This window comes from Janthinobacterium sp. J1-1, from assembly GCF_030944405.1.
In the GTDB taxonomy this organism is placed as follows: Bacteria; Pseudomonadota; Gammaproteobacteria; order Burkholderiales; family Burkholderiaceae_D; genus Janthinobacterium.
On the sequence record NZ_CP132339.1, the window covers coordinates 800,215 to 911,766 of the forward strand.

Annotated in this window: 105 protein-coding genes, 1 tRNA gene and 1 pseudogene (2 of these 107 cut by a window edge); 83 read left to right on the plus strand and 24 right to left on the minus strand. The window is 62.3% G+C overall.

The features are described 5' to 3' along the window. Together aroKB and Q8L25_RS03580 are read left to right on the plus strand one after the other, a co-directional pair. A protein-coding gene (gene aroKB / locus Q8L25_RS03575; RefSeq protein WP_308923574.1) for a bifunctional shikimate kinase/3-dehydroquinate synthase AroKB crosses the window boundary here: on the plus strand, nt 1–461 show its end. It extends 1,159 nt beyond the left edge of the window; the window shows 461 of its 1,620 coding nt (coding positions 1,160–1,620); its start codon lies off the left edge, out of view; it ends in the stop codon at nt 459–461. A 2-nt stretch (nt 462–463) separates the two neighbouring features. Further along, nucleotides 464–1,600, plus strand: a complete 1,137-nt coding sequence (locus Q8L25_RS03580) for a deoxyguanosinetriphosphate triphosphohydrolase (RefSeq protein ID WP_308923575.1) — start codon at nt 464–466, stop codon at nt 1,598–1,600. A gap of 1 nt (nt 1,601) precedes the next feature. Here the strand turns inward: Q8L25_RS03580 and mutY are convergent, their stop codons facing one another. From mutY to mutM, 3 genes are read right to left on the minus strand one after another with little or no spacing between them, the layout of a single operon-like run. Next, complete coding sequence (mutY, locus tag Q8L25_RS03585) at nt 1,602–2,765, minus strand: A/G-specific adenine glycosylase (protein WP_308923576.1); 1,164 nt, start codon at nt 2,763–2,765, stop codon at nt 1,602–1,604. 29 nt (nt 2,766–2,794) lie between these two features. Further along, the gene (locus Q8L25_RS03590) at nt 2,795–4,702 is read right to left on the minus strand and encodes a dynamin family protein (protein ID WP_308923577.1); all 1,908 of its coding nucleotides are present in this window, start codon (nt 4,700–4,702) and stop codon (nt 2,795–2,797) included. Between the two features lie 11 nt (nt 4,703–4,713). Next, on the minus strand, nt 4,714–5,547 hold the full coding sequence (gene mutM / locus Q8L25_RS03595) for a bifunctional DNA-formamidopyrimidine glycosylase/DNA-(apurinic or apyrimidinic site) lyase (RefSeq protein WP_308923578.1): 834 nt from the start codon (nt 5,545–5,547) through the stop codon (nt 4,714–4,716). Nucleotides 5,548–5,690: 143 nt separating this feature from the next. Here mutM and Q8L25_RS03600 point away from each other — a divergent pair, with 143 nt between their 5' ends. The 11 genes from Q8L25_RS03600 to drt3b all read left to right on the plus strand — a co-directional run bounded on the left by Q8L25_RS03600 (nt 5,691) and on the right by drt3b (nt 17,812). Next, the gene (locus Q8L25_RS03600; RefSeq protein ID WP_308923579.1) at nt 5,691–7,439 is read left to right on the plus strand and encodes a tetratricopeptide repeat protein; all 1,749 of its coding nucleotides are present in this window, start codon (nt 5,691–5,693) and stop codon (nt 7,437–7,439) included. A 94-nt stretch (nt 7,440–7,533) separates the two neighbouring features. Beyond that, nucleotides 7,534–8,160, plus strand: coding sequence for an outer membrane lipoprotein LolB (locus tag Q8L25_RS03605; RefSeq protein ID WP_308923580.1), 627 nt, complete (start codon nt 7,534–7,536; stop codon nt 8,158–8,160). Further along, nucleotides 8,157–9,041 (plus strand): 4-(cytidine 5'-diphospho)-2-C-methyl-D-erythritol kinase, encoded by an 885-nt coding sequence (gene ispE / locus Q8L25_RS03610; RefSeq protein ID WP_308923581.1) that lies wholly within the window; start codon nt 8,157–8,159, stop codon nt 9,039–9,041. Before Q8L25_RS03605 ends, ispE begins: the two co-directional genes overlap by 4 nt. Before the next feature lie 78 nt (nt 9,042–9,119). Further along, nucleotides 9,120–9,196, plus strand: a tRNA-Gln gene (locus Q8L25_RS03615). 144 nt (nt 9,197–9,340) lie between these two features. After that, on the plus strand, nt 9,341–10,291 hold the full coding sequence (locus Q8L25_RS03620; protein ID WP_065310113.1) for a ribose-phosphate pyrophosphokinase: 951 nt from the start codon (nt 9,341–9,343) through the stop codon (nt 10,289–10,291). A gap of 181 nt (nt 10,292–10,472) precedes the next feature. Continuing rightward, complete coding sequence (locus Q8L25_RS03625; protein WP_308923582.1) at nt 10,473–11,081, plus strand: 50S ribosomal protein L25/general stress protein Ctc; 609 nt, start codon at nt 10,473–10,475, stop codon at nt 11,079–11,081. 114 nt (nt 11,082–11,195) lie between these two features. After that, the gene (gene pth / locus Q8L25_RS03630) at nt 11,196–11,780 is read left to right on the plus strand and encodes an aminoacyl-tRNA hydrolase (protein WP_308923583.1); all 585 of its coding nucleotides are present in this window, start codon (nt 11,196–11,198) and stop codon (nt 11,778–11,780) included. 202 nt (nt 11,781–11,982) lie between these two features. Further along, a complete protein-coding gene (gene ychF, locus Q8L25_RS03635) occupies nt 11,983–13,074 on the plus strand; it encodes a redox-regulated ATPase YchF (RefSeq protein ID WP_308923584.1) in 1,092 nt (363 codons plus the stop codon). A gap of 977 nt (nt 13,075–14,051) precedes the next feature. Further along, the gene (locus Q8L25_RS03640) at nt 14,052–14,597 is read left to right on the plus strand and encodes an SLATT domain-containing protein (protein WP_374694229.1); all 546 of its coding nucleotides are present in this window, start codon (nt 14,052–14,054) and stop codon (nt 14,595–14,597) included. A gap of 133 nt (nt 14,598–14,730) precedes the next feature. Continuing rightward, complete coding sequence (gene drt3a / locus Q8L25_RS03645) at nt 14,731–15,816, plus strand: antiviral reverse transcriptase Drt3a (RefSeq protein ID WP_308923586.1); 1,086 nt, start codon at nt 14,731–14,733, stop codon at nt 15,814–15,816. Further along, the gene (gene drt3b, locus Q8L25_RS03650; protein WP_308923587.1) at nt 15,803–17,812 is read left to right on the plus strand and encodes an antiviral reverse transcriptase Drt3b; all 2,010 of its coding nucleotides are present in this window, start codon (nt 15,803–15,805) and stop codon (nt 17,810–17,812) included. The genes drt3a and drt3b overlap by 14 nt, the downstream gene beginning before the upstream one ends. A 302-nt stretch (nt 17,813–18,114) precedes the next feature. Here the strand turns inward: drt3b and Q8L25_RS03655 are convergent, their stop codons facing one another. Next, complete coding sequence (locus Q8L25_RS03655) at nt 18,115–18,420, minus strand: hypothetical protein (RefSeq protein ID WP_308923588.1); 306 nt, start codon at nt 18,418–18,420, stop codon at nt 18,115–18,117. Nucleotides 18,421–18,634: 214 nt separating this feature from the next. Between Q8L25_RS03655 and Q8L25_RS03660 the strand changes: the two genes are divergently transcribed. From Q8L25_RS03660 to Q8L25_RS03670, 3 genes are all read left to right on the plus strand, one after another. After that, entirely contained in the window at nt 18,635–19,174 is a 540-nt protein-coding gene (locus tag Q8L25_RS03660) for a thioredoxin domain-containing protein (RefSeq protein ID WP_308923589.1), read from the plus strand. Between the two features lie 70 nt (nt 19,175–19,244). Then, nucleotides 19,245–19,529, plus strand: coding sequence for a YlcI/YnfO family protein (locus Q8L25_RS03665; protein ID WP_308923590.1), 285 nt, complete (start codon nt 19,245–19,247; stop codon nt 19,527–19,529). A 2-nt stretch (nt 19,530–19,531) separates the two neighbouring features. Beyond that, nucleotides 19,532–19,846, plus strand: coding sequence for a type II toxin-antitoxin system RelE/ParE family toxin (locus Q8L25_RS03670; RefSeq protein ID WP_308925644.1), 315 nt, complete (start codon nt 19,532–19,534; stop codon nt 19,844–19,846). Nucleotide 19,847: 1 nt separating this feature from the next. On the opposite strand, the gene Q8L25_RS03675 is transcribed toward Q8L25_RS03670, so the two are convergent. Together Q8L25_RS03675 and Q8L25_RS03680 are read right to left on the minus strand one after the other, a co-directional pair. Beyond that, the gene (locus tag Q8L25_RS03675; protein ID WP_308923591.1) at nt 19,848–20,672 is read right to left on the minus strand and encodes a MipA/OmpV family protein; all 825 of its coding nucleotides are present in this window, start codon (nt 20,670–20,672) and stop codon (nt 19,848–19,850) included. Then, nucleotides 20,669–21,043: a hypothetical protein gene (locus Q8L25_RS03680; protein WP_308923592.1), complete on the minus strand. Its 375-nt coding sequence runs from the start codon at nt 21,041–21,043 to the stop codon at nt 20,669–20,671. Before Q8L25_RS03680 ends, Q8L25_RS03675 begins: the two co-directional genes overlap by 4 nt. A 152-nt stretch (nt 21,044–21,195) precedes the next feature. Between Q8L25_RS03680 and Q8L25_RS03685 the strand changes: the two genes are divergently transcribed. From Q8L25_RS03685 to Q8L25_RS03695, 3 genes are all read left to right on the plus strand, one after another. Continuing rightward, nucleotides 21,196–22,290: a type II asparaginase gene (locus Q8L25_RS03685; protein ID WP_308923593.1), complete on the plus strand. Its 1,095-nt coding sequence runs from the start codon at nt 21,196–21,198 to the stop codon at nt 22,288–22,290. Between the two features lie 119 nt (nt 22,291–22,409). Next, entirely contained in the window at nt 22,410–23,258 is an 849-nt protein-coding gene (locus Q8L25_RS03690) for an MOSC N-terminal beta barrel domain-containing protein (protein WP_308923594.1), read from the plus strand. 34 nt (nt 23,259–23,292) lie between these two features. Further along, nucleotides 23,293–24,474 (plus strand): DUF484 family protein, encoded by a 1,182-nt coding sequence (locus tag Q8L25_RS03695; RefSeq protein ID WP_374694230.1) that lies wholly within the window; start codon nt 23,293–23,295, stop codon nt 24,472–24,474. On the opposite strand, the gene Q8L25_RS03700 is transcribed toward Q8L25_RS03695, so the two are convergent. Next, nucleotides 24,475–26,454: a cation:proton antiporter gene (locus Q8L25_RS03700; RefSeq protein WP_308923595.1), complete on the minus strand. Its 1,980-nt coding sequence runs from the start codon at nt 26,452–26,454 to the stop codon at nt 24,475–24,477. It abuts the gene before it with no gap. 108 nt (nt 26,455–26,562) lie between these two features. Between Q8L25_RS03700 and Q8L25_RS03705 the strand changes: the two genes are divergently transcribed. From Q8L25_RS03705 to hpf, 6 genes are all read left to right on the plus strand, one after another. Then, on the plus strand, nt 26,563–27,573 hold the full coding sequence (locus Q8L25_RS03705) for a KpsF/GutQ family sugar-phosphate isomerase (protein ID WP_308923596.1): 1,011 nt from the start codon (nt 26,563–26,565) through the stop codon (nt 27,571–27,573). A 51-nt stretch (nt 27,574–27,624) separates the two neighbouring features. Then, a complete protein-coding gene (lptC, locus tag Q8L25_RS03710; protein ID WP_308923597.1) occupies nt 27,625–28,230 on the plus strand; it encodes an LPS export ABC transporter periplasmic protein LptC in 606 nt (201 codons plus the stop codon). Nucleotides 28,231–28,250: 20 nt separating this feature from the next. Then, the gene (gene lptA / locus Q8L25_RS03715; RefSeq protein ID WP_308923598.1) at nt 28,251–28,829 is read left to right on the plus strand and encodes a lipopolysaccharide transport periplasmic protein LptA; all 579 of its coding nucleotides are present in this window, start codon (nt 28,251–28,253) and stop codon (nt 28,827–28,829) included. Continuing rightward, the gene (gene lptB / locus Q8L25_RS03720) at nt 28,829–29,587 is read left to right on the plus strand and encodes an LPS export ABC transporter ATP-binding protein (protein WP_308923599.1); all 759 of its coding nucleotides are present in this window, start codon (nt 28,829–28,831) and stop codon (nt 29,585–29,587) included. The genes lptA and lptB overlap by 1 nt, the downstream gene beginning before the upstream one ends. Nucleotides 29,588–29,591: 4 nt before the next feature. Continuing rightward, nucleotides 29,592–31,070, plus strand: coding sequence for an RNA polymerase factor sigma-54 (locus Q8L25_RS03725; protein ID WP_308923600.1), 1,479 nt, complete (start codon nt 29,592–29,594; stop codon nt 31,068–31,070). 68 nt (nt 31,071–31,138) lie between these two features. Beyond that, nucleotides 31,139–31,498, plus strand: coding sequence for a ribosome hibernation-promoting factor, HPF/YfiA family (gene hpf, locus Q8L25_RS03730; protein ID WP_065310093.1), 360 nt, complete (start codon nt 31,139–31,141; stop codon nt 31,496–31,498). Nucleotides 31,499–31,579: 81 nt separating this feature from the next. On the opposite strand, the gene rapZ is transcribed toward hpf, so the two are convergent. From rapZ to ilvA, 5 genes are all read right to left on the minus strand, one after another. Continuing rightward, nucleotides 31,580–32,443 carry an RNase adapter RapZ gene (rapZ, locus tag Q8L25_RS03735; protein WP_308923601.1) on the minus strand — a complete coding sequence of 288 codons (864 nt, stop codon included), beginning with the start codon at nt 32,441–32,443 and terminating at the stop codon, nt 31,580–31,582. Between the two features lie 158 nt (nt 32,444–32,601). Further along, a complete protein-coding gene (gene hprK / locus Q8L25_RS03740) occupies nt 32,602–33,537 on the minus strand; it encodes an HPr(Ser) kinase/phosphatase (RefSeq protein ID WP_034753337.1) in 936 nt (311 codons plus the stop codon). Nucleotides 33,538–33,573: 36 nt separating this feature from the next. Further along, entirely contained in the window at nt 33,574–34,056 is a 483-nt protein-coding gene (locus Q8L25_RS03745) for a PTS sugar transporter subunit IIA (protein ID WP_308923602.1), read from the minus strand. A gap of 344 nt (nt 34,057–34,400) precedes the next feature. Beyond that, nucleotides 34,401–35,243 carry an NADPH-dependent 7-cyano-7-deazaguanine reductase QueF gene (gene queF, locus Q8L25_RS03750; RefSeq protein ID WP_308923603.1) on the minus strand — a complete coding sequence of 281 codons (843 nt, stop codon included), beginning with the start codon at nt 35,241–35,243 and terminating at the stop codon, nt 34,401–34,403. A gap of 104 nt (nt 35,244–35,347) precedes the next feature. After that, nucleotides 35,348–36,883: a threonine ammonia-lyase, biosynthetic gene (gene ilvA / locus Q8L25_RS03755; protein WP_308923604.1), complete on the minus strand. Its 1,536-nt coding sequence runs from the start codon at nt 36,881–36,883 to the stop codon at nt 35,348–35,350. A gap of 201 nt (nt 36,884–37,084) precedes the next feature. Between ilvA and Q8L25_RS03760 the strand changes: the two genes are divergently transcribed. The 4 genes from Q8L25_RS03760 (at nt 37,085) to Q8L25_RS03775 (ending at nt 42,807) form a co-directional block, all read left to right on the plus strand. Further along, a complete protein-coding gene (locus Q8L25_RS03760) occupies nt 37,085–37,576 on the plus strand; it encodes a YqaA family protein (RefSeq protein ID WP_308923605.1) in 492 nt (163 codons plus the stop codon). 269 nt (nt 37,577–37,845) lie between these two features. After that, a complete protein-coding gene (locus Q8L25_RS03765) occupies nt 37,846–41,886 on the plus strand; it encodes a DUF3683 domain-containing protein (RefSeq protein ID WP_308923606.1) in 4,041 nt (1,346 codons plus the stop codon). Next, nucleotides 41,886–42,335, plus strand: a complete 450-nt coding sequence (locus Q8L25_RS03770; protein WP_308923607.1) for an HIT family protein — start codon at nt 41,886–41,888, stop codon at nt 42,333–42,335. Before Q8L25_RS03765 ends, Q8L25_RS03770 begins: the two co-directional genes overlap by 1 nt. A gap of 25 nt (nt 42,336–42,360) precedes the next feature. After that, nucleotides 42,361–42,807, plus strand: a complete 447-nt coding sequence (locus Q8L25_RS03775) for a DUF971 domain-containing protein (RefSeq protein WP_308923608.1) — start codon at nt 42,361–42,363, stop codon at nt 42,805–42,807. Here Q8L25_RS03775 and Q8L25_RS03780 read toward each other — a convergent pair whose 3' ends face one another. Next, a complete protein-coding gene (locus Q8L25_RS03780; RefSeq protein ID WP_308923609.1) occupies nt 42,808–43,749 on the minus strand; it encodes an aliphatic sulfonate ABC transporter substrate-binding protein in 942 nt (313 codons plus the stop codon). 20 nt (nt 43,750–43,769) lie between these two features. Then, nucleotides 43,770–44,825 (minus strand): LacI family DNA-binding transcriptional regulator, encoded by a 1,056-nt coding sequence (locus tag Q8L25_RS03785; protein ID WP_308923610.1) that lies wholly within the window; start codon nt 44,823–44,825, stop codon nt 43,770–43,772. Nucleotides 44,826–45,016: 191 nt separating this feature from the next. On the opposite strand from Q8L25_RS03785, the gene Q8L25_RS03790 reads away from it, so the two are divergent. The 21 genes from Q8L25_RS03790 to Q8L25_RS03890 all read left to right on the plus strand — a co-directional run bounded on the left by Q8L25_RS03790 (nt 45,017) and on the right by Q8L25_RS03890 (nt 68,187). Continuing rightward, nucleotides 45,017–47,299 (plus strand): TonB-dependent receptor, encoded by a 2,283-nt coding sequence (locus Q8L25_RS03790; RefSeq protein WP_308923611.1) that lies wholly within the window; start codon nt 45,017–45,019, stop codon nt 47,297–47,299. A gap of 1 nt (nt 47,300) precedes the next feature. Continuing rightward, on the plus strand, nt 47,301–48,605 hold the full coding sequence (locus Q8L25_RS03795) for an LLM class flavin-dependent oxidoreductase (RefSeq protein ID WP_308923612.1): 1,305 nt from the start codon (nt 47,301–47,303) through the stop codon (nt 48,603–48,605). Then, nucleotides 48,598–49,824, plus strand: coding sequence for an alpha/beta fold hydrolase (locus Q8L25_RS03800; protein WP_308923613.1), 1,227 nt, complete (start codon nt 48,598–48,600; stop codon nt 49,822–49,824). Before Q8L25_RS03795 ends, Q8L25_RS03800 begins: the two co-directional genes overlap by 8 nt. 94 nt (nt 49,825–49,918) lie before the next feature. After that, on the plus strand, nt 49,919–50,653 hold the full coding sequence (gene ubiE, locus Q8L25_RS03805) for a bifunctional demethylmenaquinone methyltransferase/2-methoxy-6-polyprenyl-1,4-benzoquinol methylase UbiE (protein ID WP_034778407.1): 735 nt from the start codon (nt 49,919–49,921) through the stop codon (nt 50,651–50,653). A 27-nt stretch (nt 50,654–50,680) separates the two neighbouring features. Continuing rightward, entirely contained in the window at nt 50,681–51,628 is a 948-nt protein-coding gene (locus tag Q8L25_RS03810; RefSeq protein WP_308923614.1) for a Tim44-like domain-containing protein, read from the plus strand. 142 nt (nt 51,629–51,770) lie between these two features. Continuing rightward, nucleotides 51,771–52,424: an SCP2 sterol-binding domain-containing protein gene (locus Q8L25_RS03815; RefSeq protein WP_308923615.1), complete on the plus strand. Its 654-nt coding sequence runs from the start codon at nt 51,771–51,773 to the stop codon at nt 52,422–52,424. Further along, the gene (gene ubiB, locus Q8L25_RS03820) at nt 52,421–53,992 is read left to right on the plus strand and encodes a ubiquinone biosynthesis regulatory protein kinase UbiB (protein ID WP_308923616.1); all 1,572 of its coding nucleotides are present in this window, start codon (nt 52,421–52,423) and stop codon (nt 53,990–53,992) included. Before Q8L25_RS03815 ends, ubiB begins: the two co-directional genes overlap by 4 nt. A gap of 19 nt (nt 53,993–54,011) precedes the next feature. After that, on the plus strand, nt 54,012–54,614 hold the full coding sequence (locus Q8L25_RS03825; RefSeq protein WP_308923617.1) for a methyltransferase: 603 nt from the start codon (nt 54,012–54,014) through the stop codon (nt 54,612–54,614). 79 nt (nt 54,615–54,693) lie between these two features. Further along, nucleotides 54,694–55,002: an FmdB family zinc ribbon protein gene (locus Q8L25_RS03830; protein ID WP_308923618.1), complete on the plus strand. Its 309-nt coding sequence runs from the start codon at nt 54,694–54,696 to the stop codon at nt 55,000–55,002. A gap of 46 nt (nt 55,003–55,048) precedes the next feature. Then, nucleotides 55,049–55,684 carry a DUF502 domain-containing protein gene (locus Q8L25_RS03835; protein WP_308923619.1) on the plus strand — a complete coding sequence of 212 codons (636 nt, stop codon included), beginning with the start codon at nt 55,049–55,051 and terminating at the stop codon, nt 55,682–55,684. A 70-nt stretch (nt 55,685–55,754) separates the two neighbouring features. Next, nucleotides 55,755–57,551, plus strand: coding sequence for an aspartate--tRNA ligase (gene aspS, locus Q8L25_RS03840; protein ID WP_308925646.1), 1,797 nt, complete (start codon nt 55,755–55,757; stop codon nt 57,549–57,551). Nucleotides 57,552–57,631: 80 nt separating this feature from the next. Then, nucleotides 57,632–58,114 carry a dihydroneopterin triphosphate diphosphatase gene (nudB, locus tag Q8L25_RS03845; RefSeq protein WP_308923620.1) on the plus strand — a complete coding sequence of 161 codons (483 nt, stop codon included), beginning with the start codon at nt 57,632–57,634 and terminating at the stop codon, nt 58,112–58,114. After that, nucleotides 58,114–58,407: a hypothetical protein gene (locus tag Q8L25_RS03850; RefSeq protein ID WP_308923621.1), complete on the plus strand. Its 294-nt coding sequence runs from the start codon at nt 58,114–58,116 to the stop codon at nt 58,405–58,407. The genes nudB and Q8L25_RS03850 overlap by 1 nt, the downstream gene beginning before the upstream one ends. Before the next feature lie 76 nt (nt 58,408–58,483). Then, nucleotides 58,484–59,305 carry an endonuclease/exonuclease/phosphatase family protein gene (locus Q8L25_RS03855; protein ID WP_308923622.1) on the plus strand — a complete coding sequence of 274 codons (822 nt, stop codon included), beginning with the start codon at nt 58,484–58,486 and terminating at the stop codon, nt 59,303–59,305. 8 nt (nt 59,306–59,313) lie between these two features. Further along, entirely contained in the window at nt 59,314–60,477 is a 1,164-nt protein-coding gene (gene clsB / locus Q8L25_RS03860; RefSeq protein ID WP_308923623.1) for a cardiolipin synthase ClsB, read from the plus strand. Beyond that, a complete protein-coding gene (locus tag Q8L25_RS03865; RefSeq protein WP_308923624.1) occupies nt 60,474–60,863 on the plus strand; it encodes an RNA-binding S4 domain-containing protein in 390 nt (129 codons plus the stop codon). The genes clsB and Q8L25_RS03865 overlap by 4 nt, the downstream gene beginning before the upstream one ends. A gap of 229 nt (nt 60,864–61,092) precedes the next feature. Beyond that, nucleotides 61,093–61,698 (plus strand): TetR/AcrR family transcriptional regulator, encoded by a 606-nt coding sequence (locus tag Q8L25_RS03870; protein WP_308925647.1) that lies wholly within the window; start codon nt 61,093–61,095, stop codon nt 61,696–61,698. 84 nt (nt 61,699–61,782) lie between these two features. Next, on the plus strand, nt 61,783–63,573 hold the full coding sequence (locus Q8L25_RS03875) for an acyl-CoA dehydrogenase C-terminal domain-containing protein (RefSeq protein WP_308923625.1): 1,791 nt from the start codon (nt 61,783–61,785) through the stop codon (nt 63,571–63,573). Nucleotides 63,574–63,587: 14 nt separating this feature from the next. Further along, on the plus strand, nt 63,588–65,987 hold the full coding sequence (locus Q8L25_RS03880) for a 3-hydroxyacyl-CoA dehydrogenase/enoyl-CoA hydratase family protein (RefSeq protein WP_308923626.1): 2,400 nt from the start codon (nt 63,588–63,590) through the stop codon (nt 65,985–65,987). Nucleotides 65,988–66,008: 21 nt separating this feature from the next. After that, entirely contained in the window at nt 66,009–67,205 is a 1,197-nt protein-coding gene (locus Q8L25_RS03885) for an acetyl-CoA C-acyltransferase (protein WP_065310068.1), read from the plus strand. A gap of 202 nt (nt 67,206–67,407) precedes the next feature. Next, nucleotides 67,408–68,187 carry an enoyl-CoA hydratase gene (locus tag Q8L25_RS03890; RefSeq protein ID WP_308923627.1) on the plus strand — a complete coding sequence of 260 codons (780 nt, stop codon included), beginning with the start codon at nt 67,408–67,410 and terminating at the stop codon, nt 68,185–68,187. Between the two features lie 16 nt (nt 68,188–68,203). On the opposite strand, the gene Q8L25_RS03895 is transcribed toward Q8L25_RS03890, so the two are convergent. Further along, on the minus strand, nt 68,204–69,082 hold the full coding sequence (locus Q8L25_RS03895; RefSeq protein ID WP_308923628.1) for a LysR substrate-binding domain-containing protein: 879 nt from the start codon (nt 69,080–69,082) through the stop codon (nt 68,204–68,206). Nucleotides 69,083–69,185: 103 nt separating this feature from the next. Here Q8L25_RS03895 and lldD point away from each other — a divergent pair, with 103 nt between their 5' ends. The 4 genes from lldD (at nt 69,186) to Q8L25_RS03915 (ending at nt 72,946) form a co-directional block, all read left to right on the plus strand. Beyond that, nucleotides 69,186–70,331 carry an FMN-dependent L-lactate dehydrogenase LldD gene (gene lldD / locus Q8L25_RS03900; RefSeq protein WP_308923629.1) on the plus strand — a complete coding sequence of 382 codons (1,146 nt, stop codon included), beginning with the start codon at nt 69,186–69,188 and terminating at the stop codon, nt 70,329–70,331. 57 nt (nt 70,332–70,388) lie between these two features. Then, nucleotides 70,389–70,997 (plus strand): TetR/AcrR family transcriptional regulator, encoded by a 609-nt coding sequence (locus Q8L25_RS03905; protein ID WP_308923630.1) that lies wholly within the window; start codon nt 70,389–70,391, stop codon nt 70,995–70,997. 76 nt (nt 70,998–71,073) lie between these two features. Further along, nucleotides 71,074–72,231 (plus strand): iron-containing alcohol dehydrogenase, encoded by a 1,158-nt coding sequence (locus Q8L25_RS03910; protein WP_308923631.1) that lies wholly within the window; start codon nt 71,074–71,076, stop codon nt 72,229–72,231. 37 nt (nt 72,232–72,268) lie between these two features. Then, the gene (locus Q8L25_RS03915) at nt 72,269–72,946 is read left to right on the plus strand and encodes a type 1 glutamine amidotransferase domain-containing protein (protein ID WP_308923632.1); all 678 of its coding nucleotides are present in this window, start codon (nt 72,269–72,271) and stop codon (nt 72,944–72,946) included. On the opposite strand, the gene Q8L25_RS03920 is transcribed toward Q8L25_RS03915, so the two are convergent. Further along, nucleotides 72,930–73,547 carry a TetR family transcriptional regulator gene (locus Q8L25_RS03920; protein WP_308923633.1) on the minus strand — a complete coding sequence of 206 codons (618 nt, stop codon included), beginning with the start codon at nt 73,545–73,547 and terminating at the stop codon, nt 72,930–72,932. The two genes, Q8L25_RS03915 and Q8L25_RS03920, sit on opposite strands and share 17 nt — an antisense overlap. Nucleotides 73,548–73,588: 41 nt before the next feature. On the opposite strand from Q8L25_RS03920, the gene Q8L25_RS03925 reads away from it, so the two are divergent. Then, nucleotides 73,589–74,137, plus strand: coding sequence for a dihydrofolate reductase family protein (locus Q8L25_RS03925; RefSeq protein ID WP_308923634.1), 549 nt, complete (start codon nt 73,589–73,591; stop codon nt 74,135–74,137). Here Q8L25_RS03925 and Q8L25_RS03930 read toward each other — a convergent pair. Continuing rightward, on the minus strand, nt 74,101–74,943 hold the full coding sequence (locus Q8L25_RS03930; RefSeq protein WP_308923635.1) for a metallophosphoesterase family protein: 843 nt from the start codon (nt 74,941–74,943) through the stop codon (nt 74,101–74,103). The two genes, Q8L25_RS03925 and Q8L25_RS03930, sit on opposite strands and share 37 nt — an antisense overlap. Before the next feature lie 78 nt (nt 74,944–75,021). On the opposite strand from Q8L25_RS03930, the gene bla reads away from it, so the two are divergent. Further along, nucleotides 75,022–75,996, plus strand: coding sequence for a subclass B3 metallo-beta-lactamase (gene bla / locus Q8L25_RS03935; RefSeq protein ID WP_308923636.1), 975 nt, complete (start codon nt 75,022–75,024; stop codon nt 75,994–75,996). A gap of 3 nt (nt 75,997–75,999) precedes the next feature. On the opposite strand, the gene yjjJ is transcribed toward bla, so the two are convergent. Further along, nucleotides 76,000–77,352: a type II toxin-antitoxin system HipA family toxin YjjJ gene (yjjJ, locus tag Q8L25_RS03940; protein WP_308923637.1), complete on the minus strand. Its 1,353-nt coding sequence runs from the start codon at nt 77,350–77,352 to the stop codon at nt 76,000–76,002. A 474-nt stretch (nt 77,353–77,826) separates the two neighbouring features. Between yjjJ and Q8L25_RS03945 the strand changes: the two are divergent. Both Q8L25_RS03945 and Q8L25_RS03950 read left to right on the plus strand, forming a co-directional pair. Continuing rightward, nucleotides 77,827–79,034 (plus strand): annotated as a pseudogene (locus Q8L25_RS03945) (RtcB family protein). An 11-nt stretch (nt 79,035–79,045) separates the two neighbouring features. Beyond that, nucleotides 79,046–79,216, plus strand: coding sequence for a hypothetical protein (locus Q8L25_RS03950; protein WP_308923638.1), 171 nt, complete (start codon nt 79,046–79,048; stop codon nt 79,214–79,216). On the opposite strand, the gene Q8L25_RS03955 is transcribed toward Q8L25_RS03950, so the two are convergent. Further along, on the minus strand, nt 79,213–79,983 hold the full coding sequence (locus tag Q8L25_RS03955) for a transporter substrate-binding domain-containing protein (RefSeq protein ID WP_308923639.1): 771 nt from the start codon (nt 79,981–79,983) through the stop codon (nt 79,213–79,215). The two genes, Q8L25_RS03950 and Q8L25_RS03955, sit on opposite strands and share 4 nt — an antisense overlap. 126 nt (nt 79,984–80,109) lie before the next feature. On the opposite strand from Q8L25_RS03955, the gene pnuC reads away from it, so the two are divergent. Both pnuC and Q8L25_RS03965 read left to right on the plus strand, forming a co-directional pair. Next, nucleotides 80,110–80,694: a nicotinamide riboside transporter PnuC gene (gene pnuC / locus Q8L25_RS03960; RefSeq protein WP_308923640.1), complete on the plus strand. Its 585-nt coding sequence runs from the start codon at nt 80,110–80,112 to the stop codon at nt 80,692–80,694. A gap of 313 nt (nt 80,695–81,007) precedes the next feature. Then, nucleotides 81,008–83,566: a TonB-dependent receptor gene (locus Q8L25_RS03965; protein WP_308923641.1), complete on the plus strand. Its 2,559-nt coding sequence runs from the start codon at nt 81,008–81,010 to the stop codon at nt 83,564–83,566. Here the strand turns inward: Q8L25_RS03965 and Q8L25_RS03970 are convergent. Continuing rightward, nucleotides 83,495–84,403, minus strand: coding sequence for a response regulator (locus Q8L25_RS03970; RefSeq protein ID WP_308923642.1), 909 nt, complete (start codon nt 84,401–84,403; stop codon nt 83,495–83,497). The two genes, Q8L25_RS03965 and Q8L25_RS03970, sit on opposite strands and share 72 nt — an antisense overlap. A 346-nt stretch (nt 84,404–84,749) precedes the next feature. Between Q8L25_RS03970 and Q8L25_RS03975 the strand changes: the two genes are divergently transcribed. The 4 genes from Q8L25_RS03975 to Q8L25_RS03990 all read left to right on the plus strand — a co-directional run bounded on the left by Q8L25_RS03975 (nt 84,750) and on the right by Q8L25_RS03990 (nt 89,444). After that, nucleotides 84,750–85,280: a spore coat U domain-containing protein gene (locus Q8L25_RS03975; protein ID WP_308923643.1), complete on the plus strand. Its 531-nt coding sequence runs from the start codon at nt 84,750–84,752 to the stop codon at nt 85,278–85,280. A 10-nt stretch (nt 85,281–85,290) separates the two neighbouring features. Beyond that, complete coding sequence (locus Q8L25_RS03980; RefSeq protein WP_308923644.1) at nt 85,291–86,019, plus strand: fimbria/pilus periplasmic chaperone; 729 nt, start codon at nt 85,291–85,293, stop codon at nt 86,017–86,019. A gap of 78 nt (nt 86,020–86,097) precedes the next feature. Beyond that, complete coding sequence (locus Q8L25_RS03985; protein WP_308923645.1) at nt 86,098–88,443, plus strand: fimbria/pilus outer membrane usher protein; 2,346 nt, start codon at nt 86,098–86,100, stop codon at nt 88,441–88,443. After that, entirely contained in the window at nt 88,443–89,444 is a 1,002-nt protein-coding gene (locus tag Q8L25_RS03990) for a spore coat U domain-containing protein (RefSeq protein ID WP_308923646.1), read from the plus strand. Before Q8L25_RS03985 ends, Q8L25_RS03990 begins: the two co-directional genes overlap by 1 nt. On the opposite strand, the gene Q8L25_RS03995 is transcribed toward Q8L25_RS03990, so the two are convergent. Then, the gene (locus Q8L25_RS03995; RefSeq protein ID WP_308923647.1) at nt 89,441–89,674 is read right to left on the minus strand and encodes a hypothetical protein; all 234 of its coding nucleotides are present in this window, start codon (nt 89,672–89,674) and stop codon (nt 89,441–89,443) included. The two genes, Q8L25_RS03990 and Q8L25_RS03995, sit on opposite strands and share 4 nt — an antisense overlap. Nucleotides 89,675–89,914: 240 nt before the next feature. On the opposite strand from Q8L25_RS03995, the gene Q8L25_RS04000 reads away from it, so the two are divergent. The 3 genes from Q8L25_RS04000 (at nt 89,915) to Q8L25_RS04010 (ending at nt 92,011) form a co-directional block, all read left to right on the plus strand. Continuing rightward, nucleotides 89,915–90,472 (plus strand): helix-turn-helix domain-containing protein, encoded by a 558-nt coding sequence (locus tag Q8L25_RS04000; RefSeq protein WP_308923648.1) that lies wholly within the window; start codon nt 89,915–89,917, stop codon nt 90,470–90,472. Nucleotides 90,473–90,514: 42 nt separating this feature from the next. Beyond that, nucleotides 90,515–90,952 (plus strand): CHRD domain-containing protein, encoded by a 438-nt coding sequence (locus Q8L25_RS04005; RefSeq protein WP_308923649.1) that lies wholly within the window; start codon nt 90,515–90,517, stop codon nt 90,950–90,952. 105 nt (nt 90,953–91,057) lie between these two features. Next, nucleotides 91,058–92,011 (plus strand): AEC family transporter, encoded by a 954-nt coding sequence (locus Q8L25_RS04010; protein WP_308923650.1) that lies wholly within the window; start codon nt 91,058–91,060, stop codon nt 92,009–92,011. On the opposite strand, the gene Q8L25_RS04015 is transcribed toward Q8L25_RS04010, so the two are convergent. Continuing rightward, the gene (locus tag Q8L25_RS04015) at nt 91,995–92,642 is read right to left on the minus strand and encodes an FMN-binding negative transcriptional regulator (protein ID WP_308923651.1); all 648 of its coding nucleotides are present in this window, start codon (nt 92,640–92,642) and stop codon (nt 91,995–91,997) included. The genes Q8L25_RS04010 and Q8L25_RS04015 overlap by 17 nt on opposite strands. Continuing rightward, entirely contained in the window at nt 92,642–93,100 is a 459-nt protein-coding gene (locus tag Q8L25_RS04020; RefSeq protein WP_308923652.1) for an OsmC family protein, read from the minus strand. Before Q8L25_RS04020 ends, Q8L25_RS04015 begins: the two co-directional genes overlap by 1 nt. Before the next feature lie 103 nt (nt 93,101–93,203). Between Q8L25_RS04020 and Q8L25_RS04025 the strand changes: the two genes are divergently transcribed. The 11 genes from Q8L25_RS04025 (at nt 93,204) to Q8L25_RS04075 (ending at nt 104,589) form a co-directional block, all read left to right on the plus strand. Continuing rightward, nucleotides 93,204–94,679, plus strand: coding sequence for a PLP-dependent aminotransferase family protein (locus Q8L25_RS04025; protein ID WP_308923653.1), 1,476 nt, complete (start codon nt 93,204–93,206; stop codon nt 94,677–94,679). A gap of 39 nt (nt 94,680–94,718) precedes the next feature. Next, nucleotides 94,719–95,282, plus strand: a complete 564-nt coding sequence (locus tag Q8L25_RS04030) for a DNA-3-methyladenine glycosylase I (protein ID WP_308923654.1) — start codon at nt 94,719–94,721, stop codon at nt 95,280–95,282. Beyond that, on the plus strand, nt 95,282–96,919 hold the full coding sequence (mnmC, locus tag Q8L25_RS04035; protein WP_308923655.1) for an FAD-dependent 5-carboxymethylaminomethyl-2-thiouridine(34) oxidoreductase MnmC: 1,638 nt from the start codon (nt 95,282–95,284) through the stop codon (nt 96,917–96,919). The genes Q8L25_RS04030 and mnmC overlap by 1 nt, the downstream gene beginning before the upstream one ends. A gap of 162 nt (nt 96,920–97,081) precedes the next feature. Next, a complete protein-coding gene (locus Q8L25_RS04040; protein ID WP_308923656.1) occupies nt 97,082–97,579 on the plus strand; it encodes a rhodanese-like domain-containing protein in 498 nt (165 codons plus the stop codon). Then, nucleotides 97,564–98,598, plus strand: coding sequence for a serine O-acetyltransferase EpsC (gene epsC / locus Q8L25_RS04045; protein WP_308923657.1), 1,035 nt, complete (start codon nt 97,564–97,566; stop codon nt 98,596–98,598). Before Q8L25_RS04040 ends, epsC begins: the two co-directional genes overlap by 16 nt. A gap of 7 nt (nt 98,599–98,605) precedes the next feature. After that, on the plus strand, nt 98,606–98,830 hold the full coding sequence (locus tag Q8L25_RS04050; protein WP_065310052.1) for a helix-turn-helix domain-containing protein: 225 nt from the start codon (nt 98,606–98,608) through the stop codon (nt 98,828–98,830). Between the two features lie 109 nt (nt 98,831–98,939). Continuing rightward, a complete protein-coding gene (locus Q8L25_RS04055; protein ID WP_308923658.1) occupies nt 98,940–99,872 on the plus strand; it encodes a family 2A encapsulin nanocompartment shell protein in 933 nt (310 codons plus the stop codon). Beyond that, a complete protein-coding gene (locus Q8L25_RS04060) occupies nt 99,847–101,649 on the plus strand; it encodes a family 2A encapsulin nanocompartment cargo protein cysteine desulfurase (protein ID WP_308923659.1) in 1,803 nt (600 codons plus the stop codon). Before Q8L25_RS04055 ends, Q8L25_RS04060 begins: the two co-directional genes overlap by 26 nt. Nucleotides 101,650–101,826: 177 nt before the next feature. Further along, a complete protein-coding gene (locus tag Q8L25_RS04065; RefSeq protein ID WP_308923660.1) occupies nt 101,827–102,552 on the plus strand; it encodes a HAMP domain-containing sensor histidine kinase in 726 nt (241 codons plus the stop codon). A gap of 14 nt (nt 102,553–102,566) precedes the next feature. Continuing rightward, nucleotides 102,567–104,297, plus strand: a complete 1,731-nt coding sequence (locus tag Q8L25_RS04070) for a response regulator (RefSeq protein WP_308923661.1) — start codon at nt 102,567–102,569, stop codon at nt 104,295–104,297. A 76-nt stretch (nt 104,298–104,373) separates the two neighbouring features. Continuing rightward, a complete protein-coding gene (locus Q8L25_RS04075; protein ID WP_010394693.1) occupies nt 104,374–104,589 on the plus strand; it encodes a hypothetical protein in 216 nt (71 codons plus the stop codon). Nucleotides 104,590–104,631: 42 nt separating this feature from the next. Here the strand turns inward: Q8L25_RS04075 and Q8L25_RS04080 are convergent, their stop codons facing one another. Continuing rightward, nucleotides 104,632–105,324: a PhaM family polyhydroxyalkanoate granule multifunctional regulatory protein gene (locus Q8L25_RS04080; protein ID WP_308923662.1), complete on the minus strand. Its 693-nt coding sequence runs from the start codon at nt 105,322–105,324 to the stop codon at nt 104,632–104,634. A gap of 161 nt (nt 105,325–105,485) precedes the next feature. Between Q8L25_RS04080 and Q8L25_RS04085 the strand changes: the two genes are divergently transcribed. From Q8L25_RS04085 to Q8L25_RS04105, 5 genes are all read left to right on the plus strand, one after another. Further along, complete coding sequence (locus Q8L25_RS04085) at nt 105,486–106,577, plus strand: DUF3108 domain-containing protein (protein WP_308923663.1); 1,092 nt, start codon at nt 105,486–105,488, stop codon at nt 106,575–106,577. 1 nt (nt 106,578) lies between these two features. Then, nucleotides 106,579–107,340 (plus strand): DUF3108 domain-containing protein, encoded by a 762-nt coding sequence (locus Q8L25_RS04090; protein ID WP_308923664.1) that lies wholly within the window; start codon nt 106,579–106,581, stop codon nt 107,338–107,340. A gap of 166 nt (nt 107,341–107,506) precedes the next feature. After that, nucleotides 107,507–108,877, plus strand: coding sequence for a hypothetical protein (locus Q8L25_RS04095; RefSeq protein WP_308923665.1), 1,371 nt, complete (start codon nt 107,507–107,509; stop codon nt 108,875–108,877). After that, a complete protein-coding gene (locus tag Q8L25_RS04100; RefSeq protein WP_308923666.1) occupies nt 108,870–109,583 on the plus strand; it encodes a hypothetical protein in 714 nt (237 codons plus the stop codon). Before Q8L25_RS04095 ends, Q8L25_RS04100 begins: the two co-directional genes overlap by 8 nt. Before the next feature lie 8 nt (nt 109,584–109,591). After that, nucleotides 109,592–111,552 carry the 5' portion of an ATP-binding protein gene (locus tag Q8L25_RS04105; protein ID WP_308923667.1) on the plus strand. The gene runs 871 nt beyond the window's last position, so only the first 1,961 of its 2,832 coding nucleotides appear in the window; it begins with the start codon at nt 109,592–109,594; its stop codon lies off the right edge, out of view.

Genomic DNA, 111,552 nt, shown 5'->3' on the forward strand with positions numbered 1-111,552 from the left:
TGATGGCGCGCGACAAGGGCGCGCTGGCGTATGCCATCGCTCGTTCCTGCGAAATCAAGGCCGACGTGGTGCGCCAGGACGAACGCGAAGGCGGCCTGCGCGCCATCCTCAATTTCGGCCATACCTTTGGCCACGCCATCGAGGCGGGCATGGGCTACGGCCACTGGCTGCATGGCGAAGCCGTCGGCTGCGGCATGGTGATGGCGGCCGACCTGTCGTGCCGCATGGGGTATATCGACCAGGCAGCCGTGGAGCGCGTGCGCAAGCTTGTCGCCGCGGCCGGCCTGCCGGTCAAGGCGCCGGACCTGGGCGTGGCGCGCTGGCTCGAACTGATGGAAGTGGACAAGAAGAACGAGGGCGGCGCCATCAAGTTCATCCTGCTCAAACCGCTGGGCAGCCCATGCATCACGGCCGCCCCCCATGACCTGGTGCTGGCCACCCTGGCCGCCAGAGTGGCCTGACCATGACACCCGAAGACTTCCTCGCTCCTTACGCAGCCCATTCGGCACAGGGGCAGGGACGTCGCTTTGCCGAGGCGGCCCACGCCTCGCGCAGCCAGTTCCAGCGCGACCGCGACCGCATCATCCATTCCTCGGCCTTTCGCCGCCTCGAATACAAGACGCAGGTGTTCCTCAATCACGAGGGTGACCTGTTCCGCACGCGGCTGACGCACAGCCTGGAAGTGGCGCAGATCGGCCGCTCGATCGCGCGCAACCTGCGCCTGAACGAAGACCTGGTCGAAGCCATCGCGCTGGCGCATGACCTGGGCCATACGCCGTTCGGCCATGTGGGCCAGGACGTGCTCAACGAATGCATGGCTGACCATGGCGGCTTCGAGCACAATCTGCAAAGCCTGCGCGTGGTCGACACCCTGGAAGAACATTACGGCGCCTTCGATGGCCTGAACCTGATGTTCGAAACGCGCGAAGGTATTTTGAAACACTGTTCGCTGGCGCATGCGCGCGAGCTGGGTCCGGTGGCCCAGCGCTTTATCGACCGCACCCAGCCGACGCTGGAAGCGCAGCTGACCAACTTGGCCGATGAAATCGCCTACAACAGCCACGATATCGACGACGGCCTGCGCTCGGGCCTGATCACCATCGAGCAACTGGAACAGGTGGAATTTTTTGGCCGTTTGTGGCACGAGGTGCAGGCCGCGTATCCGGGATTGTCGGGCCGGCGCGCCATCTATGAAACCCTGCGCCGCCTGATCACGGCGCTGGCCGATGATCTGATCACCACCTCGACCCGGCTGATCGCCGACGCGGCGCCGCGCGACGTCAATGAAGTGCGCGCCAGCGCGCCGCTGATCCGTTTTTCGGACGCCATGCGCCGCGATGCGACCGAACTGAAACGCTTCTTGCGCGTCAATCTGTACCGCCACTACCAGGTCAACCGCATGCGCGTGAAGGCAAGCCGCATCGTGCGCGAACTGTACGACAGCTTCATGGCCGAACCGGCCCTGCTGCCGCCCGATTATCAGATCAACGGTGATGACGTGACGAAGCAGGCGCGCAAGATCGCCGACTATATCGCCGGCATGACGGACCGCTATGCGATCCGCGAGCACCGGCGCCTGTATTCGCTGGACGAGCTGTAAGCTAAAACATGCTGCGCTGCGCCGCGCGCGCGTCGCCGAACAGGTCCAGCAGCAGCTTTTTCACCGGCGCCGGCAACGGAGCGTCCGCCACCTTGTCGCCGTCCAGCCAGACGTGGCCCGCTTCCGCCGCCATCTGATGGCGGTGCGACAAGGTGATGCGACAGGGCACGATATGCAGCTTGTAGTGGGTGAAGACGTGCACGATCGGCAGCAGCAACTCCTGCGTCTCGATCTCGCCGAACGGCGCCACCGCGCGCTGCAAAGCCGGCTGGTCGATCAGGCGTGGCAGCTCGCCATCGCGCAGCACATGGCCATCGAGTTCCGGCAGCGACAATAAACCGCCCCAGATGCCGGCGCCGGGGCGCTGCTGCAGCAGCACCTGGCCGCCGTCGACGATCACCAGCATTACCGCATGCTTTTCCGGGCTGGTCTTTTTCGGCTTGCGCACAGGCAGCTCTTTGGTGCGGCCGGTGGCGTACGCCACGCAGCGCGGCTGCAGCGGGCAGCGGCCGCAATCGGGACTGCTGCGCGTGCACAGGGTGGCGCCCAGGTCCATCAGGCCTTGTGTGTACGATTCGATTCCCGTCTCCGGCAACAAGGCTACGGCGCGCCGCCACATGGCTTCCTCGACCTTTTTTTCACCGGGATAGGCATCGATGCCGAATACGCGCGCGAACACGCGCTTGACGTTGCCGTCCATGATGGCCGCCCGCGTGCCGCTGGAAAAGGCCGAGATGGCGGCCGCCGTCGAGCGGCCGATGCCGGGCAGGTCGGCCAGCAAGGCGGGGTCGCTGGGGAACACGCCGTCGTACTCATTGACCACGCGCTGCGCGCATTTGTGCAGGTTGCGCGCCCGCGTGTAGTAGCCCAGGCCGCTCCACTGCGCCATCACGTCTTCCACCGGTGCTTCGGCCAGCGAGCGCAGGGTAGGGAAGCGCGTCAGAAAGCGCGCGTAATAGGCCAGCACGGCGGCCACTTGCGTTTGCTGCAGCATGATTTCGGACAGCCAGATCAGGTAGGCGTCGCGCGTGTTCTGCCACGGCAGCGCATGGCGGCCATGCTGTTTTTGCCAGGCGATGACGGTGGCGGAAAAGGTGGGGTCGACGTAATCTTCAAAGGTTGCCGCGCCCGTTTCGGGCGACAGCGGATGCAGCAGACGTTTCATGCGGGGTTCCGGTAATGGTTCAGTATGGTTCAGGCGGCGATGGCCGCGCGCAGCGACTCAAGCAGTTGCGCCAGTTGCGCCTTGTCGCGTTCCAGCGCCGCCAGCGACGCTTCGAAGCCGGCGATTTTCTGTTCCAGGCTGTCGGTGGCGTCGTGGATGCGCTGGATCGAGGCCAGGCGCAGTTTCAGGTGTTCCTTGTATTCGACGATCTGCGCTTCGAGCGGCGCCATGATCACTTTCAGCCAGGCGCTGGCGTCGTCATTGGCGGCCGTGAAGCTGCGCCGCACGCGCGAGGCGATGGTGTCGAAGAATTTTTCCATCAGCACCACGCGGCTGGTGGTGAGTAGGGTGGCCGTGCCGAACTGCTTGTGATACACCGCTTCGATATCGTCGATCTCCTGGCGGTAGCGGGCCAGCGAGAACGGCATCGGCAGGGCCAGCGCCAGCCCATGTTCGGTGGCGAAGCGGCGGTACATCACCCCCATCATTTCGGTGATCTCGTTTGTTTTGCGTTCGGAGCGGTCGAGGTTCTGGCCGATGCGTTCAAAATACTGGCGCATGGCGTCGCGCAGGCCCGTGAAAAAGCGGCTGCGCTGCATCGCCAGGCGCACCGCGTCGATATCGTCGCGCACGATTTCCATGCCCAGGCTGGTGTACAGCTCGGTCGACAAGCGGGTAAACACGGCCCTGGTCGCCTGCAGCTTGAACAGGCTGCTGTCGAATTCCTTTTTCTCGATATCGATGCGGCGCATCATGTGGGCGATCACGCTCTGGTTCTTGCCGCGCAGGCTGTGCAGCTCGTGCAGCTGCTCGGCGATGCCGCGTGCGCGCGCGCCATACTGGACCTGCTGCGCGGCGAGGATCGCGTCAAGATCAAAGCCCAGCTGGTGCCGGATGATGTTCTTGCGGGCCGGGATCAGCTCATTGAACAGGGCCGCTTCCAGCGGCAGCAAGCGGCTTTTTTCCAGCAGCGCCGCGTCGTGGTTGATCTTGCCCACCAGCGCCTTTTGCGCCGAGACGGGAAACACCTGGCCCGCATCGAGCGCCAGCAGGTGCGCCACGCTGGCCTGCTGGCGCTCGATGGCCTGCGTCACCTCGACGTCGCCGCGCAGCTCGTCCCACATGCTGTCGATTTTATTGAGCACCACCAGGCGGCCGCTGCCCCCATCGGCGCCGATATGGTTGCGCCACACTTCGATATCGCTGCGCGTGACGCCCGTGTCGGCCGCCAGGATGAACAGCACCGCATGCGCGTTCGGAATCAGGTTCAGCGTCAGTTCCGGTTCGGTGCCGATCGCATTCAGGCCGGGCGTGTCGAGGATCACCAGGCCTTGCTTCAACAGTGGATGCGGGAAGTTGATGATGGCGTGGCGCCACATCGAAATTTCCACCAGGCCGTCTTCATCGAGCATGGCTTGTGCGTCGGCGTCGTCCGCGTCGTACAGGCCGTAGCGCGCCGCTTCCTCCACGCTGACCTTGCGCGTCAGGCTCACTTGCCGGATGGCGTCCTGCATGTCGCCGCCCGCGTCCAGGTTGAGCGGCAGCACCGTCCAGGCGCCGGGCAGCTCGCGGTAGTCGCTGGTCGACAGGTTCTGCGCCCGCGTTTCGATCGGCAGCAGGCGGATCGATGGTGCCCACGCAGGGTCGTACAGCAGTTCGGTCGGGCACATGGTGGTGCGGCCCGCGCCCGAGGGCAGGATGCGCTGGCCGTAGTCGGCAAAGAAAATGGCGTTGATCAGTTCGGATTTGCCGCGCGAGAATTCCGCCACGAAGGCGACCGACAGGCGGTCGTCCGCCAGGCGCGACACGCAGCGCGCCAGGCGCAGCGCCGAGGCGCCGTCGACCAGGCCGGCCGCTTGCGCCGCCAGCTGGTAGCCGCGCAATGCCGCCAGCACATCCTGGCGCCAGGCGCCGTATTGTTCCAGGTCCCTGACCATGCGCATATCCCTTATTTTTGACAGTGTACGCAATAAAACGTGGAGCGCTGTCCCTGCACGATTTGCCGGATCGGCGCGCCGCACACGCGGCAGGGCTTGCCGGTCCGGTTGTAGGTGAAATACGTCTGCTGGAAGTAGCCCGACTGGCCGTTCACGTTCAAAAAATCGCGCAAGGTGCTGCCGCCCTGGATGATGGCCTCGGCCAGCACGTCGCGGATCGCCTGCGCCAGTTTTTCGTAGCGCGCCAGGCCGATGCGCTTGGCCGGCGTCTTCGGGTTGATGCCGGCACGAAACAGGCTTTCGGAACAGTAGATATTGCCCACGCCGACCACGATATCACCGGCCAGCAGCACCTGCTTGATATTGGTGCCGCGGTTGCGCGTCTTTTCAAACAGCAACTGGCCTGTAAACGCGCCTTCGAGCGGCTCGACGCCGAGGCCGCGCAGCAGCGCGTGGGTGTCGAGCGGGCCGTCGGCCAGGTCATGCCACAGCACGGCGCCGAAGCGGCGCGGATCGGTCAGGCGCAGCACCTGCTCGCCGTCGTCACCGGACACCACCAGGTCGAAATGGTCGTGCTTGAGCGCTTCGGTGCCGGGCGGCAGCACGCGCAGATGGCCCGACATGCCCAGGTGGATGATCAGCGTGCCGTGCTGGAAGTGGATCAGCAGGTATTTGCCGCGCCGGCCCGTCAGGCCGATGGTCTGGCCCGACAGCTGTTCGCCGAGGGCGGCGGGGAAGGGCCAGCGCAGGCCATCGCGGCGCAGAACCACCGCGCGCACGGCGCGTCCTTCGATATGGGGCGCAACACCGCGCCGCGTGACTTCGACTTCTGGCAATTCTGGCATAGGACTCGCTGGTGAAAACGGATGGACTGGCTGGACTATGGCATGCCGGCTGACGGCGTGAATATATTTCGTTACATGCGTGAAGTACGCAAAGCACGGGTTGGGCGTAGAATCAAACTTTGCCGTTCAGCCAGGATCAGCCTTTGAAAAACGCTTTCGCCATTGTAACCTTGTCCGCCCTGATGGCTACGCATGCCATGGCGCAAACGCCCGCCGTCCCCGTGGACGCTCCGGCCAGCCCCGCTGCGGCCGACGGCAAGCCGTCCACCTTGCCCAACGTCGACCTGAACAGCGAACTGCTGTACAAGCTGACCAAGGCGGAAATGGAATTCAAGAACGGCCAGTGGCAGGGGCCGTATGTGACCATGATGATGGCGGCCCAGCAGACGCGCGATCCGCGCCTGGCGCGCCGCGCGTCCGAAATGGCGCTGGCCGCCAAGCAGGGTGGCGAAGCGCTGGCGGCGATCCGCCTGTGGCGCGACCTGGCGCCGGAGTCGGACGAAGCGACCCAGTTTTTCCTCGGCTTCGTGGTGCTGACCGACAAAATCGAAGAAGCCGAGCCGATTTTTGCCCAGCGCATCGAAGCGGCGCCACCCGGTTCGCGCGGCGTGGCCCTGTTCCAGACCCAGCAGATCCTGGCCCGCGCCAACGACAAGCTGTATGCCTATTCCATGCTGGTGCGCCTGATGGAACCGTACCAGGACATGTTCGAAACGCATCTGGTGCTGTCGCAAGGCGCGCTGTCGATCGGCGAACGCGAACGCGCGATTGCCGAAGCCAACAAGGCCCTGCAGATGAAGCCGGCCTCCGAGCTGGCCGTGCTGACCCTGGCGCAAGTGAGCGGCGAGCCGCAGGCGGCCAACAAGGTGCTGGCGGATTTCCTCGATAAAAACCCGGACGCGGTGGAAGTGCGCGCCGCCTATGCGCGCCTGCTGGTCGAACAGAAGCAGCTGGAAGCGGCCCGCACGCAGTTCCTGGCCCTGCTCAAGACCCAGCCCGATCACGTGGCCGGCCTGTATGCGCTGGGCATCGTGTCCCTGCAGCTCGAAGACGCCAAGGGCGCCGAGCAGTATTTCAAGCGTTTCCTGGCCGTGCTCGACAAGAACCCCGGCGACGCGCGCGATCCGTTCAAGGCGTTAATGATACTGTCGCAGATCGCCGAGTCGCGCGGTGACGTGCCGGGCGCCATCGCCTGGCTGGACAAGGTCGACAGCCGGGAGTCGGCCGGCTACCTGGACGCCCGCTTGCGCCGCGCGCAGCTGATGGCCCGCGGCGGCAATCTCGACGGCGCGCGCAAGTCGCTGGCCGAAACCCAGGTCGACGACCCCGCCGCCCAGGGCCAGATCCTGCTGGTCGACGCGCAATTGCTGCGCGACGCCGGCTATGTGCAAAGCGCCTACACGGTGCTGGAAAACGCCCTGGTGCGCTTCCCCGACAATCCCGAACTGCTGTACGACTACGCCCTGCTGGCCGAGCGTCTCGACAAGCTCGAGCAGATGGAAGCGAGCCTGCGCCGCGTGATGCAAATCGCGCCCGACAACCAGCACGCCTACAACGCCCTGGGCTACTCGCTGGCCGAACGCAATATCCGCCTGCCCGAAGCGCTGTCGCTGATCGAACGGGCGCTGCAGATGGCGCCGGGCGACCCGTTCATCATGGACAGCATGGGCTGGGTGCAGTTCCGCATGGGTAACCTGGCCGCCGCCGAAGACGCCCTGCGCCGCGCCTACGCCGTGCGCCCCGACCCGGAAATCGCCGTCCACCTGGGCGAGGTGCTGTGGCAGAAGGGCGACAAGGACGCCGCGCAAACACTGTGGCGTGAAGCAAAAGCCAAGGATCCGAAAAACGATGCGCTGAAAAGCACCTTGGCGCGCTTGAATGTCAGTTTGTAATTAACTGGCTATCAGCAAAAATCCGGGGTCAGACCCGCCGGGACTCGGCGTCCCCGTCTGACCCCGGCCCTACGCTGCGATTTCCATATTACCCATGACAAAAAATCTCCTCCCCCTGACCACCCTCTGCCTGGCCCTGTCCGCCTGCACCACGCTGCCATTTTCGTCCGGCCAGCCGCCTTCGTCGCAGGCCGTCGCCCCCTACCGCGAACAGCTCGACCTGGCCGGCCGCCTGAACGTGGTCTACCAGAAAGATGACAAGCCCGAATCGGCCACCGTCAATTTCACCTGGCAGCAACAAGCCGAACGCACCGATGTGACGCTGTTTTCGCCGGTCGGCAGCACCCTGGCGACGATAGCCGTCACGCCGCAGGAAGCGGTGCTTGAGCAAAGCGGCAAGCCGCCGCGCAGCGCGCCGGACGTCGATACCCTGAGCGCGCGCCTGCTGGGCTGGTCGCTGCCCGTATCGGGCCTGCGCGACTGGCTGCAAGGCTATGCGACGGCTGCCGACGGCAAGCGCTTTGCGGCGTCGCCCCAGAACGACAGCGTCACCACCCAAGACGGCTGGCGCCTGCGCTATGTGTCGTGGCAAGATGCGGCTGCCCCTGGCGCCGTGCCGCAGCCACGCCGTATCGATGCCGAGCGCAATGCCAGCGCCCAGGCCGACGCCGTCTCGCTGCGCATCGTGCTCGATCCCGTTTCTCCTGCTGCCACACCATGACACTGACGACTCTCAATAACTGCCCGGCGCCCGCCAAGCTCAATCTTTTCCTGCATGTGAACGGCCGCCGCGACGACGGCTATCACCTGCTGCAAACCGTGTTCCAGCTGGTCGACCATGGCGATACCCTGCATTTCGCGCTGCGCGATGATGAACAGATCTTGCGCGTCACCGACTTGCCGGGCGTGCCGGAAGAACAGGACCTGATCATCCGCGCGGCCAGGCTGCTGCAGGCCGAAGTCGTGCGCCGCACGGGGTCCATGCCGCGTGGCGTCGATATCGCCATCGACAAGGTGCTGCCGATGGGCGGCGGCCTGGGTGGCGGTTCGTCCGACGCGGCCACCGCGCTGATGGCATTGAACCGCCTGTGGCAGGGCGGTTTGACGCGCGAGGAACTGATGGCGCTGGGCCTGCCGCTGGGCGCCGACATCCCGTTTTTTATCTTTGGCGAGAACGCCTTTGCCGAAGGCGTGGGCGAGGACATGCAAGCCGTCAGCACGCCCGATTGCTGGTATGTGGTGATCGAGCCTGGCGTGCAAGTACCGACCGCGGCAATTTTTTGCGCGGAAGGCTTGACGAGGAATACCGAAGCCGTCACAATAGCGGACTTTTCCAGGCACCTCGCAGAAAGCAGCAGCGCGAACGGGTTTGGAAAAAATGACTTACAGCAAGTAGCATGCAGTCTTTTCAAGCCGGTAGCAGATGCGGTAGAATGGCTGGGTGCTTACGGTGAGGCCAGGATGACTGGTTCCGGTGCTTGTGTGTTTGGCGCGTTTTCCACTGAGGAAGAAGCAGATGAAGTGCTCAGCAATGTGCCTTCGGTCTGGTCGGCCTGGAAAGCAAAAGCGTTGAGCCACCATCCGCTGCTCACGATGTTGTAAGCAGCAAAAAAAGATTTTGCTTAGCTTCAAAAAGTCGGTATAATACCGGCCAACATGACAGCAAGCAGTCAGTTGCGTAGGGGAGTCGCCAAGTTGGTTAAGGCACTGGATTTTGATTCCAGCATGCGAAGGTTCGAATCCTTCTTCCCCTGCCACCCGTTTCACCGTAGTCTGTCGATGCGAAGTTGGCGTCCAGTACGGGAAGCAAGCCGTTAAGCGGCACATGCATAACACAGACTGACCGGGCCTATGCCCGGTTAGTTCTTTTCAAGACTTCTATATCACCTCTTGGGACTCCCATGGCTTACGAAAACCTGATGGTTTTTACCGGCAACGCGAATCCAGCGTTAGCAGAGGGGGTCGCAAAAAATCTCGGCATCCCTCTCGGTAAAGCAAACGTTTCGAAATTCTCCGACGGCGAAGTAATGGTCGAGATTAACGAAAACGTTCGCGGCAAGGATGTTTTTGTTTTGCAATCCACCTGCGCCCCGACCAACGACAGCCTGATGGAAATCATCCTGATGGTCGACGCCCTGAAACGCGCATCGGCCGGCCGCATCACCGCAGCGATTCCGTATTTTGGTTATGCCCGCCAGGACCGCCGTCCACGCTCCGCGCGTGTGGCCATTTCCGCCAAGGTGGTCGCCAATATGCTGGAAAAAGCCGGTGTCGAGCGCGTCCTGATCATGGACTTGCACGCCGACCAGATTCAGGGCTTCTTCGATATTCCAGTCGACAATATCTACGCCTCGCCGATCCTGCTGGGCGATCTGCAAAAGAAAAATTACCAGGACCTGCTGGTGGTCTCGCCGGACGTCGGCGGTGTGGTACGTGCGCGCGCCCTGGCCAAACGCCTGGGCTGCGACCTGGCCATCATCGACAAGCGCCGTCCTAAGGCGAACGTGTCCGAAGTGATGAACATTATCGGTGAAGTCGAAGGCCGCAACTGCGTGATCATGGATGACATGGTCGACACCGCAGGCACGCTGACCAAGGCCGCCGAAGTGCTCAAGGAGCGCGGCGCCAAGAAAGTGGTGGCGTATTGCACGCACGCGGTGCTGTCCGGCCCGGCGATCGACCGTATTTCGGCCTCGTCGCTCGATGAGCTGGTCGTTACCGACACGATCCCCCTGTCCGAAGCGGCCCTGGCCTGCGGCAAGATCCGTCAACTGACGTGCGCGCCGCTGCTGGCCGAGACGTTCAAGCGCATCATCAAGGGTGATTCGGTCATCTCGCTGTTTATCGACTGATTCGAGCAACAGCAACAGACGTAAAAAAGAACGTAACATCGGCGGCGCGACCGGTTTTCGAACCGGCCGCGCCGCTGCTTTAGTGGTTTTCGGGGTGCATCCGCACCCATTTCTCGAAGTCTCCTGGTCGCGGGAGTCTTCATCACACAAGACGTGAGTCTTGTTTTATTTGGAGTTTCACATGAAAGTTATCGCATTCAAACGCGAATTGCAAGGTTCCGGAGCGAGCCGCCGCCTGCGCATTTCCGGCCAGACCCCTGGTATCGTCTACGGCGGCACCGAAGCCCCGATCCTGATCTCGCTGGACCACAACGCGCTGTACCACGCGCTGAAAAAAGAAGTGTTCCACTCGTCGATCCTGGAACTGGAAATCGACGGCGTTTCCCAGCAAGTGCTGCTGCGCGACTTCCAAGTCCACGCATACAAACAACTGGTTCTGCACGCTGACTTCCAGCGCGTTGACTCCAAGCAAGCTATCCACGTGAAAGTGGCGCTGCACTTCGAAAACGCCGACGTTTCGCCAGCAGTCAAACTGCACGGCGCTACCATCAGCCACGTTGCCAACGAAATCGAAGTATCGTGCCTGCCAGGCCAACTGCCAGAGTTCATCTCGGTTGACCTGTCGAACATCGACGTCGGTCACTCGCTGCACGTGAGCGACCTGGTCCTGCCAGCTGGCGTGACCGTTGTTGGCCACGGCGCCGACCAGACCATCGCTACCGCATCGGTACCGGCTGGCGCGGTTGCCGCTGAAGCCGAAGCTGCTGCTGCTGAAGCCGACAAGAAGTAATTGTATTGCCGCCGCAAGGCGGTAGTCGCAAGGAAAAACCCGCCTGGCTCGCTCCGGCGGGTTTTTTTCTGCCTGTTTTCAACGATAATCGTTCTTTTTACTGCAGACATCGCCATGCCCATCCGCCTGATCGTCGGCCTCGGCAACCCGGGACCCGAATACGAACAAACGCGCCACAATGCCGGCTTCTGGCTGGTCGACAACCTGGCCAACAGCCTGCCCGGCACGCGCTTGCAGCGCGATTCGCGCTATAACGCCATGCTGGCCAAGACCTCGATCAACGGCCAGGACGTGTGGCTTCTGGAGCCCTTGACCTTCATGAACCGCTCCGGCCAGTCGGTCGGCGCGCTGGCGCGCTTTTTCAAGATCGCCGCCGACGAAGTGCTGGTGGTGCACGACGAGCTGGACCTGATGCCCGGCATCGCGCGCCTGAAAAAAGGCGGCTCGGCCGGCGGCCACAATGGCCTGAAGGACATCACGGCCGCGCTCGGCACCCAGGATTACTGGCGCTTGCGCCTCGGCATCGGCCATCCGCGCAGCCTGAACCTGCAGCAGCAGGTGGCCGATTTCGTGCTGCACCGTCCGCGCCGCGAAGACCAGGAGCTGATCGAGCAGGCGATCGACAAGTCCTTGCTGGTGATGCCGCAGATCATCGACGGCAAGTTCGAGGCCGCCACCATGAAGCTGCATACGGCCTGATGTTGTTGCCACGTGGCAGCTGTGCGGCAAGCCGGAGCGGCAAAGCTGTTGCCGCGCACCGGGCAGGGGTACAATGACGTCCTGAATGTCGTTGTCCAGAGTACCGGAATCGTCGCACGACCACCATTTTTCCTAACAGCACCGCCAGCACGCCGATCGACGGCTGCTTTGTTCGCTGTGCTTTGATAATTAAAGGTTTTTCATGAGTCTCCAATGCGGTATCGTCGGCTTGCCGAACGTCGGCAAGTCCACCCTGTTCAATGCGCTGACGAAAGCCGGCATCCCGGCTGAAAACTATCCTTTCTGCACCATCGAGCCGAACGTCGGCGTGGTCGAAGTACCGGACCCGCGCATGGATGCGCTGGCCGCCATCGTCAAGCCGGAACGCATGGTCAATGCCATCGTCGAGTTCGTCGACATCGCCGGCCTGGTGGCTGGCGCGTCGAAAGGCGAGGGCCTGGGCAACCAGTTCCTGTCGCACATCCGCGAAACGGACGCCATCGTCAACGTCGTGCGCTGCTTCGAAGATGACAACGTGATCCACGTGGCCGGCAAGATCAATCCGCTCGACGATATCGAAGTCATCCAGACCGAACTGGCGCTGGCCGACATGGGCACCGTGGAAAAAGCGATCCACCGCGAAAACAAAAAAGCCCGCTCGGGCGACAAGGACGCGGCCAAGCTGCTGGCCATCATGGAACGCATGATGCCTTACCTGAACGACGCCAAACCGGTGCGCGCGATGGGCCTGGACGCCGACGAAATGCTGCTGATCAAGCCGCTGTGCCTGATCACGGCCAAGCCGGCCATGTTTGTCGCCAACGTCTCGGACAGCGGTTTCACCGACAACCCGCTGCTGGACCAGCTGACCGCCTACGCCAAGTCGCAGAACGCCCCGATCGTCGCCATCTGCGCCTCGATGGAAGCGGAAATCGCCGACCTGGACGCCGCCGACAAGGGCGCCTTCCTGGCCGACATGGGCATGGAAGAGCCAGGCCTGGACCGCCTGATCCGCGCCGCCTACAAGCTGCTGGGCCTGCAAACCTACTTCACCGCCGGCGTCAAGGAAGTGCGCGCCTGGACGATTCCGGTCGGCGCCACCGGCCCGCAAGCGGCCGGCGTGATCCACACCGACTTCGAACGCGGCTTCATCCGCGCGCAAACCATCGCCTATGACGACTTCATCACCTACAAGGGTGAAGCCGGCGCCAAGGAAGCAGGCAAGATGCGCGCCGAGGGCAAGGAATATGTGGTCAAGGATGGCGATGTGCTGAACTTCCTGTTCAACGTGTAAGTTGTCAAAGCGACTTCCAAGAAATCCAAGACATTTTTGATGCGCTTGGAAATGCCTCATGCGCCCTCTTAATGAGGGCGTTATCGTTTCTAAGTGTTGCGAAAAATTTCAATGCCTTACGGTCTAAAAGTGGATATGCTGGTTTATATGATTTTAGACAGGTGAAAAACACCAATCATGGCAATGGTGAAGCCGCCCAAAAACAACCACTACCGCACTTCCTGCGTTTTGCGCACTGACCAGGCGTGCAGGCGTACTCGACGCGATGTTAAGGGGTAAGCGATGTTTCTTATATATGAGGAAGCCGCAGCGCTGTGTTCGTGATCAAGCTTAACAACGCCTCTCGGGTCACGATCGCCAAGCTGCTCATTGGTAGTGACAGCCAGTTCGCCTGCCGCTTTAGCAGCAAGAAGGAAGAGTCAGAAACGGGTCTCCGTATTCTCGGCGACAAGCATGCATCTGACGCACTGTGCAAGTGCTTGGAGAGCAAACATAGTCTCATCTCGCCACTCCCATCTGCAGACCAATGGTATGGTCGCTCTGCTCATTGGTCGCATTGGCGAAATCTTCAAGCAGATCCGCTTCGAGTCTTGGGTGGACCTCGAATCGACGTAACAAAATTACGTCATAATCTATAACCACAATTTACCGTAGCGCGCCTTGAATAAAGAAACGCCGGCTAAGGTGAAGAAGAGATAACAGGCAAAAAGCCGGAGTGGTTAGTTGAAAATTTTTATAGTCTGGTTGCTCTTGACAGTTTGGCATGAAAAACTTTAAACTAGTTAGAAATTAAAAAATCATTATTAAGGTAAATCAATAACCCTGTTGGTCAATCGAAAACCTATAAATTTAACAGTCTTTAATTTTTATACCTATATTTGGGGTGATATATTTCTAATACAAAATTGCTGGCATACGAAAAACTTTATAAATCTGTTAGTTGCACGGCAGATTATCGATTCAATACCTATAGGAGATTGGATAGTTTAGAAGGAGCTTCTAATTTTTCCTTGATATTGGCATCCACTGCGCTAATAGTCGTGTCTTTCATTGTTGCTCTGTACGGAAAAAACCTTGGATGCAACGAAATCTACATTACTATTGGACAAAATTGCTTGCCCATTGTAATTCTAGCCCTGTCCATCTTGGTCTCTGCGGCAAAATACGGCGCCAGAGCAGAAAAAATCCATGAATGTGCCCAATCCCTGAATCATTTTAAGAAATTGTTAAAGTTCGACATTGAAGATTGTAACTTCTCCCCTTCTGCTGACAACTTTAAAAAATACGCCACACAATATTCTGAAATTATTTCCAAATATGAAAACCATAGCAAAATAGACTTGAGTATCGAAAGCCTGAGGGGCGTAGAATGTCCAACATTCTTGAACCCGCTGATAGAGCTCGTGGTTGGAATAATAGGCCGGGGCATGCTATATTATTTCTATTTTTCAATGTCTGTAATGTCTGTTGCCTGGATGTTTCTTGGAATCTATCTGGCGATTAAAGGGGCAATACTTTGCTAGACCAGAATTTCACCGGGAAGAGTTTTCTACGACTAACATCAATAAAAGACATAATAAGATTTAAGTTAGGCAGAAAGCGAAGCGAATATCTTGAAAAGCTCGACTTGGTCGCAAAAAGAATTTTAGATGATGGTTGCGATTTTTCAGCTCTTTCTTTTTATATAAAAAAGGGAAAAAAATATTTAAGCCGCTTTCTTTGGAAAGCATTTACAGCTTGCGACGTGTAAATAAAATATTAGGAAGAATATATAAAGTAAAACAGGCGGACCGCGACACTATTACTAAGCAGATTAGCTCTTTGGTATCAGATACCAGTCACTATACTATATTAAAAGGTGATATTAAGAGCTTTTATGAATCGATTCCTAGAGAATCAGTTATGGCTAAAATAGAGTCAAACCGAATCCTTTCATATCAAAATAGAAGGATCATCAGACAAGTTTTTTCTTGTGCTGCGGTAGCAGCTGTTCCAGGTTTGCCAAGGGGAATTAGCATAAGTTCCTCGCTCTCAGAGTTATATATCAGGGAGTTTGATAGATATGTCAGAGCACTAGACGGCGTCTATTATTACGCACGATATGTTGATGATTTTATTATTTTTTGCCATGCAAAAAGTGACGATATATTCGAAGATGTTGAAAAAAAACTCAAGCAACTAGATTTAAGCCTAAATCACAAGAAAATAAAAAAAATCTTTTCCGATGATTTATTAAATCGGACTGAGCAACTTAGTTTTTTGGGCTACGAACACTTCTTCGATTGCGAATCTTCAGTAAAAATCCGAATTTCAAGAAATAGAATTAGAAAAATAAAAACACGCATTGTTTTGTCATTTTTAGATTACGCAAAGAACAATGACATTCCTTTGCTTTGTCTTCGGCTAAAATTTATATCAGGAAACTACCTAATTCGTGAGTCGTCAAAAACTAACGGAGCCTCATTAGGTTTAATGGCGGGTTTTTATTACAATAACAAGACATTGTCAGATCCCCAGCAGATTTTAGAACTAGATAGATTTTTGATGAAGCTCTGCTTTTCTAAACGAGGTAGCGTATTCAGAGCTATTGGAGCTACGCATATGCATGCTGCCCGCATGGCAACGCAGGGCATTAGTTTTAACAAGGGATTCAATCAAAGAAAAGTCTACGCAATCGAAAAAACTGAGTTTTCACGAATCAAGGATTGTTGGAAAAAAGAAAGCGATTATGAAAAAAAATAGTAAGGAAGGTAGACTTAAACGGGTATACAAATCCAATTACCGCCGTATTTTGCTTACGGAAGTCCTTCCTTACGAAGTTCCAATTCTCTTAACTAACGAAGGGTTCTATTTAAGGCCTAGTGAATGTCAGGAGGAGGGGCTTTTAGGCGCTATACTAAAGCCAGGAAAAGAAACTCATCCATTTACATATAAAATTGTTAAGAGCGCGTCAAGTTATAGAACGCTTTACCTCATACACCCTTCAAGCCAGCATGACTTCATTAGTTTTTATAAAACTTATAGCAGTCTAATGTGTGGTCTCACTGCCCGAAGTGAATTTAGCTTGCGCGCACCTGCAGAGGTAGCTGCGTGGTATTACGAGCCCGATAACTCTTTGCGTGATAATTCGATAAAAGATGAAGGTGCTGAAGCAAACATAGATGATGCAATGGCAGTCCAGTTCAAATATGCTAGTTCTTTCTTTTTATATAAAAAATATTCTTTTCTTTATAAATTTTATGATTCGTACGAATTTCATAGACTAGAAAAGAAATTTAAAAAGCTTTTAAAGTTTGATATATCAAAATGCTTTGATAACATTTCTACAAAACGACTGGGCGAAGCAGTTAAAAGTGAGCTTTATCATAAAGAACATTTTGGAAAGAGTAATTTCGAGAATAAATTTTCTAAGCTAATGGAATCCGCTAACTTCGGTCGAAATGATGGTCTAGTCATCGGGCCGGAGTTTAGCAGGATTTTTGCTGAAATAATATTACAGGATGTAGATAAGAGAGTACTCAAAAGTAATCTACAACTCCAAGGAAGCTATGATGTTAGACGCTATGTAGACGATTATTTTTTGTTTTATAACGATGATAAAGTTGGCGAACACATGCTTAGCGAATTCCAAGACTCATTAGAGAAGGCAAAACTTTACCTAAATGAATCTAAAATTTCACGGCATAGAGCACCCTTTCTTACCGGTATTACAATGGCAAAGAAAGATATTCAAGATATATTTTCTGCGTTGTTTGACACATTTGACGAATCTAAAAAAGGCGTAACTCCTGATCTTGATATTTCCGAGAGTGCCGATAGCTATGCCGACCAACCAGAGGAAAAAATAACCTTCATAAAATATTTCAAAGGTCCCGGTGTCGTTGCAAATAGACTTATAAGAGACATAAAAGCAATAGTTCGAAGTAATGAAGTGGCATTCGAAACTATTACAGGGTATTTTTTTACAGTAATTAAAAATAAAATTCATGAAGTTTATGGATATAGTGCCACCTTAGACGATGCCCAACAAGAAAACGTATTAAAATTTTTGCTGGTGATTATAGATGTAAATTTTTTTGTATACTCTATGGACGTTAGAGTTAGGAGCACGTTCTTGGTAAGCCAAATTTCCATTATTTGCTGCAGAATCGCCAAATTAATGAAGCCTGTCTACGGCGATGAGGTTGTAAAAAAAATACAAGATGAAATAACTTTTGCAATGAAAAACAAACAAGCAGATAAAATATCTTCAGGGGTAGAGGTTGTCAACCTACTGATTGCGCTGAGAGAAATATCTGGAGAAGAAGATTTGGTTTCTGCAGATGATATTTCGAAATTTATCTTCAACGAAAACTTAGAAAATATTAAGTCCGCCAATTATTTTCAATTGATTTCTGTTTTATTTTACATAAAAAATAATCCTATTTATGAAATCTTAAAAATAAAATTAAAAGCAATTATTCTTTCTATTTTGGCTACACAAAGAGCGTCGGTATATTCGGAAGCATCTTACCTTCTACTAGACCTTGTACGTTGCCCATATCTGGATAGGGCATTTAAATCAAAGATGATAACCTGTTCATTTCAAACAGAGTTTGGAAAAAGACCAACATCATCGGAACTAAAAAAACAGTACAAATGCATCTCTCTCCATGACTGGTTTGTAGATTGGAGCGAAGCTGGAATTAAGATTGAAAGATTGCTTCAGAAAAAAGAGTTGAAAACTGCTTACGAATAGTGGCATACTGATGGTGCAGGCGTGCTTACAGGTTGAGTGCCCAATACCCATGGAAAGATGTTTCACCCATGATGATTCCGGCATTTTTGTCGGACACACACCAATGACTTTACCTCAGCGCCTGCCTCTTTTTTAAAATTGCTACTTTGGCCATATCATGGCCGCAATGAATTTTTCTACAGGGTTCATAATTGTCTAAAGAAGGGTGTGATCGTTTGCTGGCAGGACTTCTCCTCCTACTGTACCCTCGCGAATGCCACACTCTATCGTAATACTCTTCGAACACCAATTCTGTCCTGTGCTCACTGATCTGTTTCAGAATCTTCAGGTATTCCCCCACCATTTTTATCGGGCTGGATGAAATCAATACGAATGTCTCGCCTGATCGCCCAGTTAGCGTTAGCGTCACGGCGCGGATGATTCCAGTCCAGTATCGCATCAGATGACATGGAGCTTGCAACGCCAATTGAGCCTTCTGTCGAGGGACCGAATAACGTATTTAATTCATATGTCAATGAGACATCAATCTCGATGCTTTGCCCTACTCCGGTTGTAATCGTCGCATCAAACAAGCGGGTCTTTTCGCCGTCGGCCGGTTGGTCGTGCATGAAGTTCACTGATCTGTGTTGGCACGGCTAGCGACTACGACGAATGGGCCTGTGTCCAAGTCTGGATTTTACCCATGCCTACCCGCGCCCCGCGTCCTGCACCGGCGGGCATTGTCACGTTTGTACGGCGCGACCTTCTGATGGGCAATGGGTTTATAGTCAGTCAAAGTACTTACACTGACAGTCGCCGCCCCGCGCGGCAGGGAGAATCTTGATGACCAATACTGATACCGATATTGCCGGACTGTCGTCCGCCGAACACGCCACCGGCAACCTTGACGCCAGGCTGACGCTGGTCGAATATGGCGACTTCGAATGTCCGCGCTGTGCGCAGGCGGAACCCTTGACGCGCCACCTGGTGGCCACCTATGGCGACCGGCTGCGATTTGTCTTTCGCCACTTTCCCGACAGCGCCGCCCATCCGCATGCGGAACTGGCGGCCGAAGCGTCCGAAGCGGCCGCTGCGCAAGGAAAATTCTGGGCCATGCATGCGGCGCTGTTTCGCCAGCCCCAGCATCTGAAGGAAGCCGCGCTGACCCGCTACGCCGAGGAAATCGAGCTCGACATGACGCGTTACCATGCCGACATGAACGACCACCTGTATCTGCAGCGCGTGCGCGAGCACCATGCGGCCGCCGTGCAGCTGGGCCTGCGCGGCACGCCGAGCTTTTTCCTTAATGACGAACCGGTCGATGTGTCGTTTGGCCTTGAGCATCTGGAGCAGGCCGTGCGCGCTGCCTTGGGCGAGCACTGATTGCCATGTGATTGCGCGCTGATATAAATGAGCGCACAATGCGTTGCATATGCAATGCATTGGAGTTGTCATGAAAACAGCCACTTTCCCTTCCCTGCGCGTCGATCCTGCCTTGCGGCAGGCGGCCGAAGACAATCTGCAGCATGGTGAGACCTTGTCCGGTTTTGTCGAGCAGTCGATTCGCGACAGCATTTCACGCAGGCAGCATCAACGTGAATTCGTCGCGCGCGGTCTTGCGTCGCGTGACGAGGCCGCGCGCACAGGACAGTATGTCAGTGCCGATGCGGTGATGGGCAAACTGGGAGCCATGTTGACGCAGGCCAAGGCCACGGCTGATGCGGAGGCCATCGAGTGAGTTTGACGGACCGCTTTGCTGTCCGCTTTACGCCCCATGCGCAAGACGATCTGTTGCGGCTGTATGCCTTTATCTTGCAGCGTGACGCGAGCGACCTGGCGCTGGCCGAGCGTGCGCTCGACGCCATCAGGCACGCTATCGGTGGTCTGGAGCGGTCGCCATTCAGCTACCGCAAGGTCCGTGCCGATAACCCCTTCCTGCGCGAACTGCTGATTCCGTTTGGTGCCGCCGGCTATGTTGCCCTGTTTGAAATCGAGGAGGAGCGGACGGTGACGATATTGGCCGTACGGCACCAGCTGGAAGATGATTGGCTGTAATTTATTCGTCTCCATCCCATGCCGGCTGGCTCGATCGCTTCCACGTCCACATCAGTCCGATGCCGGCCGAGGTGCCGCTGTTCTGGCGCAGCAGCGGGCTGTCGCGGTTGGCGGTGCCGGCGTAGTTGTCATAGCGCAGAAAGGCAAACGCGCGCCAGTCGCGGTGCAGCAGGTAGGAGCCGCCCAGGCCCAGGCGGGTGAGCATCAGCCCGCCTTTGGCCGCATAGGCGGGGCGGCCAGGCGTGGCAAATTGCTGCCCGACGCCATAGAAATAATCGTTGATGCCACGATTGCCCAGCACGGCGGAGAGGGCCGTGTCCACATGCCAGCGCCCCTGCGGGTCGGCCAGCGTATAGGCCAGGCGCGGCTCGAAGGTGGCGCCCTGGCGGTGCAGGCCGCCGCGCGCCTCGATCACGGCGCGCAGTGGCAGTTCCAGCCGCACCCGGCTGTTCGGCGATGGCTCGGCCAGCTTGATTTTCAGGCGCGGGCCAAATTCCACCAGCGTGCCCAGGTCCGGCATGCCGCGCCGGGCCGGCACATCGTCGGACCTGGCCGGCAGCGACAGGGCGAAGCCGACGTCGAATTCGGTGCGGTCCGTATTGACCAGCCGCGCGCCCACGCCCGAGCGGTCGGCGCGCAGCACCTTGCCCCGGTAGATCAGATAGGGCAGGGCCAGCGTGCGCGTCGAATGGTCGCTGGCGCCCGGATAGGCGGGCGTGACGGCGCTGCCGCCAAACACGCCCGCTTCCCACAGCGGCAGTGCTGGTTCGGCGGCCAGCGCCGGCGCGCCGCTGGCGATGGCCAGCAGTGTGACAGTCCTGATCATGGTCGTGTTCCACAAGATGGTTCAGTGGCAGGTGGCGCCGGCGGGGCGGCTTGCCCGATACGCTGCCACAGCGCAGCGGCGCTGCGCACATGGTAATCCAATGCATCTGGCCGGCAGGCTGCCCTGGCAGCGAGGGCGGCTTGCTGGTGCAGGCGTGCCTGCCAGCTGGCGTCCCCATGGCCCAGTTCGACATTGTCGATGGCGTCTTCATACGTGCGCAGCGCCTGCGGCCAGCGTCCCTGCCGGGCCGCCTCGCCTGCCCATTGCTCCTGCTGTTGCGCCATGCGCAGCTCAACCTGGGTGGAACAGGCGGCCAGCGCCAGCAGGCAGGGCAGCAGCAGGCAAGGCATGGCGCGGGGTGGCAGGTGCATGGCGGCGGCAAGGTTGTCGGAATGAGACTACTGTAGCGCATCGGCGGGCGCACACGCTTGCCGCCGGCGAAATCGTCCCTGGCAGGCGGTAGCGATGACATATAATTTGCTCACCACTTTGTTATCTTCGCCATATCACCAACAGGAGCACCATGTTTTCACGCAAATTCCAGTCTTGTGCACAGCTGATGCTGGCCACCTTGATGATGAGTTTTGTCGCCACCGCACCCGCGCGCGCGCAGCAGGCAGCCGTCAAATTGCCGAACGTGGTGATTCTGGCCACCGGCGGCACCATCGCCGGCAGCGGCGCCGACAGCACCACCACCGTCGGCTACACCTCGGCCACCGTCGGCGTCGAGCGCCTGATCGCGGCCGTGCCGGAACTGAAAAAAGTGGCCAACGTAAAAGGCGAGCAAGTCTTCCAGATCGCCAGCGAAAGCATGGGCAATGAACACTGGCTGACCCTGGCCAAGCGCATCAATGTGCTGCTGGCCTCGCAGGATGTGGACGGCGTGGTCGTGACGCACGGCACCGACACCATCGAAGAGACCGCGTATTTCCTGAACCTGACCGTGAAGAGCCACAAGCCGGTGGTGGTGGTGGGCGCCATGCGCCCGTCGACGGCGATCTCGGCCGACGGCCCGATCAACCTGTACAACGCGGTGCTGCTGGCCGGCAGCAAGGAAGCCGTCGGCAAGGGCGTGCTGGTGGCCTTGAACGACCAGATCAATGGCGCGCGCGAAGTGACCAAGACCAACACCTCGACCACCGACACCTTCAAGTCGACCGAACTGGGCATGCTGGGCTATATCCAGGGCAGCAAACCGTTCTTTTACCGCCAGTCGACGCGCAAGCACACGCTGGAAGCGGAATTTGACATCAGCAAGCTCGATGCCCTGCCGCAAGTGGACATCGTCTACGGCTACGCCAACATGAACCGCATCGGCATGGACGCCTTTATTGCCGCCGGCGCCAAGGGCATTATCCACGCCGGCGTGGGCGATGGCAGCGTGGCGGCGCAGATGAAGCCGGCGCTGGTCGAAGCGCGCCAGAAGGGCGTGCTGATCGTGCGTTCCAGCCGCGTGGGCCAGGGCATCGTGGCGCGCAATGGCGAAGCCAATGACGATGAACTCGACAGCGTCGTGTCGGACACCCTGAACCCCCAAAAAGCCCGCATCCTGCTGATGCTGGCCTTGACCAAGACCAACAGTACGCAGGAAATCCAGCGTATTTTCTACACGTATTGATGGCCTGCCGGGCCGGCGCCACATTTGCCTCATCAGGCAGATTTACGCTGGCCCGCTTTGCTGCCATACTTCGCCCCTGAACAATGAATCGGCAGCGGCTGCGGCGCTGCCCGTGGCGCATGGCTATCCTGTCCGAGATTACCTTTTATCCGATCAAATCGTGCGCCGGCATCGCCCTGCGCAAAGCCGTGCTCACCGCCTCCGGCCTGATGAGCGAACAGGTGTATGACCGCGAGTGGATGGTGGTCGATGCCGATGGCCGCTTCCTGACCCAGCGCGAACATCCGCGCATGGCGCTGATCGTGCCCACCATCAAGGCCACTACCCTGGAACTGCGCGCGCCTGGCATGTTGCGCCTGGAAATCGAACTGGGCCTGCCGCATCCGCAGCTGGCGCCCATGCTGGAAGTCCAGTTGTGGGACGAGCAGGTACGCGCCTATGATTGCGACGAGGTGACGGCCGCCTGGTTTTCCAACGCCATCGGCGTGCCGTGCCGGCTGGCGCGCTTCCACCCGGACGTGGTGCGCACCACCGGCACCAAGTGGACCGGCGGCATTGCCGCGCCCACCCTGTTTTCCGACGGCTATCCGCTGCTGGTGGCCAGCGTGGCCTCGCTCGATGATGTGAACGAGAAACTGCATGCGGCCGGCCGCGCGCCGTTGCCGATGAACCGTTTCCGGCCCAACCTGGTACTCGACGGCATCGGCGCTTTCGAGGAAGATTACGCCGACGAGCTGCAGTTTGGCGCCACCACCCTGAAACCCGTCAAGCCTTGCCCGCGCTGCCCGATTCCATCGGTCGACCAGGCCACGGGCGTGCCGGGACCGGACCCGCTCGATGTCATGCATTATCGGGCCAAGCCCGGGCTCGACGGCGCGATCTGCTTCGGCATGAACGCCATCGTCACCAACGGCGGCGACGAACCCATCGTGGTGGGCCAGGAAGTCGGTTTCGAACTGGCGTTTTAAGCGTAGTGGCCGCACAGAAGGGTTTGAGGTTTATATGAGTCAACCGATATCGCCAGTGTCAGGCCAGCAGGGCAGCGATGCCAGGAGCCAGGCCGCTTCGCTCGCCCGCCTGGAAGCGGAAAACCAGGCCTTGCGCGCGCGCATGGCCTACTTGCTCGAGCAACTGGAACGCAATCACGACATCATGGGCCGCCACCAGGCATTCGACCTGGAAATCGTCGGCGCCGCCACCTTTCCCGAACTGATCGGCACCATTTTTCGCACCTTGCCGGTGGTGTCCGAGCTCGACGGCGTTACCCTGAGCCTGGTCGACGAGGGCGATGATATCCTGGTGGTGATGGAAAAACTGGGCGTCGATTTCAGCCTCTTTCCGCAAATGCTGTTCGTGCAACACCCTGAAGAGCTCGGTTTCATGCCGGCAGGCGAAGGCGGGCCGCCCCTGCCGCTGCTGGGGCCCTTCGATGCGGCCGTGCACGGCACGCGCTTTCCGGTCAGCGCGACCGTTGGCGAGCTGGTGCTGCGCAGCGTGGCGCTGGTGCCCTTGCTGCGCAACAAGCGGCTGATCGGCAGCCTGAACCTGGCCAGCAGCGACAGCGCGCGCTTTACGCCGGCGCTGGGCACCGATTTCGTCAAGCACATGGCGTCGATTATCGCGATCTGCCTGGAAAACGTGATCAGTAATGAAATGCTGAAATATATCGGCCTGACCGATGCGTTGACCGGCGTCTACAACCGCCGCTACATCGACCGGCGCCTGCTGGAAGAAATCGCCCGCGCGCGGCGCCAGCAATATTGCATCGCTTGCATGTACATCGATATCGACCACTTCAAGAAGGTCAACGATACCCATGGCCACCAGGGCGGCGACGAGGTGCTGCGCGAAGTGGCCGCGCGCATCCGCCAGGAATTGCGCCGCTCCGACGCGCTGGGGCGCTTCGGTGGCGAGGAATTCGTGGTGCTGCTGATCGATGCCGATCTCGACAGCGCTACTTTTGTTGCCGAGCGCATCCGTGCCAGCATCGCCGGCGTGCCGTTCGACCTGCCGGCCGCGCAAGCGTCGGTCAGCGTGTCGATCGGCGTGGCCAGCCTGCCGCCGCAATCGGACCAGTTGCCGATCGAGGTGGTGGCGCAGCAGCTGGTGGCGCACGCCGACCAGGCCCTGTACCAGGCCAAGGCGAATGGCCGCAATCTGGTGGTCAGCGCCTCGGCAAGCTGATTATTTCAGCAGCAAGGTTTCCGCTTTGGCCACGGCGTCGGCTGTGCCGCGCAGCACCACCACGTCGCCGCTGGCCAGCTGCGTCTCGGGCGTGACGGCAAGCCGGCTGCGTCCGCGGCGGATGGTGGTCACCAGCGCGCCGCAGGCCGCCATGTCGATCGTGCTCAAGGGGAAACCGATGCAGCGCGCGCCATCGCCGACGGTCACCGAATGCAGGCGTTCGAGCTCGGCGTCGTCGCCGGCGTCGCTGGCGCCGTGGAAATAGCCGCGCAGCGAGGCATAGCGCTCTTCGCGCGCCGCCTGCACCCGGTGCACCACGCGGCGCAACGGCACGCCCATCATGATCAGCGCGTGCGAGGCCAGCATCAGGCTGCCTTCCATCAGTTCCGGCACCACTTCGGTGGCGCCCGCGTCTCGCAGCAGGTCCAGGTCGCTGTCGTCGTAGCTGCGCACGATGACGGGCAGGGTCGGCGCCAGTTCATTGACCATATGCAGCAGCCGCAGGGCCGCCGGCGTGTTGGCATAGGTAATCACCACGGCGCTGGCCCGGTAAATGCCGGCCGCCACCAGGCTTTCGCGCCGTCCCGCGTCGCCGTACGACACATGGGCGCCGGCCAGCTGCGCTTCCTGCACCCGTTCCGGGTCCAGGTCCAGCGCGTGGTACTCGATCTTTTCTTCCGTCAGTAGTGTCGCCAGGCTTTGCCCGCTGCGCCCGAAGCCGGCGATCAGCACGTGTTTCTGGGCCGCCATGGTACGGGTGGCGATTTTCGTCAGCGCCAGCGACTGCATCATCCAGTCATTGGCGGCCAGCTTCATGACGATGGCGTCCGATTTCGCGATCAGCAGGGGCGCGATCAGCATCGACAGCACCATCGCCGCCAGCACCACCTGCACCACGAACGGGTCCATCAGCTTGATGCCGCCGGCCAGATTGAGCAGCACGAAGCCGAATTCGCCGGCCTGGGCCAGCCCCAGCCCGGTGCGCAGGGCCACGCCGTTGCTGGAACCAAACAACCGCGCCAGGCCGGCGATCAGGGCGAATTTCAGCAGCACGGGCGCGCCCAGCAGCAGCAGCACCAGCCACCAGTTGTCGATCACCACGCGGATATTGAGCAGCATGCCGACCGTGATGAAAAACAGGCCCAGCAGCACGTCGCGGAAAGGTTTGATATCCTCTTCCACCTGGTGCTTGAATTCGGTCTCGGAGATCAGCATGCCGGCGACAAAAGCCCCCAGGGCCAGCGACAAGCCTGCCCGTTCCGTGATCCAGGCCGCGCCTAGGGTGATCAAGAGCAGGTTGAGCATGAACAGTTCCTGCGAGCGGCGCTTGGCGACGATGGTCAGCCAGCCGCGCACCATTTTTTGCCCCAGGAACAGCAGCAGGATCAGCACCACCACGGCCTTGGCGCCGGCCCAGGCCAGCGTTTCGGCCAGGTTGTCGGAGTCTTTGGTCAGCGCGGGAATCAGGATCAGCAGCGGCACCACGGCCAGGTCCTGGAACAGCAGGATGCCGATGATCTTGCGGCCGTGTTCGCTTTCAAGCTCCAGCCGTTCTGTCAGCATTTTTGACACGATGGCCGTCGACGACATGGCCAGCGCGCCGCCCAGGGCAAACGCGGCCTGCCAGCTGAGGTGGAAGTAGGCTGACAGGTAGCGCCCGACGAACCAGCCGAAGACGACGGTGGCGACGATGGTGGTGACCACCTGCGCCATGCCGAGGCCGAAAACGATGCGCCGCATGGCAAGAAACTTGGGAAGGGAAAACTCGAGCCCGATGGAAAACATCAGGAAGACAACGCCGAATTCGGCCAGGGTATGGCTCGCTTCATTCTCGGCAGCCAGGCCCAGCGCATGGGGGCCGATGATGATGCCGACCGCCAGGTAGCCGAGCATGGGGGGCAAGTGCAACATTCTGAAAGCAACCACGCCAAGCACGGCGCTGCCGAGTAACATCAGGGTCAATTCTAGCGAGGAAAACATGGGTTGCCCGGGGTGGTCAGTGGAAATCGTTGTTTGTTGTGACTGGCAAGTTTTTTGCTTTCCTAATTCGTTTATACTTTGGGCATGAGTGTAACCCATGAAAAAACAATGCAGAAAGCTTTTGATCGAAGTGACATGAAAGCCACAAGCGAGCGCGCCGTGGCGCTGGCCCGCACCACCTTGCAGATCGAGGCGGACGCCATCGTTGCGCTGCACGCCCGCCTGGCCACCGACGACAGCGTCGGCCGCGCGGTGGCGCTGCTGCTCGAATGCAAGGGCCGCGTGGTGGTGTCCGGCATCGGCAAGTCCGGCCATATCGCGCGCAAGATCGCCGCCACCCTGGCCTCGACCGGCACGCCGGCCATGTTCGTCCATCCGGCCGAAGCGGCCCATGGCGACCTGGGCATGGTCACCTCGGACGACGCCTTTATCGCCATCTCGTATTCCGGCGAATCGGCCGAACTGATGGCCATCATGCCGGTCGTCAAGCGCATGGGCGGCGTGCTGATCGCCATGACGGGCAAGCCGCAATCGAGCCTGGCGCAACTGGCCGACGTCCACCTCGATATTTCGGTGGAAAAAGAAGCCTGTCCGCTGAACCTGGCGCCGACCGCCAGCACCACCGTCACCCTGGCGCTGGGCGACGCGCTGGCCGTGGCGCTGCTGGACCTGCGCGGCTTCAAGGAAGAAGATTTTGCCCGTTCGCATCCGGGTGGCGCGCTGGGCCGCCGCCTGCTGACGCACGTGCATGACGTGATGCGCAGCGGCGAGCGGGTACCGAAAGTGCCGGTGGACGCCTCGCTGCTGCAGGCGCTGGAAGAAATGACGAGGAAGGGCATGGGCATGACGGCCATCGTCGATGCGGATGACCGTCCGGTGGGCGTGTTTACCGATGGCGACCTGCGCCGCATGTTCGAGCGCGTGCAGGATTTCACGCAAGTGGCGATCCGCGACGTGATGCACGCGCAGCCGCGCAGCATCGCGCCCGGCCGCCTGGCCGTCGACGCGGTGGCCGTGATGGAGCAGCACCGCATCAACCAGATGCTGGTGGTCGATGCTGACGGCAAGCTGGTCGGCGCCTTGCATATCCATGACCTGACCCAGGCGAAGGTCATCTGATGCCGGTGTGCCGCTCCTGCGCGGCGGGCCTATTTTTGAGAGTGAAACACTATGCGTAAGCCAGAAGGCGCCCATCGCTGGCGCATGATTTTTACCGTGTTGGGCGCTGTCGCGGTGGCGCTGGGCAGCTTCTGGCTGCTTGAAGTGATGAACAAGAGCAGCCAGGATGTCAGTGCCGGCAAGAAATTGGACGAGCCCGATTATTTCGTCACCAATTTCAGCCTGGTGCGCATGGACCTGCAGGGCAAACCGAGCTATATCGTCTCCGGCGCCAAGCTCACGCATTACCCGGCCGACGACTCCTCCGATATCGACCAGCCTTTCGTGCGCAAGATCAGCCCGGGCGTGCCGCCCCTGAACATGACGGCCGAGCTGGCCCATATCGACCAGGGCAATACGCGGCTGCAATTGTCGCGCAATGTCGTGATCGACCGCGTGGCCGGTCCCAGGACACAGAACATGACGCTGAAAACCGAGGCGCTGACGATCTTTCCCGATGAAGAACGGATGGAGTCGGCCGTGCCGGTCGATCTGCTGTCGGGGCGTTCGCACGTGACCGGCGTGGGCCTGAAGGCCAACAATGCCTCCAGCGTGGTGGAAGTGCCGAACTCGGTGCGCATCGTGATTCCGCCGCGCAAAGCCGTGCCGGCCAAATAAATAAAGAGGACCAAATCAAAATGAAAAAAATCTTGCTGTTGAGCTTGTTTTCCCTGGCCGTGATGGGCAGCGCCCATGCCGAAAAGGCCGACTCGGACAAGGAAGCCGTCATCACCGCCCAGCGCGGCCAGGTCGATGACATCAAGCAGACCCGCACCCTGACCGGCGACGTGGTGCTGGTGAAGGGCACCCTGACCATGAAGGCGGGGCGGGCCCTGATCACCGAAGATCCGCAGGGCTACCAGTTCATCACTTTCTGGGGCGAGGCGGGCAAGCTGGCCACCTTTCGCCAGAAGCGCGACGGCGAAGGCGACCTGTGGGTGGAAGGCGAAGCGGAACGGGTGGAATACAACAACAAGACGGAAGTCGTGAAACTGTTTTCCAAGGCCAAGCTGACGCGCCTGCAAGGCGTCAAGCCGACCGACGTGGCCAACGGCGCCTTCATTTCGTATGACAGCCGCAATGAATTATTCAATATGGAAAACAGCGACAGCGGCACCAGTTCCCCCGGCGCCGGCAGCGTGCGCATGGTGATCCAGCCGAAGAACAAGCCGGCGGCGGAGAAAGCCCCCGCCGCGCCTGCGCCAGGGAAGAAATAATGGACAATAATGTACGTTGCGGCAGCACCCTGATCGTGCGGGGGCTGCAGAAAACCTATGGCAAGCGGCAAGTCGTGCATGATGTGTCGCTGCAAGTCGAATGCGGCGAAGTGGTGGGCCTGCTGGGTCCGAACGGCGCCGGCAAGACCACCTCGTTCTACATGATCGTCGGCCTGGTGCCGTCCGATGGCGGCACCATCGATATCAGCGGCGTCGACATTTCCAGCCTGCCGATCCACCGCCGCGCGCAGATGGGCCTGTCCTACCTGCCGCAGGAAGCGTCGGTGTTTCGCAAGCTGACGGTGGAAGACAATATCCGCGCCGTGCTGGAAATCCAGACAGTCGACGGCCGGCCCCTGAAAAAGGCCGAAATCGAAGAACGCCTCGACAAACTGCTGGCCGACTTGCAAATTGAAAAGCTGCGCGAAAACCAGGCGCTGTCGCTGTCGGGCGGCGAGCGGCGCCGCGTGGAAATCGCCCGCGCGCTGGCCACCGACCCGCGTTTCGTGCTGCTCGACGAACCGTTCGCCGGCGTCGATCCGATCGCCGTGATCGAAATCCAGCGCATCGTGCGGTTTTTGAAGGAACGCAATATCGGCGTGCTGATCACCGACCATAATGTGCGCGAAACGCTGGGCATCTGCGACCGCGCCTACATCATCAACCAGGGCTCGGTGCTGGCGTCGGGCCGGCCCGACGACATCATCGCCAACGAGTCGGTACGCCGGGTGTATCTGGGCGAACACTTCCGCATGTAAGCCAATGAAACAATCCCTGCAACTGCGCACCTCGCAGCACCTGGCACTGACGCCGCAATTACAGCAATCGATACGCCTGCTGCAACTGTCCACGCTGGAATTGCACCAGGAGCTGGAGCAATTGCTGACCGATAATCCCTTGCTGGAACGGCTCGACGATCCGCTCGACCGCTCGCTGCGCCTGCTGTCCGATGGCGCCCTGAGTTCGACCGCCGCCCCCGGCGAAGCGCCACCGGCGCCGCCGGGCCAGGAAGCGCCGGCGCCAGCCGCCGAAGCGGAGTCGTTTGACGGCGATGGCGGCGAGAGCACGGCCGCGTCCGAGGGCGGCGACAGCGACTGGAACGAGGCCAGCCGCGGCAAGGCGCCCGATGACGAGGATTCCCGTCCGCAACTGGAGGCCCATCACTGCACCTTGCGCGAACACCTGATGGAACAGATGCGCGTGACCGTGCTGGAGCTGCGCGACCGCGCGCTGGTGGAATTGATCATCGATGCGCTCGACGACAATGGCTACCTGGAAGAGCCGCTCGACGATATCCTGGCGCGCCTGCCGGAAGAACTGGAAGTCGATGCGGATGAGCTGCGCACGGCGCTGTCGCTGCTGCAAAGTTTCGACCCTGCCGGCGTGGGTGCGCGCAATGCGTCCGAATGCCTGGCGCTGCAGATCAAACGCTTGCCGCAGGTGGCGCTGGTGACGCGGCGCATGGCCTTGAACATCGTCGAGAAACACCTGACCTGGTTCGCCCAGCGCGACTTCAACAAGCTCAAGAAAGCCCTCGACTGCGACGATGAAGACTTGCGCGAAGCACAGACCGTGATTCGCTTGTGCAACCCGCATCCGGGCGCCGTGTTCGCTTCCGACGTGTCCGATTACGTGGTGCCGGACGTGGTGGTCAAGCGGGCCCGCAATGGCTGGCAGGTATCGCTCAACAATGACGTCATGCCGCGCCTGCGCGTGAACGCCATGTACGCCAACCTGCTCAAGCAGGGCAAGGGCGAAGGCGGCATGGGTGCGCAGTTGCAGGAAGCCAAGTGGCTGATCAAGAACATGCGCCAGCGCTTCGACACCATCCTGCGCGTGGCGCAGGCGATCGTGGAACGGCAAAAGGATTTTTTCTCGCACGGCGCAGTTGCCATGCGGCCACTTGTGCTTCGCGAAATAGCTGATACACTGGGTTTACACGAGAGTACTATCTCGCGGGTAACAACCCAAAAGTACATGCTGACCCCGCATGGAATGTTTGAGTTGAAGTATTTCTTTGGCAGCCACGTCGCCACCGAAGCAGGAGGGGAGGCGTCATCGACGGCGATACGGGCCTTGATCGTGCAATTGACAGGAGCAGAGAACCCTAAAAATCCTTTATCCGACAGTAAGATTGCGGACATGCTGGGGGAACAAGGCATGGTGATTGCGCGACGTACTGTTGCCAAATACCGGGAAGCGTTGAAAATTCCGCCAGTGAGTCTGCGTAAGTCTTTGTAGTTTTTTCGGTTCCTCTGCGGGCCGGAACGATGGACACCGCACGAACCCGATCATCTTTAGGAGTGTGTATGAATCTCACCATCAGCGGACATCATCTCGAAGTGACACCAGCCATCCGTGAATACGTACAAACCAAACTGGAGCGCGTGAAACGCCATTTCGATCACGTTATCGATATTGCCGTGATTCTGACCGTCGACAACCTCAAAGAGAAAGAAAAACGCCAGAAGGCCGAAGTGAATCTGCGACTGAGCGGCAAGACCGTCTACGTGGAAAGCCTGGCGCAAGACCTGTATGCCGCGATCGACAGCCTGATCGACAAGCTGGACCGGCAAGTGATGAAGTACAAAACCAAAGTGCAAGGGCACGGTAAAGAGGCGATCAAGCATCTGCCAGACAACACTCCTGAAGAAGCCGCCGCCGTCTAGGCCTGCCGCTCCAGATTGTTGTGATCAACTAAGGGCGCGCTGTTTGATCTTCGCGCCCTTTTTTGCGCCCATTTTTCCGGCTCAGTTACGCTCGCGGTGGCGCAGCACGACCCGTTCGCGGTCGGCAAAATACTGCGCCAGGTGTTCCGCCATATACACCGAACGGTGCTGGCCACCCGTGCAGCCGAGTGCGACCGTCAGATAGCTGCGGTTGTCGGACTTGAACGACGGCAGCCACTTTTCCACGAAATCGCGGATATCCGCAAACAGTTCCAGCGCGCTGGGCTGGGCGTCCAGAAAAGCGATCACGGGCGCATCGCGGCCATCGAGCGGCCGCAACGCCAGGTCGTAATACGGATTGGGCAGGGCCCGCACGTCGAACACGAAATCGGCATCCAGCGGCACGCCCAGCTTGAAGGCGAACGACTCGAAGAACAGGGTCAGCGGCGCGCGTTCGGAGGCGACGATATCCTTGACCCAGGCGCGCAGCTTGTTGGCGCTCAGTTCCGAAGTATCGATCACATGGCCCAGTTGCTGGATCGCCGACAGCCGCTCGCGCTCCTCCGAAATGCATTCGATCAGCGTGCGGCGGCTGGCCGGATTCTCACCTGGAAGCAACTCATGCGACAAAGGATGGCTGCGCCGCGTTTCCGAAAAGCGCGCCACCAGCGAGTGCGTGGTGGCGGTCAGAAACAGCACCTTGACATCATGCCCCTGCGCACGCAGCAGTGACACATTGTGTGGCAGGTTGGCCAGCGATTCGGCACTGCGTGCGTCGACCGCGACACCGAGCCTGCTGGTTCCTTCGTCGAGCAAGGTCTGCACCAGGCTTGGCAACAAGGCAGGCGGCAGATTGTCGACACAGTAATAACCGGTATCTTCCAGCACCTTGAGTGCGACAGATTTGCCGGAGCCGGAGATGCCGGTAAGTAGAATGATGTGCATAGGCGCGATCATACAATAAAGATTGCCTGTGCGCCCCCGCAACAAATTTCTTTGCAAATCATTGCATTTGATTATGAAGATCTGGCTGGGCAAAGTGGGGTTTGACCGCGGCTTTAATCACCACGCATTGCCTGTCTAACGGTTCGCCCTTGCAACGCCTAGTCTCCGCTCATTGCCAATCGTTGCCGCTCCATGAACTCCTGCAAGGTATCGATCCCCCTCAGCTGCAAGATGGTATTGCGCACGGCCGCTTCCAGCAGCACGGCGATATTGCGGCCGGCGGCGACGGGGATGACGACCTTGCGCACGGGCAGGCCCAGCACGTCTTCGGTGGGGAACAGGAAAGGCAGGCGCTCGACTTCCTCTTCCAGCGCGTTGCGGCGCACCAGATGCACGATCAGTTTCAAACGCATCTTGCGGCGCACGGCCGTCTCGCCAAAGATGGCCTTGATGTCGAGCAGGCCCAGGCCGCGCACTTCGAGCAGGTTCTGCAGCAGCGGCGGGCAGCGGCCTTCGATCATGTTGGGGGCGATGCGCGAGAACTCGACGGCGTCGTCGGCCACCAGGCCGTGGCTGCGTGAAATGAGTTCGAGCCCCAGCTCGCTCTTGCCCAGGCCCGAGTCGCCCGTGATCAGTACGCCCACGCCCAACACGTCCATGAATACGCCGTGCATGATGATGCGCTGTGCCAGCTTTTTCGACAGGTAGACGCGCAGGAAGTCGATCACTTGCGCGGCCGGCAGCGGAGTGGAAAACAGCGGGATATTCTGCTCGTCGCAGATGGCGAGGATGTCGGGCGGCGTTTCCAGGCCTTGCGCGATGATCAGCGCGGGCGGGCCGCCGGCGATCAGTTCGCCGATCACGTGGGTACGTGTATTGACCTTCAGGCGCTGGTAGTAATTGATTTCCTGGTGGCCAAATACCTGGATGCGGCCCGGGTGGATCAGGTTCAAGTGGCCGACTTGGTCGGCGGCCGACGAGACGTCGCCCGAGATCAGGCGCTCGCCGCCGGGAAAGCCGGCGAACCAGCCCAGTTGCAGACTTTCGCGATTGTCGTCGTACAGGCGTTGTATCGTCAGCGGCGTTTGCAACATGGCAGTTTTCTTCAGGAGTGGAGGAGTTCCTGAAGTTTAACCCGCCGCTTGCAGACTGGGTTGCCAATTGACGATGCGCGAATGCACGGATTTCGGTTCCGGATCGGTGGCCAGCGCCGTGCGGAAGGCGTCGTCGGAAAACATTTCGGCGATTTCCGACAGGATTTCCAGGTGTTGCTGGGTCACATGGTCGGGGATCAGCAGGAAAAACAGCAGGCTGACCGGCTTGCCGTCCGGCGACTCGAACGGGATCGGTTCGGCCAGGCGCACGAAGGCGCCCAGCGGCGCTTTCAAGGTCTTGGTGCCCTTGATGCGGCCATGCGGCACGGCGACGCCATGGCCGAGGCCGGTCGAGCCCAGGCGTTCACGGGCAAACAGATTGTCCGATACGGTAGAGCGGGCGATGCCGTAGTTGTTTTCGAAGATCAGGCCGGCTTGCTCGAAAGCGCGCTTTTTGCTGGAGACTTCCAGGTCCAGGAGGACGTTTTCGAGGGATAATATTTTGCTAAGATTAGTCATGACACTCAATGAAATGGTGCAATGCGCAGAGGGCTTGCGAGCCGAATTATAGGCCTGTTTGTGTGGCCTGTAACGCCAATTCTCAACAGTATATGCTCGCTGCCGGCGCAGTGGGCACTCTGGCGGGAGAAGCAAACATTTTATCAAAAAAATAACGTCAAAGGGAATTAGCTATTTCTTGATTGAAAACGAATCTCCTGCCGGTTTTTCCGTCGCCGAATGCCGATTTTCCGACTTTTCAGCGTTTTGTGTTACTTGCATCATCAACGCTGGCGTTGTTTTAAAACACAGCCAGCATTCCTGAAAGCATCATTCTGCGCGCTTCGGGCGGCCATGACCAGTACTTATTGGCGTGCGTTGCGCAGATTGCCGGGCAGCTTGCCGGTGCTGAAGTTGCTGCGCCAGGGGTTGATGTCCAGCCCGCCGCGGCGCGTGTAGCGCGCGTAGACCGACAATTTTTGCGGCTTGCACTGGCGCAAGATGTCGACAAAGATGCGCTCGACGCATTGTTCATGGAATTCATTGTGTTCGCGGAAACCGATCAGGTAGCGCAGCAGGCTTTCCTGGTCGATCTGCGGTCCCGCATACTCGATCTGCACGCTGCCCCAGTCCGGCTGGCCGGTCACCAGGCAATTCGATTTGAGCAGGTGCGACACCAGTTTTTCTTCCACCGGCGCCTCGTCCAGCGCCGCTTTCAACAGTTGCGGCGAGGGCGTGTAGTCGGTGATTTCCAGGTCCAGGCGGTCCAGCAGCACGCCGTCGAATTCGCCCATCTTCAGCTTGCCGAAGTCTTCCTGCAAGGTCAGTTCCACCTGCACCGGCGCGCCGAAGCCGTTCGACAGATCCTGTTTCAGCAGGGCCAGCAGCGCTTGCGGGCTGTCCAGTTTGGTCTGGTTGAACGAGTTCAGGTACAGCTTGAACGATTTCGATTCGATGATATTGGGCGAGTCGGCCGGCGCGCTGACCTTGGCCACGGCCACTTGCGGCTTGCCGCGCAGGTTCAGCCACGACAATTCGTAGGCGTTCCAGATATCGAGGCCAAAGAAGGGCAGGGTGCCGCGCAGTTCCAGCTCGTCGCGCTTGCCCTGGCGCGGAATCGGAAACAGCAGTTCCGGCGCGTAATCGCTGCGGTAGGCCGAGCTTTTGCCCAGGGGAGACAGTTCGGCGAGATCAATGGTGGTGGTCATGGTGATGGCGTAAATTCAGTCAAGGACGAATGGTAGCCTATTTCGGGGTCAGACCCGTCGGACTCGGCGTCCCCGTCTGACCCCAGCCCTCTGCTGAATCACAACTATCCCAAAAACAGTTTATAGACCGGATTACTGGTCTCATCCCAATACCGGTACCCCAGCGTATCGAGGAAGCGCGCAAATTCACCCATCTCGTCGGGCGGTACCTGCAGGCCGATCAGGATGCGGCCCACGTCGCCGCCCTGGCTGCGGTAATGGCACAGCGAAATATTCCAGTTCGGCGCCATGCTGTCGAGGAAGCGCATCAGCGCGCCCGGGCGCTCGGGGAATTCGAAGCGGTACAGCAGCTCGTCCTGCGCCAGCCGGCTCTTGCCGCCCACCAGGTGGCGGATATGCGACTTGGCCAGCTCGTCGTGGGTCAGGTCGAGGGTGCGGAAGTCGTGCTCTTCGAAGCGCTTGGCCATCGCACCCGATTCATGGCGGTCGGCGATCTGGATGCCGACAAACACGTGAGCGTCTTTTTCGTCGCTGATGCGGTAATTGAATTCGGTCACGTTGCGCGCGCCGATCAGCGAGCAGAAGCGCTTGAAGCTGCCGCGCTGTTCGCGCATGGTGACAGCGAACACGGCTTCGCGGAACTCGCCCAGTTCGGCCCGTTCGGCCACGAACCGCAGGCGGTCGAAATTCATGTTGGCGCCGCTGGCGATCGTCACCAGGGTCTGGTTGACGATCGGGTGCTTGGTCAGGCTGGCCCGTTCCACATAGGCCTTGGCGCCGGCAATGGCCAGCGCGCCGGACGGCTCCAGGATCGAGCGCGTATCCGTAAACACATCCTTGATGGCGGCGCAGATGGCGTCCGTGTCGACGGTGATGATTTCATCGACATAGGCCTGCACCAGGCGGAAGGTTTCCTCGCCGGCCAGGCGCACGGCCGTGCCGTCGGCAAACAGGCCCACGTCGCTCAGGGTCACGCGCTCGCCCGCTTTCAGCGAGCGGGCCATGGCGTTCGAATCGACGCTCTGCACGCCGATGATGCGAATGTCGGGGCGGATCTGCTTCACGTAGGCGGCAATGCCCGCGATCAGGCCGCCACCGCCGATGGGGGCGAAGATGGCGTGGATGGGGCCCGAATGCTGGCGCAGGATTTCCATGCCGATGGTGCCCTGGCCGGCGATCACGTCGGGATCGTCGAACGGGTGCACGAAGGTGAGCTTTTGTTCCTGCTCCAGCGTCAGCGCATGGTTGTAGGCATCCGTGTACGACTCGCCGTGCAGCACCACTTCCACCTGCATGCCGCCGCGTCCCTTGACGGCCTCGACCTTGACCTGCGGCGTAGTGGTCGGCATGACGATCACGGCGCGGCAGCCCATGCGGGCGGCCGACAGGGCCACGCCCTGGGCATGGTTGCCGGCCGAGGCGCAAATCACGCCGCGCTTGCGCTGGGTTTCGCTCAGCTGCGCCATCTTGTTGTAGGCGCCGCGAATCTTGAAACTGAACACGCTTTGCATGTCCTCGCGCTTGAAGTAAATCTGGTTGTCGAGGCGCTGCGACAGGGCAGGCGCCAGTTCCAGCGGCGTTTCGGAGGCAACGTCATAGACGCGCGCGGTCAGGATTTTCTTGAGGTAGTCGATGTTCATAGTCTGCAAGCGAGTGATTCTGGGCCAGGAAGTGCACTGGAGCGTGTACGTCGGCATGCCTGGCCCGGGGCGGATAGCGGGGCGGCAAGCATGCTCTGTGGAACTGCGGGCCGGTGAGCCCTTGCCTGTCCGCACGGTTCGTGCGGCGCGCAAGCTGCTCTTCATTATAATGGAGAGCCTTACCGCACCGTGAAGTGTTCAATGATCGAATCCGCAATCACCTGGCTGCTGCAACTGATAGCGGCGCCGGAGGTCGGGCTGACATCGGTCTTTCTGATCAGCTTTATTTCAGCGACCTTGCTGCCGCTCGGCTCCGAGCCGGCCGTGTTCGCCGTCATCAAGGCCAACCCCGCCCTGTTCTGGCCCACCATCGCGGTGGCCACCGTCGGCAATACCCTGGGCGGCGCCGTCGACTACTGGATGGGCTACCGCGCCAAGCAGGCGTTCGCCAAGGAACGCGACACGCGCTGGTTCCGCTGGCTGGCCCGCTACGGCGCCAAGACCATGCTGCTGGCCTGGCTGCCGGGCGTGGGCGATCCGCTGTGCACCCTGGCCGGCTGGCTGAAATTGCCGTTCTGGCCCAGCGTGGCCTATATGGCGGTCGGCAAGTGCGCGCGCTACCTGACCATGACCACTTTGCTGCTGTATGTGCCCGATGGCGTATGGCACCGGATTGGACAGATGCTGTCCTGAGAAGGTCGACCGTGGGGCGTTTTGCAACGCCCCTTTGCCCCATGATTGGGCAGTCTGATAATTTGCAGGGCCTTGGGAAAGTTGGCATTTTCCAGCGGAAAGTGCTACCGGATAGAACTTTTATTCATCCAAAAACGGGCTTTGCCATATTTGCTTTTGTTGCAGGCATGCTGCTTAAACCTTAGGCGGCCTAAGGCTGTTCCCGCATGGTGCGGCGCAATAAGATAAAATGGCCCTTTAGGGTCCAGTCCACATCGTCACCATATTCCATGAACGCTCCCGCACATATCCAAGCTTTACTGGCAGAAACGCCCAATGGTCCCGCAGCCAGCCGCCTGCGCGAAATCCCGTATAACTACACGTCGTTTTCCGATCGCGAGATCGTGATACGCCTGTTGGGAGAGGACTCGTGGCGCCTGCTCGACGAGCTGCGCGGCGCGCGCCAGACGGGCCGCTCGGCGCGCATGCTGTATGAAGTGCTCGGCGATATCTGGGTGGTGCGCCGCAATCCCTACCTGCAGGACGACCTGCTCGACAACCCCAAGCGCCGCCAGGGCCTGATCGATGCCCTGCATCACCGGCTGGCCGAAGTCGACAAGCGCCGCTTGAGCATCGACGCGGCCGGCGGCGACGTTGCCGCCAGTGGCGAGTCGCCGGAAGTGGCGCAGGCGCGCAGCCACAATGTCGAACTGTTGCTGAAAGCCGCCAGCAAGGCGGTGGCCGATTTTGGCGACGAATTCCGCAAGACCTATGACCTGCGCAAGCGCACGGTCAAGGTGCTGGGCCGCTACACGGAAAAGCACAATGTGCGCTTCGACGGCATGACGCGCGTCTCGCACGTGACCGACGCCACCGACTGGCGCGTGGAATACCCGTTCGTGGTGCTGACGCCCGATACGGAAGAAGAAATGGCCGGCCTGGTGAAAGGCTGTATCGAGCTGGGGCTGACCATTATCCCGCGCGGCGGCGGCACCGGCTACACGGGCGGCGCGATTCCCCTGACGCCGATGTCGGCCGTGATCAACACGGAAAAACTGATCAACCTGGGCGCCGTCGAAATGACGGTCTTGCCGGGCCTCACGCACGAATACGCGACGATTTATTCGGGCGCCGGCGTGATCACCAATAAAGTCTCGGAAGCGGCAGAGAAGGCCGGTTTCGTGTTCGCCGTCGACCCCACCTCGGCGCATGCCTCGTGTATCGGCGGCAACGTCGCCATGAACGCGGGCGGCAAGAAGGCCGTGCTGTGGGGCACGGCGCTGGACAACCTGGCCTCGTGGCGCATGGTCGACCCGAATGGCGACTGGCTCGACGTCACGCGCCTGGACCATAACCTGGGCAAGATCCACGATATCGCACTGGCGCGCTTCCAGCTGGAATGGCGCCACCCGAGCACGCGCGACGCGACCAAGCCGAACGCGCCGTTCAAGACGGAAATCCTGGAAATTCCTGGCCGCAAATTCCGCAAGGAAGGCCTGGGCAAGGACGTCACCGACAAATTCCTGGCCGGCTTGCCGGGCATCCAGAAAGAGGGTTGCGATGGCCTGATCACGTCGGCGCGCTGGATCCTGCACAAGATGCCGAAGTTCGCCCGCACCGTCTGCCTGGAGTTCTTCGGCCAGGCGCGCGACGCGATTCCGTCGATCGTGGAAATCAAGGATTACCTGGACGGCTTGCCGGCCAAGGGCGAGCAATACACGACCATCCGCCTGGCGGGCCTGGAGCACCTGGACGAGCGCTATCTGCGCGCGGTCGGCTACGCCACCAAGTCGAAGCGCGGCGTGCTGCCGAAGATGGCGCTGTTCGGCGACATCGTCGGCGACGATGAAAATGCGGTCGCGCAAGCGGCCTCGGAAGTGGTGCGTATCGCCAATACCCGTGTCGGTGAAGGTTTTATCGCCGTCAGCCCCGAAGCGCGCAAGAAGTTCTGGCTCGACCGCGCCCGCACGGCGGCGATCGCCAAGCACACCAATGCCTTCAAGATCAATGAAGACGTGGTCATTCCGCTCAACCGCATGGGTGAATATACGGACGGCATTGAGCGCATCAATATCGAGCTGTCGATCAGGAACAAGCTGCAGCTGGCCGCGGCCCTGACCGAGTTCTTTGACAAGGGCAACCTGCCGATCGGCAAGAGCGACGACGCCTCGGACGACCGCGTCGACGACGCCGAAATGCTGGGCGACCGCGCCGAGCAGGCGCAGCAGTTGCTGGCGCAGGTCACAAGCCGCTGGACGTATCTGCTGGCCCAGCTGGACCGTCCGCTGGCCGATGTGAAAAACGAGTTGGCCGAACTGGGCATGGAGCGCTTGCTGCCCGTGTTCGATGCGCGCCTGGAAAACCAGCCTGGCGCCACCCTGTTCGACGTGGTGCAGGATCGCACCGTGCGCGTGACCTGGAAACAGGAAATCCGCGCCCAGCTGCGCCAGATCTTCAACGGCGCCGCCTTCAAGCTGATCCTCGATGAAGCGACCGCGATTCACGCGCGCATCCTGCGTTCGCGCGTCTTCGTGGCGCTGCACATGCATGCCGGCGACGGCAATGTGCACACCAACTTGCCGGTCAACTCGGACAACTACGAAATGCTGCAGGACGCCCACGAAGCCGTGGGCCGCATCATGATACTGGCCCGTTCGCTGAACGGCGTGATTTCCGGCGAGCACGGTATCGGCATTACCAAGCTGGAATTCCTGACGGAAGAAGAGATCGGCGACTTCCGCGACTACAAGCTGCGCATCGATCCGGAAGGCCGGTTCAACAAGGGCAAACTGCTCAATTTGCCGGGCATGGGCGCCGACCTGCGCAATGCCTATACGCCATCGTTCGGCCTGATGGGGCACGAGTCCCTGATCATGCAGCAAAGCGATATCGGCGCGATTGCCGACAGCGTCAAGGACTGCCTGCGCTGCGGCAAGTGCAAACCCGTGTGCTCGACCCACGTGCCGCGCGCCAACTTGCTGTACTCGCCGCGCGACAAGATACTGGCGACCTCGTCGCTGATCGAAGCGTTTTTGTACGAGGAACAGACCCGTCGCGGCATTTCCATCAAACATTGGGAGGAGTTCGAAGACGTGGCCGACCATTGCACCGTGTGCCACAAGTGCGTTACGCCTTGCCCGGTGAATATCGACTTCGGCGACGTGTCGATGAATATGCGCAACCTGCTGCGCAAGATGGAAAAGAAGAGTTTTAATCCGGGCACCAAGGCCACCATGCTGTTCCTGAACGCCACCGATCCGGTGACGATCAACGCCACGCGCCAGGTCATGATCGGCTGGGGCTACAAGGCGCAGCGCCTGGGCCACGATTTGCTGAAGAAATTTGCCAAGAAACAGACCAAGGCGCCGCCGCCATCGACCGGCAAGCCGCCCGTCAAGGCGCAGGTGATCCACTTCATCAACAAGAAAATGCCGGGCAACCTGCCGAAGAAAACCGCGCGCGCGCTGCTCGATATCGAAGACGATAAAGTCATTCCGATCATCCGCAATCCGAAGACGACCACGGCCGATACGGAAGCCGTGTTCTACTTCCCCGGTTGCGGTTCGGAACGCCTGTTCTCGCAAGTAGGCCTGGCCACGCAAGCCATGTTGTGGGAAGTGGGCGTGCAGACGGTCTTGCCGCCTGGCTACCTGTGCTGCGGTTATCCGCAACGGGGCGCCGGCGAGTTCGACAAGGCCGAAAAGATGATGACGGATAACCGCGTGCTGTTCCACCGCATGGCCAATACGCTCAACTATCTGGATATCAAGACGGTGCTGGTGTCGTGCGGCACCTGTTATGACCAGCTGGCCACCTACCAGTTCGAGAAGATTTTCCCTGGCTGCCGCATCATGGATATCCATGAATACCTGCTGGAAAAACAGGTCAAGCTGGAAGGCGTCAACGGCACGCGCTATATGTACCACGAGCCTTGCCACAATCCGATGAAGCTGCAGGAATCGGGCAAGACCATCAACTCCCTGATCAGCACGGTGGACAACGTGAAGATCGAGAAGAACGACCGTTGCTGCGGCGAATCCGGTTCGCTGGCCGTCACGCGCCCCGACATTTCCACGCAAGTGCGTTTCCGCAAGGAAGAAGAGATGGTCAAGGGCGCCGACAAGCTGCGCGGCGACGGTTTTACGGGCGACGTGAAAATCCTCACCAGCTGCCCGTCCTGCCTGCAAGGCCTGTCGCGCTACAATGACGATTCGGGCACCACCGCCGACTATATCGTCGTCGAGATCGCCAAACACTTGCTGGGAGAGAACTGGATGCCGGACTATGTGAAACGCGCCAATGATGGCGGTATCGAGCGGGTGCTGGTGTAATGGCCACGCCTTGCGATCTGTGCGGCTTGCTGGACGGCTTTGCGCAGCAGCAGGGCGTTGACGCCTTGCTGTGGCGCAGCGACCGCCTGTCGGTGGTGGCTGTCGACGACCCTGCCTATCCCGGCTTTTGCCGCGTGATCTGGAACCAGCACGTCAAGGAAATGACGGACCTGACGCCAGGCGAGCGCAACTATGTCATGGAAGTGGTGTGGCAAGTCGAGCTGGCCGTGCGCGAAGTGATGCAGCCGGAAAAGGTCAATGTGGCCAGCTTCGGCAACATGACGCCGCACGTGCACTGGCATATCATTCCCCGTTACCAGGACGACGCGCATTTTCCGAACCCGAGCTGGGCCGTGGTCCAGCGCGCCACGCTGCCCGAGGTGCTGGCCGCGCGCCGCGCGCTGTTGCCGGCGTTGCGCACCGCCATTATCGACCGTTTGACCGCTTGACCTTGACCGCATAAAGAGTTTATCCATGAGCACAGCTACTCCCCAACCCACCGGCATTACCGTACGCAACCAGTCGCGCGTGCTGGAAATTACCTTTGACGACGGCGCGGCTTTTTCGCTGCCCTTCGAATACCTGCGCGTGTATTCGCCGTCGGCCGAAGTGCAAGGCCATGGCAAGGGCCAGGAAACCCTGCAGCTGGGCAAGCGCCTGGTGGGCCTGAACAGCCTGGACCCGGTCGGCAACTACGCCGTCCAGCCCACCTTCAGCGACGGCCACAATTCCGGCCTGTACACCTGGACCTATCTGTACAAGCTGGGCGCCGAGCAGGCGACCCTGTGGCAGCAATACCTGGACAATCTGACGGCGGCCGGGTTTCCGGGCGACAGCGGGCGCGATGCCAAGGCGGATATGACGATCAAGCAGTCGTCGGGCGGTCACGTCCATGGCCCGAGCTGCGGTCACAAGCACTGATCACTTTCCCGTGGGTTTCCACACCCATACACTCCCCGCCACATTGACCGGTTTCGGGATCAACTTCTGCTGGTAAAACAGGTCGGCCACGCGCTGCTGGTTGGCGATGATGTCGGCCGTGACGGGCACGGCGCCATAGCGCGTACGGGCCTGCCAGGTGGCGACTATCTCGGGCGGCAAACCTGTCAAGGGGCCGATCAGGGCGGCGATGTCTTTCGGGTGGCTGGCGGCCCACTGACCGGTGGCACGGACCTGGTCCAGCATGCTGGATAACACCTGTGGCGACTGCTGCGCGAACTTGCGCGAAGCCAGGTAAAAACCATTGGCTTGCGGCAGGCCCTGGTAGTCGGCCAGCACGCGTACCGCGTACGCCTGCTGGGCCGAAGCGAAATACGGGTCCCATACCACCCAGGCGTCGATCTTGCCGCTGACAAAGGCGGCGCGCGCCTCGGCCGGGCCAAGATGGATCGGCACGATATCGCGCATGGTCAATCCTGCTTTCTGCAGCGCCACCACCAGCAAAAAGTGCGAACCGGAACCCTTCTGGAACGCCACCCGTTTTCCCTTCAGTTCCTTCACATTTTTCAGCGGCGAATCTTTCGCCACGAAAATCGCTTCGCTGGAGACCGGCGCCGGTTCCGCGCCCACGTACAGCAGGTCGACCCCGGCCGCCTGGCCGAAGATGGGCGGCGGTGCGCCCGTGCTGCCGAAATCGATGCTGCCCGTATTGAGCGCTTCGAGCATTTGCGGGCCGGCCGGGAATTCGATCCAGCGCACCTGCCGCTGCTGCGCGCCCAGGGTTTTTTCCAGCGTGCCCTGGGCTTTCAAGACGGCCAAGAGGCCACTGCCTTTCTGGAAGCCGATGCTGATCGGCTCGGCCGCGTGGGCCACGAACGCCGCCGACAATGCCAGCGCCATTCCTGTTTTTTTGATGATGTTCATGCTGTTCCTTGGTAGGGGAGTTACGCGCTTTCGCGCGCGATGACTTCGCACGCCAGGCGGTTCAGGCGCGCGTTGGCGTGTTTGCTGTCGCTGCTGACCACGCCCAGCGCTTCGAGGATGCGCAGCGCGGCGATTTCGCCGATTGCGCGCGCGGGCGGGCGTATCGTCGTCAGGCTGGGCATCAATAGCGGCGAAATCGCATAGTCGCCAAAGCCCATCAGCGCGCATTGCGCTGGCATGGCGATGCCGGCGCGCTGGCCTGCCAGCAGCGCCCCGGCGGCCAGGTTGTCGTTGGCGAAGATGATGGCGTCGGCCGGCTTCTTGCGCAGCGCCAGCGCTTCGATTGCCTGGCGGCCCGCATCGAAGGGGGCGGCTTCCGTCGGGATAAAAGTCCACGGTTTCAGGCCCGCCTCGCTCATCGCTTGCGCATAGCCGTCGCGCCGGTCCAGCGCGCTCAGGTCGCCCGCCAGGCTGTTCTGCACAAAGGCGATGCGGCGATAGCCCTTGTCGATCAAGTAGCGCGCCTGCTGCACGCCCACGTCCACATTCGAAAAGCCCACCTGTATCGGTTTGCGGCGCGGCCGGTAGTCCCAGGTTTCCACCACCGGGATATGCGCTTCGGCCAGCATCTTTTCCGTCGCCTTGCTGTGGAAGGGCCCCGTCACCACCAGCGCCGCCGGCGACCAGCCGAGAAAGGCGCGCACCGCGCTTTCTTCCTGTTCCTGCGAAAAATAGCTCGACGCCAGCAGCAGCTGGTAGCCGTGGGCGCTCAAGGTATCGCTGAAGCTCTGGATGGTATTGGCAAAGATGGGGCCCGAGATATTCGGGATCACCATGCCGACGATGCGGCTGTGCGTCGAGGCCAGGCCGCCCGCCACCAGGTTGGGCACATAGTGCAACTGCGTCACGGCCGCCGCAATCCGTGCCCCAAGTTCGGTCGACACCTGCGACGGCTGCTTCAGGTAGCGCGACACCGTGATCGAACCCACTTGCGCCAGGCGCGCCACGTCGTGGATGGTGGCGCGGCCCGAGCCACGCCGCTTGCGCGTGCTTGCTGCTGGTTTTTCATCCGCCATGCGCTTATTCCTAAAAGACATATCCAAGGTTTTTTTAATTCTTTGACTTCAATCTGGCCATCAAAGACACTTCAAACGGTACCGGTACCATAAAAAGTCTAGCAGAGTTGCCGGGCAGGACAAAGTTGATTTCATGACCGCACAGATGCGTTTTTCGCATAAGCCCGGCAAACCATTACAGGGGTAATACCATGCAACAGAACCATAGCAAGCGCACCGCCAGCCAGGCGGCATTGAAACAGGGACTGCTGCTCTCCAGCGTGTTGCTGGCCGGCGGCGTGCACGCCACCGACGTGGCGGACCAGGGCGACGCGGCGGTCGTCGCCGAAGCGGCCGCCATCGGCGTGGTCCAGGCGGGCAATGAAGTGCCGAGCGTGACGGTCAGCGCCACGCGCCGCAACGCCAGCCTGCAGTCGGTGCCGCTGGCCATTACCGTGATCGATGGCGAACGGCTGGAACAGGCCAACCGCAACAGCATCGAGTCCATCGTGCAGGAGATCCCGAGCGCCACCTTCCGTCAGCAGGGAGGCAACAAGGACTCGACCATTTTCGTGCGCGGCATCGGCACCATTTCCACCTCGCCCGGCGTCGAGCCGACGGTCTCCACCGTGATCGACGGCGTGGTGCTGGCGCGCCCCGGCCAGGCCACCCTGGACCTGCTCGATATCGACCGCGTGGAAGTGCTGCGCGGCCCGCAAGGCACCCTGTTCGGCAAGAACGCCTCGTCGGGCGTATTGAATGTGGTCAGCCGCAAGCCGGGCCAGCAGTTGGCCGGTTTTGTCGACGGCGGCTACTACGAAGGCAATGAAAAAAGGGTGCGCGCGGGCGTCTCCGGCGCGCTGGTGCCGAACGTGATCGCGGCGTCATTGAACGCCCTGTATGCGGACTACGACGGCAACGTCAATAACGTGCATGCCGGTGGCGGCAAGGTGAACGGCTACGAGCGCAAGGGCCTGCGCGCCCGTGTCGATATCACGCCGCGCGAGGACCTCGATATCACCTTGATTGCGGACTACCTGCGCGGCACCGGCTCGCCCAGTTTCACGGCGTATAAATCGACCAGCGCCGCGTTTTCGCAGGCGATTGCGCCGGTGGTGGCGCGGCCGGATAACCGCAGCGTCAATGTCGACCTGCCCAGCGATATCCGCGACACCAACCGTGGTGTTTCCGCCCAGGTGGACTGGCGCGTGGATGGCTACACCTTCACCTCGATCAGCGCCGCGCGCGACTGGGACAATGCGCAATACACCAGCACCTCGGCGATCGGCAACAGTGCCGAGGCGTCGCGCATCACGGCCGCGTATCCGGCCACGCGCGATATCGGCACGGTGGCGTTTTCGCAGGTCTCGCAGGAGCTGCGCGTGGCCTCGCCTAAAGACGGCTTTGTCGACTACGTGGCCGGCGCCTTCTACCTGCACGGCAAGGACCGCGAAGTCTACCAGCGCATCGTCACGACGAATACGGTCAACAGCGGCCGCGCCGACTATGGCGTCAAGAACGACAGCTATGCCGTGTTTGGCGAAGCCACGCTGAACTTCACGCCGGCCCTGCGCGGCATCGCGGGTGCCCGCTGGAACCGCGACGAACTGGCCTACGACCACGCGCGCACCTCCACGCAAACCACCGCCTTTGCGGGCGTGCAGCCAGGTGTACAAAGCGCCGGTTCCGTCACCAAGGATGGCTATTCGGGCAGGGTCGGATTGCAGTACGACCTGGCGCCGGGCATCAATACCTACGCCACCTATTCGCGCGGCTACAAGGGGCCCGCCTACAATGTATTTTTCAATATGCTGGCGCGCGACACCCTGGCGCTCAAACCCGAAACCTCGGACGCGTTCGAGCTGGGACTGAAGTCAAGCTGGCTGCAGCGCCGCCTGACGGTCAACGTGGCCGCCTTCCATACCGCCTACAAGGACTACCAGGCCAACTTCTATGACACGGTGGCCGGCGCCGTCGTCACGCGCCTGATCAACGCGGGCGAAGTCTCCACGCGCGGGCTGGAACTGGATGTGACGGCGCGCCCCACGCAGCAGCTGAGCCTGAACGCGGCGCTGGCTTATACGGACGCGCAGATCGACCAGTTCAACTGCCCGGCCGCCGCTGCCGCCTCGTGCAACCTGAATGGCAAGACCCTGCCGTTTTCGCCGAAATGGAAAAGCTTTGTGCGCGCCAATTACGGCATTCCGCTCAATAACGGTCTGCTGCTGGACCTGTCGGCCGACTACAGCTATCAGAGCCGCACGCAGTACGACCTGTTCCAGTCGCCGGACGCGATCCAGGGCGCGTATGGCCTGCTCAACGCGGGCGTGACCCTGTCGTCCACGGACGGCGGCTGGCGGGTGGCGCTGGTGGCCAAAAACCTGGCCAACAAATCGTATGCGACCAACCTGGTCGCCTCCACCGGCTACGTGACGCGCGGCGTGCCGCGCGACGACAGCCGTTACTTCGGCATCACCGCCCGCAAGGAATTTTAAGATGGCTGCTACCCCCAAACGCCAGCTCAGCATCGGCGCTTTCCTGATGCGCCACGGCCACCATGTGGCGGCCTGGCGCCATCCCGATACCGACCTCGAAGGCAATGTGTTCCAGGTCTTCAAGCGCCAGGTGCTGGCCGCCGAAAAAGCCTGCCTCGACGCCGTCTTTTTTGCCGACAGCGTGGCGCTGACCAATGGCGTGCCGGCGCTCGAACCCTTGACCTTGTTGTCGGCGCTGGCCGCCGTCACCGAGCATATCGGCCTGATCGGCACGGCCACCACCACCTACAACGAGCCGTATCACGTGGCGCGCAAGTTCGCCTCGCTCGATACGATTTCGCAGGGCCGCGCCGGCTGGAACCTCGTCACCTCGGACAACGCCATCGAGGCGCAGAACTTCGGCCGCGAGCAACACGTGGGCCATGCCGAGCGCTATGGGCGGGCGCGTGAATTTTACGATGTCGTGACGGGCCTGTGGAATGGCTGGGATGATGACGCCGCCGTCAACGACAAGGCCAACGGGCAGTTGTACCGGCCCGGCAGCGTGCGCCGGCTCGATCACCATGGCGAACATTTTTCGGTGGCTGGGCCGCTCAATGTGGCGCGCAGCGCCCAGGGTCATCCTGTGGTGGTGCAGGCCGGCAGTTCCGAGGCCGGCCGCGCGCTGGCCGCCGCCACCGCCGACGTGGTATTCACGGCCCATCCGGCGCTGCCGTCGGCGCAGGCCTTTTACCGCGATCTCAAGCAGCGCGTGGCAGCCATCGGGCGCGATCCGGACTCGTTGAAAATCATGCCGGGCCTGTTTGCCGTGGTGGGGAGTAGCGAAGCGGAGGCGCAGGATAAATTCGGCGTATTGCAGGAACTGGTGCAGCCCGAGGTGGGGCTGGCGCTGCTGGGCCGCATGATCGGCAATTTCGATTTGTCCGCTTACGACATCGACGGGCCGCTGCCCGAACTGCCGCTGACCAACGATGGCCAGCGCAGCCGCCAGCAATTGCTGACCAGCCTGGCGCAGGGCGAAAACCTCACCATCCGCCAGCTGTATCAACGGATCGCCGGCGGACGCGGCCACTTCACGGTGATCGGCACCGCGCAGACGGTGGCCGACCAGATGCAGCAGTGGTTCGAACAAGAGGCAGCCGACGGTTTCAATTTCATGTCACCGCATCTGCCGGGAGGTCTGGACGATTTCCTGCAAGGCGTGGTGCCGGAACTGCAGCGGCGCGGCCTGTTCCGCACCGAATATGCGGGCAGTACCTTGCGTGGTCATCTGGGCTTGGCCAAGCCGGGGAGGGTGCATGCCTAAGCTGGTCTTGTCCCTGGCGCTGCTGGCGGTTTGCCTGCCGGCCGCCGCCGACTGGGTGATCGGCGACGCGCGGCCCGATGCGCCCGCGCTGGCCGCGCGCGGTGCCTACAAGGTCGGCGTGCGCACCGAACAGATCGTGCACCGCGGCCAGCTCGATATCCTGCGCGCCACTGCGGCCAATCCGGCGCCACGTTATGACCGCGCATTGACGCTGGAAGTCTGGTATCCGGCGCAGCTGGCCGCCGGCGAGCGCGAAGCCGTCGTCTACACCGATGTGCTGGGTGCGGGCGCCAATAATCCGGCCCGGCCCAATACGCCGTTTACGTTTGCGGGACGGGCCGCGCGTGGCGCCGCCGCGGTCAAGGGCGCGTTTCCCCTGCTGATCGTCTCGCACGGCTATCCCGGCTCGCGCCTGCAGATGAGCTACCTGACCGAAAACCTGGCCTCGAAAGGCTATGTGGTGGTGGCCATCGATCATCTTGAATCGACGCGCGCCGACCGGGCCGGCTTTGCCAGCACCTTGCTGAACCGCCCGCTCGACGACGGTTTTGTCCTCGACACGGTGGCCGGCTGGAGCCAGGCGGGCAGCGGCCATTTCCTGGCCGGCGCCGTCGATGCCGATCACACCGCGCTGCTCGGCTATTCCATGGGCGGCTATGGCGCGCTGGTGGCGGCCGGCGCCGGCGTGGACCTGGCCGCCCTCAAGCCGCTCGGCGTGGCTGACACCACCGCCTTTGTGGCGCGCGCGTCCGATCCGCGCATCCACGCCGTGGTGGCATTCGCCCCCTGGGGCGGCGCGCGCCAGCTGTGGACCAGTGCGTCCCTGGCCGGCCTGCGGGTGCCGCTGCTGTTTATCGCCGGCGAGCAGGACACGATCGCCGGCTTTGACGACGGCGTGCTGCGCCTGGCGCGGGAAGCCGTCAATGCGCCGCGCTACCTGCTGGCCTACCAGAATGCGCGCCACAATATCGCCCCCAATCCGCCGCCACCGGCAGCGTATGCCAACCGCGAGGATTTTTCCGCGTATGCGGAAAGCGCCTGGGACAGCGCGCGCATCAACAATATCAACCAGCATGTGGTGACGGCCTTTCTGGAGCAAACCTTGCGCCAGCGCGACATGGGCCGCCATCTGGCGCCCGAGTCGGAGCTTGCTCCGGCCCGCATCGGCCCCGGCCTCACCTGGCGCCACTGGCCGGCCGCGGTGGAAAAGGCCGATTAGGCAAACGCCTTTCTCTTGACGCCAGCCTGGTGCGTGTGTACGGTAAAGGGCTGGCCGCTTGTATAATGCAGCCAAATCAACAGGGCTGCCTACCATGACCAATACGACGCATTTCGGATACAAAACAGTTGCAGAAGACGATAAAGTGCGCGAAGTCGCCAAGGTGTTTCACTCCGTCGCTGCCAAATATGACGTGATGAACGACCTGATGTCGGGCGGCCTGCATCGCTTGTGGAAGACGTTTACGATTGCCAACGCGGGCGTGCGCCCCGGCTTCAAGGTGCTCGATATCGCCGGCGGCACGGGCGACCTGTCCAAGGCCTTTGCCAAGCAGGCGGGCCCGACCGGTGAAGTCTGGCTGACCGATATCAACGAGTCGATGTTGCGCGTGGGCCGCGACCGCCTCTTGAATCGCGGCCTGTTGACCCCCACCATGTTGTGTGACGCGGAAAAACTGCCGTTCCCCGATAACTATTTTGACCGTGTCAGCGTGGCCTTTGGCCTGCGCAACATGACGCACAAGGACGTGGCACTGGCGGAAATGCGCCGCGTGCTGAAACCGGGCGGCAAGCTGCTGGTGCTGGAATTTTCGAAAGTGGCGGCGCCGCTGCAAAAGCCGTACGACCTGTATTCGTTCTCGGTGCTGCCATGGTTCGGGCAGAAGATTGCCGGCGACGCGGAAAGCTACCGCTACCTGGCCGAATCGATCCGCATGCATCCGGACCAGGAAACCCTGAAGACGATGATGGAAACGGCGGGCCTCGAGCGCGTGCAATACTACAATTTGACGGCAGGCATAGCCGCTTTGCATACCGGCATCAAGATGTAAGTTGTTTGTTGGTAATTAGGAGATGAAATGAAACTGAAAAAATTTATGGTCGGCATGATGCTGGCCGCTACCACCGTATCCATGCTGGGCGAGGCGCTGGCCCGTCCCATGGGCGGTGGCCGTTCCATGGGACGCCAGTCGCAGAACGTGAGCCGCCAGGCGCCCGCACCGGCGCCGGCCCCCGCGCCAGCGGCCGCACAGCGCCAGGCCCAACCGGCACCTGCCGCGCCGGCGCCGGCCTCTGCCGCCAAACCGCCTAGCCGCTGGAAGGGTTTGCTGGGCGGCGCCTTGCTGGGCCTGGGCCTGGGCGCGCTGCTGTCGCATTTCGGCTTGGGCGGCGCCCTGGCCAGCATGATCAGCACCTTGCTGATGGTGGCCTTGCTGGCCGGTGCCGCTTACTTCATCTACCGCATGGTGCGCGGCAAGCGCGAGAACAATGGCAATCCGGCGCCGTTTGCCGGTTTTGGCGGCAATACGCCTGCGCCGGCCGGCAATGTGCCGGAGATCGGTTCGCGCATTCCACCGCTGCCGCCGCTGCAACCGGTGTCGTCCGGCGTCGGCCTGGACAAGCCTGCCGCGCCGGTCGCTCCCGCACAATGGGGCGTGCCGGCCGATTTTGATCAAGCCGCCTTTTTGCGCCATGCGAAAAGCAACTTCATTCGCCTGCAGGCCGCCTGGGACAAGGCCGACGTCAACGATATCCGCGAGTTCACCACGCCCGAAGTGTATGCCGAGCTGCGCATGCAGATCCAGGAACGGGGCGCGCAAGCGGACTTCACCGACGTGGTCACCATCGACGCCGAGTTGCTGGGCATCGAGACCAGCGTCAACGATTACCTGGCCAGCGTGAAGTTCATCGGCCAGATCCGTTCGGCGCCAGGCGCTGCAGCCGAGCCGTTCTCGGAAGTGTGGAATATGTCGAAACCGGTCAGTGGCAGCACCGGCTGGGTACTGGCAGGTATCCAGCAAGTGTAAAAACTTGCTGAAGTTGGGCTTAAGTCCAGCCGCCATGCATGATGCTTGACGGAATTGGCCTGCTGAAATGTTAAGATCAAGACCGCCCGCAGGTATTTCGGGCGGTCTTTTCTTTTTAAGGGCGCGCCTGGCGCGCAAGCATATGATTGCATCTGTTCCAGATCTTTCCCCGACGGCCGCCGTCAGCCTGGCTGCCGTGGCCACCATCAACCACTTGCTGGCGCAGGAGCCGTGGGCGCGCAAGCAACTGGCCGTGCATGCCGGCAAACTGGCCGTGATCGATACGGGCGCCGTGGCGATCCGCCTGCTGGTCGACGGCATCGGCATGCTGGAGCGCGCACCTGTTGATGTGCCGGCCAATGTCACCATCCGCGTGAAATTGTCGGATTTGCCCTTGATTGCGCAAAACCGCGAGCGCGCATTTTCCTATGTGAAGATCGAGGGCGATGCCGAGTTCGCCAATGCGATCTCGCAGCTGAGCAAGGGTCTGCGCTGGGATGCCGAACACGACCTGGAAAAAGTGCTGGGTCCGATACTGGCCACGCGCATGGTCGCCGGTGCCCGCGATGCGGTGGACTTTGTCCGTGCCGGCCAGCAAAAACTGGCGGAAAACGTGGCCGAGTATTTCCTGGAAGAACAGCCACTGCTGATCCGTCCCGCCAACCTGGCGGACTATTCCGCCGGCGTCACGCGCGTGCGCGACGACGTCGAACGCCTGGCCAAGCGCCTTGCCCGGCTGGAAAAGGCGCATGCCGCCGTCCAGCCTTTGCCACCTTCACCGGATGTGTCTACATGATCTTGAAATTTTTGCGCCTGTTAAAAATCATCCGGGTATCCATCAAATACGGTCTTGATGAAATCGCCATCTCTGGCTTGAAAGTACCGCGTACCGCCAAGCTGATCGACACCGTCATCTTCTGGCGCGACCTGTCCTCGCCGCGCGGCCTGCGCCTGCGCCTGGCCCTGGAAGAGCTGGGCCCCATCTTCGTCAAGTTCGGCCAGGTGCTGTCGACCCGGCGCGACCTGATGCCGCCCGATATCGCCGAAGAACTGGCCCACCTGCAAGACCGGGTGCCGCCGTTCGACTCCGACCTGGCGATCGCGCAGATCACCAAGTCCTTGGGCGCGCACCCTGACCAGCTATTCGCCCATTTCGAGCGCGACCCGGTGGCCTCCGCTTCGATTGCCCAGGTGCACTTTGCCACATTAAAAAATGGCAAGGAAGTGGCCGTCAAAGTGCTGCGTCCGGGCATGAAAAAGCTGATCGACGAAGACGTGGCGCTGATGCATATCGCCGCCGAATGGACCAGCCGCCTGTGGGCCGACAGCAAGCGATTGAAGCCGCGTGAAGTGGTGGGCGAGTTCGACAAATACCTGCACGACGAGCTGGACCTGATGCGCGAGGCGGCCAATGCCAGCCAGCTGCGCCGCAACTTTGCCGATTCGAACCTGCTGCTGGTGCCGGAAATGTACTGGGATTACTGTTCCAGCAGCGTGATCGTGATGGAACGCATGAACGGCATCCCCGTCTCGCAGATCGACCGCCTGGTGGCGGCCGGCGTGGACTTGCGCAAGCTGTCCACCGATGGCGTCGAGATTTTCTTCACGCAAGTATTCCGCGACGGCTTTTTCCACGCGGACATGCACCCGGGTAATATTCTCGTGTCGATCGCGCCCGAGTCGTTCGGCCGCTATATCGCGCTCGACTTCGGCATCGTCGGCACCTTGAACGACTACGATAAAGATTACTTGTCGCAAAACTTCCTGGCCTTCTTCCGCCGCGACTACAAGCGCGTGGCCGAGGCCCATATCGAATCGGGCTGGGCGCCCAAGGAAACCCGCGTCGACGAACTGGAAGCGGCCGTGCGCGCCTGCTGCGAGCCGATCTTCGACCGACCCTTGAAAGATATCTCGTTCGGCCAGGTGCTGCTGCGGCTGTTCCAGACCTCGCGCCGCTTCAACGTGGAAGTGCAGCCGCAACTGGTGCTGTTGCAAAAGACCCTGCTCAATATCGAAGGCCTGGGCCGCCAGCTGGACCCGGAACTGGACCTGTGGCAGACGGCCAAGCCGTATCTGGAAAAATGGATGAGCAAGCAGGTGGGGCCGCAAGGCTTCATGGAACGGATGCGCGCCGAGGCGCCACGCTATGCGCATATCTTCCCGCAACTGCCGCGCTTGCTGCACCAGGCCTTGACGGTGGCCGGCGAGCCGCGCGAAAACGAGGTGGAGCTGATGAAAACCTTGCTGGCGGAGCAAAGACAAACCAATCGCCTGCTGAGCTTTATCGTGTATTTCGTCGGCGCCTTTGCGCTGGGCGCCCTGGGCTTCCAGCTGTTCATGCGCTGGCATCAACTGCCATTCTAAGCGCCTGTAAAGGAGAGTGATGGCTGACTTTCACACCCGCGATCCGCTCTCGCCCGCCTTCTGGGACGAGCGGTTTGACAAGCAATTCACGCCGTGGGACCAGGGTGGCGTGCCGCAGCGCCTGGCGCAATTTGTCGCCGGCAGTCCGGCGCCGCTGCGCTGCCTGATTCCCGGCTGCGGCTCGGCCTACGAGCTGGCCTTCATGCTCGACCATGGCTGGAAGGCCACCGCCATCGACTTTTCGCCGGGCGCCGTGGCCGCGGCCCGCGCCGTGCTGGGCCAGCGGGCAGAACATGTGGAGCAGGCCGATTTCTTTGCCTGGCAGCCAGTAGCCGCCCTGGACCTGATCTATGAACGCGCGTTTCTGTGCGCCATGCCGCGCGCCATGTGGCCGCAGGTGGCCGCGCGCTGGGCGCAGCTGCTGGCGCCGGGCGCCATGCTGGCCGGCTATTTCTTTTTTGACGACAATGGCAAGGGGCCGCCGTTCGGCATCGCCCGCGAGCAGCTGTTTGAATTGCTGGCGCCGCATTTCGACTGCCTGGCCGATGAAAGCGTCGACGATTCGATTGCCGTGTTTGCCGGCAAGGAACGCTGGATGGCCTGGCGCCGTCGCCCTGGCTGAAGCCACCCCGGCTATTTCTGCTAAGGGCCGTGGAAAAGCTTTATAATTCAGGGTTTTTGATGATTTTTGCGGAGTTCTGATGCCGATTTACGCTTACCGCTGTGAAGAGTGTGGTTTTGCCAAGGATGTCTTGCAAAAGATGTCCGATCCCGTGCTGACGGTGTGCCTGTCTTGCGGCAAGCCCAGTTTCAAGAAACAATTGACCGCCGCCGGTTTCCAGTTGAAGGGCACCGGCTGGTACGCCACCGATTTCCGTGGCGGCACGGCGCCGACCACCGCCATCCCGACCGGGCCTGCCGAGAGCGCCAAGCCGGCTGCCGACAGCGCACCCGCCGCGGCCACGCCAGCAGCGACGCCAGCGCCGGCCGCCGCGCCGAAAGCGGACTGAAGAACTGTGGCGCAAGCCGCAGCCCGTGGCCCTTACCGAGAAACCGATGCGTAAATACTTTATTACCGGATTGCTGATTCTAGTGCCGCTGGCGATCACCGTCTGGGTACTCAACCTGGTGATCGGCACGCTGGACCAGTCGCTGTTGCTGGTGCCGCAACGTTTCCGCCCGCAATCGATGTTCGGCTTTGACATTCCCGGCCTGGGCACGATACTGACCATATTGATCGTGTTTTTGACTGGCTTGCTGACCAACAACCTGGTCGGCAACTATGTGGTGAAACTGTGGGAGCGCCTGCTGCAACGCATTCCCATCGTCAATTCCCTGTATTCGAGCGTCAAGCAGGTGTCGGACACCCTGTTTTCCTCGTCGGGCAATGCGTTCCGCAAGGCCGTGCTGGTGCCGTATCCGCACCAGAACTCGTGGACCATCGCCTTTTTGACGGGCGTGCCGGGCGGCGATGCGGCCAGGCACCTGGTGGGCGATTATGTCAGCGTGTATGTGCCGACGACGCCCAACCCCACATCGGGCTTTTTCCTGATGATGAAACGCAGCGATGTGGTCGAGCTCGACATGAGCGTCGACGCGGCGCTCAAGTACATTGTCTCGATGGGCGTGGTGGCGCCCGCGGAAGTTGCCGCTGTCGCTGCCCCGGTAACGGTGCCGGCAGCCAAAGAATAAAGGCAGGCGCTCCACGTGGGGCGTGGCCGGATCGAACACTCACTAACCTGAACTGAGAATTTTTATGTCTATGCGTACTGAATATTGCGGCCTCGTCACCGAAGCCATGCTGGGCCAAACCGTCAGCCTGTGCGGCTGGGTACATCGCCGCCGTGACCACGGCAGCCTGATCTTCATCGACCTGCGCGACCGCGAAGGCCTGGTGCAGATCGTCTGCAACCCGGAACAAGCCGAGATGTTCAAGGTCGCCGAAGCCGTGCGCAATGAATTCTGCCTGCGCGTGACGGGCGTGGTGACCAACCGTATCGACGGCACCATCAACAACAACCTGAAATCGGGCAAGATCGAAGTGGTGTGCTCCGAACTGGAAGTGCTGAACCCTTCCGTGCCGGTACCGTTCCAGCTGGACGACGACAACCTGTCGGAAACCACGCGTTTGACGCACCGCGTGCTGGACCTGCGCCGCCCGCAAATGCAGAACAACCTGCGCCTGCGCTACAAGGTGACGATGGAAGTGCGCAAGTACCTCGACAACCTGGGCTTCATCGACATCGAAACGCCGATGCTGACCAAGTCGACCCCGGAAGGCGCGCGCGACTACCTGGTGCCGTCGCGTGTCAACGCCGGCAGCTTCTTCGCGCTGCCGCAGTCGCCGCAGCTGTTCAAGCAGCTGTTGATGGTCGCCAACTTCGACCGTTACTACCAGATCACCAAGTGCTTCCGCGACGAAGACCTGCGCGCCGACCGCCAGCCTGAATTCACCCAGATCGACTGCGAAACCTCGTTCCTGACGGAACAGGAAATCCGCGACCTGTTCGAAGACATGATCCGCGTGGTGTTCAAGAACACCCTGAACATCGACCTGCCGAACCCGTTCCCGGTGATGGACTTTGCCGAAGCGATGGGCCTGTACGGTTCCGACAAGCCGGACATGCGCGTCAAGCTGGCCTTCACCGACCTGACCGAGATCATGAAATCGGTCGAGTTCAAGGTCTTCAACGGCGCCGCCAACATGAAGGGCGGCCGCGTGGTGGCCTTGCGCGTACCGGGCGGCGGCACCATGCCGCGTTCGGAAATCGACGCCTACACCCAGTTCGTCGCCATCTACGGCGCCAAGGGCCTGGCCTACATCAAGGTCAACGAGAAAGCCAAGGGTCCTGAAGGCCTGCAGTCGCCGATCGTCAAGTTCCTGCCGGCCGACGTGCTGGCCACGATCCTCGAGCAGACCGGCGCGCAAGACGGCGACCTGATCTTCTTCGGCGCCGACAAGGCGAAAGTCGTCAACGACGCCATCGGCGCGCTGCGCGTGAAAATCGGCCACAGCGAATTCGGCAAGAAAGCCGGCCTGTTCGACGACGTGTGGAAGCCATTGTGGGTGGTCGACTTCCCGATGTTCGAACACGACGAAGAAGCGGACCGCTGGACCGCCACCCACCATCCGTTCACGGCGCCGAAAGACGGCCATGAAGACATGCTGGAAAGCGATCCGGGCGCCTGCATCGCCAAGGCCTACGACATGGTCCTGAACGGCTGGGAACTGGGCGGCGGTTCGATCCGTATCCACCGCGAAGAAGTGCAGTCGAAAGTGTTCCGCGCGCTGAAGATCGATGCCGAGGAAGCGCAGCTGAAATTCGGCTTCCTGCTCGACGCCCTGCAATATGGCGCGCCACCGCATGGCGGCCTGGCATTCGGCCTGGACCGTATCGTGACCATGATGACCGGTTCCGAATCGATCCGCGACGTGATCGCCTTCCCGAAAACCCAGCGCGCGCAAGACTTGCTGACCCACGCGCCGTCGGAAGTGGACGAGAAGCAACTGCGCGAACTGCATATCCGTTTGCGCAGCGCCGATCCTAAAGTAGTCTAAAGCAAAGCCTGACCCGTTGAGGGCTGGGGTCAGACGGGGACGCCGAGTCCCAAGGGTCTGACCCCTTTTTCATTATTGCCATGACTTATAAAATTCCCGTTTCCGTGCTGGTCGTCATCCATACGGCCGACCTCGACGTGCTGCTGATCGAGCGCGCGGGGCAGCCCGGCTTCTGGCAATCGGTGACCGGTTCGATCGACGCCGTCGACGAACCGCTGTTGCAGGCGGCCACGCGCGAGCTGTTCGAAGAGACCGGCATCGTCGCCGACGGCCAGCAGATCGCGCTGCTCGATTGGCAACTGTCGAATGTGTATGAGATTTATCCGGTCTGGCGCCATCGCTATGCACCCGGCGTGGTCCACAATACGGAACACGTGTTCAGCGTGCGCGTGCCGCGCGACTGCGTGGTGACTGTCAATCCGCGCGAACACCTGCGCTATACATGGCTGCCGTATCTGGCGGCGGCCGACCAGTGTTTTTCTTCTTCCAATGCGGAAGCGATTCTGCAACTGCCAGCCATCACGGGGTTGAATCCGGGCCAGGCGCCACAAGAAAGTACCTGATGCTGAACTGGAATTATTTGACGATGCAACAAAAGCTGCTGGGCGCGCTGGGCATTGCGTTCTGCATTTGCGTGATCCTGGCCCTGTTCCGCTTTAATCCGCCGGACCGCACGCCGCCGATCGGCTTGCCGCTGGTGGCGATCGGCTGGCTGCTGCATCCGGGCGCATTTGCCGTGGGCAAACGCACCGTCGCCTGGCGCGGCGCGCCGCTGCTGGTCAAGATCGTGTGGGCGGCCGCCATCACGGCCTTGTTGGTCAGCGTGACGGCTGGCGTGGGGCGCATGCTGGCCTGATCCAACTTCCGCTTTAGGTGCGCGCACGCACCGTTGAATGCAGCGCGGCGCGCCTGTCTCGGAGTAGAATCAATGCATGAAAATCCGCGTAGCAACTTATAATATCCACAAGGGTGTGTCCTCCGTGCGCGGGCTGCCCCGCGTGCATGCCCTCAAGCAGGCGATCGCCCTGTTCGATGCCGATGTCGTGTTCCTGCAGGAGGTACAGGGCAAGCACGACCGCAATGCGGCCCGCTATGGCGCCGAAGCGCATGGCCACAAGCATTGGCCGGAAGCGTCGCAGCATGAATTCTTTGCCGGCCCCGAGCACCATACGGCCTACGGCATGAATGCCGTGTACGACCATGGCCACCATGGCAACGCCTTGCTCAGCCGGTACCCGATCGGCTCCCAGGTCAACCATGACGTGTCCGACCATGCGTATGAACAGCGCGGCATCCTGCATTGCGTACTGCAAACGCCGCAGGCCGACGTGCACTGCTATGTGGTGCACCTGGGCTTGTTCGAATCGGGACGGGGCCGTCAGACGCAGGCCCTGATCGACGCCGTGATGGCCTCGGCGCCGAATGGCGAGCCGGTGATCATCGCCGGCGACTTCAACGACTGGCGCAACACCCTCAGCGACAAGCTGAGGAATGCGCTGGGCGTGGTGGAAGTGTTCGACCAGCGCGCCTCCAATTCGGCCCTGGGCGACCTGGTGCGCACCCTGGCGCGGCGCCAGGCCCGTCCGCCCGTGCCGGTGCCGGCGCGCACCTTTCCCGCCGCCTTGCCATGGTTCCGGCTCGACCGCATCTATGTGCGCGGCTTCCAGGTGGAAGGGGCGCAAGTGATGCATGGCACCTTGTGGGCAAAACTGTCGGACCATGCGCCGATCGTTGCCGCCTTGAAACTGGCCTAGAGTTGCGCATGCGTTCAGTCCACTATACCGCCCATAACGACATCCAGCTGCTGTATTGCGGCACCGACTACTTTCCCGCCCTGATCGGCGCCATCGACAATGCAAAGAAAGAGGTCTATTTCGAGACCTATATCTTTGCCGACGACGCCACCGGCACCCTGGTGCTCGACGCCCTGAAGCGGGCGGCCGCGCGCGGCGTCATGGTCTGCATGATTACCGACTGGTTCGGCACCGGCCGGCGCAGGGTCAACGCCATGCATGCCCAGCTGGAAGCGGCGGGCGTGCATCACCGCGTGTTCAACCCGTGGTTCTTGCGCGGCGTCACGCGCACGCACCGGAAGATCTGCGTGGTCGATTACGAGGTGGCGCTGGTGGGCGGCATCAATATCAATGACGACATGTTTTGCGACTACGACCACAATATCAGCCTGGAAGCGCCGCGCTGGGATTTCGCGGTGCAGGTGAAAGGGCCGCTGGTCGACGCCATCCATATGGAAGCGCAGGCGCAGTGGGCGCGCCTGGGCAAGATGAACCTGGTGCGCCGCATCAAGCTGTACCGCAAGATGCGGGTGGTCGGCAAGGAACTGGCGAAGAACCCGGTGGTGGCCGGCTTTGTCGTGCGCGACAACCTGCGCAACCGCCGCACCATTCAGCGCGCCTATCTGCAGGCGCTGGGCCAGGCGCGCAAGAGCGTGATGCTGGCCAACCCGTATTTTGCACCCGGCCACAAGCTGCGCCGGGCGCTGGCGCGCGCCGCCCAGCGCGGGGTGGACGTGGTGCTGCTGATCGGCGTGGGCGAGTTCAAGCTGCAAGATGCCGTCGCGCATTCGTTTTACCCTAAGCTGCTGGCGGCCGGCGTGAAAATCGTCGAATACCGCAAGACGCAGCTGCATGCCAAGGTGGCGGTGGTCGACGATGACTGGGCCACCGTGGGCTCGAGCAATATCGACGCGCTCAGCCTGTTTTTGAACCAGGAAGCCAATGTGGTGATCAAGGACGTGGCGTTCGCCCAGGCCTTGCGCCAGCATATAGAACAGGGCATTGCCGACGGCAAGGTGATCCACCAGGACGACTTCAAGCATATCGGCCGCGTGCAGCGCATCGGCTATGAGCTGGCGTTCTGGAGTTACCGCCTGGTGATGCGCATCTTTTCAGTAGGGAAATACGCATGAGCGAGATGAGCAATCTGCGTATCGACAAATGGCTGTGGGCGGCGCGTTTTTTCAAGACGCGCACCCTGGCCAGCGAGGCCGTCGATACCGGTAAAGTCAAAGTGGGCGGCGAGCGCGTGAAACCGGCGCGCGGCCTGCGCATCGGCGATGAATTGTTCATCGACAATGGCGCCGATACGTGGGAAGTGGAAGTGCTGGGCCTGTCCGACAAGCGCGGCGCGGCGCCCGTGGCGCGCCTGCTGTATGCGGAAACGCCGGCCAGCATCGCGCGCCGCGAGCAGGCCCAGGAAGAACGCAAACTGTTCCGCGAGCCGGGCAGCACCATCAAAGGGCGGCCGACCAAGCGCGACCGCCGTCAACTGAGCAAGGCCGGCGACCTCTCCTGAGTTGCCTCAATACGCCGTTTCCTGGCCGTGACAAGCCGGCCAGGAATTGTTGCATCGCATCAATAGAACGTCCGCTCTAAATTTCGTGTTTGACTTTTGCGGCGCACTGGATAATAGTACGAGCGTTCGGATTTTTTCATGGCGTGCTTTTTTTTGCCGCGACGACAAAATCCACCAGTCTGGCCACATCACATTAAGAACGGTAATTTTGAATACTTCAGTCAAATTCATGCGCAAGGGCGAACTGACGCGGGCCGCCATCCTCGACGTGGCGCTGGACTTGTCCAGCCGCGACGGCCTGGAAGGGCTGACCATCGGGCTGCTGGCCGACAAGATGAACATGAGCAAATCGGGCGTGTTCGCCCATTTCGGCTCGCGCGAAGACTTGCAGATGGAAGTGCTCAAGCTCTACCACCATCGTTTCGAGCAGGAAGTGTTTTTTCCGAGCATGAAAGAGCCGCGCGGCATCGCCCGCCTGCAATCGATGTTTGCGCGCTGGGTCAAGCGGGTCAGCGTGGAAATCGCCTCGGGCTGCATCTATATCAGTGGCGCCGTCGAGTATGACGACCGTCCGGGCCCGATCCGCGAGTCGCTGGTGGCCATGGTGCAAGCCTGGCAGGGCGCCTTGCTGCGCAGCGTGCAGCAGTCGATCGCTTCCGGCGACCTGAAGGCCGGCACCGACGCGCAGCAGATGGTGTATGAAATGTATGGCCTGATTTTGGCCCTGCATCACGACGCGCGCTTCCTGCGCGTGCCGGGCAGCATCGAGCGGGCGCAGCGCGGTTTCGAGCGCCTGATCGAGTCGTACCAGAATCACGCCACCGTCACAGAATAAGCAGTCCAGCAGGATCAGCAGGATCAGCAACATACGCCGCACATACAAGTACAACACTTTAGCTAATGCCTTGAGGAGAAAATAATGGGTCAATACGTCGCGCCTATCCGTGATATGCAATTCGTTCTGCATGAGTTCCTGAACGTCGGTGAAGAGCTGAAAGCCATGCCCGATTACGCCGAAGTCGATGCCGACATCATCAACCAGGTACTGGAAGAGGGCGCCAAGTTCACCTCGGAAGTGCTGTTCCCGCTGAACCACTCGGGCGACCGCGAAGGCTGCAAGCACGACGCCGCGACCCACACCGTGACCACGCCGAAAGGCTTCAAGGAAGCGTACAAGCAGTACGTCGACGGCGGCTGGGCGGCGCTGGCCTGCGATCCGGAATACGGCGGCCAGGGCTTGCCGGTGGTGCTGAACAATTCGTTCTATGAAATGCTGAACTCGTCGAACCAGGCCTGGTCGATGTACCCGGGCCTGTCGCACGGCGCCTACGAGTGCCTGAAGGAACACGGCACCGATCACCAGAAACAGGTCTACCTGCCGAAGCTGGTGTCGGGCGAATGGACCGGCACCATGTGCCTGACCGAACCGCACTGCGGTACCGACCTGGGCCTGCTGCGCTCGAAAGCGCTGCCACAGGACGACGGTTCGTGGCTGATCACCGGCAACAAGATCTTTATCTCGGCCGGCGAGCACGACATGGCGGAAAACATCCTGCACCTGGTGCTGGCCCGCGTGCCCGACGCACCGGAAGGCTCGAAAGGTATTTCGCTGTTCCTGGTGCCGAAGTTCCTGCCGAAGGAAGACGGTACGGTTGGCGAACGCAATCCGATCACCTGCGGCGCCATCGAAGAAAAAATGGGCATCCACGGCAACTCGACCTGCCAGATGAACCTGGACGGCGCGCGCGGCTGGATCATCGGCCAGCCGAACAAGGGACTGAACGCCATGTTCGTCTTCATGAACGCGGCCCGCCTGGGCGTGGGCATGCAGTCGCTGGGCCTGACCGAGATCGCCTTCCAGAACGCGCTGATCTACGCCAAGGACCGCACGCAAATGCGTTCGCTGTCCGGCATCAAGAACCCGGAACTGCCGGCCGACCGCATCATCGTGCACCCTGACGTGCGCCGCATGCTGCTGACCGGCAAAGCCTACGCCGAAGGCGCGCGCGCCTTTACCTCGTACGTGGCGCTGCAGATCGACCGCGAACTGCACCACCCTGACGCCGACGTGCGCAAGGAAGCGGCCGACGAAGTCGCGCTGCTCACGCCCGTGATCAAGGCCTTTATCACCGATAACGCCTGGATCGCCACCTCGGACGCGATGCAAGTGTTCGGCGGCCATGGCTATATTTCGGAATGGGGCATGGAACAATATGTGCGCGACGCGCGCATCAACATGATCTACGAAGGCACCAACACGATCCAGTCGCTGGACCTGCTGGGCCGCAAGATCCTGGGCGACAACGGCGCCAAGCTGCGCAAGTTCGGCGAAAAGATCAAGGCCTTCGTGGAAGACAACGGTACCGACGAAGCGATGAGCGAATTCGTCACGCCGCTGGGCGACCTGGGCGACAAGGTCACCAAGCTGACCATGGAAATCGGCATGAAGGCGTTCCAGAATCCGGACGAAGTGGGCGCGGCCTGCGTGCCCTACCTGCGCGTGGTCGGCCACATGATCTACAGCTACCTGTTCGCGCAGATGGCCAAGATCGCACTGGAAAAAGAATCGTCCGGCGACACCTTCTACACGGCCAAGCTGGCCACCGCCCGTTTCTATTTCGCCCGCCTGCAACCTGAAACGGCCACCCTGATCCGCCAGGCGCGCTCCGGTTCGGCCAACCTGATGGCACTCGACGCAGACCTGTTCTAAGACTTGAGGAAAATATGACCAATTTCATCGTTAAAAAAGTTGCCGTTCTCGGCGCCGGCGTGATGGGCGCGCAGATCGCCGCCCATTGCATCAACGCGAAAGTGCCGGTCGTGCTGTTCGACCTGCCGGCCAAGGAAGGCCCGAAGAATGGCATCGTGCTGCGCGCCATCGAGAACCTGAAAAAGCTGTCGCCTGCGCCATTGGGCAACAAGGATGACGCGGCCCTGATCCAGGTCGCCAACTACGAAGACAACCTGGACCTCTTGGCCGGTTGCGACCTGATCATCGAAGCCATCGCCGAGCGCATGGACTGGAAACACGACCTGTACCAGAAGGTGGCGCCGCATATCGGCCCGAACGCGATTTTTGCGTCGAACACCTCCGGCCTGTCGATCACCAAGCTGGCCGAAGGCTTTGACGCCGACCTGAAATCGCGCTACTGCGGCGTGCACTTCTTCAATCCGCCGCGCTATATGCACCTGGTCGAAATCATTCCGACCGAGTTTACCAAGCCCGAGATTTCGGACCAGCTGGAAGGCTTCCTGACCACCACCCTGGGCAAGGGCGTGGTCCGCGCCAAGGATACGCCGAACTTCATCGCCAACCGCGTGGGCGTGTTCGGCATCCTGGCCATCGTGCACGAAGCCGAAAAATTCGGCCTGTCGGTCGATGTGGTGGATGACCTGACCGGCGCCAAGCTGGGCCGCGCCAAGTCGGGCACCTTCCGCACCGCCGACGTGGTGGGCCTGGACACGATGGGCCATGTGATCAAGACCATGCAGGACTACCTGCCGAACGACCCGTTCGCCGCCGTCTACAAGACGCCGGACGTGCTGGCCAAGCTGGTGGAAAAAGGCGCGCTGGGCCAGAAGAGCGGCGCCGGCTTCTACAAGAAGGTGGGCAACGAGATCCAGCGCCTGGATTTCGCCACCGGTGAATACGTGGCCGGCGGCGCGAAGGCGGCCGACATCATCGCCCGCATCCTGAAGGAAAAGGATCCGGTCAAGAAGATGAAGGCGCTGCACGATTCGACCAATCCGCAGGGCCAGTTCCTGTGGGCGATCTTCCGTGACGCCTTCCACTACATCGCGATCCACCTGGACACCGTGGCCGACAATGCGCGCGACATCGACTTCGCCATGCGCTGGGGCTTCGGCTGGAACGTCGGTCCGTTTGAAACGTGGCAGGCCTCGAACTGGCTGCAAGTGGCGAACTGGGTCAAGGAAGATATCGACGCCGGCAAGGCGCTGTGCGATGCACCGCTGCCGGCCTGGGTATTCGAAGGTCCGGTCGCTGAAAAAGGTGGCGTGCACACGGCCGAAGGTTCGTACTCGGCTGTCTCGAACAGCTTCGTGCCGCGCTCGACCCTGTCCGTCTACGACCGTCAGCCATTCCGCGCACCTGTGATTGGCAGCGGCGCGGTGGACGGCAAGACGGCCGGCACCACCGTGTTCGAAGATGAATCCGTGCGCGTCTGGCATACGGGCGACGACGTGCTGATCATCTCGTTCAAGACCAAGATGCACGTGATCGGCGAAGGTGTCATCAATGGCCTGAAACTGGCATTGGCCGAAGCGGAAAAGAACTTCAAGGGCCTGGTGATCTGGCATGCGGATGCGGCCGAAGGCGGCGCGTTCTCGGCCGGCGCCGACCTGCAGTCGGCCCTGCCGGCATTCATGCAGGGCGGCGTCAAGGCGGTCGATCCGATCATCGCCGAACTGCAGAAAACCTTCATGTCGCTGAAATACGCGAACGTGCCGGTCATCGCCGCAGTGGCGGGCCTGGCGCTGGGCGGCGGCTGCGAACTGGCGCTGCACGCCTCCAAGCGTGTCGCCTCGATCGAGTCGTATATCGGCCTGGTGGAAGTGGGCGTGGGCCTGATTCCTGCCGGCGGCGGCCTGAAAGAAGCGGCGCAGCGCGCCTACAAACAGGCCAACGGCAATGACATCCTGCAGTTCCTGAAAGTGGGCTTTACCAATGCCGCTACCGCCAATGTGTCGAAGTCGGCGCTGGAAGCGAAAAAAATGGGCTACCTGAAGGAAGACGACGTCATCGTCTTCAATCCGTACGAGCTGCTGCACGTGGCGAAAGTCGAAGCGCGCGCCATGTTCGACGCCGGCTTCCGCCCAGCGCTCCCGTCGCTGATCCAGGTCACGGGCCGTTACGGCTGGGGCACCATCAAGGCGCAGCTGGTCAACATGCGCGACGGCGGCTTTATCTCCGCGCACGATTTCAAACTGGGCGAGATGATCGCCGAGATCGTGTCGGGCGGCGATATCGACCAGGGCAGTTTTGTGAGCGAACAGTGGTTGCTGGACATGGAACGCAAGGCCTTCCTGGAATTGCTGAACCATCCGAAGACGCAGGAACGCATCATGGGCATGATGCAGACCGGCAAGCCAGTGCGTAACTAAATCGATAAGCGAAAGCAGACTATGAGCAAACAACTTCAAGACGCGTATATCGTCTCCGCCACCCGCACGCCGATCGGCAAGGCGCCGCGCGGCATGTTCCGGAACACCCGTCCCGACGACCTGCTGGTGCGCGTGCTGCAATCGGCGCTGGCGCAAGCGCCGGGCCTGGACCCAGCCCTGATCACCGACGCCATCATCGGCTGCTCGTTCCCGGAGGCGGAACAGGGCTTCAATATCGCCCGCCAGTCGGTCCTGCTGGCCGGCATGCCGAAAACCGTGGGCGGCGTGACCGTCAACCGCTACTGTGCCTCGGGCATCACCGCCATCGCCATGGCCGCTGACCGCATCCGCGTTGGCGAAGCCGACGTGATGATCGCCGGCGGCATCGAATCGATGTCGATGGTGCCGATGATGGGCCACCACCCGTCGATGAACCTGGACATGTTCAGCGACGAAAACATCGGCATGGCCTACGGCATGGGCCTGACGGCCGAGAAAGTGGCGCAGCAATGGAAAGTGACGCGCGAGCAGCAGGACGCGTTCTCGGTCGAGTCGCACCGCCGCGCCATCGCCGCCCAGCAAGCCGGCTTCTTCAAGGCCGAAACCACGCCGGTCGAGATCATCACGCGCACGCCGAACCTGGCCACCGGCCAGGTCGATGTGAGTCGCCGCACGGTCGACACCGACGAAGGCGCGCGCGCCGATTCGACCATGGAGTCCCTGGCCAAGCTGAAACCGGTATTTGCCGCCAAGGGCAGCGTCACCGCCGCCAACAGCTCGCAGATGTCGGACGGCGCCGGTGCGCTGCTGATCGTCAGCGAAAAAATCCTGCGCGAGCATAACCTGACGCCGCTGGCCAAGTTCTCGTCGTTCGCCGTGCGCGGCGTGCCGCCGGAAATCATGGGCATCGGTCCGAAGTTCGCGATTCCCGCCGCCTGCGCCGCCGCCGGCATCACCCAGGACCAGCTGGACTGGATCGAACTGAACGAAGCGTTCGCCGCGCAAGCGCTGGCCGTGATCGGCGACCTGGGCCTGGACCCGTCGAAAGTGAACCCGATGGGCGGCGCGATCGCCCTGGGCCACCCGCTGGGCGCGACCGGCGCCATCCGCGCCGCCACCGTGATCCACGCGCTGCAGCGCACCAAGCAGAAATACGGCATGGTGACGATGTGCGTGGGCGCCGGCATGGGCGCGGCCGGGATTTTTGAGCGCGTTTGATGACACCTGGCATAAGCTACTGCGCGTTGCGATTCGCGGCCTGCGATGCTCACTGTGCCTTCGCACAGCTGCGCGTCTCGGCCACAACTCGCGGCCGCTCGCTACGCTTCTGCCAGGCGTCGTGACGCAAGAGGTCAGATTGGCTTAGTCAAAACTTGGGCGCTGGGGATACCTCGGCGCCCTTTATCTTTTTGGAGACACCATGGATATTTTGTGCAGCAAGAGCGATGGCATACTGACGCTGGAATTCAACCGCCTGGAACGCAAGAATGCGATCACGGGCGCGATGTACCAGACCCTGGCCGATGCGCTGGTGGCGGCCGAAACCGACACCGAAGTGCGCGCCATTATGTTGTGCGGCAAGCGCGAGATTTTCACGGCCGGCAATGACCTCGACGACTTCATGAAGACGGCCCGCCCGAAAGACGGCTCGCTCGACCATGACCGCCCGGTGTTCCAGTTCATGCGCGCCTTGTACGGTTGCAGCAAACCGGTGGTGGCGGCGGTGTCCGGTCCGGCGATCGGCATCGGCACCACCATGCTGATGCACTGCGACTTGGTCTACGCGGCCGACAACGCCAGCTTCTCGATGCCCTTCACCCAGCTGGGCCTGTGCCCGGAATTCGCTTCCAGCCTGCTGTTCACGCAGCTGGCCGGCTACCCGCGCGCGGCCGAAAAGCTGATGTTGGGTGAGGCCTTCCCGGCCCAGGAAGCGCTGGAAATGGGCCTGGTATCGAAAGTGCTGCCGCTGTACGAACTGATCCCGTTCGCCCAGGCGCAGGCCGCCAAGCTGGTGGCCCTGCCAGCAGCCTCGATCCGCGCCACCAAGCGCCTGATGAAGCAGAGCCGCATGGAGCCGATCAAGGCGGCGATCGCCGACGAAAACCAGCTGTTCAGCGCCATGCTGGGCGCGCCGGAAGCCAAGGAAGCGTTTACGGCGTTCTTTGAAAAACGCAAGCCGGATTTCAAGAAGTTTGCCTGAGTAGCAGCGCCCGGTGCTACTGCTGCATCTGCGCCGCCAGTTCCAGCCAGGCCCGCGCCGCTGGCGGCAAGTAGGCTTGCCGGCGCCAGGCCAGGGTCATGTGCCAGTCGGTGTGCGGTTCATCGAGGGGCGCTTGCCAGATATCCTCGCGCCGGTGTTTTTCCGCCAGCATGCGCGGGAAGAAGGCCACGCCCAATCCCGCCGCCACCAGGTCGACGATAAAGTCGATCTGGGCGCTGCGCGCGGTGATCTTTGGCTGCACGCCCTTGCGCGCGCAGGCGTCGAGGATGATGCGGTTCAGCGCGAAGCCGCCTTCGAACAGAATGAAGGGGGTGGTGGCCAATTGCGTGAAGTCGACGCGCCCGCTGCCCGCCAGCGGATGGCTGGCCGACATCAGCGCCACCAGCGGTTCGATGCGCACTTCCTGGAAATCGAAGTCGGCATGCACGGGCGCCAGGATGGCTGCCACGTCGACCTCGCCGTCGTGCAGGCACTGGTTGAGTTTTTGGCCGCCATGCTCCAGCAAGGCGATCTCGATGGCGGGATAGCGGCTGCGGTAGGCGGCGAACATGGCGGCAAACACGACGCCGCTGCCAACGGGCGGTATGCCGATCCTCAGCACGCCACGTTGCAATCCCTTCAGTTCATCGAGTTCGACCAGCAGATCCTGGCGTTCGGCCAGCATCGTTTGCGCGCGGCGGTAGGCGATGTCGCCGGCGGGTGTCAGTTCGATGCGGTGGCCTAGGCGGTTCAGCAAGGGCAGGCCCAGTTCCTCTTCCAGCGTCCTGACGGCCTTGCTGACGGCGGACTGGGTCAGCGACACCGTTGCCGCCGCTTGCGAAAAGCCGCCCTGGCGCACCACTTCGACAAAGATCCGCAGCGTTCGTAAATTCATCGGTATTCCATTGGCGACTGGATCGTAGAAAAATAAGTTGTTTGCATCATAGCAAAGCCGACCTTATGCTGCTCATCTCACAACACCATGTCGCCCCCCTGCCATGATCATTTCTTCCGCCTCCGACTATCGCGCAGCGGCACGCCGCAAGCTGCCGCGCTTCCTGTTCGACTATATCGACGGTGGCGCCTATGCCGAACATACGTTGGCTGCCAATACCGCCGACCTGGCGGCGATCAGCCTGCGCCAGCGCATCTTGAAGAATGTCGGCCAGCTGAGCCTGGAAACAGAACTGTTCGGCCAGAAGCTGGCCATGCCAGTCGTTCTGAGCCCGGTCGGCCTGACCGGCATGTATGCGCGCCGCGGCGAAGTCCAGGCGGCGCAGGCGGCCGCCAGCAAGGGCGTGCCGTATTGCCTGTCGACCGTGTCGGTGTGCCCGATCGAGGAGGTCGCGTCACAAAGCAGCGCGCCGATCTGGTTTCAGCTGTATGTGCTGAAGGATCGTGGTTTCATGCGCAACGCGCTGGAACGCGCGCAGGCGGCCGGCGTGAAAAACCTGGTGTTTACGGTGGACATGCCGACGCCGGGCGCGCGCTATCGCGATGCGCATTCGGGCATGTCCGGGCCGTACGCCGCACCGCGCCGCATGCTGCAGGCGATGACGAAGCCGGCCTGGGCATTCGATGTCGGCCTGCTGGGGCGGCCCCACGACTTGGGCAATATTTCCAGTTACCTGGGCAAGGCCGTGACCCTGGAAGACTACATCGGCTGGCTGGCGAACAACTTCGACCCATCGATCAGCTGGAGCGACCTGGAATGGATACGCGACTATTGGAAGGGCCCGATGATCATCAAGGGCATTCTCGATCCGCAGGATGCCAGGGACGCCGTCAGTTTCGGCGCCGACGGCATCGTCGTGTCGAACCATGGCGGTCGCCAGCTCGACGGCGTGCCGTCCACCGCCCGCGCGCTGCCGGAAATCGCCCAGGCGGTCGGCAGCGACCTGACGGTGCTGGCCGATTCGGGCGTGCGTTCCGGCCTCGATGTGGTGCGCATGCTGGCGCTGGGCGCCCGCGCCGTGCTGCTGGGACGCTCGTCCGTCTATGCGCTGGCGGCCGATGGACGGCATGGCGTGGAAAACCTGCTCGACATTTTCGCGCGTGAAATGCGGGTAGCCATGACCTTGACCGGCGTGACGGCGATCGACCAGATCGACGAGGCCATCCTGGTGCGCGGGCGCGGGCTGTGAATCGCGGGTGCACATCACGTTGTAGACGACTGGTCTAATCATGCTATACTATGTTCCATGAAAGCCGAATACACCGACGTCCGCCAGCACATCCTTGACCAGGGCAAGGCCATCATCACGCGCAAGGGTTTTGCCGGCGTGGGCCTGAACGAGATCCTGGCGGCCGCCGCCGTGCCGAAGGGCTCGTTCTACCATTACTTCAAGTCCAAGGAATTGTTTGGCGAGGCGATGCTGGCCGATTATGTGCAGGGCTACCTGGCCGAGATGGATGTCGTGCTGGGCCAGCCCGGCCAGGGCGCGGCGCGCTCCTTGATGGATTACTGGGCCAGCTGGACCAGCGCAAGCCTGGACGGCAGCGGTTGTGATTGCCGTTGCCTGGTGGTCAAGCTGAGCAGCGAAGTGGCGGACATGTCCGAGCCGATGCGGATGACCTTGCTCGATGGCACCAACCGCATTATCGCCAGGCTGGCGCTGGCCATCGCGCAGGGCAGGGTGGACGATACCCTGCCGTCGGTGGCGGACCCGGCGCACATGGCCTCGGCCCTGTACCAGCTGTGGCTGGGGGCGGCCATGCTGACCAAGCTGCGGCGCGACGACAGCGCTTTGAAGACGGCATGGCAGTCAACGTTGACGATGCTGGAGCTGCCGCCAGGCAGCTATCAATGAAATCCGGGCGGATGCACTCATCCGCTTTTTTTGAAACCGAATATAGACGACCAGTCTAATAATAAGGAGTGACAGCATGAAGCATTTTGAATTCCATAACCCCACCAGGATCGTCTTCGGCCTGGATACCGTCGCCAAACTGTCCACGCTGGTGCCGCAGGACGCGCGCGTGCTGATCCTGTACGGCGGCGCCAGCGCCGAAAAGACCGGCACCCTGGCCGAAGTGCGCACCGCGCTGGGCCAGCGCAGCGTACAGGAGTTTGGCGGCATCGAACCGAATCCCAGCTATGAAACCCTGATGCGCGCGGTGGCGCAGGTGCGCAGCGAAAAACTGGACTTCCTGCTGGCCGTCGGCGGTGGCTCGGTGATCGACGGCACCAAGTTCGTCGCTGCCGCCGCCCTGCATGACGGCGTAGCCTGGGACATCGCCGAACGCGGCGGCGCCAATATCGAGCAGGCCTTGCCGTTCGGCGCGGTGCTGACCCTGCCGGCCACCGGTTCGGAAATGAACAGCGGCGGCGTGGTGACGAAAAAGGCCACGCATGCCAAGCTCAGTTTCCGCAGCCCGCTGCTGTATCCGCAATTTTCCGTGCTCGACCCCAGCAAGACGTTTACCTTGCCGGCCACGCAGGTCGCCAATGGCCTGGTCGATGCGTTTGTCCACACCACCGAACAGTATCTGACCTATCCGGTGCAGGCGCGGGTACAGGACCGCTTTGCCGAAGGCCTGCTGCAAACCCTGGTCGAGATCGCGCCGCAGGCGGTGGCCTCGCCCGACGACTACGACACCCGCGCCAACCTGATGTGGACCGCCACCCTGGCCCTGAATGGCCTGATCGGCGCCGGCGTGCCGCAGGACTGGGCCACCCACATGATCGGCCACGAACTGACGGCCCTGTACGACATCGACCATGCGCGCACCCTGGCGCTGGTGCTGCCCGCACTGCTGGACGTACAGCGCGAGCAGAAACGCGGCAAATTGCTACAGTATGGCGAGCGTGTCTGGAATATCACCGAGGGCAGCGACGACGAACGCATCGACGCCGCCATCGCCCGCACCCGCGCCTTCTTCGAGGGACTGGGCATTCCGACCCGCCTGTCCGCCTACGCCCTGGGCCAGGAGGCGGTGGAAGCGGTATTGAAACAACTAGAAGCACATGGCATGACGGCACTGGGCGAACACCGGGATATCGACCTCGCGCGCAGCCGCCGCATCCTCGAAGCGGCACTTTGATCCACCCTCGATACACCCACACTGAAAAGGACAAAATATGAACATCCTGATGGTACTGACCTCGCACGACACACTGGGCGACACCGGCAAGAAAACCGGCTTCTGGCTGGAAGAATTCGCCGCGCCGTATTACACGCTGAAAGAGGCGGGCGCCACGCTGACGGCGGTCTCGCCGCTGGGCGGCCAGCCGCCGCTGGACCCGAAAAGCGATGAAGCCGACTCGCAAACGGACGCCACGCGCCGCTTCAAGCTCGATGCTGTTGCCCAAAATGTGCTGGCGAACACCGGCAAGCTGTCCGAAGTCAAAGCGGCCGACTTCGACGCCGTGTTCTACCCGGGTGGCCACGGTCCGCTGTGGGACCTGGCCGAAGACCGGCACTCGATCGCGCTGATCGAACAGATGATCGCCGCCGGCAAGCCTGTCGCCGCCGTCTGCCACGCGCCCGGCGTGCTGCGCAATGTCAAAGGTGCCGATGGCAAGCCGCTGGTCAATGGCAAGCGCGTCACCGGCTTTACCAATACCGAGGAAGAAGCGGTGGGCCTGACCAATATCGTGCCGTTCCTGGTCGAGGACATGCTCAAGGCAAACGGCGGCGATTACTCCAAGCTGGGCGACTGGCAGCCGTACGCCATCACCGATGGCCTGCTGGTCACGGGCCAGAATCCGGCATCGTCGGAAGCGGCAGCGGAAGCGCTGCTCAAGCTGCTGGCGTAAGGTCCCGCTGGTGCGTTTGGCGGGCCGCCATGCCCGCCAGGATCAGGCCGACCGAGGCGTGCCATTGCGTCTCGCTGGCCGGCCTGCCCGCCAGCGCATGGCCGTGCAGGAAGTCGACGAGCGCATCGCGCCCGCGCAGCCGGGTTTTTTTATCCAGTTGCATGCCTTCGACGGCCAGCTCGAACAGCGTGGTAAAACGCTCGGCCACGTCGGCCTGCGACACCAGCCCGCGCGCCATCAGGCGCACGAAATACGGCGTGGCGCTGATCAGTTCCAGGTACAGCGCGCACAGCGCGAGCAAGCGCCGTGCCGGTGCCTGGCGCCGCGTAAATGGCGGCCGTGCCGGATCGAGCGCGGCAAAACGCTCAAGCATCAACGCCAGCAATAATTCCTCTTTCCCCGCATGGTAGTGATACAGGGCCATGGCGTCGACGCCCAGCTTTTGCGCCAGCGCGCGCATGGAAAATGCTTCGCCTTTTTCTTCCAGCAGGATCGATGCCGCCTGCAGGATGCTGGCGCTGTCCAGCGCGGGTGCGGTGCGGCGCGGACGCCCGGCGCGCCGCACGGCAGGTTCGGTGGCTTGAAGTTTTTCGGTTTTCATGGGCATAATTCTACACTGTAGAATTAAATAAAGGCATCATCATGAAAAAACCCTTTGTCAGCGTTTTTCTCGGCATCAGCATCGACGGCTGCATCGCGGGAGAAAACGGCGACCTGTCCTGGCTGGCCGAACTGGCCCCCGACTCGCCCGAGGCCACCGGCTACACGGCCTTGATGGCGCAGGTCGATACCCTGCTGATCGGCCGCACCACTTATGACGCCGTGCTGGGGTTCGAGCCGTGGCCGTATGCGGGCAAGCGCGTGGTCGTACTCAGCCACCGCGATTTTTCGCCACACCACGGGGAACAGCGCCGCGAAGGCAGCGTACGGGAAGTACTGGAGGAACTGGCCGGGGAGGGTTGCCGTCACGTGTATCTCGATGGCGGCGCCGTCATCCGCGCCGGCTTGCGCGAGGGCGTCATCGACAGCCTGGCCTTGTCCGTGTTGCCGGTGGTGCTGGGCAAGGGCGTGCGCCTGTTCGAGGACGGCTTGCCGCGCAGCGACTGGCGGCTGGACGAGACGCGCCAGCTGCCCAGCGGCGTGGTGCAGCTGCGCTATCTGGCGATGTCGGCGATAAAGCCGGGATCGTAGCGCGCATTTTCCGGCATGCCATCGGGCTGTTGGTAGCCACAGGGGTTGCAGACGACGCGGCAAGCCCCTATGCGGTAATCGTGCGAGGCATGCATATGGCCGTGCACCCACAGGTCGGCCTGGGCCACCAGCTCGTCGAGGTGCGAGGCAAAGGCGGGCGAGCCAAGGTTGGTCGCGTACTGTTCTTCGACCGAGCGCATCGACGGCGCCATATGCGTGATGACCACCGTGGGGCCGTCGAACGGCTGCGCCAGCTGCTGCGCCAGCCAGCCCTTGTGCCGCGCATGCAGGGCGGCCGTATCGTGTGCGCACAGCAGGCGGGGATCGACGCCGCCGGTACTGATGCGCTTGTAGTCGGGCATATAGCTTTGCGCCGCCGTCAGGGCTTCGTCCAGGCGCTCTTCGCCGAACAGCAGGAAATCCGTCCACAGGGTCGCGCCCAGGAAGCGTACGCCGTCCAGCTCCACCGCGTCGCCATCGAGCAGGCGGATACGGGCGCCGCGCGCATTGGCGCTGGCGCAGGCGTCATGGATCGCTGCCTGCATCTGTTCCAGCTGGTGGCCATAGCCTTCGTGATTGCCATGCACGTACAGCACCGGCAGCGCGCCAAATGTGCGCGCGGCCCAGGCAATCGCATTGGCGCCCGTGTCGATGTCGCCGGCCAGGATCACCGCGTCGGGGCGGCCGGACAGGTCGATCGCGGGCGCGTTCTCGCGCCACACTTCCAGGTGCAGGTCGGACAGGATCAGCAGACGCATGGCAGACAGGCGCAGGCTCAGGGTGCGCGGCAGTGGACAAGCGCCCATCCTGACACAAACTTGACCGCAGCGCGATGGTGACGCTACTCTTTGTTTCCTGAGAAAAATATTCCTGACTGGAGCCGCATGCCGCCTTTCGCCTTTTCCAAGCTGTTCGCCGCGCTGGCCATGCTGCCGCTGTCATGCTCTGTCCTGGCGCAGGCCGCCGACGATCCGCTGACCCGTCCCATCGTCTCGCCCTATGCCGAGCAGTGGAACCGCCCGCAACAGCCGGTGCGCATCCATGGCGACACGTATTATGTCGGCGTCGGTGGCCTGAGCGTGGTGCTGATCCATACGCGAGCAGGGCTGGTCCTGATCGACGGCGCGCTGCCGCAATCGGTGGCGGCCATTCGGGCGCATATCGAGGAACTCGGTTTTCGCATCGAAGACATCAAGTTCATTTTGAATACGGAAGCGCATTTCGATCATTCGGGCGGCATCGCCGCGCTGGCGCGCGACAGCGGTGCGCAAGTGGTCGCCAGTCCCCTGGGGGCACAGGCCCTGCGCGCGGGCCGGGTGCTCGACGAAGATCCGCAAGCGGGCGAAATCGACCCCATGCCGGCGGTGGAGAACGTGCGCGAGATCGCCGACGGCGAGACTTTATCGCTGGGCGAACTGACCGTGACGGCGCGCCATACGCCCGGCCACACACCGGGCAGCACCAGCTGGACCTGGGTCTCGTGCGAGGATGAAGCGCGCAGCGACTGCCTGAACGTGGTGTTCGGCGCCAGCCTGACGCCGGTGGCGGCCGACGACTTTCATTACCTCGGTGACGAACGCCATGCCGACCTGACACCGGCGTTTCGCCGCGTGATGCAGGACTTCGCGAAACTGCCCTGCGACATCCTCATTTCCGCCCACCCCGACCATTCGGGCGCCGACCGGAAGCTCGCGCAACGGGTGATGGGCGTGTCACCGAATCCCTTTGTCGATGCGCAGGCGTGCCGCGATTACGCGGCGAAAAACGAGGTCAAGCTGGACGCGCGCATCGCCAAGGAAAAGGCCAAGGCGAGCGAAGCCGGGCAGGCGTCTCAAGCGCCTGGCGCGATTCGCCAGTGACTGTCAAACGCGGCGCAAGGCCTGCACAGTCGCCAGGTGAGGCCGGGCGACATCGTTCTTGAAGGCGGTTGAAATATCCGCGTCATTGAGCACCTCGCTCCAGAATTGACTGGCCATGCCGGCGCAATGGGGCAGGTGGCGAAGTTCGAGCTGGGCGCCCAGATTGGGCATTGCTTGCCGCGCAATGACTTCGCCGTGGGCATTCGGACGATACAGCATCGGCAGCATGTCGTACGCTGGCAGCAAACGGTAGGACTGGTCGAATTCCCAGGAGACCGCCAGATTGCCGTGGTGGCGGTCCGTATTGCCGATCAGCGCACCATACAGGTCAAGTATTTCAACCGTCGCCACGTCATCGTTCGGCAGTTGGCCTAGCCGCGCCAGTTCCTTTGCCGCGACACTCCAGCTTTTGTCCTGCATGCCCAGGTCGCCATCGAGCGCCGACAAGGTGGCCATTGGCAAGCGTCCCATCAGGCCATTTCGATCGAAGCGCACCACTTCCAGGAACATGCGCTTGCCGGCTTCCAGGATGGCCGTGCTTGCCGTGGCAATCCCGTGACTGGCCAGTACCTCCAGCGCCAGGTGTTCGCACAGCAGCAGGTCGCCCCAGCGGCGGCCGCCCGGTGTGTCGAGCGGTGGCGAGAATTTGACGATGACGTGTTCAATCTTGGCTGGTGCGAAGGCGCGCTGCAGCACTGCCGTGAATTTCGGTTGTTCTCCTCCGGCCGATGAACCAGGTGGCTCGCCCTGCATGGCCTGTTCTGCCATGGACGGATACCATTTTTCGCGCTCCTGCTCGATTAGTAACGATTGCGCCAGCGCGGGGCCTTCAGCCAGATATCGTGCATACGATTCATTGCCCAGTATCAGGTTGCCGGCCGCTTGCTCGCTGCGGCGGGCGATATATTTGAGCACTTGCTCAGGCGTCCATTGCAAGATGTCGGCCGGCAGGTCGAGCTCAGGGTGCTTGCCGGGTTCCATGCGGCCGAGGAAGCCCTGCGGCCGCAGATCGCCGAGAAAAAATGGCATGCCCTGGAACAAACGGTATGAGGTTTCACCTGCGTTGGTCAGCGCATGAAAGCCGCCCTCCAGCGTGTCGAGCTGGCCGGCGGGCGCTACCTGGCCGGTTGCGTCGACGCGGAACAGGGGAACCGGTGCTGGCACGCCTGCAATCTTGCGCCGCAAGGCATAACGGCGCGCCCTGCCAGCGCCCAGTGCGACCCCATCCGTGATCGTTTTCCACAGGCGAGAGAGCGTTGGCTGGCTGATGCCCAAGGCATCGACCAGCGCTGGCGCCGTTGCTGGTCCTTGTTTCAACAGCCGCACCAGCTCTGCAGCATGTTCTTTTTTGGCCATTTTTCGGATTTGTTGAATAGATTTATAGGTGATTAATCGATTAAAAAATCACATGTAATCAATAATATATAGAAATTAAAGCAAAAGATGAATAGATTTATGAATAGATTAATGAATAGATAGCCGCAGCGATTTGGACCAGTCCGACGGTGAAAAATGACAGTCTGGAAAAATCATGTTTTTTACAACATATGGTTGTTTTATCATGCGGCCGGTTGACACGGCCCGCAGCCAAGGCGCAGAATCGTGGCTCGGTCAGTTCATCCACCCAACAATGAAAGGAAACAGCATGCAATACCAGGCTAGCCACAATTTGAATCACAACTAGCCCCGTGCATGCTGCTCGGGGTCATCGATCCCGAGCCGGCGTTCCTTTATAGAACCCCGGTGAGGAAACTCGCCGGGGTTTTGTTTTTTGGCGTGCGCTGTTCAGCGGCGCCGGCAGGCAAGACCCTGGCATACCAAGGTTCACGTATGCCCATTCATCAGACCCTGCACGGCTTGCACGTACCCGTGCACATTTTTACCGACGATATCGACGCGCAGGCGCTGCGCCAGCTGCAGCAGATCGCCAGCCTGTCCATCGTCCATCCGTTTGTCGCCGCCATGCCCGACGTGCATGCCGGTATCGGCGCCACCGTCGGCAGCGTGATTCCCACGCGCGGCGCGATTATTCCGGCCGCCGTCGGCGTCGATATCGGCTGCGGCATGAACGCCGTGCGCACCACCTTGACGGCCAGCGACTTGCCCGACAACCTGGTGCGGCTGCGCAGCAGCATCGAGGCGGCCGTGCCGGTCGGCTTCGAACAGCATGACTGGAGCAAGGTTCAGGGCTCGCGCCAGGCGCGCGCCACGCGGCCCCTGAACGACCGTTTGCTGCGCATCGTCGAGCGCCACCCTGGCATCGCGAAAATGCTGCGCCAGTTCGAGCGCAGCTGGATCTGCCAGGCCGGCACCCTGGGGGGCGGCAACCATTTCATCGAGATCTGCCTCGATGAGGAACAGCGCGTGTGGGTCATGCTGCACTCGGGCTCGCGCGGCATCGGCAATGCGATCGGCCGCTACTTCATCGCCGCCGCACAGAAGGACATGCGGCGCCACAAAATCCAGTTGCCGGATGCGGACCTGGCCTATGTCAGCGAGGGGTCCACCGTGTTCGACGACTATGTGGAAGCGGTCGCCTGGGCGCAGGATTATGCGCTGCTCAACCGCAGCGAGATGATGCGGCTGGTGCTCGAGGCGCTGGCGAAATGTGCGCCACCGTTCCGGCTCGATGGCGAGGCGATCAACTGCCACCATAACTACATTGCGCAGGAAACGCATGGCAATGAAGACTTGTATGTCACGCGCAAGGGGGCCATCTCGGCAAGGCTGGGCGAATGGGGCATTATCCCCGGCAGCATGGGCGCGCGCAGCTTTATCGTGCGCGGCAGGGCAATCCCCAGTCGCTGTGTTCATGCTCGCACGGCGCCGGGCGCAGCATGAGCCGCAGCGAAGCGAAGCGGCGTTTCGACCGCTTCGACCTGATCGCGCAGACAACGGGCATCGAGTGCCGCAAGGACGGTGGCGTGATCGACGAGATCCCCGCCGCCTACAAGGATATCGATGCGGTGATGGCGCACCAGAGCGACCTGGTGGAAGTGGTGCACACCTTGCGCCAGGTTGTCTGCATCAAGGGTTGAAAGGAGAAACCATGAAACTGAAACTGAAAACACCGAAGCCGCGCAACCCGCTGGTGGTAGCCGCCAAGCTGCGCGGCGGCGCCGGCGCGCACCAGTCCGAGGTGTCGCCGCGCGCGGCGCGCCGGGCCGGCAAGCACCGCTTGCAGCAATTGCTGGCGGGGCGGCTGAAGGAGGATCGCTAGTCCCCGCCGCGCTCATGGCGCGCGCGGATGGCCGCCAGCACGCCCTGCTGCCGCAAGCGCGTGATGGCGCCGTCCAGCCGTGCCAGGTCGGCGGGGCTGGTGGTGCGTGGGTTGAGCATCAGGTGCACCGGCGCGCGCAGCACGGTGAACGGCAGGGCGGCCAGCGCCACGCCCTGCTGGCGTGCCGCGTGGCGTACGGCCAGGGTGTCACCCAGCAGCAGGTCGGCACGGCCGGCGTCGAGCATGCGCACGCCTTGTTCGATGCCGGCAAACAGATTGAGCCGGCCGCGCTGCTCCAGCGCCGGCATGGCTGCCGCATAGGCGTCGCCATACCAGCCGACCCTGGGCGCGAGCAGGGTCTGCTTGCCGCGCAGGACCTGCGCAAAGCTGGTGGCCGGCGGCGACACGGCGTGGCCCGGTTGCTGGAACAGGCCGACGATCTCGTCGCGGTAGCTGACGGTGAAGCGCGCATAGGCCTGGCGCTCGGGCGTATCGGAGGCGGCCACCATCAGGTCCAGGCGGCCCTCGCGGAACAGCAGCAGGCGCCGCGCCGCCGGCAACTCCGGCAAGGTCACCAGGGTGCATCGCGCTTCCTTGAAGATGGCGCGCAGCAGTTCCAGGTCCAGTCCCGCGTAGCCGCCGTGCGCCTCGCGGTACACAGAGGGTGGCCATTGTTCCAGCGCCATCGTCATGCGGCAGGCGGTCGCGGGCAGGGCGCACAGCAGGAGCGCCGCCATCGACGCCAGGCGTGGCCAGGTTTTTTTCAAGACGCTTCCATGGACTGTTTAACCAATAGTCAATTTGACAGAATCACCATGGAAGTCAAGCGCCGAGGCCGCATAAATCCGCTATAGTGGCGCGATGCTCCGCCCCTCACCGCAAAGGAAGCCCGCTTGACTCCCCCGCTCGAAATCGCCGCCAATGTGCTGATGACCGCCTCCATCATCCTGGCCGGACGCAACAACATTCATTCCTGGTGGATCGGCATGCTCGGCTGCGTGCTGTTTGCCGTGCTGTTTTATGAAGTCAACCTGTATGCGGACGTGCTGCTGCAGCTGTTCTTTATCGCCACCTGCGCGATTGGCTGGGTGCAGTGGCGGCGCGGCGCGGCGGGCAAGCCGCTGCCGATCACGCGCACGGGCTGGCGCAGCCTGGCGTGGATCGTGCCGGCTGGCGTGGCCGCCGTCGTCATCTACGGCATGCTGCTGCATACCTGGACCAATGCCTACGCGCCCTTTATCGATTCGGCCGTGCTGGTGTTCAGCGTCATCGCGCAATTCTTGCTGATGAGCCGGCGCCTGGAGACCTGGGGCTTCTGGCTGCTGGTCAATACGGTAGCGGTGCCGCTGTACTACAGCCGCGGCCTGCACCTGACGGCCGTGCTGTATGCGGCCTACTGGATCAATGCGCTGGTGTCGTGGTACTGGTGGCATGTGCAGGCGCGCCGCGCCGCGGCGGCCGCCGCCGCCGTGGCCTGAGCCTTTAGACTCAAAACGTATATACAATCAATTTTAAATTCGTTCTGGATTGAAAGACACCGCGATATAGTGGGGCTTCCCCGCTTACCGGTATCTTTCATGTCGCGTTTTACTGTATTCAGCTATTTTTCTACCGTTCCATCGGCCATGTGCGCAAGCCTGCGCATGCCGATGCGGGCGCGCCGCCGCATCCCGTAATTCCTTAAAAAATCCCACTGCCGTTGTCCGCTGGCTGAGGTACCCCTCGGCCAGCAGGCCCCTGCACGCCTGTTTTATCCAAAACAGGCACAACTTATCCCATCAAGAGGAAACCATGCTCAAACCACTCGCCGTCAGTCTCGCCATCGCCGCCGCTTTTCCCGCTCACGTCCATGCGCAGGAAGAGATGGTGCGCGTGAATGTCACCGGCTCGAATATCCGCGTCAGCGAAAAAGAGGGCGCCAGCGCCGTGCAGGTGATCACCGCCAGGGAGCTCAAAGCCGGCGGCAAGACCAGCGTGGCCGAAGTGCTGCGCGCCATTTCCGCCAACAGCGGCAACAGCTACAACGAACAATACACGGGCAGTTTTTCGGCCGGCACGTCCGGCTTGTCGCTGCGCGGCATCGGCCAGAAAAACACGCTGATCCTGGTCAACGGCAAGCGCGTGGCCAGCTACGCCACGGCGCAAAACCTGCAGGAGACCTTCGTCGACCTGAACAGCCTGCCGATGGCGGCGGTGCAGCGCATCGAGGTGCTCAAGGACGGCGCTTCCTCGGTCTACGGTTCCGATGCGGTGGCCGGCGTGGTCAACATCATCCTGTACCAGGAATTCACGGGCACCGAAGTGACGGCGCAGCTGGGCGGCTCGACCGAGGGCACCGGCCAGACCGAGAAAAGCGCGGCGCTGCAGACCGGTTTCGGCAAGCTGCAGGACGACGGCTACAGCGTGGTGCTATCCATCGATGCGCAGCAGCGCGACAAGCTGCAGCAAAGCGACGTGGCCTGGATGCGCGACGCGGATTTCCGCAACCAGCAGCGCGGCAACCTGGGCTGGGCGATTACCAACTACGCCGGCTCGGACCCGACCCGCACCCTGGGTGGCGTGCAAGGACCTTTGCTGCTGGTGAACTATGGCGACATCACGCCAGGCAAGACGGGCCAGGTGCTGGCCTACAATCCCGCACCGTATAAAACGCTGATCCCGGGCATCAAGCGCGTGCACACGGCCGCGCGCGCCACCTTCAAATTGAATGCCGAGACGGAAGCGTATGTCGACCTGTTGCACAGCTATTCGCGCGCCGACCAGACCTTCAGCGCGCCGCTGACCGTCAACAATGCCACGCGCGTGTGGAACAACGCCACGCAAGCGCTCGACACGATTCCCGTGGTGCTGCCGGTGGGCCATCCGAACAATCCGGGCGCCACGCCACTGCCGTTTACGGCCACGCTGTTCGACCTGGGCCCGCGCATGAAGCAGGACAAGGTGACGTTCTACCGCGCGCTGGCCGGCGTGAAAGGCACGCTGGCGGGCTGGGACTGGGATGCGTCCATCGGCCATTCCAGCAGCGAACTGAAGGAAACCGTGCAGAACTTCGTCAACCGCTACGAGTTTGAAAAAGTCCTGGCCGACGGCAGCTACAATTTTTTTGACCAGTCGAAAAACAGCGAGGCGGTGCGCAACCGCTTGCGCCTGTCGACCCTGCGCCCGGCCCAGTCGACGCTGGACACGCTGGACTTTTCGGCTGCAAAGGATATCTGGGACTTGCCGGCCGGCCCGCTGGGTTTTGCCGCCGGCGCGCAGTGGCGCCGCGAAAAAATGGATTCGCAAACCTCGACCGCCGTCTTGTCCGGCACCGAGCTGCGCCCGGCCATCAATATCATCGACGGCGCGCGCGACGTGTCGGCGCTGTTCGCCGAATTGAATGTACCGGTGGTCAAGGACCTGTCGCTGAACCTGGCCGGACGGGCCGACCATTACAGCGATTTCGGCAATGCGTTTTCGCCGAAGGCCAGCGCCCGTTACCAGGCCGCGCCATGGCTGCTGCTGCGCGGCACGGCCTCGCGCGGCTTCCGCGCGCCGTCGCTGCCCGAGATCACGCAAAGCACGGCCGTCAGTTATGTCAGCGTGATCGATCCGCGCGACCCGCAAACGCCGACCCAGTCGCGCGGCGTGACGGCGATCACCATCGCCAATACGGAACTGCGTCCCGAGCGCTCGAAAAACATCAACCTGGGGGTGGTGATTTCGCCGACCAGCAGTTCGAGCATCGGCCTCGATTACTACCGCATCCGCCAGGATGGCGTGATCGGCACGGAAAGCGCCGTCACCACCATCGCCAATGAAGCGGCAACGCCGGGCAAGGTCACGCGTGACGCCGACGGGCGCATCACCACCCTGTACCGCCAGTACCGCAACCAGGGCCAGCGCGACGTGTCGGGCATCGACCTCGACCTGCGCCAGCGCTTTGTGGGCAAGGATTGGGGCAAGCTGACCCTGGCAGGCCAGCTGAGCCGCGTGCTGCGCTTTGCCGAACCGTTATCGGATGGCGCGGCGCTGACGGACGGCGCCGGCACCAATTATTTCGGCTCGATCCCGAAATGGCGCGGCGTCAGTTCGGCCACCTGGGAGCTGGGAAAATGGTCGTCGACCCTGACCTGGAATTATGCCGGCAGCTATGCGCAGAACACGCACCTGGATGAATCGGTGGCCGCCTTCAGCACCTTCGACATCAACACGAGCTGGCAGCTCACGCCACAGGCGAACGTCAGCTTCATCGTGCAGAACCTGGCCAACAAGCGCGCGCCGTGGGATTATTCGGCGTCAGGCTTCGACTACACGCAGGCCGATCCGCGCGGCCGCTTTGCGTCGCTCAAGCTGAACTACAAGTTCTGAGCGCGGCGCCTGCGACGAGTCAGTGCGGCGCCCAGGCGGTTGCCGGTGCGTTGCGCTGTTCCAGCAGGCGGTGGGGGTGACGCCCATGCGTTCGCGAAAGGCGGTGGCGAAATTGCCGGCGTTGTGAAAGCCGATCAGCAGGGCGATATCCTGCACGTCGATCTCGGTCTGCTGCAGCAGTTCCACGCCGCGCGCGATGCGCGCTTCGCGGATAAAGGCAAACACCGTCATGCCGGTCTGCTCGCGGAACATCAGGGTCAGTTTTTCACGGTAGGTGCCCACGCTGCGGGCGATTTCGGACAGGTTGGGCAGGCTGCCCAGGTTGTCGAGGATCAGCTGCTTGACGGCGTTGACGAACACCAGGTCGGGATGCTGCTGCGGCTTGTCGCCGTCTGGCGCGGCAGGCGCCGCAGTGCTCCCGGTGCTCGCAGCGCTGTCGGCGCGCCGCATCAGGCCCAGGTGGATATGGATGCGGGCGGCCAGTTCGGCCGGCGTAAACGGTTTCGAGATATAGTCGACGCCGCCCACCTGCAAGCCCATCACGCGTTCATTGACGGCGTCGGCGCCGCTGAGAAAGATCACCGGGATATGTTCGGTTTCAGGGTTGGCCTTGAGCAAACGACACGCCGTGTAGCCATCCATTTCCGGCATGCGCACGTCGAGCAGTATCAGGTCGGGGTGCGTCGCCAGCGCCAGCTGGTAACCCTGGTAACCATTGTAGGCCACGCTGAAACGGTATGGCTCGTCGCTCAGGAGCTCCGTCAGCATGCGCTGCTCGAACGCGGAATCGTCCACGATCAAGATGTTCTTTTTACCGGTTTCGCTGGCTATCGACATGATGTTGATGAGTTAACCAATAAGCAAGTTGTGGTTTATTATGCCCTGCTTTCAAATTATTTTCTGCTTTTCGCGTGTTTCAAAAGATGTTTCTCCGCATTAAGAAGCAGCAATTTCATGGATGACTAATAATCGGGTCATACATTGATCCAAAGCAATGCCGCTGATAAAAAAATCTGCTTTGCCATCTAGGCAAAGCTGCCGAGAGCCCAAGAATGCCGGCGATTGGCAGTTGAACTTGTTGTCCTGGTTTGCGTGCCCGAGAAAACGCCGGCAATACCGTGACTATCCTCGTGTCCCTCCACAAGAGGGGCCATTCATTGATGCTTCAACATCAGGAGGTAGTATGTTACGCGCTAAATTTTCCCCTTTCGCCGCCGCTGCGGTTACCCTTTCCCTGATCGCCGCTTCCTTGCCTGTGACCGGCACTGCGGCGACGTATCTGAACGGTTCGAACAACACCACCTTTGACGTGACGCTGAAGATCATCGCCAACTGCGTGATCTCGGCGGCACCACTCGATTTCGGCCAGACTCAAGGTGTACTGGCTAGCAACGTGAGTGTCAATACCAACCTGAGCGTAACCTGCACTAACACTACGCCGTATAACGTGGGCCTGAACGCCGGCACCGGTTCCGGTTCGGTCGGCACCACGCGCTATCTGGCGGGTACCGGCGGCAATACGGCCACCGTGCAATACAACCTGTTCCAGACCGCCGGCGCCACCGTCTGGGGCAATACCCAGGGCACCGATACGCACAGCGGCACCGGTACGGGTGCGGCCCAGACCATCACGGTGTATGGCCAGGTGCCGCCGCAAAGCACGCCGGCGCCCGATACCTACAAGTCGACCATCACGGCTACCGTGTACTTCTGAGTCGGACTTCATGACGGCCCGCCGTACCTTGCTCCTGTCGCTGCTGTTGCTCGGCATCGCAGGCATGGGACCGGCGGGGGCTGCCAACCTGCAGATTTCTCCCGTCACCATCACTCTGCGCGCCGAGCAAAGTTCGGCCGGCATCACCTTGCAAAACCTCGGTGATGCGCCGCTGTTCGGCCAGGTGCGGGTGTTTCTGTGGGACCAGGCCAATGGCGAGGAAGCACTCACGCCGACGCAGGAACTGGTGGCCAGTCCGCCGATTGTCGAGATCGCTGCAAACAGCCGGCAGACCATCCGCCTGGTGCGCACGCAAGCCGGTCCCGCGCCGCAGGAACGTACCTACCGCGTGCTGATCGACGAGGTGGCGCGCGATGATGATCCGGCCCGCAGCGGGGTCGATATCCGCCTGCGCTACTCGGTGCCCGTGTTCGTGCTGCCCAGCGGCGTGCCGGGCAAGGAAGCGCTCGACTGGCAGGTGTACCGCAAGGATGGCGAGTGGATGTTGCGTGTGCAAAACAGCGGCAACTTCCATGCGCAGATCGGCAGCCTGACCCTGACCAACCAGGCCGGCAAGGATTTTGTCATCAGCAGTGGCCTGTTCGGTTATGTGCTGGCGGGCCGCATGCGCGTCTGGCGCCTGCCCGTCGCCAAGGACGCCGCGCTGCAAGGACCGCTGGCGATTGCCGTGAATGTCAATGCAAAGGCGAGCGTTGCCCGAAACTCGACACCACCCTGACGATTGCCATCATGGCGCACGCTTGCTCAACCGGGGCTATCCATGAGATGGACGTTTACATGGCAGGCGGGTGTGATAGTGCTGCTGGTCCTCGCCACCCGGGCCGCATCCGCAGCCGACGCCGCAGCGGTGACCGGCGCCGATCCCGGCCCGGCCAGCTTGCCGCACGATGCGGCGACGCCCAATGAATTGTATCTGGAGGTCATATTGAATGCCGAAGCAACCGGACTGATCTTGCGCTTTACCCAGCAGGGAAAAGGCTTGCTCAGCAGCGTGGAGAACTTGCAGCAGCTTGGGCTGGATCCGGTGCGCTTCGGCGCATCCGGCCAGGCCGAGGTGGCGCTCGACTCCATCGCCGGGCTCGGCTATGACTATGATCCGGCGCGCCAGAGCATCGCCCTGCGCGTCGACGACAGCCTGCGCATGCCGTATGCCGTCAGCGCGCGCTCGACCACCCGCCCGGCGCCGTCGCAGGTGACGCCAGGCGCCGTGCTCAACTACGAAGTGTATTCCGAGCTGGGCCAGACGCGCCGCAGCGCGCTGTTCAACGACCTGCGCTATTTCAACCAGCACGGCGTGTTCAGCAATACCGGCACCATCAGCCTCGGTGGCGGCCAGCGCGAGTACATGCGCTTCGACACGTTCTGGAACCATGCCAATCCCGACACGCTGGAAAGCTGGCAGGTGGGCGACCTGATTTCGTCGTCGCTGAGCTGGAGCCGCGCCCTGCGCATGGGCGGCTTTCAATGGCGCAAGAATTTCCAGCTGCGCCCGGACTTGCTGACCTTTCCCGTCGCCTCGGTCGATGGCACGGCGCTGGTGCCGTCCTCGCTGAGCCTGTACGTCAACGGGGTACAGCAATATGCGGCCAGCGTGCCCAGCGGCCCGTTCGTGCTGAACCAGGTGAGCGGCATCAACGGCGCCGGCCAGGCCACCATCATCACGCGCGATGCGCTGGGCCGCAGCGTGACGACCACCTTGCCGCTGTATGTCGACACGCGCTTGCTGGCACGCGAACTGAGCGATTATTCGGTCGAAGTGGGCGTGCTGCGCCGCAACTATGGCCGCAGCTCGTGGGGCTATGCGAACGATCCGGTGGCCATCGCCTCGGGCCGTTACGGTATCAGCGACGATCTGACCGTCGAAGCCCATGGCGAAGTCACGCGCGGCGTGCTGAACGGCGGCGTGGGCGGCTTGCTGCGCCTGGGACAAAGCGGCGTGATCAATGGCTCGCTGGCCGCCAGCGGCGGACGCAACAAGGGCGCGCAGGCCAGCGTCGGCTACCAGTACCTGGGGCCGCGCTTCAGCATCGACGCGCAAAGCACGCGCTCCAGTGCGCATTACGGCGACGTGGCCACGCGCGACGGCAGCCCGGCCGTGCGCGCGGCCGACCGCGTCTCGCTGAACCTGGCCCTGCCGGCCGGGCAAAGCGTCAACCTCAGCTACATCACCTACCGTTCGCCGGGCCTGGAGGCATCGAAAATCGTCACCGCCGGCTACACGGCCTCGCTGTTCAAAAGCGTGTTCCTCAACGCCAGCCTGTACCAGGACCTGCGCGACAGCGCGCAGCGCGGTTTTTATTTTGGCCTGAGCATGGCGTTTGATGATATCGGCATCAGCGCCAGCGGCAGCCGGCAAAACAATGTCAACAGCCGCAGTTTCAACGCCCAGCAAAGCGCCGATTTTGGCGGCGGCTTCGGCTGGGCAGTGCAGGGTGGCACTTCGGGCGGCCTCGATTACCGCCAGGGCCAGCTGGAATACCTGGGCAACTATGGCCGCCTGACGGGCCGCGTGCAAAGCAGCGCCCTCAGCAATGCCTCGGCGCTGGGTGCTTCAGGTGCGGTGGTATTGATGGACGGCCACCTGGCCGCCGCGCGCCAGGTCGGCAACGGTTTTGCGCTGGTGTCGACCGGCGGCGTGGCGAATATTCCGGTACTGCATGAAAACCGCCAGATCGGCGTGACCGGCAGCAGCGGCTACCTGCTGGTACCGAACCTGAATGCCTATGGCAACAACCAGATCGCCATCGGCACCGAGGGCCTGGACGCCGACGCGCGCGTGCCGGTCACCAATATCAACGTGGTGCCGCGCAGCCTATCCGGCGTGCTGGCCGCCTTCCCGGTCGAACGCTACAGCGCCGCCACCGTGATCGTGCATGGCGAAGACGCCAAGCCCTTGCCGGCCGGCTTGCCGGTGCTGCATGTGCAAAGCGGCAAGCGCACCGTGGTGGGCTTTGACGGCGTCACCTTTGTCGACGATTTGTCGGCCGAGAATGAAATGCGCATCGGCGACGACGACAACCTGTGCGTGGTGCGCTTTGCCTATGTGCGCCCGGCCGCCGGCGGCTTGCCGGTGATCGGCCCGTTGCGCTGCCGCAACGTCAAGCGTCCGGCCGCACCGGCCGCCAGCGAAGGAGGCCGCTGATGCGCCGCCTGCTGAGCTTGATTGTGATGCTGCTGGGCTGCGCCTGTGCCACCCAGGCCCAGGCCCAGAACACCTGTTCGGCCACCGTGGTCGATGCCAACTTCGGCGCCATCTCGCCGATTTCGGGCGCCGACTATACGCTCACCGGCTCGGGCACGCTCAGCTGCACCTTTGCGCCGCTGGCGCCCTTGCTGACGGCGTATGTGAGCGCCTGCCTGAACCTGAACCTGGGCACCAATTCGCTGTCGGCCCCGGCGCGCATGCTGGGCAATGGCACCTTGCGCATGCCCTACAACCTGTACGTCGACGCCAGCTACGCGCCGGCGTCGATCTGGGGCGGGCCGGGCGTGACGGGTGCGCTGTCCTCGCTGCCCGTGTCGCTGTCGATGGGGCTGCTGTCGCTGGGCGGCACCAAGACGCAGAATTTCAGTTTCTACGGCAAGATCCCGGCCGGCGCCGCGCTGGCGGCGGTGTCCACCGTCAATAACAGCAACACCGAGTACAGCTCCAGTTTTACGGGCGCCGGCACCTTGACCTATGCGATCAGCGTCCTGGCGGCCCCCGCCAATTGCCTGGGCAACAGCGCCAGCTTCGGTTTTACCGTCAAGGCCACCGCCACCAACAACTGCACCATCACCGCCACGCCGATGGCGTTTACCACCGCCACCGTGCTGACGGGATCGGTGCGCAGCACCAGCACCCTGACGGTGCGCTGCGTCAACAACAACGGCTACCAGATCGCCCTGAACGGCGGCGCGGTGGCGGGCAATGTGGCGGCGCGGAAAATGAAAAATACCGTGTCGGCGGCCACCATCGATTATCAGTTGTCGGGCACGCTCGACGGCCCCTTGTGGGGCGATGGCACGGCTGGCACGGCGATGGTGACGGGCACGGGCACGGGCAACAGCGTGCCGGTGACGATCTACGGACGGGTGCCGGCGCAAACCACGCCGGTGCCGGGCGACTACAAGGATACGGTGACGGCGACGATTTACTTTTAGAACGTGATGCTGAGCTGGCCGTCGATGCCGGCCTGGCGTTCGATCATGTAAGGCGAATTGTGCTGGCAGCGCACGCTGGGCATGGCGCTGCCGCGGGAAGTGACGGTGCATGCTTCAAGTACCACGAAAGTGGCCTGGAAGGAAGCGGACGAGCTAGTACCGGCAGTGGTGGTCTGGCAAACAGACAGAGCGAGCAAGGCTGGCAGGAAAGCAAACTTCAAAGATTTCATCTTGGTCGCATCTGGTTGAAACGGACATGGGCTACGGCCTGACAGAAGGCCGGGGCGGATCCGCTACTGGCACCGGGATAGGGGTGTTTGAACAAGACATATTGTACTTGAGCAATAAAAAGTGTGAGTTTTCGCGTATTTTCATGCCGTTTGCCGGGCAATAGTGACTGGCAAGTCGATAGTAACCTGGTTTTGGTGGAATATTTAATTGTTGCTTTGCAACTATGTGAGGAGATGATCATGAAACATACCAACTTCAATAATTTGCCCTGCCCGATCGCACGCAGCCTGGGCAAGGTCGGCGAATGGTGGAGCATCCTCATCCTGCGCGAGGCGTTCTACGGCAAAACGCGCTTCGACGAGTTTGAAAAAAGCCTCAAGATCGCGCCCACCATCCTGACCCGGCGCTTGGCCGACCTGGTGGAAGGGGGCCTGATGACGCGCCGCCTGTACTGCGCCAAGCCGCCGCGCTACGACTATGTGCTGACCAAGTCGGGCCGCGCCTTCAAGCCGGTGCTGCTGGCCTTTATCGCCTGGGGCAATGAAAACTTCGCGCCTGAAGGCGCCAGCCTCGTCATCGCCAGCCGCGATACGGGCCTGGCCGCCGATCCGGTGCTGGTCGACGCCATGACGGGCTTGCCCATCAATGACGAGTACTATGCGTTCGCACCCGGCCCGGCGGCCAGCGACAGCATGCGCAACATCATCGAGGAAGCCGAAAAGAGCAGCGGCATCGCACCGAAACCGAAGGCGCCGGCGGCCAATCGTGGCTGGGTGGCGGAAGGCCACCTGGCCTGATGGTATGCCATGCGGCGGAGCATCCGTTCGAGGAGTAGTGCGATGAGATTGCATGACCATGTCTGCCGCGCGGCCGCCACGCTGGCGCTGGCCGGCCTGCTGGCCGCCTGTGGCCATGGCCCCCGTCCGCCCGAGGGCCATGAGGTGACCTTGAGCGGCGCGCAGGAAGTGCCGGCCAATACCAGCGCGGCCAGCGGCAGCAGCACCGTCCACGTGGCGAGCGACCGCAGCGTGACGGGCGCCGTGCGCTACACGGGCATGGTGGCCACGATGGCGCATCTCCACGAAGCGCCGTTTGGCGCCAACGGCCCGGTGATCGTGCCGCTGGTGAAAACCGGTGACGGCCTGTTTGCGGTGCCGGCCAACGCCAGCCTGACGCCGCCGCAATACGCCAGCTACCTGGCCGGCAATCTGTATGTCAACGTGCACAGCGCCGCCTATCCGGCCGGCGAGATCCGCGCCCAGCTCAAGCCGAAATAGGCCCGGCGCAAAACGATTTCCTCCTGACCTCCTTGGGGCCGCGACCGCGGCCTTTTTTTTGCCCTGGCCATCCGGGCTCCCGGGCTGGCGCTACAATGGCTGGCCATGCTGACCATCCTTGCCATTACCTTTCCCTTCTTCGCGCTGGTGCTGTGCGGCTATCTGGCCGTGCGGCGCGCGCTGCTGCCCACCGCCGCCATCCCCGGCCTGAACAGCTTCGTGCTGTACTTCGCCTTGCCGTGCATGTTGTACCGCTTCGGCGCGGCCACGCCGATCGCGCAACTGCTCGACGCCAGCGTGTTCGGCGTCTATCTGCTGTGCGCGCTGGTGATGGTGGGGGTGACGATGACCATGACGCTGTCGCACCGCATCGACTGGAACAACGCCGCCTTTGGCGCGCTGGTAGCGGCGTTTCCGAACACGGGTTTCATGGGTGTGCCGCTGCTATTGACCTTGCTCGGTCCCCGTTCGTCCGGCCCCGTGATCGTCACCATCGTGGTCGACATGCTGATCACCAGCTCGCTGTGCATCGCCCTGTCGCGCGTGGGCAGCGGCGGCGCGCACGGCAGCCGCGCGGCCGTCGTCAATGCCCTGAAGGGCATGGCCGGCAATCCGATGCCGTGGGCGATCATCCTGGGCGGGCTGGTGTCGTGGCTGGAGATTTCCCTGCCCAAGCCGCTGACACAGACCGTGGGCCTGCTGGCCGACGCCGCCTCGCCGGTGGCGTTATTTACCATCGGCGCCGTGCTGGCCCGTTCGCAGATGCAGACCGCCGACCCGGCGCCGCTCGGGGAGTATGTGCCGGTGGCGCTGAAAAAACTGCTGCTCCATCCGCTGCTGGTGTGGGGCACGGGCCACGCCGCCATCGCGCTCGGCGCGCCGCTCGATCCGTTCGCATTGACCTGCATGGTGCTGGTGGCCTGCCTGCCCAGCGCCAGCAATGTGTCGCTCTTGTCCGAGCGCTTCGGCGCCAACACCGCGCGCATCGCCCGCATTATCCTGGTCTCGACGGCGCTGTCGTTCCTGACGTTTTCGGCCGCCGTCAGCTGGCTGCGCTGAGCGACTTTGCCATCAGCGCGGCCAGCTGGCGCGCCGGTTCCGGCATGCTGCCGCGCGACAGTTCGCTGGCCACGCGCGTGCGGTCCTGCAGGCTGTTCTTCTGCTCCATCTTCCATTTGCCTTCCAGCCGCGCCAGCGGAATCTCGATGCCGACGATGGCTTTGAGCAGCTTGTCGATATACGCGGGCGGCGCGTCACCGACCTGCCACGGCTGCGGCTGATCCGCTTCATGGCGGGTCGTCAGCCGCTCCAGGAAAGCGAGCAGCCAGTCGCGGTCGTCGATTACCCGCAGCGTGCCGTGCGCATGCACCACGGCGTAGTCAAAGGTCGGCACTTCTTCGCCGCTCAGCTCTTTCTCGGCATACCAGGCCGGCGTGATATAGGCGTGCGGCCCCTGGAAGATCACCATGGTCTCCACGCCGTCGCTGCGCCATAGCGGATTGGCGCGCGCCACATGGGCGCGCAGGGTGCCGAGGGGCGCATCCGGCGTGGGCGGCGCGATCTCGAACGGCAGGTGGTCGGCGCACAAGCCGTCTTGCGCCATGCGTACCAGCGCGCCCAGCGGGTGGGACGCCATCAGCGCATGCAGCACTTCCAGGCGTTCTTCGCGATAGCTTGTCGGGGTGTACATCAGGGCGCCTCCACCACCACGTCGGCCTTGAGCGAACTGGCGATATAGCAGCGCTCATGCGCGTCGTGGTGCAGCGCCGCCAGCGCCTCGGCTGCCGGAGCGTCACCGGCCCATTGGACGCGCGGGCGCAGCACGATGCGCGTCATGGCCAGCTTGCCGTCGCCATTCCTGCTCAATTCACCGACGGCCTGGTCGCGGTAGTCATCGATCACATGGCCGCGCTGCGCCGCCAGCGACAGAAAGAACAGCATGTGGCAGCTCGAGGTGGCCGCCACCAGCGCCTCTTCCGGATCGACGTTGGCGGCAATCGACATCGGCAGCGGCACCGACAGCGGCGACGAGGAGGCGGGCACCGTCAGGCCGCCGTCAAACTGCCAGGCGTGACCACGGCTGTAGCGCTGGCCGGCGAAATCCTGGCCGTCGCGCTGCCAGGCGACGGTGGCGAAAAATTGCTGCATGCTGCTCTCCGGACGGAACAAGAATGCGTTATTGTAGTGATACGGTTGGCTATTTAAAACAGCCAATAACGACCATTTTGAAACTACCAATTCTCTGCTGACCATGCACGCCTCCCGTATTATCGCCACGCTGCCGCTCGACCGCGCGCTGGCCACGCCGCTGTTCCGCCAGCTGTATGCGGCCATGAAAACCGCCATCCTCGACGGCAGCCTGGCGCCCGGCACGCAACTGCCGCCGACGCGCGCGTTTTGCGCCTTGCTGCCGCTGCCGATATCGCGCCAGACCGTGCTCAATGCCTACGCGCTGCTGGCGGCCGAAGGCTATCTCGATGGCGCGGTCGGCAAGGGCACCTATGTCAGCCGCGCTGTGCCGGCGGCGCTGGCGCCGCCAGCCAAACCCGGCCTGCTGCGGCCCTTGTCAACGCGCGGGCAGGGCGTGGTGACGGCCATGGAACAGGTGGCGTTTCACCGCAGCCCCTTGCGCGCATTCCGGGTCGGCATGCCGCGCATCGACCATTTTCCTTTCGATGTATGGAAACGCCTCGAAGCGCGGCGCTGGCGCCGGCCCGACCACCGTTTCGGCTATGGCGACCCGGCCGGCTTTTTGCCGCTGCGCGAGCTGCTGTGCGTCTACCTGCAGGCGGCGCGCGGCGTGCGCTGCACGCCGCAGCAGATCGTCATCACCTCGGGCTCGCAGCAGGCGCTGTTTTTACTGTCGACCATTTTGCTGGCGCCCGGCGACGCGGCCTGGATGGAGTCGCCCGGCTACCGGGGCGCCAGCGGCACCCTGCAAGCAAACGGCGCACAGGTGTTTCCGGTGCCGGTCGACGGCGAAGGGCTGGACGTGGCGTATGGCGCGGCGCACTGCCCGCAAGCGAAGCTGGTGTATGTGACGCCGTCGCACCAGCTGCCGCTGGGCGTGAGCATGAGCCTGCCGCGCCGCCTGGCCCTGCTGGACTGGGCCGCGCGCAACCGGGCCTGGGTGGTGGAAGACGATTACGACAGCGAATACCGCTACACGGGCGCGCCGCTGGCCTCGCTGCAAAGCCTGGACCGGGCCGGCTGCGTGGTCTACGTCGGCACCTTGTCCAAGGTGCTGTTCCCGGGACTGCGGCTGGGCTATATGGTGGCGCCGCCGGCGCTGGCCGAGGCACTGGTGCAGGCCAAGGCGGTGGTCGACCGCCACACGGCCATCGTGCCGCAGATGGCGCTGGCCGACTTTATCGCCGAAGGCCATTTCGGTCGCCATATCCGCCGCACGCGCGACAGCAACGCCGAGCGGCGCGACGTGCTGCTGCGCGGCCTGGCGCGCGAACTCGATGACGAACTGGTGTGCGGCCCGGCCGACAGCGGCCTGGAACTGTGCGCATACTTTCGCCGCCAGCACGCTGAAGAGCAGGTCTCGCAGGCGGGGCTGGCACGCGGCATCGAACTGCGCCCGCTGGGCCACTATGCCGACCCGGGCGCCAGCGCCGCCTGCGCCACGCCGGCCGGTTTGCTGCTGGGCTTTGCGGCGATTCCTCCAGATGACATCGACCATGGTGTGCGCGTGCTGGGCCAACTGCTGCGCGGCCGATAATCTATACTGGATGCCTGTCTCCCCACAAAGAAACTGACCATGACCGTCACCCGCTGCTCCTGGGCCAATCCGGCCAATCCCCGCTACCTGGCCTACCACGACACGGAGTGGGGCGTGCCCTGCCACGACGAGCGCACCCTGTTCGAAATGCTGAACCTGGAAGGCGCGCAGGCGGGCCTGAGCTGGGAGACCATCCTCAACAAGCGCGACACCTACCGCGCCGCCTTCGACGGCTGGGATGCGCAGAAAATCGCCGCCTACGGCCCGGACAAGGTGGCCTCCCTGCTGGCCGACCCCGGCATCGTGCGCAACCGCCTGAAGGTGGCTGCCACCATCACGAATGCGCAAGCCTATCTGCGCCTGCTGGAAGAAGGGCAGACACTGGACGGTTTTCTGTGGGCGTATGTCGATGGCCAGCCGATCGTCAATCATTTCCAGCCGGGCGAGTTTCCCGCCAAGACGGCGCTGTCGGACCGGTTGTCGAAGGACCTGGCCAAGCGCGGCTTCAAGTTTGTCGGCTCGACCATCATGTACGCCTACATGCAGGGCATCGGCATGGTCAATGACCATGCGCCCACCTGCTTTTGCCGCACGGGCCGCTGATGGGCAATGATGCGTTGGTGGTGCTCGACACGGATTTCGATGGCGCGCGTTTTCTGGCCGCCTGCACCAGGCATGGGGGATGGCGGCTGCACTATATCGCGCTGGCGCCGCGCCCGGTCGACGCCGGCCAGTTGCCCTCGCCGTGGCGCGAACAGTGGCCGCCCCATGTGCGTGGCCTGCACCGCATGGCGTCGCGCGATGGCCAGGTCACGCTGGACCTGCTGATCGGCGAGCCGGGCGCGAGCCTGGCGCAGCTGGCGGTGCGCGTCGACGAAGTGAGTCTCGCGTGGATGCCGCCGTCGATGACGGTGCTGGCACGCCTGATGCGGGACGGCGCCCGCCTGCAGGCGGCGCACCTGGACGACGCCCAACGCGTGGCGCTGTGGAAGGAAGGCTTTGCGTTCGACGACAGCCGCCTGCGAGCCGTGTTCCATGCGCGCCAGGCACCGGTCGAACCCGTGCACGACATCGCGCGGCGCGCCATCGTGATCGGTGCCGGCGTGGCCGGCAGCGCCGCCTGTGAACGGCTGGCCGCGCGCGGCTGGCAGGTGACCCTGATCGAACGCCATGCGCAGCCGGCCGGCGAAGCCTCGGGCAACCTGGCCGGCATCTTCATGCCGCTGCTGTCGAGCGACGACAATATCCCCACGCGCCTGGTGCGCGCCGCCTATTTGTATGCGCTGCGCTACTGGGCCGCGCTGGGCGGCGTCGGCAGCGTGTTCGAGGGCGCCAGCTGCGGCGTGCTGCACCTGGCGCGCGATGGCGCGCATGCGCAGGTGCAGCGCCGGATCGCCGCCAGCGGCGACTATCCGCCCGAATTTGCGCGCTGGCTGGAAACGGACGAAGCGACCGCCATGCTGGGCGCCAACGCACCGGACGGCGCCTGGTGGTTCGGGCAGGGCGGCTGGGCACGGCCATCGTCCGTGTGCGCCGCCATGCTGGACGCCTGCGGCGCGCTGCTGACGCGGCGTTTTTCCAGCAGCGCGCTGACCCTGGTGCGCATCAATGACGAATGGCAGGTCGCCGATGCGCAAGGCGCCGTGATCGCCGCGGCGCCGACCGTGATCCTGGCCGCCGGCGCCGGTGCGGTGGACTTCGTGCAGGCCGCCGGCTTGCCCTTGTATGCGGTGCGCGGCCAGGTCACGCACCTGGATCCGGCCAGTCTGCCGACGCGCCCCTTTGTGGTCTGCCGCGAGTCGTACATGACGCCGCCGCATCAGGGTGTCGTCTGCGTGGGCGCCACCTACGATGCGCAGGATGACGACGCCAGCCTGCGGACATCGAGCCAGCGGGACAATATCGAGAAGACCGCCGCCATCCTCGGCGTGCCGCCGTTCGAGGCGCCGCTGGCCGGACGCACGGGCTTTCGCTGCATGGCGCCGGACCGCATGCCGCTGGTGGGCGCCTTGCCCGACCCCGGCGTGCCGCGCCGCTGCGAGCAACTGCGCGACGTGCCGCGCTGGCCCGGCCTGTTTGGTTTGCTGGGCTATGCCTCGCGCGGCCTGACGTGGGCGCCGCTGGCGGCCGAGATGCTGGCCTGCCAGCTCGAAGGCGAGCCGCTGCCGCTGGAAAATCAATTGGCGGCGGCCATCGACCCGGGCCGCTTCGTCTTGAAGGAACGGCGGCGCGCGCAGTAGCCCGGGGTCAGACCCGCCGTGTCTGACCCCAGCCCTCCGCTGATCTGCCGCCATATACGTTTTCCAGCTTTCCTAACTCTTTTTAATTTGTTTTACGAACAACACAAGTTCGCTACAGTGAGCGTGTGGATGTTCTGACGATGACGGAAAGAGGTGGCAAAGATGGCTGCAACAACATTGGGTTTCGATCCCCGGGCCGCGCACGGAGAGGCGGCGTTTGATGCCGTATTGAACGATGCGCGCGCCCAGGCGCAGGCGCAGCAGCTGCCGTATGCCGGCATCGTCAGCGCGCAGGATGCGTGGCAGCTGGTGCAGGCCGGCAAGGCCACGCTGGTCGACGTGCGCACCAACGAAGAACGCGTGTTTGTCGGCCATGTGCCCGACTCGCTGCACGTGGCCTGGGCCACCGGCACGGCGATGAACCGCAACCCCCGTTTTGCGCGCGAGCTGGAAGCGAAGGTGGGCGGCAAGACGGCTGTGGTGGTGCTGCTGTGCCGTAGCGGCAAGCGCTCGGCCGCCGCCGCCGAAGCGGCCGCCAAGGCCGGTTTTGCCAACGTATTCAATATCGCACAAGGCTTCGAAGGCGACCTCGACGACCAGCAGCAGCGCGGCCACCATGGTGGCTGGCGCTGGCACAGTTTGCCATGGGTGCAAGAGTGAACCAGCGCGCCACCTTGCCCAACGAACTTTCCGCCCCTGCCGCAGCTGTCTCGCCGCAATGGGAGCTGCACCAGATCGTCGATGAATTGCGCGCCGTGCGCGAGCGCTGGCGCGACGCCCTGGCCAACCACCAGGAATGCGGCGCACGCCAGTTCCCTTCGCGCCAGCATTTGCGCGAGCTGGTCAATGCGCTATGCGCGGCGCTGTTCCCGATGCGCCTGGGGCCGCTCGACCTGCAGCAGGAGAGCGAAGATTTTTTTGTCGGCCATACGCTCGACACCACCCTGACGGGCTTGCACGAACAGGTGCGCCGTGAACTGAGCTACCAGGCGCGCCAGCATGGCTTGCAGCAGACGGTGCCCGTCGAGCAGCAGGCGCTGGCCATCGTGCAGCGCTTTGCGCGCGCGCTGCCCGGCATCCGCGCCCAGCTCGACACCGACGTGGCGGCCGCCTTCCATGGCGACCCGGCCGCGCACAGCGTCGATGAAGTGCTGCTGTGCTATCCGGGCATCCTGGCCATCATCCATTACCGCCTGGCCCATGCGCTGCATGCGCTCGGCGCGCCGCTGGTGGCGCGCATCATCGCCGAAGTGGCCCATTCGCAGACCGGCATCGACATCCATCCGGGCGCCGTGATCGGCGCCAGCTTCTTCATCGATCATGGCACCGGCGTGGTGATCGGCGAGACGGCCATCATCGGCGAACGGGTGCGCATCTACCAGGCGGTCACCCTGGGCGCCAAGCGCTTTCCGGCCGGCGCCGATGGCGTGCTGAAAAAAGGCCTGGCGCGCCACCCCATCTTCGAGGACGACGTGGTGATCTACGCCGGCGCCACCATTCTCGGCAGGGTGACGATAGGCCAGGGCTCGGTCATCGGCGGCAATGTCTGGCTGACCCGCAGCATCGCGCCCGGCAGCCATGTCACGCAGGCCCATAACCAGCAGGAGGCGGGCGAGCCGGCTCCTGCGCTGTCCACCGTTTCCGCTTTTGCCCATTCCGCATTTACCCCGCAACCCTGAGGACCCCATGTTGATCAAACAGTTTGGACTGGCCGTGCGCCAGTTGCGCGAAGGGCGAGGCTGGTCGCAGGAGCGGCTGGCCGAAGCGGCCGACCTGAACCGCTCGTTTATCGGCGAAATCGAACGCGGCGCCGCCACGCCGTCGCTGCTGACGGTGGAAAAACTGGCGCATGCGCTGGGCATCGGCCTGGCCGGACTGCTGGCGCGCTGCGAACCGGAGTTAATTGACTGATCGAGCCGCGTTGATGGCCATAGCATGTTGAGAGAACAGGGGAGACGCCCGATACTTTATTTGGTTTCCAAATAAGCATATTCACTTTTCTCATCAGGAGTACTTGTTCATGTCCGATGCAACAAACGATAGCCAGATTGCGCTTGGCGACAACGCCGCGCGCCAGCTGGCCAATGCCAGCAAGAGCGTTCCCCAGTTATCCACCATCACCCCGCGCTGGCTGGTGCATCTGCTGCAATGGCTGCCGGTCGAAGCGGGTATCTACCGCCTGAACCGGGTCAAGAACCCCAAGGACGTGCGCGTCGCCTGCTCGCAGCGCGACGAGTCGGAACTGCCGCAAACCTTTGTCGATTACGAAGAACAGCCGCGCGAATATTTCCTCAATGCCGTCAGCACCGTGCTCGACGTGCATACCCGCGTGTCGGACCTGTACAGCAGCCCGCACGACCAGATCAAGGAGCAGCTGCGCCTGACCATCGAGACGATCAAGGAGCGCCAGGAAAGCGAATTGATCAACAATCCCGATTACGGCCTGCTGGCCAGCGTGCATGACGACCAGCGCATCTTCACGCTGACGGGCGCGCCGACGCCGGACGACCTCGACGAGCTGCTGACGAAAGTGTGGAAAGAGCCGGGCTTCTTCCTGGCGCACCCGCTGGCGATTGCCGCCTTTGGCCGCGAATGCACGCGCCGCGGCGTGCCGCCACCGACCGTCAGCCTGTTCGGTTCGCAGTTCCTGACATGGCGCGGCGTGCCGCTGGTGCCGTCCGACAAACTGCCCATCGAAGACGGCAAGACGAAAATCATTTTGCTGCGCGCGGGCGAACAGCGCCAGGGCGTGATCGGCCTGTTCCAGCCTGGCCTGGCGGGCGAGCAAAGCCCGGGCCTGTCGGTGCGCTTCATGGGCATCAACCGCCATGCGATTTCGTCGTATCTGATTTCGCTGTATTGCTCGCTGGCCGTGCTGACCGACGATGCGCTGGCCGTACTGGAAGACGTGGAGATCGGTAAATACCATGACTACCCAGACACCTACAAGTGATGGCGCGGCGGGCCTGCCCGCCGTACCTTTTCTTCCCGACGAGGCAACCCTGAACCGGCTGGCCGGCGAGTTTTTCGCGCGCCTGCCGGGTTTGGACAAGTCACCGAGCCTGGGCGGCTCGGGCAGCGCGCTCGACGCGGCGCCCCGCTATGCCAATCCGCACCGTCCGCTGCCGCAGGCCGGCCCCTCGTTTGCCGCCATCGCCCCCGGCGTGGCGACGGCGCAGGTGCCGCCCGTGAAAGCGCCTCTGGAGGCGCCGATCGCGCCGGCGCCGGCCTCGCTGCCGACGCCGCGCGCGTCGGGCATCGGTGCGCCGTCGCCGTATTACTTTGTCGGCGGCGCGCATGGCTATCCGGTCTCCCACGACAAGCTCGATGGCCTGGCGCGCCAGGGGCAGGGCCAGCCCGGTACGGACGATCTGAAGGACGTGTACGCGGCACCGCGGCGTGACCAGCAGTTGCCGGTCGCGCCATCGGCCAGCGCGCCGCAGTTCTACTTCGAGACGGTGCTGTCGGCGCCGCCCGCCAGTAACAGCCATGGCCACAGTCAGACGCCGGCGCCATTCGACGTGCACGCCGTGCGGCGCGATTTTCCCGTGCTGGCCGAACGGGTCAACGGCAAGCCGCTGGCCTGGTTCGACAATGCCGCCACCACCCACAAGCCGCAGTCGGTGATCGATCGCGTGTCGTATTTCTATGCGCACGAGAATTCGAACATCCACCGCGCGGCCCATGCGCTGGCCGCGCGCGCCAGCGACGCGTATGAAGCGGCGCGCGCCAAGGTCGCCAATTTCCTGGGCGCCGCCTCGCCGAACGAAATCATCTTTGTGCGCGGCGCCACCGAAGGCATCAACCTGATCGCCAATACCTTCGGGCGCAAGTTCATCGGCAGCGGCGACGAGATCATCGTCTCGCAGCTCGAACACCACGCCAATATCGTGCCGTGGCAGCAGCTGGCGGCGGAAAAGGGCGCCACCCTGCGCGTGATTCCCGTCGACGACAGCGGCCAGATCATCCTTGACGAGTTCCGCAAGCTGTTGAATGGCCGCACCAAACTGGTGTCGGTGACGCAGGTGTCGAACGCGCTCGGCACCGTCACGCCGGTGGCGCAGATCATCGCGCTGGCGCATGCGGCCGGCGTGCGGGTGGTGGTCGACGGCGCGCAGGCGGTGTCGCACCTGCGGGTCGACGTGCAGGCGCTGGGGGCCGACTTCTATGTGTTCTCGGGCCACAAGGTGTTCGGCCCGACGGGCATCGGCGCCGTGTACGGCAAGCTTGACCTGCTGGAGCAACTGCCGCCATGGCAGGGCGGCGGCAACATGATCGCCGACGTCACCTTCGAGCGCACCGTGTACCAGAGCGTGCCGAACCGTTTCGAGGCCGGCACCGGCAATATCGCCGATGCGGTGGGCCTGGGCGCGGCCATCGACTACGTGCAGCGCATCGGCCTGGAAAACATCGCCGCCTATGAACACGCGCTGCTCGACTACGCCACCCACAAGCTGCAGGCGATCCCCGGCGTGCGCCTGATCGGCACGGCGCTGGACAAGGCGAGCGTGGCCTCCTTCGTGCTGGCCGGCTATGAGCCGGCCGAGGTGGGCCGCGCGCTCAATGACGAGGGCATCGCCGTGCGCTCGGGCCACCACTGCGCCCAGCCGATCCTGCGCCGCTTCGGCGTGGAAGCAACCGTGCGGCCGTCGTTTGCGTTTTACAACACCTACGAGGAAATCGACCGCATGATCGTGGTGATACGGCGGCTGGCGGGCGCGCGCCGCTAGTTGTTGTCAGGCAGGCTGGTCGCACCGATGCCGCCCCGTGTCCTGCGCGGGGCGGCATTGTTGCGTCGGTCATGGCAGTTCTGCAACAGGCTGGTTGCAGCGCAACAACGGGCGGTATAATTTGCCGGTGGCAAGCTAGCCGCGGCGCCGTGCCGCCGGCGCCCGAGGAGAGATGCAGTGGAAGATCAACACAGCGCGCCCGAGCTGTTCCTGTTCCTGGCGTCGACCGTTCATGACATGAAAAATTCCATCAGCGTGGTCAGCGGCACGCTGGAATCCCTGCTGGCGGCCGAACAGGCCAAGGCCACCGATGAAGTCACGGCCGATCCCGCCTACCTGCAGATGGCGCAGATGCTGTACCAGACCAAGCGCCTCAACGACAACCTGATCCAGCTGCTGGCGCTGTACAAGCAGGTGGGCAAGCCCGGCTACCCGTTCGACGTGCAGCCGCAACTGGTGGGGCAGCTGGTGACGCAGGTGGTGGACCAGGAAAAAATCCTGCTCGCCTCCAAGGGCATCGCGATGGAGACGGACTTTCCCCCCGAGCTGATCTGGACCCTCGACGAAGACCTGGTGATCGGCGTGCTGGCGCATGCCATCAACAACGCCATCCGTTATACCAAGGATACGATACGCCTGTCCGTGGCGGAAGAAAACGGCATGCTGGAGCTGCGCGTGGAAGACAATGGCGACGGTTATACACAAGCCTTGCTGGACGCGGGCGCGGCGGCCATGGATGGCATGAGCACGGGTGTGAATTTTTCCACCAACAGCACCGGCCTGGGCCTGTATTTTTCCAGCGAAGTGGCGAAGATGCACAAGCACCGGGGGCAAAGCGGCAGCATCGCCCTGGCCAATGGCGGCGCGCTCGGCGGCGGCTGCTTTATCCTGCGCCTGCCTTGAACCGAGGACTCACGATGGACCAGACTTCCCGCCCCAACGAAGCCGACACCACCGACTGGGCCGACAAGCATTATCTGCTGGTCGACGATTTTGTCGGCATCCGCATTTTGCTGCGCGAGTCCCTGCGCAACCTGGGCGCGCGCCATATCGACCAGGCCGCCAGCGGCGGCGAGGCGATGAAGCTGCTGGCCAAGACGCGCTATGACGTGGTGCTGTGCGACTACAACCTGGGCGAAGGCAAGAACGGCCAGCAGGTGCTGGAAGAAACGCGCGTACGCAACCTGACGGCGCCGTCCAGCGTGTGGCTGATGGTGTCGGCCGAGAAAAGCGTGGAGTCGGTGATGGGCGCGGCCGAACACCAGCCCGACGCCTACCTGATCAAGCCGATCACGGAAGGCGTGCTGCTGACGCGATTGAACCGCGTGTGGCATAAAAAGCAGGTGTTCCGCGAGATCGACCAGGCCTGCATGGAAAAGGATTATCTGCGCGCGGCCAAACTGTGCGATGCGCAGATCGCGCAGAACAAGCTGCACGAACTGGAATTGCTGCGCATGAAGGCCAGCCTGCTGCTGAAAAGCGGCGAGCCGGAAAAAGCGCGCGCCATCTATGAAAAAGTGCTGGCCGACCGCGACTATAGCTGGGCCCGGGCCGGCCTGGGCAAGATCCGCATGAACAATGGCGAACACGAGGCGGCGCGCCAGATCTTCCAGGGCGTGATCGTGGAAAACCGCTATTACATCGACGCCTACGACCAGATGGCGGTCGCCTACCAGCTGATGGGCCAGCATGAAGAGGCGTGCGGCGTGCTGGAAAAGGCGGCGCGGCTGTCGCCCAATTCGGTGCCGCGCCAGCGCAACCTGGGCCAGGCGGCCCTGAAAATCGGCAATGTGAGCATGGCCGAAAAAGCGTTTCGCAAATGCGTGGCGATCGGTGAATTTTCCGTGATGAAGACGGTGGACGCCTACCTGGGCCTGGCGCGCGTATGCGGCCTGAAAAAGGATGCCAAGGAAGCGCTGCAATGGCTGCTGCTGGCGCAGCGCGAATTTTCGCCCGAAGAGATCGGCCTGCGCGCCAAGATCACCGAAGGCCTGGTACACCACGAAACGGGCGACTACCGGCGCGCGCGCAAATGCGGCGACGAGCTCGAAGCGATGCTGCTGGAAGACCCGGCGCGGCCCGAGAAGGCCATCTGCATGGAACTGGCGACCCTGCTGTTCGCGGTCGGCGTGAAGGACGCGCCGGCCGGCCTCTTGTGCTACGTGGTGAAGAACAACCACGACAACCAGGTGGTGCAGGATGAAGTGCAGAAGATCTTCGACAAGGCCAAGATGGGCGACGAGGGCACCAGCCTGATCCTGGCCTCGCGCAAGGAAGCGTCGGACCTGATGAACAAGGGCGTGCTGCTGTGGAAGACCGATAAACTGGACGACGCGGTGGCCTGGATGCGCGCGGCGCGGGTCAAACTGCCGAACAACCTGCGCATCTTGTTCAACTCGGCGCAGATCATCGTGTCTTACCTGCAGCAGCGTGGTTATCACGCTGACCTGGCGGCGGAAGCGGTGGAAGTGTTGCTATATGTAGACAAGATCGCACCGGGCCAGCAGCGCTTTGCCCAGCTGATGGAACAATTGCTGCAGCTGACGCCAGCGGCGGCGGCCGAAGACGCGGCACCCGCGCCGGTGGCGGAAAAGGTTGCGCCGGTTCCCGATAAAGCCGTAAAAAACATGCGCGGGCGTGCCGGATGATAAACTATGCGCCAGCGTGGTGCAGGCAACAGCCTGCTCCGCGCTTGAGTTGCTTTACAACAATAAGGAAGAAACTATGCGTGATGTGGTCAATGAAGTATACAAAAAAATGAAGGTCGGCAGCATCGCCTGGGTACGCCCGGTCGCCGCCAAGGGAGACACGCTGGAAACATTCCAGTCCTCGTACGAGCACGCCAAGGCGCTGGCCGACGAGGGCCTGATCACGATCGGTGACGTCAAGCGCCAGGCCGACAACATGATCGAGGCGATCCGCATTCATCGTATCGCCTGATCACCGCATGACCGGGTTCGCCGCGCGAACCCTGAAAGCCGCTTACAGCTTGCCCTTGGGCGCCGCGCGTTTGGCCGGTGCCTTGACGGGGGCCTTGGCCTTGGCGGCCGTCTCCGCCGCAGCCGGCTTGGCGCGCGGCGTGGGTGTGCTCTTGGCAGCGTCGTCCTTGTTCTTGGCCGGCTCCGGCGCCATGGCGGTCGACACCGCCTGCTTGAACTGATCCTGCAGCAAATTCCACCAGACCGCCGGATTGGCCAGCTGGGCTGCCGCGTCGGCTGACGGGCTGGCCTGCTGGGCTGGCGCCGCTGGCGCTTCCTGTGGTGGCGGCGGAGGCGGTGGCGCTTTCTCGGCCGGCTTGGCGGCCGGCGGCGTCTGCTGGAAGAAGGCCGAGGCGTAAGGCACGGAATCGAACAGGTTTTTCTCGCTGGCGCCCGGCTGCGTGATGGCGGCGGCCATCGAGGCGCCCATCGATTTCAGGGTGGCGATGGTGCCGCGCTGCACTTCCAGTGCCTGGATGCTGCCGCGCAGCATGCTGATATTCAGGTTCAGCCACGCTTCGACGGCTTTCAGGTCGTTGATTTTCTTGTCCAGTTCTTCCACCGACAGGCTGGGCGCGGTCATGCCGGGGACGCCCATGCCGGGCACGCTCATGCTGCCCCACAGGTTCTTGACGAAGTCGAGCGTATCGGTCATCACTGCTGCGCCCGGAATCGGGGGCATTTGCGGATTTGCCATGCGAGAGTCTCCTGGTAGGTCGATGGTCCTAGCGTAGCAGATATCAGCTTGCTACTGACGAAATCGCGGTGACATTTTTCGCCCGCATTTTCCACCGATGGCACGCGCATTGATCTGCGGCAAGAAAGCGCGTCTTGGACACAGGCGTTACACTAGCAACCATGACGCCAGCCTCCTTTTTCGTGCCGCCGCGCCGCCGCACCGTGCTCTTTGTCGCCGTGATCGGCGTGCTGCATGTCGTGGCCCTGCACTGGCTGGGCGGGCAGGCGGGCAGGGCGCCGGTGCACGAGCCGCCGCGGCTGGTCAGCATGGCGGTGATCGCCGAAGCGCCGCCGCCCTTGCCGGTGCCACCGCCGCCGCCGCCCGTGCCCTTGCCGCCGCCGCCCGCGCCGCAGGTGCCGGCCTTGCCGGTGATCGATTTGCCGCAGCTGGTCGTGCCCGATGCGCCGCAGCCGATGCAGGTGGCGCCACCGCCATCGTCCGCACCGGAAAACCCGGCGCCGGCGTTGGCGCAATTGCCGGCCATTACGCCGGCTGCGGCTGAAGCACCCGCGCCGCCGCCCGTGACGGAAGCGCTGCGGCGCTACAAGACCGATGTGCCCGCGTCGGCCGAGTTCGACCTGCAGGTGGACCGCCGCGATGCCGACGGCACCAAGTGGACGGGCGTGGCGGCCATGTCGTGGCAAAATAAGGGCGACAGCTACCGCCTGAGCCTGGAAGTGGGCCTGAGCATGCTGATCACCCGCATCAACCTGCTGGTATTGAGCAGCGAAGGGGCGCTCGACGCCAGCGGCGTGGTGCCCGTCAAGGCGACGGAAAAGCGCCGCGGCCGCGCGCAGACGGCCACGCATTTCGATGCGGCCGGCAAGACCATCCGCTTTTCGGCCACCACCGCCACCGCGCCCTGGCAGGAAGGGGTGCAGGACAAGGCCAGCCTGCCGTTCCAGCTGGCCGCCATCGGCCGCGCCGACGTCCATCAGCTGGCCGGCAATATCGACATCCTGGTCGGCGAAGAAAAGGAAGCGACCGTGTTCCGCTTCCAGCTGGTCGGCGAGGAAACGCTCGATACCAGCATGGGCCGCCTGCAGACCTGGCATCTGCGCCGGCCGCCCAAGCGGGGCAGCTATTCGTCGCAGCTCGATATCTGGCTGGCGCCGTCGCTGCAATGGTATCCGGTACAAATACGCAATACAGAAGCGAACGGTGCGCTCACCACGCAGACCGTTTCCAAACTCACTGTGACAGGATCATGAGATGACTTTTATACCCATCAAGCAATTACTCGTTGCCGGCCTGCTGGCCGCCACGTTCTCTTCCGTACTCGCCGCTGACGCCGACGCCGAGCACCCCGTGATCAAGCGCGCCTTCAAGCTGGCGCCGTCGGCCGACCTGGTGTATTCCATCAAGGCCAAACAGAAGGGCATCGCGCTGTCCGGCGAGTCCGTCAGCAACTGGCGCGCCGGCGATGGCAAGTACTCGCTGCTGGCCGAAACCAAGGCCGCCCTGTTCGGCAAGATCCTCGAGCAGCGTAGCGAAGGCACGGTCGACGACTATGGCCTGGCGCCGGCCCAGTTCGTGGAAAAACGCTTTCGCAAGGCGGCGGCCACCACCGTCTTCAAGCGCGACAGCAAGACCATCGCCTTCAGCGAAGGCGACAAGAGCTATGCGCTCAAGGGCGGCGAGCAGGACCGCAACAGTGCCGTCTGGCAACTGACGGCCGTGGCCCGCGCCGCGCCTGAAAAATTCGTGCCCGGTTCCGAATGGGCCTTTTTTGTTGCCGGCCGCCATGACGCCGAGCCGTGGATATTCAAGGTCGTCAAGCAGGAGACGGTCGGCACCGGCCAGGGCCTGGTCGAGGCCGTGCACCTGATCAAGGCGCCGCCGACCGACAAGAAGGGCCAGCAAGTGGACCTGTGGCTGGCGCCGTCGCTGGAATGGTATCCGGTCAAGGTGACGTTCGAGGATGAGGATGGCGATTATGTGGAGCAGACTTTGCAGAAAATCATCAAGAAGTAAGCACCGTTGCTTTTGGGCCAGGGCCGCCTGGCTCCGGCCCGCCACCGGTCAAATTGCATATCAGAACTGATATACTGACGCCCCCGCGACCCTTTATGCTCGCAGCGTCCGCCAGGCCCGCTGCGCCGCCCGCTGAACACTCATCCGGAATAGAATGATTGATATAATGGCAAGTGCAGCCGTGGCTGCGGATGTAAACGAGACCGAGCAGGAGCATCACGATTCGTTGCAGGCGCATTTCCAGCCGAATATTTCGGCTGACGAGATCGAACAAGTCTTTCATCTGAAGCGCGCGCAGCCCTTGCTGCAGGTGTTCACGGCGCTGTTCCATGGCGGTTTCGACGGCGTGCTGGTGCGTTTGCTGGTGCTGCGCGAACTGGCGGCCGACGCGGCCACCTCGTCGTACACGCGCGCCGACATCAACACCCGCCTGGCCTATCTGTTGCCGGAAAGCCTGGAAACGGTGCTGCTGCGCCTGCGCAGCAACCAGTTGCTGGCCTGGGACGCGCAGCAGGGCGTGTACCGCGTGACGCCGATGGCGCGCAATGTGCTGTCCGCCATCGACAGCCTGCTGGGCCTGGGGCAGACCGAAGACGAAGCGGAAATGGGCTTTCTGCTGTCGCAGGTGGCCGGTGCGCAAGCCGTGGGCGGCGTGTCGGTGGAGCAATTGCAACATCTGCTGGGCCGCCTGGTCGACCTGACGGACGAGTTTTCGGACGCGATCGCCTCCGGTTCCGAGTTCCGGCTGCGCACGGCGCAGGCGAAATGGAACATGGCCTGCGACTGGGTCGAGAAGGGTTCCGAGATCCTGGTGGCGATCACCTCCGACGAAAACGCCGACGGCGCCACGCACAAGGCGGCCCAAGCCATTGGCCGCGCGCAAAGCAAACTGCTGAACATGCAGGGCATGTTCTCGCGCGCGCTGAACCAGATCGAGCGTCAGCGCGTGCACCTGGGCCAGTCCGGCCTGTCGACCACCGACATCAAGCGCTGGCTACTGCAGCACGAGGACCTGGCCTCGCTGGCCGAAGGCGCCATCGACCAGCCGGTGGTGCCGCTGTTCTCGACGCCGGCCGAAATGATCGACGTGGCCGAAACGGAACTGCTGTCCGAACGCGCGGCTGGCGTGGCCCAGACGGGACTGCCGAGCGGCGAAGACGCCCCCACCACCATCAGCGACGGACCCGCCATGCAACTCGAACTCGATGACCTGCTGGACCGCCTGTCCAACTTTGCCAGCCTGGGCAACTTCCCCAGCATCGGTGAAGAAGGGCCAAAGAGCGTGCCGGTGCAGGATTCGCTGCTGCCGGCCAGCTTTGCCGTGGCGTCCTACCGCGCCTCGATGCTGCCGCTCCTGGGCGATGTGTCCGAAGCGAGCCTGCAGGGCGCGACGGCCGAACTGGCCCGGCTGCCCATCACCTTTACGCCGACCGACGAGATGGTCCAATTGAACGACCCGCATGTGGCGGCCATGTCGATCGCCTCGCTGTCCCTGAATATTTCTCTTGATTTAGATAGCGGCACTGCCGATGAATGACGATTCCCAAATCCTGATTGCGCGCCTGCTCACGCATCAAACCCTGCGCCGCGACGACAAGCTGGTCAAGCGCGTGCTGTCCGACGAGCTGTTCCGCGCGGAAGTCGATGCGCGCCTGCTGGCCTGCGGCATGAAACTGCTCGACAACGTGTATGCCGACCATGTGACCCTGGCCCTCTCCCGCACCATCGAGCCGAAGATCTTTGGCGCGCGCGATGTGTGGCAGAACAATAACTTTGGCCTGGCGCGCGATGGCGTGGCCTTGCTGGTGGTGCTGTGGGCGCAGATTATTTTGCCCAAGCGCGAACGCCAGGAAACCCACCAGCACGCGGACGACGACCAGAACGACATGTTCGGCACCGACAAGCCGCTGCCGCGCGCGGAAGACGCCTCGATCGGCATCGCCTACAAGGCCTTGCTGGCCGACTTCGGCGACAAGCTGGGCAAGAAGACGCGCATGGACATGAACCTGGGCACCCTGGCCAAGCTGGGCTTTATCGAGCGGCGCGGCGACTTTATCGTCGAGGGACCGTTGCTGGACCTGATGATGGATACCGACGTCTTGAAAGAGCGCATTATCAACGGCGCGCTGGCCGACGTCTTCAAGCGCGCGCCGTCGCGCCTGGTCGCCGTCGATGCGGAGGCCGTGGCGGACGGCGAGCCGGATGATGCCGGCGACGATCTGTCCTCCGACCTCCCACACTGAAAGCAGCCATGTTTCATATCAAATCACTTGAACTGGTGCACTGGGATTACTGGCAGCGCATCAAGAATATTCCGCTCGACGCCAAGATCATCACGATCGCCGGCCAGAACGGTTCCGGCAAGACCACCTTGCTCGACGCCTTGCGCACCCTGTTCGGCCTCGACTGCTCAATGGGCCGCACCTATAAACACTATGCGCGCCACTCGGGCCAGCAGACGGCCTGGCTGCGCGCCGTGGTCGACAACCGCAACGTGGGCAAGCAACTGTCGAACCGGCCATTTCGCAGCTCGGGCTTTTTCAGCGACGATGAAGTGACCCTGTTCTGCCAGATCCAGAAGAACGGCGGCGACTGGAAGCGCCAGTATCTGATGCGTCCGGGCAATGTGCAGATCGAAGATATTTCCGATGCGAACGACTGGCTGGGCGTGGAAAACTACCGCAAGCGCCTGGCCAATGCCGGCCTGTCGCCGGCCATGTCGAAAGTGCTGGCGCTGGAGCAGGGCGAGACGGACAAATTGTGCGAATACGCGCCACGCCAGCTGCTCGACCTGGTGTTCCAGGTGTTCGGCGACAAGGAAGTGCTGGACGCCTACGACGAAGCGAAACGCCACCAGCGCGACACGGAAGTGGAACTGAAGCGTTTCGAAACGGAACTGGAAGCATCAAAAACCAACCTGGAAGGCCTGCGCCTGCGCGTGGCCAATTACCATCAGTGGGAAGGCCTGCACAAGGAACGGCGCAACCTGCTCGAGGAAGTGCTGCCCAGCCTGCAGTACCACGAGGCGCGCGAAAAAGCGGCCGCCGCCAGCCGGCAATTGCGCGACGCGCGCAAACCGATGGCGCTGAACGACCCGCTGCTGGCCGACAAGCGCCATGCGCTGGCGGCGCAGGCGAAAGCCCTGTCCGACGCGCAGATGAACGAGACCCTGCTGGAGCAGGAGTCGATCGGCCTGCAGAGCCGCCTCGGGCTGATCAACGCGAAACTGAAACCGCTCGACAGCCTGCTGGAACAGAAGGAGCGCCTGCAAAAGCTGGCGGCCGATTCGGGCAGCGATATCGCCGCCGTGGCCGCCCAGCTGGAGCAGCAGGAAGCGGCCTTGCTGCAGCAGCGCCAGCAGCGCGATGCGCTGTCGGCGCGCATCGCCGGCGAGCAGGCGACGATTGCCGCGCTGCAGGGCAAGACGGCCATGCCGGAGCCGGACAATGTACGCGGCATGCGCCGCGCGCTGCGCGACGCGGGCATCGGCCACGTCATGCTGTCCGATATCGTCGAAGTGACGGACAGCCGCTGGCAGGGCGCCGTCGAAGGTATATTGGGTGGCTATGCGTCGGTGGTGCTGCTGGACAAGGCCAAGGATGGCCCGGCCGCCTACCGCCTGGCAGAGAAAGAGCGCTACCGCCACTTTATCGTGCCGGAACTGGTCACCGCGCCCGTGACCAAGGATGACAGCCTGCTGGCGGTAGTAAAATTTTCCGCGCCCGTGCCGTCCTGGCTGATCGAACAGCTGTCGCGCATCGCGCGCGTCGATTCGGTCGAAGCCGGTTTCAAGCTGGGCAACCACGACGAGTGGATCACGCCCGAGGCCTATCACCGCGAACGCCGCGGCGGGCGCTCGCTGTTCGTCGAAGCGTCGCGCTACCGCTTCGGCCAGGCCGGCCGCAGCGGCCGCCTGGAAGCGCTGCTGCGTTCCCTGCCTGGTTTGGAAGCGCAGGAAGATACGCTGACCCTGGCCATCTCCAAGCTGGCGGCCGAAGTGGGCAATCTGAAGGCACGCATCGCCGGCGTCGACGCGGCCAAGGAACTCAGTGCGCGCCAGGAAGAATTCGCCGAAGCGCTGCGCAATTCGAAACCGTTGAAAGATGAGCGTTTGACCGTGGGTGGGCGTTTGGGCGAGTTGCAAAACCTGACCAAGAACGCGACCGTGGCGCGCACCCGCGCCGACACCGTGTGGCAGAACGCGCGCCTGGC

What these genes read in the sequence shown, in the direction of transcription:
- Q8L25_RS03580 (WP_308923575.1), top strand. Translation starts at nt 464, where the DNA reads ATGACACCCGAAGACTTCCTCGCTCCTTACGCAGCCCATTCGGCACAG.
- mutY (WP_308923576.1), bottom strand. Translation starts at nt 2,765, where the DNA reads ATGAAACGTCTGCTGCATCCGCTGTCGCCCGAAACGGGCGCGGCAACC.
- Q8L25_RS03590 (WP_308923577.1), bottom strand. Translation starts at nt 4,702, where the DNA reads ATGGTCAGGGACCTGGAACAATACGGCGCCTGGCGCCAGGATGTGCTG.
- mutM (WP_308923578.1), bottom strand. Translation starts at nt 5,547, where the DNA reads ATGCCAGAATTGCCAGAAGTCGAAGTCACGCGGCGCGGTGTTGCGCCC.
- Q8L25_RS03605 (WP_308923580.1), top strand. Translation starts at nt 7,534, where the DNA reads ATGACAAAAAATCTCCTCCCCCTGACCACCCTCTGCCTGGCCCTGTCC.
- ispE (WP_308923581.1), top strand. Translation starts at nt 8,157, where the DNA reads ATGACACTGACGACTCTCAATAACTGCCCGGCGCCCGCCAAGCTCAAT.
- Q8L25_RS03620 (WP_065310113.1), top strand. Translation starts at nt 9,341, where the DNA reads ATGGCTTACGAAAACCTGATGGTTTTTACCGGCAACGCGAATCCAGCG.
- Q8L25_RS03625 (WP_308923582.1), top strand. Translation starts at nt 10,473, where the DNA reads ATGAAAGTTATCGCATTCAAACGCGAATTGCAAGGTTCCGGAGCGAGC.
- pth (WP_308923583.1), top strand. Translation starts at nt 11,196, where the DNA reads ATGCCCATCCGCCTGATCGTCGGCCTCGGCAACCCGGGACCCGAATAC.
- ychF (WP_308923584.1), top strand. Translation starts at nt 11,983, where the DNA reads ATGAGTCTCCAATGCGGTATCGTCGGCTTGCCGAACGTCGGCAAGTCC.
- drt3b (WP_308923587.1), top strand. Translation starts at nt 15,803, where the DNA reads ATGAAAAAAAATAGTAAGGAAGGTAGACTTAAACGGGTATACAAATCC.
- Q8L25_RS03655 (WP_308923588.1), bottom strand. Translation starts at nt 18,420, where the DNA reads ATGCACGACCAACCGGCCGACGGCGAAAAGACCCGCTTGTTTGATGCG.
- Q8L25_RS03660 (WP_308923589.1), top strand. Translation starts at nt 18,635, where the DNA reads ATGACCAATACTGATACCGATATTGCCGGACTGTCGTCCGCCGAACAC.
- Q8L25_RS03665 (WP_308923590.1), top strand. Translation starts at nt 19,245, where the DNA reads ATGAAAACAGCCACTTTCCCTTCCCTGCGCGTCGATCCTGCCTTGCGG.
- Q8L25_RS03675 (WP_308923591.1), bottom strand. Translation starts at nt 20,672, where the DNA reads ATGATCAGGACTGTCACACTGCTGGCCATCGCCAGCGGCGCGCCGGCG.
- Q8L25_RS03680 (WP_308923592.1), bottom strand. Translation starts at nt 21,043, where the DNA reads ATGCACCTGCCACCCCGCGCCATGCCTTGCCTGCTGCTGCCCTGCCTG.
- Q8L25_RS03685 (WP_308923593.1), top strand. Translation starts at nt 21,196, where the DNA reads ATGTTTTCACGCAAATTCCAGTCTTGTGCACAGCTGATGCTGGCCACC.
- Q8L25_RS03690 (WP_308923594.1), top strand. Translation starts at nt 22,410, where the DNA reads ATGGCTATCCTGTCCGAGATTACCTTTTATCCGATCAAATCGTGCGCC.
- Q8L25_RS03695 (WP_374694230.1), top strand. Translation starts at nt 23,293, where the DNA reads ATGAGTCAACCGATATCGCCAGTGTCAGGCCAGCAGGGCAGCGATGCC.
- Q8L25_RS03700 (WP_308923595.1), bottom strand. Translation starts at nt 26,454, where the DNA reads ATGTTTTCCTCGCTAGAATTGACCCTGATGTTACTCGGCAGCGCCGTG.
- Q8L25_RS03705 (WP_308923596.1), top strand. Translation starts at nt 26,563, where the DNA reads ATGCAGAAAGCTTTTGATCGAAGTGACATGAAAGCCACAAGCGAGCGC.
- lptC (WP_308923597.1), top strand. Translation starts at nt 27,625, where the DNA reads ATGCGTAAGCCAGAAGGCGCCCATCGCTGGCGCATGATTTTTACCGTG.
- lptA (WP_308923598.1), top strand. Translation starts at nt 28,251, where the DNA reads ATGAAAAAAATCTTGCTGTTGAGCTTGTTTTCCCTGGCCGTGATGGGC.
- lptB (WP_308923599.1), top strand. Translation starts at nt 28,829, where the DNA reads ATGGACAATAATGTACGTTGCGGCAGCACCCTGATCGTGCGGGGGCTG.
- Q8L25_RS03725 (WP_308923600.1), top strand. Translation starts at nt 29,592, where the DNA reads ATGAAACAATCCCTGCAACTGCGCACCTCGCAGCACCTGGCACTGACG.
- hpf (WP_065310093.1), top strand. Translation starts at nt 31,139, where the DNA reads ATGAATCTCACCATCAGCGGACATCATCTCGAAGTGACACCAGCCATC.
- rapZ (WP_308923601.1), bottom strand. Translation starts at nt 32,443, where the DNA reads ATGCACATCATTCTACTTACCGGCATCTCCGGCTCCGGCAAATCTGTC.
- hprK (WP_034753337.1), bottom strand. Translation starts at nt 33,537, where the DNA reads ATGTTGCAAACGCCGCTGACGATACAACGCCTGTACGACGACAATCGC.
- Q8L25_RS03745 (WP_308923602.1), bottom strand. Translation starts at nt 34,056, where the DNA reads ATGACTAATCTTAGCAAAATATTATCCCTCGAAAACGTCCTCCTGGAC.
- queF (WP_308923603.1), bottom strand. Translation starts at nt 35,243, where the DNA reads ATGACCACCACCATTGATCTCGCCGAACTGTCTCCCCTGGGCAAAAGC.
- ilvA (WP_308923604.1), bottom strand. Translation starts at nt 36,883, where the DNA reads ATGAACATCGACTACCTCAAGAAAATCCTGACCGCGCGCGTCTATGAC.
- Q8L25_RS03760 (WP_308923605.1), top strand. Translation starts at nt 37,085, where the DNA reads ATGATCGAATCCGCAATCACCTGGCTGCTGCAACTGATAGCGGCGCCG.
- Q8L25_RS03765 (WP_308923606.1), top strand. Translation starts at nt 37,846, where the DNA reads ATGAACGCTCCCGCACATATCCAAGCTTTACTGGCAGAAACGCCCAAT.
- Q8L25_RS03770 (WP_308923607.1), top strand. Translation starts at nt 41,886, where the DNA reads ATGGCCACGCCTTGCGATCTGTGCGGCTTGCTGGACGGCTTTGCGCAG.
- Q8L25_RS03775 (WP_308923608.1), top strand. Translation starts at nt 42,361, where the DNA reads ATGAGCACAGCTACTCCCCAACCCACCGGCATTACCGTACGCAACCAG.
- Q8L25_RS03780 (WP_308923609.1), bottom strand. Translation starts at nt 43,749, where the DNA reads ATGAACATCATCAAAAAAACAGGAATGGCGCTGGCATTGTCGGCGGCG.
- Q8L25_RS03785 (WP_308923610.1), bottom strand. Translation starts at nt 44,825, where the DNA reads ATGGCGGATGAAAAACCAGCAGCAAGCACGCGCAAGCGGCGTGGCTCG.
- Q8L25_RS03790 (WP_308923611.1), top strand. Translation starts at nt 45,017, where the DNA reads ATGCAACAGAACCATAGCAAGCGCACCGCCAGCCAGGCGGCATTGAAA.
- Q8L25_RS03795 (WP_308923612.1), top strand. Translation starts at nt 47,301, where the DNA reads ATGGCTGCTACCCCCAAACGCCAGCTCAGCATCGGCGCTTTCCTGATG.
- Q8L25_RS03800 (WP_308923613.1), top strand. Translation starts at nt 48,598, where the DNA reads ATGCCTAAGCTGGTCTTGTCCCTGGCGCTGCTGGCGGTTTGCCTGCCG.
- ubiE (WP_034778407.1), top strand. Translation starts at nt 49,919, where the DNA reads ATGACCAATACGACGCATTTCGGATACAAAACAGTTGCAGAAGACGAT.
- Q8L25_RS03810 (WP_308923614.1), top strand. Translation starts at nt 50,681, where the DNA reads ATGAAACTGAAAAAATTTATGGTCGGCATGATGCTGGCCGCTACCACC.
- Q8L25_RS03815 (WP_308923615.1), top strand. Translation starts at nt 51,771, where the DNA reads ATGATTGCATCTGTTCCAGATCTTTCCCCGACGGCCGCCGTCAGCCTG.
- ubiB (WP_308923616.1), top strand. Translation starts at nt 52,421, where the DNA reads ATGATCTTGAAATTTTTGCGCCTGTTAAAAATCATCCGGGTATCCATC.
- Q8L25_RS03825 (WP_308923617.1), top strand. Translation starts at nt 54,012, where the DNA reads ATGGCTGACTTTCACACCCGCGATCCGCTCTCGCCCGCCTTCTGGGAC.
- Q8L25_RS03830 (WP_308923618.1), top strand. Translation starts at nt 54,694, where the DNA reads ATGCCGATTTACGCTTACCGCTGTGAAGAGTGTGGTTTTGCCAAGGAT.
- Q8L25_RS03835 (WP_308923619.1), top strand. Translation starts at nt 55,049, where the DNA reads ATGCGTAAATACTTTATTACCGGATTGCTGATTCTAGTGCCGCTGGCG.
- aspS (WP_308925646.1), top strand. Translation starts at nt 55,755, where the DNA reads ATGCGTACTGAATATTGCGGCCTCGTCACCGAAGCCATGCTGGGCCAA.
- nudB (WP_308923620.1), top strand. Translation starts at nt 57,632, where the DNA reads ATGACTTATAAAATTCCCGTTTCCGTGCTGGTCGTCATCCATACGGCC.
- Q8L25_RS03850 (WP_308923621.1), top strand. Translation starts at nt 58,114, where the DNA reads ATGCTGAACTGGAATTATTTGACGATGCAACAAAAGCTGCTGGGCGCG.
- Q8L25_RS03855 (WP_308923622.1), top strand. Translation starts at nt 58,484, where the DNA reads ATGAAAATCCGCGTAGCAACTTATAATATCCACAAGGGTGTGTCCTCC.
- clsB (WP_308923623.1), top strand. Translation starts at nt 59,314, where the DNA reads ATGCGTTCAGTCCACTATACCGCCCATAACGACATCCAGCTGCTGTAT.
- Q8L25_RS03865 (WP_308923624.1), top strand. Translation starts at nt 60,474, where the DNA reads ATGAGCGAGATGAGCAATCTGCGTATCGACAAATGGCTGTGGGCGGCG.
- Q8L25_RS03870 (WP_308925647.1), top strand. Translation starts at nt 61,093, where the DNA reads ATGCGCAAGGGCGAACTGACGCGGGCCGCCATCCTCGACGTGGCGCTG.
- Q8L25_RS03875 (WP_308923625.1), top strand. Translation starts at nt 61,783, where the DNA reads ATGGGTCAATACGTCGCGCCTATCCGTGATATGCAATTCGTTCTGCAT.
- Q8L25_RS03880 (WP_308923626.1), top strand. Translation starts at nt 63,588, where the DNA reads ATGACCAATTTCATCGTTAAAAAAGTTGCCGTTCTCGGCGCCGGCGTG.
- Q8L25_RS03885 (WP_065310068.1), top strand. Translation starts at nt 66,009, where the DNA reads ATGAGCAAACAACTTCAAGACGCGTATATCGTCTCCGCCACCCGCACG.
- Q8L25_RS03890 (WP_308923627.1), top strand. Translation starts at nt 67,408, where the DNA reads ATGGATATTTTGTGCAGCAAGAGCGATGGCATACTGACGCTGGAATTC.
- Q8L25_RS03895 (WP_308923628.1), bottom strand. Translation starts at nt 69,082, where the DNA reads ATGAATTTACGAACGCTGCGGATCTTTGTCGAAGTGGTGCGCCAGGGC.
- lldD (WP_308923629.1), top strand. Translation starts at nt 69,186, where the DNA reads ATGATCATTTCTTCCGCCTCCGACTATCGCGCAGCGGCACGCCGCAAG.
- Q8L25_RS03905 (WP_308923630.1), top strand. Translation starts at nt 70,389, where the DNA reads ATGAAAGCCGAATACACCGACGTCCGCCAGCACATCCTTGACCAGGGC.
- Q8L25_RS03910 (WP_308923631.1), top strand. Translation starts at nt 71,074, where the DNA reads ATGAAGCATTTTGAATTCCATAACCCCACCAGGATCGTCTTCGGCCTG.
- Q8L25_RS03915 (WP_308923632.1), top strand. Translation starts at nt 72,269, where the DNA reads ATGAACATCCTGATGGTACTGACCTCGCACGACACACTGGGCGACACC.
- Q8L25_RS03920 (WP_308923633.1), bottom strand. Translation starts at nt 73,547, where the DNA reads ATGAAAACCGAAAAACTTCAAGCCACCGAACCTGCCGTGCGGCGCGCC.
- Q8L25_RS03925 (WP_308923634.1), top strand. Translation starts at nt 73,589, where the DNA reads ATGAAAAAACCCTTTGTCAGCGTTTTTCTCGGCATCAGCATCGACGGC.
- Q8L25_RS03930 (WP_308923635.1), bottom strand. Translation starts at nt 74,943, where the DNA reads ATGGGCGCTTGTCCACTGCCGCGCACCCTGAGCCTGCGCCTGTCTGCC.
- bla (WP_308923636.1), top strand. Translation starts at nt 75,022, where the DNA reads ATGCCGCCTTTCGCCTTTTCCAAGCTGTTCGCCGCGCTGGCCATGCTG.
- yjjJ (WP_308923637.1), bottom strand. Translation starts at nt 77,352, where the DNA reads ATGGCCAAAAAAGAACATGCTGCAGAGCTGGTGCGGCTGTTGAAACAA.
- Q8L25_RS03950 (WP_308923638.1), top strand. Translation starts at nt 79,046, where the DNA reads ATGAAACTGAAACTGAAAACACCGAAGCCGCGCAACCCGCTGGTGGTA.
- Q8L25_RS03965 (WP_308923641.1), top strand. Translation starts at nt 81,008, where the DNA reads ATGCTCAAACCACTCGCCGTCAGTCTCGCCATCGCCGCCGCTTTTCCC.
- Q8L25_RS03970 (WP_308923642.1), bottom strand. Translation starts at nt 84,403, where the DNA reads ATGTCGATAGCCAGCGAAACCGGTAAAAAGAACATCTTGATCGTGGAC.
- Q8L25_RS03975 (WP_308923643.1), top strand. Translation starts at nt 84,750, where the DNA reads ATGTTACGCGCTAAATTTTCCCCTTTCGCCGCCGCTGCGGTTACCCTT.
- Q8L25_RS03980 (WP_308923644.1), top strand. Translation starts at nt 85,291, where the DNA reads ATGACGGCCCGCCGTACCTTGCTCCTGTCGCTGCTGTTGCTCGGCATC.
- Q8L25_RS03990 (WP_308923646.1), top strand. Translation starts at nt 88,443, where the DNA reads ATGCGCCGCCTGCTGAGCTTGATTGTGATGCTGCTGGGCTGCGCCTGT.
- Q8L25_RS03995 (WP_308923647.1), bottom strand. Translation starts at nt 89,674, where the DNA reads ATGAAATCTTTGAAGTTTGCTTTCCTGCCAGCCTTGCTCGCTCTGTCT.
- Q8L25_RS04000 (WP_308923648.1), top strand. Translation starts at nt 89,915, where the DNA reads ATGAAACATACCAACTTCAATAATTTGCCCTGCCCGATCGCACGCAGC.
- Q8L25_RS04005 (WP_308923649.1), top strand. Translation starts at nt 90,515, where the DNA reads ATGAGATTGCATGACCATGTCTGCCGCGCGGCCGCCACGCTGGCGCTG.
- Q8L25_RS04010 (WP_308923650.1), top strand. Translation starts at nt 91,058, where the DNA reads ATGCTGACCATCCTTGCCATTACCTTTCCCTTCTTCGCGCTGGTGCTG.
- Q8L25_RS04015 (WP_308923651.1), bottom strand. Translation starts at nt 92,642, where the DNA reads ATGTACACCCCGACAAGCTATCGCGAAGAACGCCTGGAAGTGCTGCAT.
- Q8L25_RS04020 (WP_308923652.1), bottom strand. Translation starts at nt 93,100, where the DNA reads ATGCAGCAATTTTTCGCCACCGTCGCCTGGCAGCGCGACGGCCAGGAT.
- Q8L25_RS04025 (WP_308923653.1), top strand. Translation starts at nt 93,204, where the DNA reads ATGCACGCCTCCCGTATTATCGCCACGCTGCCGCTCGACCGCGCGCTG.
- Q8L25_RS04030 (WP_308923654.1), top strand. Translation starts at nt 94,719, where the DNA reads ATGACCGTCACCCGCTGCTCCTGGGCCAATCCGGCCAATCCCCGCTAC.
- mnmC (WP_308923655.1), top strand. Translation starts at nt 95,282, where the DNA reads ATGGGCAATGATGCGTTGGTGGTGCTCGACACGGATTTCGATGGCGCG.
- Q8L25_RS04040 (WP_308923656.1), top strand. Translation starts at nt 97,082, where the DNA reads ATGGCTGCAACAACATTGGGTTTCGATCCCCGGGCCGCGCACGGAGAG.
- epsC (WP_308923657.1), top strand. Translation starts at nt 97,564, where the DNA reads ATGGGTGCAAGAGTGAACCAGCGCGCCACCTTGCCCAACGAACTTTCC.
- Q8L25_RS04050 (WP_065310052.1), top strand. Translation starts at nt 98,606, where the DNA reads ATGTTGATCAAACAGTTTGGACTGGCCGTGCGCCAGTTGCGCGAAGGG.
- Q8L25_RS04055 (WP_308923658.1), top strand. Translation starts at nt 98,940, where the DNA reads ATGTCCGATGCAACAAACGATAGCCAGATTGCGCTTGGCGACAACGCC.
- Q8L25_RS04060 (WP_308923659.1), top strand. Translation starts at nt 99,847, where the DNA reads ATGACTACCCAGACACCTACAAGTGATGGCGCGGCGGGCCTGCCCGCC.
- Q8L25_RS04070 (WP_308923661.1), top strand. Translation starts at nt 102,567, where the DNA reads ATGGACCAGACTTCCCGCCCCAACGAAGCCGACACCACCGACTGGGCC.
- Q8L25_RS04075 (WP_010394693.1), top strand. Translation starts at nt 104,374, where the DNA reads ATGCGTGATGTGGTCAATGAAGTATACAAAAAAATGAAGGTCGGCAGC.
- Q8L25_RS04080 (WP_308923662.1), bottom strand. Translation starts at nt 105,324, where the DNA reads ATGGCAAATCCGCAAATGCCCCCGATTCCGGGCGCAGCAGTGATGACC.
- Q8L25_RS04085 (WP_308923663.1), top strand. Translation starts at nt 105,486, where the DNA reads ATGACGCCAGCCTCCTTTTTCGTGCCGCCGCGCCGCCGCACCGTGCTC.
- Q8L25_RS04090 (WP_308923664.1), top strand. Translation starts at nt 106,579, where the DNA reads ATGACTTTTATACCCATCAAGCAATTACTCGTTGCCGGCCTGCTGGCC.
- Q8L25_RS04095 (WP_308923665.1), top strand. Translation starts at nt 107,507, where the DNA reads ATGGCAAGTGCAGCCGTGGCTGCGGATGTAAACGAGACCGAGCAGGAG.
- Q8L25_RS04100 (WP_308923666.1), top strand. Translation starts at nt 108,870, where the DNA reads ATGAATGACGATTCCCAAATCCTGATTGCGCGCCTGCTCACGCATCAA.